The sequence below is a fragment of the Altibacter lentus genome (assembly GCF_000746845.1).
GTDB classification, from domain to species: domain Bacteria; phylum Bacteroidota; class Bacteroidia; order Flavobacteriales; family Flavobacteriaceae; genus Altibacter; species Altibacter lentus.
In genome coordinates this window covers 1,227,153-1,318,952 of sequence record NZ_KN050846.1, presented here as the reverse complement: position 1 = coordinate 1,318,952, position 91,800 = coordinate 1,227,153, and the positions used below count along the sequence as shown (strand labels likewise).

Sequence of the window (91,800 nt, the reverse complement as noted above, 5' to 3'; positions counted from 1 at the left end):
ACGGCGACTTACCGTTTAACCATTTTTTGTTCCGTTGGTCTAATAAAGTGGCAAAAGCCTAATAATTAGCATATTTTTAAGATACTAACTCTAAATATGTTAATATTATGAAAAGAATTACTATGTTTTTAATGGCACTGTTTGTCACGTGTTTTACGTGGCAGATGGGTGCGCAACAATTTTCGTCGCTTTCGGATGCGTATGAGTCAGGGTTGACTCCTACTCCGAAAAACACAACTGAAACCTCAAGCTACTCAATAGTTACTGAGACACCTGTGAAAGCTATCACAAGTACGTTTAGTGATAGAGCAAGCTTTCAAGGGGCATGTAACGTTAATCTCACCTTGGAAGATTTTGCAGGTGGACCCGGCGGTATTTCGGGATGCGGTGATGTTCTTAGCGATGCCGGAGGACCTTGCTATGCTCCCGGAGAGATACAGTCCGGATTCAATATCACAAGTGACGGAGCAGCCGCTTCGAGCCCTAGGGTGTATTATGCCGAAGCAGGCTCCGGATTTGGCAATGATGTTGATGTGGTAGGGGCAAACTTTTTCGGGGATACCTTTGTCATGAATTTTACAAGCAACGTCAATGCCTTTGGTTTTGACGTCGTTTCTCTTGCAGGTGGCACGTCTGTCGATATTAGCGTTTATGGAGCTAGTGGATTATTGGCTACGTATACCATAAGTCCTTTAGATAACGCGACTTCCTTTTTTGGATTAATTGCAGATGAAGTAATAACCAGTGTTGAGATATTTGATGCTGCGGGTGGAGCTGAAGGCATTGGGATGCTTGAGTTTGGGTTCAATAATGCCCCTACCATCGCATGCCCACCTAATGCTATGGCCAATACCGATCCCGGTGTGTGTGGTGCCGTTGTGAATTTCACAGATGCCGTGGCAATTGATGCCGAAGACGGTCCTGTTCCGGTAATGCAAACCATGGGTCCTGCCAGTGGGAGTGTGTTCCCCGTAGGAGATACCATTGTGGAATTTACGGCTACAGACGGATGTGGTAATTCTTCTACCTGTCAGTTTATAGTAACAGTGGTAGACAATGAGGTGCCGACCATCGCTTGTGCGCCGGACGTTACACAAACCAACGATGCCGGCATGTGTGGGGCCAACGTTACCGTTACGCCACCAACGCCTATGGATAACTGTCCAACTGCATTAGCTCCTGTAATAGCCGGTCCTGTTACGCAATTTTTGGGAACTTCCGGTTTATTAGATACGCCTTCAACCGTTACCGGTCTAAGTAATTCAGTTGGTGGAGATGTTAGTATAACTGCCGACTATGACGGGGACTGGAATTCTACCGTTGAGGATTTTGAACTTCTTGGTCCAGATGGATCTACCATTTTCTTCAACGATGCCCAAGGCGGCCTAGATTGTGTTTTACAATCAGATACTTTTACAGTAGCAGAAGCCACCTGGAACGGATGGATTACAACCTATGGTAATGATCTTACTTTTACTCTGTTGGCAGATTCTTCTGTGAATCCTACCACTCTATGTGCTAATAATTTTTACCAGTTAACAATTACTCTAGGACAAGGAGCTACCTTAACCAATGACTATAATGGAACAGCCGATGCTTCAGACTTCTATCCTGTTGGGACTACACCAGTAGTTTGGACCTTCACCGATCCAAGTGGAAATTCTGTATCGTGTACTCAGAATATTACAGTAACCGATGACGAAGCTCCTATGATCGTCTGTGAGGGCGAACCGGGCGTATTCAATGTCACTGAGAACTTTGACGGCGCGACTATCCCGGCAGGATGGACAACCGTTATCGTTAACGGTTTACAGGACTGGACCTTTGGTTCAGGAGCCGTACCGGGAACAGCAGACTTCACAACCAATGCAGCTATCTTTGATGATGACGCAGCCGGTGGCACAGGTGATAACCATGTGGCCCATTTACTGTCTCCGGTATACGATCTTTCAGCTTCTGTAACTGCCGACCTGTCTTTCGATTATGCATTAGGTGACTTTGCAGGTTCCGGATTACTAAGAGCCGAAGTTTGGGACGGTGCTGCATGGCAGCAAGTGTTCTTGGCTGATGGAATGGATATTCCACCGAGTCCGTCGGGCGTGATCGATGTTTCTGCTTTCGCAAATGCCGATTTCCAGGTTCGTTTTACATACGATGATGAAAATTCAGGATGGAACTGGGGTGCCGGTGTGGATAACTTCCAGTTGGATTATGAATCCTCCACTGCACCACCTTTTGATGTAACCTTAGATGCCAACGGAATGGCAACCATCGATGCTTCTATGCTCTTGGTAAGTGTTACTGAAAACTGTGGCACCTGGATAGCGACCGTAGGTGGTCCTGCTTCAGCAATGACCGTTACAGAGTGTGGAAACGCTCCCGAACCAATACCTACAACAGGAACTTCCGGACCTATGAACCCTTCTATTGCTTCTGTAACAGATGCCGGAGTTATAGGAACCGATTATACATTAGATAATATCGCAGTAGATATTCAACATACGTGGGCAAGTGACCTAGATGTGACCTTAGTATCACCGGGAGGTACTTCCATCGATGTAATGTTGGATCGAGGTGGCAGCACCGGATTGGATACCGCAGCCACACTTATATTTACCGATGCTTCCGGAAACGATGTTACCATGTGGACAGGTGGTGCCCCGGCAGCAGATTATCAAGCTGAAGGCGGGTTGTTCAATACGGTTTTTGCCGGTGAGTCTATCACAGGCGACTGGACATTGAACATCACCGATGATACAGGTGGCGATTCAGGAACATTGAACAGCTACTGTATTACATTCGCTCCAATTGTTGACACAACAGTTAGTTTTGACTGTTCACAATTAGGAGAGAACCAAGTGGAGGTATTTGTTACTGATAACAGCGGGAATTCAACTAGCTGTATCGCTACAGTGAATGTTATCGATGATACCGATCCTGTTCTTATCTGTATGGATGCTACTATTGAATTAGGTGCCGATGGAACTGCTGTGGTAGATCCTATGGATCTTCTTGGAGTGGCTCCTAGCACCTTCAATGCTATGGTGATTGGTAGTGACACAGGAACTATTGGACCTTCTGAAACTACAGATTTCACCATGACAGTAGCAACAGCCGAAACAGTAAGTTTTGATTGGGATTACACGATCACCGACCTTCCAGGCTTCGATAGTTTTGGATATTTGGTAAATGGTACGTATACACAGTTGACCGATGACGGCATCGGAAACCAGTCCGGTAGTGCATCAGTAACGCTTGCGCCGGGAGATGTGTTTGGATTTAGAAGTGTAACCGATGATAACTTTGGCGGTGGTAACGAAACAGTCGTTAGCAACTTTATGCCAGGGTTTACCGGACAATTCGATCCGGCCAACTGGACGCTCAACTTATCGCCAGGGTCTAATGGTGACGCCTTCTTCGTGGAAATACCAGGAGGACCGTTATCCTTTGATGCGTGTGGTATCACTGTATTGGCAGTGGATGTGACCATGGTAACTTGTGCTGATATCGGAACGCCTATTACGGCTACCGTATTTGCCAGTGATGCCAGTGGAAACATTGCTTCTTGTACCTCTGTGATTACCGTGGTTGACCAATTGGCACCGGAGATCACTTGTCCTGCAGACCAGACCGTAGATCCGTGAGCGGACAACTTGTTCTATACTGTACCGGATTACTTCGCTACAGGTGAAGCCACTGCAACAGACAACTGTACCGATCCTGTAACGATCACCACACAAGACCCGGCAGCCGGCACTCAGTTGGCCGATGGTGTCTATACCGTGACTCTTACAGCAGAGGATGAATATGGTAACGTAGCTACGTGTACCTTCGAGTTGACTGTTGAGACCGTTCTAGGTGTGAACGATACATCGTTAGACAATGCAATTGTGATGTATCCAAACCCGGCACGTGATATCTTGACCATCTCCAATACGTCGAATATCGTTCTTGAGAAAGCAACGATCTACGACATCAATGGTAAGCGCATCAACACCATCGACCTTCGCGGTATGCAAGGGGAGAAAGTGATCGATGTATCTGCCTTGGCATCCGGAGTATATGTGGTAGAGATCGCAAGTGAGCAAGCAAGTGTTGTAAAACGACTCATTAAAGAGTAAGCACTTATTGTATTAAATACAAAAGCCCCTTCTCGAAAGAGAAGGGGCTTTTACTTTATTAAGGTTGCTTATCGGATTATGCTCCTTTTTCTTGATTTCCTTTTACGGTTTTTGATCGTAAATTGAATTTTTTACGTTTTGGACGTAGTTTTCCAAAAGTTCCCAGAATAATCTTTCCGCGTTTGGTTTTTTTATCTCCCTTTCCCATTACTTTTTATTTTGCTGCTTTTTAATGGTTTTCTCGTCAATATCAAACTTATTAGTCTTTTGATTTATATTCCCCGTTGGGTTGGTGGGGGTTTTCTGTTCGGTTTTTCTTTCAAATTTCTTAGCCATAATAGTATTCTTTTAAATTCACTTATTAAAATAGCCAATTGGTATCACAAATAATATTAAGGACTTGCTAAAGTGAGGTTAAATTTTTCTAATGGACGATACAAATTTCGGAATTGCCTCGACCCCTTTGTCTTTAAGAAGTGAAATAAATGCACTGCCTATAATGGCACCCGAGGTATGTTCTATCGCTGCTGAAAATGTTTGGGCATTATTGATCCCGAATCCTACTATTTGCGGATTTTCAAGTTTCATTTGTGCGACACGTCTAAAATAATGTGTATGCATGTCGCCAAAGCCTTGTGTGCTTCCCGTTGTGGCGGCACTGCTTACCATATAGATGAAGCCGCGGGATGCCGCATCGATTTCACGTATTCGGGTATCGCTTGTTTGTGGAGTGATCAAAAAGATATTGAGAAGACCATACCGGTCGAATATCGATTTATAATGATTGGTGTATTCTGCCAATGGTAGATCGGGAAAGATGACACCGTCGATCCCAATATCTGCACATTTTTTACAGAATGCTTCTACCCCATACTGAAGTACAGGATTGAAATAGCCCATTAGAATCAACGGAACGGAGATTGTTTCGCGTATTCCTTGAAGCTGTTCGAACAAGACGGCAGTGGTCATTCCATTTTGCAATGCCTGTGTAGAACTGGCCTGGATTGTGGGACCGTCTGCCAAGGGATCGCTGAACGGCAATCCTATTTCTACCATATCGACTCCGTTGTCTTCCAATGCTTTTAAAATGGGTACTGTATCATGTACCGAAGGGAACCCTGCCGTAAAATAAATGGACAGTATCTTTTTGTCCTGCCGTAATCGTTGTTCTATTCTATTCATTTGTTTTCAAAATGCGTTAGGGACCTGCCTATTGGCAGGCTTGTTGAGGCGGCATCCCCCCAAGTTGCTTGGGGGATATAGCCGAAAGCCCGCCCCGCTGGTCGCTTTTAACAAAGTGACAGCGGGGAACGCCCTACTTTAAATTAAAATAATCAATATAGGTGGCGAGGTCTTTATCACCCCGCCCGCTTAGGTTCACCACAACAACATCTTCTTTTTTAAAGGATCGTTGTTTAAAGATCGCCAAGGCGTGACTTGTTTCTATGGCGGGAATGATCCCTTCCAGTTCGCTGAGTTCTCTGCCTGCAAGCATCGCCTCATCATCTGTGATGGATATAAATTCTCCGCGACCACTAGCGAACAAATGTGCGTGCATAGGGCCAACACCCGGATAATCCAATCCCGCCGAAATAGAATACGGTTCTGTGATCTGGCCGTCGCTGGTTTGCATTAAAAGGGTTTTACTCCCATGGATGATCCCAATCTTTCCCAACACCGAAGTGGCTGCGCTTTCCCCGGTATCGATTCCTTTGCCGGCGGCTTCAACGGCAATAAGACCTACCTGTGTGTTGTCGAGATACTCGTAATAGGCTCCGGCTGCATTACTGCCGCCACCCACACATGCCACTACATAATTGGGGGTTTCGCGCCCTTCTTTTTCTAGAAGCTGTTGCTTGATCTCCTGAGAGATCACACTTTGAAACCGAGCGACCATGTCCGGATAGGGGTGTGGTCCTACCACACTTCCAATGATATAATGTGTATCGACGGGGTTATTGATCCAATCTCGAATTGCTTCATTGGTCGCATCCTTTAGGGTCTTACTGCCACTGGTCGCCGGAATTACACGGGCTCCTAGCATCTTCATGCGGGCTACATTGGGTGCCTGGCGCCGGATATCTATTGCGCCCATATATACAATACACTCCATACCCATTAAAGCACATACCGTAGCGGTGGCTACACCGTGTTGTCCTGCGCCTGTTTCGGCAATGATACGTGTTTTCTTGAGGCGTTTTGCCATTAAGATCTGGCCGATGGTATTATTGATCTTGTGGGCACCCGTATGACATAGGTCTTCACGTTTTAAATAGATCTTTGTGTTATATTTTTCTGAAAAACGTTTGGCAAAATAGAGTGGGGTAGGCCGACCCACATACTCTTTCAATAGTTGCCCAAATTCTTGCTGAAACGAAGGTTCCTCAAGTATTGCTATGTACCTGGAACGAAGTTCTTCTACGTTGGGATAGAGCATTTCGGGAATGTACGCTCCCCCAAACTCTCCATAGTAGCCCATATCATTTATATTATAGGTCATCGATAAATTTTTTTAAAATAGCTGTGTTTTTTCTTCCGGGCTCATCCTCGAACCTACTGTTCACATCAACGGCATGCAAGGGAAGTTTGGACCTGTTTATTTTATGTATCCTCCCCAAGTGTTCCGGACCAATTCCTCCACTTATTATAAATGGTTTTTGTGAGGGATACGCTTTTAAAACGCTCCAGTTAAATGCTACCCCATTCCCTCCTCTATGGTCACCTTTGGTGTCGAATAGATATTTGTCTACCACCTCCTCATACGGTAAGACTTCGCTGCAATTGAAGGTGCTCGTAATCCCAAAGACCTTCCATATTTCTATCTTTTCTGTATGCTTCTGAAGGATCTCTTGACGCAACTCGCGGCAGAATTGAGGGGTTTCATCACCGTGTAATTGAATTGCAGTGAGTCCATACTGCGTTAGGGTTTCTAAAATAGTAGTAATATCAGCATTCACAAAAACACCTACGCGGCCCATGTGTTTTGGTATGTCCGGGAGTTTTCCCTCCCAATATCTCGGGCTTTGCCGGTAAAAGATAAAGCCTATATAATCCGGCGCGAGCGAAACCACTTGAGCGCAATTGTACTTCATGCCACATACTTTTATACTTACTTTTCTCATACCAAAGATTTCATGAATTGTTGTACTTCGTTTGCGGGGTCTTCCGATTTCATGAATTGTTCACCAATAAGAAAGCCCTGGAATCCATGTGACCGTAACTTTTTGATATCTTCCGCCGTCCGAATACCACTTTCAGAAACTTTTACAAAAGTGGTAGGGATGTAAGACGATAGTGCAACACTTGTAGCAAGGTCTACCTCGAATGTCTTTAGATTCCGATTGTTGACTCCTATCATGTCAATCGTAGGGTGGAGCGATCTTTTAAGCTCTTCCTCGTCGTGAACCTCTAGTAATACGTCCAGCGAGAGTGTTTTCGCCAAGGTAGAAAGTGCGATGATCTCTTTTTCTGAAAGACAGGCGGCAATAAGTAAGATGGCATCTGCTCCATAGGCCTTGGCTTCGTAGATTTGATAACCATCAATAATGAATTCCTTCCGAAGCAATGGCAACCCTACCGCAGATCGGGTCAAAAGCAAATCATCTAACGACCCCCCAAAAAATGGCGTGTCCGTAAGGACAGAAATTCCGCTTGCTCCGGCTTGCTCATACGCCAAAGCGATCGATTGTACCTTTGCGGTTTCATTAATGACGGATCTGCTGGGGGAACGTCTCTTAAATTCAGATATGATCCCTGTATTGGACGTGCGAAGTAATTGAGCCAAGGATCGGGGCGTTCGCGTAAATAAGTGAGAACGTTCCAATAGCGCGACAGGAAACGCATGTTTTTTAGCAGCTACTTCACGTTGTTTTTGTGCGATGATGGTATCCAGTATATTCATAAACCTTTGTCCATTTGTTGTAATTGTTGCAAGCAGAGAAGTGCTTTACCGCTTTCCAGTGAATATTTTGCCTTTTCGAAACCTTCGTTGAGTGTGCATTGTTTCATTTCGGCAATCGCCAGTGCCGCATTGGCACACACTACATTTTGCTGAGCATCTGTTCCTTTTCCTTTTAAAATGTTCATGAATAAATTAGCTGATTCTTTTACCGAGCTACCCCCGTATATATCAGGTGCAGCCAAAGATGTGACGTTAAAATCTGAAGCGTGAAGAATGGTCTCTGTGCTTCTGGTGATCACTTTTGCAGGACCGGTGAGTGAGATTTCATCGTAGCCGTCCATAGCGTGCACAATGGTATAATTTGTAGTGCTCTTTTGATAGATGTACCCGTACAGGCGAGCAAGTTCAAGATCGTACACACCCACCAATTGATTGTTTGGCTGTGCGGGATTCACCATTGGGCCAAGCATATTAAAAAAGGTCTTTACTGCCAATTCCTTTCGTATGGGGGCCACATGTTTCATGGCGGGATGAAAGAGTGGCGCGTGCAGGATGCAAATACCGGCCTTTTCCAAGCATTTCTTTAAATGCTCTTCATCATTACTAAAGGTAATGCCAAATGCTTCCATGACATTACTGCTTCCGCTTATGGAAGAGACGCCGTAGTTGCCGTGCTTGGTCACCAAAACTCCAGCGCCTGCTGTTACAAAGGACGCAAGTGTTGAAATATTAAAGGTGTTCTTTCCGTCACCGCCGGTGCCACAAAGGTCTATAGTATTGTAATCATCCATCGCAACCTTAATGCAAAGGTCCAGTAAGGCTTCTCTAAATCCTGATAATTCGTCCAGAGTGACACTACGCATCATATACACAGTGAGGAATGCCGCGATCTGACTTTGGTTGAATTTTCCTTCGGAAATGGCCACCAGAACATCACGAGCTTCGTCTTTGGAGAGCTGTTCATGACTTATAAGTCGGTTTAAGAGTGCCTTCATATTAATTATCTATCCAGTTTTTAATGATCTGTTTACCCTTTGGCGTAAGTACGCTTTCGGGGTGGAATTGTACCCCGCGAACGTCGTAAACTCTGTGCCTTAACGACATGATCTGACCGTTGGGGTCTTCAGAAGTAATTTCAAGAACACTTGGAAAAGCCTTTCTGGAAACAACCCAAGAATGATACCTGCCTATCTCCAATTCACTGTCCAATCCTTTAAATAGCTGCTCGTCCGTTACCAAAACTTTGGCCTTGGTGGCAACTCCATGGAAGACCGTTGCCAGATTCTCTAAGGAGCCCCCAAAGACTTCTCCAATTGCCTGTTGGCCCAAGCACACCCCGAGGATGCTTTTAGTGGACGCATATTGCGAAATGAGTGGTTTTAAAAGTCCGGCTTCGCCGGGTATTCCCGGTCCGGGGGAAAGGAGAATCTTATCGTAGGACGCCACTTCTTCTAATTGAAATTGGTCGTTTCGTTTTACGGTGACCTCACAATTCAGTTCTTCCAGATAATGCACCAGATTATAAACAAAACTGTCGTAGTTATCAATGACTAATACTTTCATTCTATAATGTTTCTGCGAGCTCCATCGCTTTTGTGAGCGCTCCCAATTTGTTGTATACTTCTTGTAATTCTTTTTCTTCATCGCTTTGGGCTACAACGCCGGCTCCTGCCTGATAATGTAAATGGTGGTCTTTGCTTAAAAAAGAGCGGATTATGATGGCGTGGTTGTAGTTCCCATTAAAGTCCATAAACCCTATGGCCCCTCCGTAGAATTCACGACTGGTCTTTTCGTACTTCTCTAAGAGCCGCATGGCGTTGTGTTTTGGCGCACCGCTAAGTGTACCGGCGGGAAACGTATCTGCTACGATCTGCATGGTAGGCGTGGCAGCATTTTTTTTAGCACTTACTTTGCTTACCAGATGTATCACATGGGAAAAGAATTGTACCTCCCGGTAGGTCTCTACGGTTACGTTCGTTCCGTGACGGCTAAGGTCATTACGTGCTAAATCCACCAGCATCACATGCTCACTGTTTTCTTTGGTATCTAATGACAGTTGCTTTGCAAGTTCAGCATCTTGCTCATCATTGCCGGTGCGTTTAAAGGTGCCGGCAATGGGGTGGATTTCGGCGCTTCCGTTCTTAACGACCAGCTGTGCTTCGGGAGAACTTCCAAAGATCTTGAATTTTCCGTAGTCGAAATAGAAAAGATACGGACTGGGATTCACGCTTCGCAGAGCTCTGTACACATTGAATTCGTCACCGCTAAATTTTTGAGAAAATCGTTTGCTGGGAACTATTTGAAACACATCTCCGCGATGGCAATGCTGTTTGCAGGTACGCACTAATTCTTTGAACTCATCATCTTTCAGATTTGTAGATAAGCTCCCTTCACGGTGAAAAGGATATTCAGAAAAATTCTTGGATTGCAGAAGCTGCTCTATCTCGGGGATATTGTTTTCAGTTTCATAACAGTGTGCGAATATATAGGCCTCATTGTTAAAATGATTTATCGCGATCACGTTCTTGTAAATGGCGTAATACAGATCCGGAATGCCTAGTGCGTTCTCTTTTTTTGAAACTGAAACTGACTCAAAATAACGAACCGCATCATAAGCGGTGTAGCCAAATAGCCCGTTATTGATGAATTTATGTGAGGTGTCTGCTGAAGCGAACGAGCCTGCAAATAGCTCTAGAACCGTAGGGATATGTATGTTGGATGTAATAGTTGTTTCGATGATTTTTCCATCGGGAAATTCTTGTCGTATCATTTCATCTGCGACCCTAATCGATGCAATTGGATTGCAGCAAATGTAGCTAAAGCTGTTATCGTTGGCATGATAGTCACTACTCTCCAGCAGGAGGCTGTTTGGAAATTTATCCCGTAGGCGCAGGTATACGGACACCGGGGTTAAGGTGTCGGCAAGACGTTTTTTGGAAAAAGTTGTAAAGGTGTATTTCATAACATAAAAAAAAGGCTTGTCGCGATTGACAAGCCTTAGTATCTTAATTACATACGATAGTGCTTAACTCACGACGATTGACGTAAGGTATTCCACCACCAAATATGTACTGTGTTTGTGATCATAATTTCGATTCAAATATAGAAATGAATTTTTGAAACACAAGCCTTTCTTACTTAAAATTTTAGCAAGACATCCAATTCGAAATTATCGGATATGGTATTATCTCCTAAACTATCAAATATACTTCCGCTACCATAACGAACACCATATTGGGTACGGTCTATTTTTAAACTTGTTCGTGCTGCGGTTTCACCCATGATCAATTCGAAGGTAATGGGATTGGTTGCTCCTTTAATAGTGAGGTCTGCGTTGACTGTATGGACATTGCCTTTCTTGGTTGCACTTTTTATCACTAGCGTGGCTGTAGGGTAGGTTGCAACTCCAAAGAAGTCGTCACTTTTTAAATGTCCTTCAAGTTTGGCTCTGTTCTCTCCGCTCAGGTCGGTGTTTTTTAGGGAGGTCATATCCACGACGAACATGCCGCCTATAAGATCATCACCTTCTACTTCCAGATACCCTTCTTTTAAATTAATGGTTCCTGTATGGGAGCCCAGAATTTTTTTTCCTTTCCATTCAATGGTACTTTCCTTAATATCGATTCTTTTTTTCATAGGTGTAGTAAAAGCAACTGTGGTAGCTGCAACGGTTAAAATTAAAACTGATTTCATGATTGTTTTCATAGCTGTAATGATTAAAGAGTTATTTATTATTAGGGTTTAGTGTTCGTCCTTTCGTAGTTTGTCCAATAATCTGTTGAGGGTATCAAGTTCGGTTTCAGATAAGTTATCGAGGAGCGCCTTGTTATTTCCTTCGGTAAGGGGATCTAATTCCTGAAGCGTTTCCATTCCTTTTTCAGTGATGAATATTTCAACCTTTCTGCGGTTGTTCTTACATATTTGACGTCTTACCCAGCCCTTTTTTATTAGTTTATCCACGAGGCGCGTAGTGTTGCTGTTCCTGTCTACCATGCGCTCCTGAATGGTCGATAAGTTGGCGGGATTTCCTTTCTGACCCCTTAGGATCCGCAAGACATTATATTGTTGTATGGAGAGATCATACGGTTTTAGTATAGCCAGAATAGTTTCTTCTACCATGCTGCTGGTATAGGCCATATTGATCACCGTCTTTGTGGGGAGTGACATGGCTTTGGATTGTATGACGTCTTCTATCTTCATATTTGTTATTACAATATTTGTATATACAAATGTAAGGTTTGATTTTGAATTACAATGAATTTTAACAAAATTTTGCATGCACTTCGAATAAGCGTTCGATTTAACACAAAACGAAGTGTTAAAAGCAGTGGGAATTGACAGTATTTTAAATATTTTTAGGTCGTGAAAAAAATCCTATTCAGTTTAATGGTTATGGTGTGTATTGCCTGCGGAAACAATACAAAAGAAGATACTACCGTAACAGCTTCAGAAGTAATTGAAGACAAAACGGCGGTGGTTTCTCCCGGAGAAGGGCCCATACCCACAGTGGATTACGATGGACTGGAACCGTACCTTACTAAGGATAACGATTCTACCTATGTGGTTAACTTTTGGGCAACCTGGTGCAAACCATGCATTAAGGAAATGCCTTACTTTGAAAGAATACAAGCCGAATATGCCAAGGAAAAAGTTCAAGTTGTTTTTGTAAGTTTGGACTTTCCCGATAAACTAAATACCCAGGTGATTCCGTTTATTGAAAAGAATAATATCCAATCCAAAGTAATACTGTTGGATGACAGCGATGCGAACTCCTGGATACCCAAGGTCTCACAAGAGTGGAGTGGAGCGATCCCTGCAACGGTAATATATAAAGGTAAGGAGCGTAAATTCTATGAACGTTCCTTCTCCTATGAAGAACTGAAAAAAGAAGTAACATCAATTTTATAAAAATAACAATGAAAAAAAGATATTTAAGTATTGTCCTCTTCCTTGCATTAGTGAGTGTAGCGGTATTAAGTAGTTTTAAGAGCATACAGCCTGCGGCCGTCAGCAACGGATATACTATTGGGGATGTGGCTACAGATTTTAAATTGAAGAATGTCGACGGAAAGATGGTCTCGTTATCCGAATATAAAGATGCGAAAGGATTTATCGTGATCTTTACCTGTAATACCTGCCCTTATGCTGTGGCAAGTGAAGACAGGATCAACGCTTTGGATAAGGAGTACAAATCAAAAGGGTTCCCGGTGATTGCTATCAACCCCAACAACCCCGAAGTACAACCCGACGATACCTTCGCAAAGATGCAAGAAAAGGCAAAAGAAAAGCAATTTACTTTTCCTTATCTGTATGACGAGAGCCAGTCCATTTTCGCTAAATACGGTGCCACAAAAACACCCCACGTATATTTGCTTCAGAAGGAAAAAGGGAAACATATTGTAAAATATATTGGAGCGATAGACGATAATGTGCGTGATGCCAGCGCTGTTAAAGTACCCTTCTTGGCCAATGCCGTTGACGAATTGCTCGCCGGAAAAGAAGTTTCGGTGAAGGAGACCAAAGCTATTGGTTGTTCTGTAAAGCAATAAGTATTTGCTTGCAAAACCTATCACAACTGACTTTTTTTCTGAAAGGTCAGTTTTTTTATGAGCAGTAAACTCGAATTAGTATTTTTACAAAAAATAAACAATTATGGATTTATCACAGTCCCAATGGAAAGCACAACTAGAATCCGATGACAATGCTGTCATTATGGATGTAAGAACGCCACAGGAAGTGGAAGAGGGTTATATTCCAACAGCGATTCATCTGGATATAATGAACGCGGGAAACTTCATGGAAAAGACCAAGAGTTTGGATCCAACCAAGAATTATTATGTGTACTGCAGGTCCGGTGGTCGCAGCGGTCAAGCCTGCGCCATATTGAACTCTCTTGGGTTTAAGAATACCTATAACCTTTTGGGTGGTTTTTCTGAATGGGAAGGTGATACAACGGTATAAATCACACCTATGAAAATATTTGCCTTATTATTTTGTATCCTTCTAAGCTTTCAGAGTTGTAAGGAAAAAAACGAAACAACCATAGGGTTGGAGACCGGAACCTCTAAGACAGAGCAGACAACCATTCAAGTGGTGTCCCCAAATACGTTTCAAAAGCAAATTTCGCAATCGGAAACCCCGCAAATAGTGGATGTTCGTACGCTTGAAGAATTTGAGGATGCTCATTTGGCCGGAGCTGTGAATATATCTGTCACGACCGGGAACTTCCAAGAGAAGGCAGCGGCACTAAACAAGAACGCTCCTGTATATCTTTACTGCCGCAGTGGGGGCCGAAGCGCCCGTGCCGCACAAGAGTTAGAGGAAATGGGATTTTTAGAGATCTACGATCTTGAAGGAGGCATTACCGCATGGCAGGCTGCGGGACTGCCCACACAGTAAAACAAGCATCTTAATATTTTAACACATTGATTTACTTATAGTTAAATTAATGTGAAACAATATTTTCTTAACATCCATACGGGGTGATACTACGTAAATTAGTGTAATCTTAAATGGATTGTTATGAAAACAAAAGATCAAATACTACACGATGAAATGCGCAAACTTATTAAACGAAGTTGTGCAACTCCCGCCAATTTGAGTAATGATTTCTACACATTTCAGAAAACACTACTGAAATTTTTCTTTAATGCAGCAGATGTCACCATCGACTACGATACCGAAACTATTTCACTTTGGACTTCTAGCAGTACGCAGCCCATTACTGAAAAATTGTACGATATGAACGATGCTATTGCCATCAAGATCTCATATACTAATTTGGAAGAAACACTCAAAGGGTGTCTGGAGAACGGACACCGTCAAAGTCGCTTTTACCAAACACTGTTGTTTCATTATAATCATGTAAGCGACGCTATTACAAACCCTGCCATTAGTGCTTAATTATTAACGATATGCCTCAATTAATTTTATACAGTTTCCGAATCGTAATGCTCGCTGTCGCACTGTCGGCATTAGGGATTCATTATCTGCTTCACCCTTTATCACAACCCGTGGTATTGTTACTCTACGGAATTGTTTTCGTTCTGGTAGCACTGTCATTGGTTCAACCTCACTTAAAGAAACTGACAGACCAATAACCGATTGTGGAAAGGAATGAACAGCTCGTGCTGTTTCAATTTTATTAAAAAGTAATTCATCCAAAATGGACTCTTAAGAGTCCATTTTTTTATTTACGCCTTTTTCTTAACAATCAAGACGGGAAATATGGTAGTTCAGCGGAGGTTTTGATCTGTAAATCGAACTTCTTCTTCAATTTCTTTAACAGACTACAAATTTTACTACATTTAGTTGTTTGATTGAAAGCGAATTGCGTTCATTCAGTTTAAAGATCCACTTGAAATTTAAAACCCCTGCATAATGAAAAGAACCGTACTCCTTTTTTTTATAAGCCTGCTGGTTGCTGAAGCCTATTCGCAGATTAGCTATGTTGGCAAGCAGTACGACAATGGGAACATCCATTATACCGGTGCTTTCATGGGAACGGAAGAGACCGGACTCTGGAAATTCTATTATGAAAATGGTGAGTTGGAGTCGGTAGGATATTATGCCAATGGAAAAAAGACGGGTGAGTGGAAAAATTATCATAAGAACGGACGTCTGGAATCTATTGGAAATTACAGTAACGGAAGGAAAGCTGGTGAATGGAAATACTTCGATGTGTATGGAGAACCCCTTGAAGAAGCCGTTGCCACTGCCCAAAACGATAAAAAAATAATTGTTCCGTATGCGCCTCAAAGTGAAGAGAACGTGATCCAAAATACAGGGTCGAACAGCGTGCAGATCATTCAAGCAAGTGTGAGTGGTCCGGCTGGAGATACTGCCGTACAGGAGAACTTTGACAAAGAAGAATTCATGTTAACACAAGGTTTTGAGCCTGTTGTTAGCACATCTAAAACCCCCGATGCACAAAACACGAACGATCTCCTAACCCAATTAGAAGAAAAGCAAAAAGCCTTAGAAAGTGAAGCAGCCTATGCACAATACCTTCGGAAGGAATTAGAGGACCGTTTATACCGTGTTAAGAAACTAGAAGCCATTATCTCTATGAATAACGAAGCAGCCAATAAGGTTGCTGCTTTGCGCGATGATGCGCTCAAAGAGAATGAGGTAAAAGAAGAAGCCTTAAAGGCTGCCGCAAAGAAAGAGGCCGAGCTCAAAGAGGTGGCCAGACTCGAAGCAGAAAAGAAAGAAGCTGCCATGCGGGAGGCGAAACTTATTGAAAATACCTTAAAAGAAGCAGAAAAGCGGGAAGCAGCTCTAAAAGAAGCGGCACGAAAAGAAGCCGAACTGAAAGAAGCAGCCTTACGCGAAGCCGCATTGAAAGAAGCGGCCTTGGCTGAAGCTGCTGCCAAGGAAGTTGCCTTAAAAGAGGCAGCAAAGAAAGAGGCGATGTTAAAAGAACAGGCGATCAAAGAAGCGGCCTTAAAGGAAGCAGCGCTTCAGGAGGCTGCCAAAAAGGAGAGCGAATTGAAGGAAGCAGCTCGAAGAGAAGCCGAATTACGCCAAAAAGCCTTGGAAGAAGCAGCCCTTAAAGAAGCTGCTTTAAAAGAGATCGCCCGTATCGAAGCCGAACAAAAAGAAATGGCGCTAAAAGAAGCAGCCAAGAAAGAAGCGGCTTTGGAAGAAGCAGCCAAGAAGGAAGCGGCCCTTAAAGAAGCGGCGCGTATCGAAGCCAAGCAAAAGGAACTGGCCCTCAAGGAAGCAGCACAGAAAGCTGCGGCTTTGGAAGAAGCAGCCAAGAAGGAAGCGGCCCTTAAAGAAGCGGCGCGTATAGAAGCCGAGCAAAAGGAACTGGCCCTCAAGGAAGCAGCCCAAAAAGCTGCCGCATTAGAAGAAGCAGCTAAGAAAGAAGCGGCTCTTAAAGAGATTGCCCGTATCGAAGCCGAACAAAAGGAGCTGGCCCTTAAGGAAGCAACACAGAAAGCTGCCGCACTGGAAGAAGCAGCCAAGAAGGAAGCAGCCCAAAAAGCTGCCGCACTGGAAGAAGCAGCTAAGAAAAAAGCTTCCGAAACAGAGATACCTCAAAAAGAAGAACGAAAGACGATCACTTCCGTAGAGAAGACTGTGATTTCTTCCGAAGAAAAACCCGTGTCTGGTGAAGTAACAACAGCAACAGAAAATCAGATTTTTTATAAGGTTGAAAGGGGAGACTATCTGGGTCGGATAGCGAATCAATTCAATGTTTCCATTAAAGAACTTAGAGAATGGAACAATCTTAGCGGCGATAATATCAGGATCGGACAACGATTACGGATACTGGCTGCGGATGTTGACACGAATAAAGAAGAGACTTCCGACACACCGAGTGCCGAAATAACGACGGATGCGCCAACAACTGTGCTTCCAAAGGCAACCGATGGAATTGTTAAGGAATTTGATCGTGATGGTAAAATCCTTGAGAGCGGACGGTATAAGGACGAGAAGAAGACAGGAGAATGGAAGTACTATCATAAAAACGGAAAAGTTCTGTATATGGGCCATTTTGAGGAAGGCGTGGCGACAGGAAATTGGAAGTACTATTATGAAGATGGCACTTTGGAATCGGAAGGATCCTATATCGATGGAGAGAAATCAGGGAACTGGCGTTACTATTTTCAAGATAGCACGCTCAAATCTGAAGGAGACTTTACGAAAGGAAAGATGACGGGGACTTGGATCAATTATCACGAGAACGGTATAATGGAGTCTTCGGGAACGTTTACAAACGATAAGAAAACTGGAAGATGGGAGCACTACGACGAAAGCGGAGCCCTCATTAAAACACGGTTCCACTAATAGGAAACCTTACATATATAATACATCCCTGCCTTATGTGCAGGGTTTTTTAATACTTGAAAATATTATGACAGCTACCTAAATTGCAAGCTTTACTTTGTAGTTGATTGTATTTACTCAGGAAATCTTTAAGAAGATAGTTTTGTGGATATTCGAACTGACTGAATATAGATAAAGTCATATATGTCGATAAAATTAAAATATTTCGACATATATTTGTAGTGTGTCGATGCCGTCGACATAGTTGCTCTTAAATGTCGATGCTATGTACAGTCCTGAAAAACCTTATAATGCACTTCCGCTTCTGCCACCAAATGTTGAGGTAGAAACAAAGAAGATCTTAAAGCAGGCTATAGCTTCCAATAAAATACTGGCAGAGCTAAAAGGGCGGGCAGATGAAATTCCCAATCAGTCGATGCTGGTAAATGCCATTACATTACAAGAGGCAAAGGACAGTTCCGAAATTGAAAATATTGTAACGACTCAAGATTCATTATACAAAGCATTCACTTCTAATATTTCTTCAACAGACGCACAAACCAAGGAAGTTTTAAGGTACCGTCAGGCACTTTGGGAGGGATATAAGGATTTGAATAAAAGACCATTATCGACCAATTCATTTATTAAGATCGTGCAGACAATAAAGGAGAACGGTTCTAGTATAAGAAATGCTCCCGGAACTTCTATAACAAATAACAATAAAACCATTTACACCCCGCCGGAAGGAGAAGCATTAATTCGAAATTTATTAAAGAACCTTGAAGATTTTTTACATAGAGAAAATGATATAGACGCTCTAATTAAATTGGCTATAATGCATTATCAATTTGAAGCCATACATCCTTTCTTTGATGGGAACGGCAGAACGGGTAGGGTTATAAATATGCTATATATCGTGGAGAAAGGGCTTTTAGATACACCAATTCTATATTTGAGTAAATACATCATTGAAAACAAAAATGATTATTATTCTAATCTTAGAAATGTCACAGAAAGGTCTGCTTGGGAATCGTGGATCCTTTTCATGCTAAAGGGGATAGAAGAAACAGCTCAATATACTTTAAATAAAATAAACTCCATTAATCAGTTGATGCATGAAACAATAGCCTTTTCTAAAGAAAATCTTCCCGCACGTGTTTATTCCAAAGAATTGATTGAGTTGTTATTTGAACAACCCTATTGTAAAGTAAAATATCTTGTGGATAGAGATATTGCAAAACGTCAAACAGCAGCTGAATACCTTAATGAACTTGAAAAGATTGGAATTCTAAAATCTCAAAAAGTAGGAGTAGAGAATATTTACTTAAATGTGAAATTGGTTGAGGTGTTAAAAAAATAAACCCATTCGAGCCATTCCTAACCATTGCATTTCGAAAAAAGCACAGTTGTAGCTGCTTTTTTTCTCTTAAAGAAACCTCTTGGTTGCTTTGCAAACAAACCGTCTTCAAATAAAAAGTGCTCAAAGCTATGCTTTTATAAGGCATTTTTAATTAAATCCGTTGCAGAGATTTCTCCGTGGTCGTAGAGTGGGAGGGATTATTGTTCCCACCTTGCCACTGTTGCAAATACAACTTGCTGTTTTTTCAAAACGGGTGTCTTAAAACAACAAAACCCGCTCAAGTAAACTTGGCGAGTTTTTAATGTTTCAATTCACAAGCAAGTTGTGATTTTCGTGGAGCCGGAGGGAGTCGAACCCTCGTCCAAACGTGCAATACTACTACTTTCTACATGCTTAGTTTTCATTTGGATTTTCGTGGGCTTGCCGGTCGAAAACTACCAACGCACCCCTTAGCTTCATTTCGAGATTCGCAAGCGCATCAAAGCCCTGCGCGAGCTAGGTCTACTTTTACGAAGCCACTGGATCGAACGCCGTAAACCAAGGCCTTCGAGTGACTTCCTGCTTGTCCGCCTTGCGGACCGAGGCATTATCCTACTGTAATTCGGATTATGCAGCTAGGGCGTAGTTATTCTCGCCGTTTAAAAAGTGTGAAAAATGAGATTTACGAGCTGTTTCCCAGCGCTCGACATGCTTATAGTACCATTAGACCCGCTGTCAAAACCAGTCGGCCCCTATTTTTATCAAAGATCATTTGGCGGGCTCCCGTTGCTGGCGCAACGCGACCGGGCTTTCGGTGTTACACGCCTGCCCGGCCAAAGCCTGGCGAAGGCGGGGTAACCTACCTCAATCCCTACCCGAAATGGAACGCAAAGATACACTAAAATGACTATCTTTGCGACCCTATTTAACATACAAAAAGTATTCCAAATGCCTATAACCTTTGCTATCATCAAAGAACGTAAGAATCCACCCGACAGACGTGTCGTTTTTTCACCTCAAAAGTGTCAAGAAGTCATACAAGGTTTTCCAAAGGCTAAACTTATTGTTGAAGCTTCAGAGGTACGGATCTTTCCCGATGAGGCCTATCGCGAAGCCGGATTTGAGGTTAAAAAAGATATTTCCGAAGCAGATGTCATGCTGGGCGTAAAAGAAGTGCCTGTCGATGCACTTATTCCCAATAAAAAGTACTTTTTCTTCAGCCATACTATAAAAAAACAACCCTATAACCGTAAACTGCTCAAAGCCATTTTAGACAAAAAGATCGAGCTGTACGATCACGAGACCATAATTAGAAAGACCGGTGCCCGGCTCATTGGATTTGGTCGCTATGCAGGATTGGTAGGAGCCTATAATGGTTTTAGAGCCTTGGGAATGCGAGACGGATTGTTCACCTTGCCGAAGGTAGAAACATTACCCGACCTGGAAGCAGTAAAAGCAGCCTTGGATACCATCACCCTTCCCAATATAAAAATCATTCTTTCCGGAACCGGAAAAGTGGCCAAGGGAGCCAAAGAGATTCTGGACCATTTGAAAATACGCGAAGTCACCGATGCGAAATATTTATCTAAAACTTTTAACGAGCCTGTGTACTGCCTTATCGATGTGATGGAATACAACAAACGCAAGGATGGCAGTAAAGGTTCAAAAACCGAGTTTTATAAGGATCCTTCGGGGTATGAGAGTGATTTTATGCGTTATGCCAAAGTAAGCGACCTCTTTATTGCCGGACATTTTTACGGTAATGGAGCGCCTTATCTTTTTACCCGCGAAGATGCGAAACATCCTGACTTTAAAATACGGTTAATAGCTGATATATCCTGTGATATCGATGGCCCCGTAGCCAGTACCATTCGTGCTTCTACCATTGCAGAACCTTTCTACGGCTACGATCCACAGACTGAAACAGAAACAGCGTTCGATGCCCCCGGTGCTATTACAGTGATGGCGGTAGACAACTTACCGTGTGAACTCCCTAAAGATGCAAGTGAAGGTTTTGGCGAGATGTTCTTAGAGCATGTAATTCCTGCCTTTTTTAATGGTGATGCCCGTGGGATATTGGAGCGTGCCCGTATCACCACCCCTCAAGGTACACTAACCGAACGGTTCGCCTATTTACAGGAGTATGTGAATGCTGCGAGCTAGCGTTTGCGAAGTACAATAAAACTATTGGTTTGAAGGTTGACCACATCGCCAAAGAATTCTTTTAAAGTTGGATATGCTTCGGTGACGAAGCTTTGATGATTAAGGGCAAATGTAAAACGAAGGTACAAGGTGTTATCGTTTTGAGAAAAAAGCATGGTACCGTTACCCAAATTCTCCGGTAATTGGACACTTTTATTCTCCGGCAATCGCTCTATTTCAAAACTCTTATCTATCGTGATCGCCAGAGTATAGTGAATGCTTCGGGGGTAACCAAAATCAATAGGAAAACTTCGATCCTCTGCCAAAAAAGGATTTTCTTTAAATTCGGATTGTAAAAAGAACGGATCGATAAAAACTTGATCACCAACTACTTCGGGTTCGTATACGGCGTCATAGTCCAATGTAAGTTCTTTAGTAGGATCATTTTCGTTGGCAACAGAGAGATTACGTATTTCTACGCCTCCCAGTCTCGATTCTTTGCCGGTTACATAAAGGGCGTGAGAAGTTTCGTTAAGTTTTTGTTTTTCGAATATTTCAGAATAACCGCTGTGAGTTTCGGTGACGCTAGCTACTACATCATTTTCGGCCGATACCAAAATCTGAGCTTTTATATACAGTAGGTTTTTAGGCTCAGGATCTATCGATTTCCAAAAACTCCCGGTTTTAAAGTCCATAACTCTCCCTTTGTCATTCAAGGCTTTAAAGGGAACCATGCCAAATTTCAAGTCTTTATAGGTTGCATCTAAAATATATTCTTCATTGTCAATCTTCACATATGCCATTACATAATTGAAATCTGTGAGTACCGGGTATAACGGGTTAGGAACTTTAGTGTTACGGGTGGCACTTAGAAAGATCTTTGCATCCAGTTGAGCAGCATTCAGCGCATTGATTAACGCCAGGTTGATCTCACTGTTGTTCCCTTTTTGCTCTCCATAGGCTTCTTTCACACGAATATCGGAGTATATTCTGTATTTATTATTCCATGTAAAGTGATCTTGTATATAATAATAAACGGCTTTTGCTCTTTCTAGAGCATCGCTAATGCCCAATAAATGTTGTGGCAGTGCCTGCTGAAAATAATTTTCATACCGTAACTGTCGACCCATATCTTTCTCAGTCTTAAATTCGTTATCGACATCGTCCCAGGTCTTTGTATAATAGGAGGTATCTCCGTAGAAATCGGTTATTTGCTGTAATTCGTACTCTATGCGAGACCTGTAATTGTCCGGGGACAACATATAAGCCTCTTCTTTAAGCGACGGGATATCTTTCATGACATACACAGATACTTCACAAGCAGCAGCTTGCTCTGTCCCGCGAAAGTCCAGGCAATTATTTTTAACTTTTACATCGTTCACGTCAAGTTTCTGCGAACCGTACAGCGAACGTTTATAGACCAAATTCCCGGGTATGGAAGACTCAAATTCACTATAAATCTTTGGCAGTTCCTCTTGAAAATCCCAACCTTCAAAACCCCAAAAATAAGGAGATTCAATTCTGTACGAATACTCCAAAATACTACCATCTTTAACATCCGGAAAAGTAAATTTTGTCACATTCCAATATTCATTAAGGTCCGATTCGTATATTTTATCTTCACTAACAAAGCGTTGGAGGTCGCCATTGTGGGTCATCGCTTGTAACTTTCGCACTCGTTCCTTGGAGGACTTGTTCGTATACCAGGGAATTTCAACAGTTGCCCCTTCAAACTTTTGTGCGTTGAGCACTTTTATTTTACGGTGTACTTCCTTGATAAGCGTGAGTCTGTAATCCACCATTTCAAAGAAATTTTTACCTCTTTCATACAACACAACAGCTGCTGCTTCAGGTTCTTTATCGTACGTTTCCAATGAAAATTCATTTAGGGTGGGACTGCCAAAACTATGAACGTTCCTTTGTTGGGAATATACTTGTGTGCACAAGAGGTGAAGTAAAGTGAAACTCAACAATATGGTTTTGTAGTGGAGATGTTTCAAATATGGGTTGTTTTTGGATTTATTTCTCATTGCTTACCCTTTTAACACAATTGGATTGTTATACTGTATATCGATCAATTCTGAATAAAAACTTTTAAGTGCTTCATAGGAATCTATAACAAAATGATAGGAGTTGGGCAGAAAATCTATTGGTGCTCCTTTCCTTTGCTAGGCCTAACGAAAACAGAAAAACAGATAGGATGAATACACTTTTTGTAAACTACATTAGGTGCTTTTACTGGGCATTAAAATAATGTTTATTTTGGAAAATCAATACGTTAAAACCAATGAATTCTGCCAGTATCCCATTTGAAATTTTCAGAAATCACAACTACAAGAAAACCAATTAAATACGCAAAAAGGTCCCATGGGTCGAAGACCGAACCCACGATCGTTCTTAGCACTAAAGACTTTATTTCAAATAATTCAACGAGATCAAACCACTGTAACAGCTCGATACCAATTGCGAAAAGAAGCGTTGCTATGGCAATCTTGACGGAAGAGCCTTTCAGAAAAATCCTTACAAAACAATATATAAGCAAAATCACCAAAACATCACCTACAAAGCCTCGTATAAACCAATGGAAAGTATACACGGCTATACAGATCTCAATGGTCAAAAGGATCAAAAAAAGGAGTAGGTATTTTTTACTGAAGCCCATAAATGATTTAAAAGGTATAAAATTGAAAAATAAAAAGTAGAAGCACGAAATTTAACTGAAAAACTTCGTGCCTCCATCTTCTGCCTTAGTCATTTCCCCAGTCTATCTTTCGGGAAGCGAACATAATAATTGCTAAGATTACAAACAGTCCTATACTTCCCACCAAGAGCGCATAGCTTTCCAACTGTATGATAACATATATAAATCCGTAAAGGGAAGCCAGGGAGGCACATACCAGCAACGGAAACTTAAAACCGCTTAGAATAGCACGGGAATAGAGGGTAATGAGTGCCAGTACCGCAACACCGGCTATGGCATACGCCTTTAAAAAACTACTGTGTTCCGAAATGGAAATAAGCAAGGTGTAGAACATCACCAGCGCCAGACCGATCATTACATATTGAAAAGGATGAATATAGATCTTGCTTACTATTTGGATCAACAAAAAGACAAGCAGGGTGAGCCCAATAACCATGAAACCATACTTAGCTGTGCGTTCACTCTTTTGGTATTCGTCCACCGGAATGATAAAGTTGGTGCCAAACCCAAATTCTGAAAGATCCGGCATACCGTTATAGAATTCCTGCTCAAATTGGCGATTGATCTGAAACACTTGCCAGTCGGCGTGAAATCCTGTTTTCGAAATTTCCTTAGTTCCATCATCCGGTAAGTACCTGCCGTCAAAACTAGGCGAATGCCAGTCGGAATCCATCACCGCAGTGGTCTTTTTTCCTACGGGTATAAACTTAAGACTTTCACTTCCATTAATTTTTAGGTCGAAAGAAAAGGATATGGGCTCTTCATTTTCGGGTGTAAGAGTATTTAAAGGATCACTTTGTATGGTGTTGAGGTATTGCTGATCGTATCGAGGGCTCATTGCTACAGTTTCGGCTCCCAATTGTACCTCCAGACCACTTCTAATGCCATTGAGATTTGAACTGCGTAGGATTACCGTGATCTTCTCCCATAGAATATCTTCCTTGGTAATATCCTGCGCCGTGAGATCAATGGACGGAAAAGTACCTTGGGCCGAAATATCGGCTGTGTACACCACCGACTCATAGATGCCTCTTTTAAGTGGGTTGGAATCTACCGTAGACGCTATATGCAGCAGGTCGGGAAGGAGATACGCATTTTTTACTATTACCTCGGTCTTGGTTTCGTACGTCTTTGTTTTTTCGACAAAAACCTTTTCTTCCTTGTAGGTCTTATACGGGACCTTAAGAACAGGACCGGAAAGCAGGATCTCATTGCCCCACTTACTATTAATCTCGCGTACTACCTCGGCTTGTCGGAAGGATCGTTCGGCGATGAGCGACTTCACAAATTCCAAAGGAATAAGAAGTATGAGCAATAAGAATCCTACAATAAGCATTCGTGCCGTGATAGAGTTACGCAGCCAGTTTCCAAATTTATTTCTTTTTTGTTCCATAATAATGTGTGTTAGATAAATGATGGTATGAGTACCGTTGTTGTAATTGTTCCAGGTTGATACGTTGTTCTTCTGAAAAGATCGAACCCTTGAATTCGTCAAAGGATTGCTTCAGTAATAATTTATAGTCATAATGATGAAAAGGTCCAAGCTGTTTCCCTATTCTGAAGGAATCAAGATAGTAACCGGCGTATTCGGGAAGTAGGAGCGTACCCAAAAGAAGAACGCCAAGTAAATAGGGTGTTCGTTTCCCGTTTCCGAAGCAAAGATATTGCAAGGCAATCTCGTCTTCTACCCGTGTACTGAAACCGGTGAGCACATGGTAGGCGTCATGACGTTCTACTTTTGGGAGCAGTTCAAAACCATTCTTCAGTAAAAAGCTGCCTAAACGATACCCAAAAGTGGTGGAGGGGAGTTGTAACAATTGTAGGGTAGTGATTTCCCAGGGCACCTTCTTTTTAAAGCGACAGTAGATGATCCGGGTCTTTTCAAATAACCAATGGATCAATTTTTTTCTTTGTTCTATCATAAAGTACTTTGTATTTCAAAGTAAATAATTAAATTTTTTTAATCATTTCTTGATCAATTTTTCAAGAGCTTCGATATGTTTTTTGAACTCGGTTTTTCCCAGTGGGGTTGCGCTATAGCGGGTATTTGGTTTTCTTCCAATAAATTGTTTTTCGACTAAGATGTACTCGGCTTGTTCCAGCGCTTTGATATGGCTTGCCAGATTTCCGTCGGTTAGGTCCAGTAATTCCTTCAACCTATTGAAATCGGCATCGTCATTTACCATGAGAATAGACATGATCCCAAGGCGAATCCTATGGTCAAACAGTTTATTGATGTTGTCTATAATACCCACCTTATCTCTTTTTTTCCTGTACATACATGATGCCTCCGTAGATGATGTGAAATACACCAAATCCCAGTACCCAGAACCAGAAGCCATACCCCGGAAGTGCCGCACAAATTAACCCTAGAACAATCTCGGCATAGCCTAAATATTTTACGTTGCCAATGGTGTATTTTGACGCATTTACTAAAGCAAGTCCGTAAAAGATAAGCATAAGGGCGGCGGTAAGACCATAATGCTGACTGTTCAGTTTTATCAATATATACAAACCTCCTGTGACCAATGGTATTAAGAAGTTGAGTAAGAGTCTGCGTGTGGTGGTATCCCACACCTTTACCTTTTCTCTCTTGGCTTTCCTTGAAGTTAGAAGATAGGCCGTAACGATACTCAAAATAGCTACAGAGGCCAGCAGTGCCAGTAATAGTTTAAAATCGAAACTATGCAGATAGAGGTTTTCTCCCGGTTCGGGAAAAATGAATACATAGGCAATAACGGCACCCGTAATGGCATACACGCCTGCGAAGATACCCGATAGGCCACTAAGCGAAATAAATCGTGAAGAACGGTTCATGAGATTCTTGATCTCAGAGATGTCTTTTAAATAATCCTGCTCACTCATAATAAAGTACTTTGAAAAACAAAGTAAAGTATATTCTCTGAGCTGGCAAAATAAAGTTATGTTAATTTTTCGAGGAAGGCCGGTCGTAAGAATTAGTGAAAAACCTGTTGAAAAGTGAGGGGTTTTCCTCTTGTATTGCACAAGTTCAAGTTGCATCTTTGTGAAGCTTAATTAATTGAGGAGTTAATAATAGCGAGTATGAAAAAAGGGCTGTACTACGAAGTCAGCCTTTTTTTATTTTGTCCTTTTAATTCAAAAAAGGGAAAAACCCTGAACATAAAACAGAAAAAACCCTGTTGCCTTATATCTTACGTTCGTTGCATCTTTGATTTTAATAATAGTTCATTATAAACTAGCCATACCATACCCGTAAAAAATCGTTAGTGCATTAATTGGGGAGTTAATAAAATACGATTGTAGAAAAGTTGCTCTTCTGAGCAACTTTTTTTTTGTCCAAAAACAGGAAAAACCCTGTGCAAAAAGGGTTTTAATCCCCTTGTTTGCCTTCCATCTTCTTCCCATCTTTGTATAGCTTAATTAATTGGGGAGTTAAAAAAAGCGATTGTAAAAGGGCTACTCTATCTTGAGTAGCCCTTTTTTACGATGTTATTTGAATATTGCCAAATTCAAGAAGACTGAGAAGTCGGTTCCTTTTTAGGAATGGGCTTCTCATTTTATTTGTATTTTCGAATGATGAACCCGGCAGAGACGTACATACTTTCCAAAGAAGAACCGTTCCGGTCAATACTGCTTCATTTACAACTAATTGTTGAAACTACGATCCCTGAAGTTATATTGAAATACAAATGGCATCTGCCGTTCTATTATCTTGCGGGGAACAATATGTTTTGCTATCTCAATCAGTCCAAAAACTATGTCGATCTTGTATTCACTCGAGGTGCCCACTTGACGCAGCATACAGATAAGCTGGTTTCTGAGAACAGGAAATGTATGAAATCCCTACGATATTTCAATATGGAGGATATCAATGATAGGGTATTGATCGATCTGCTAAAAGAGGCCTATGCCTTACGAGATCGTCCCATTTATAAATGATTGATCGTCTTTCTGATGGCTACCAGATCAGTAAGTAATTTTTCCAGTTTGTCAAGGTCGAGCATATTGGCCCCGTCGCTTTTGGCATTGGCAGGGTCGAAGTGAGTTTCAATAAAAAGGCCGTCAACTCCGGTGGCGATCCCTGCCCGTGCAATCGTACTGATCATTTCGGGGCGACCTCCTGTAACTCCCAAACTTTGGTTAGGCTGTTGCAGGCTGTGAGTGACATCCAGAACTACGGGTGCATAGGCTTTCATGGTAGGGATTCCCCTAAAATCAACGATCATATCCTGATACCCGAACATAGTACCCCGATCGGTGATCATGACTTGTTGATTGTTACAGTCTGTGACCTTGGTCACGGCATGTTTCATGCTTTCCGGACTCATGAATTGTCCTTTCTTTAAGTTGACGACTTTCCCTGTTTCGGCAGCTGCGACCACAAGATCGGTTTGACGAACCAGGAAAGCAGGGATCTGCAACACGTCTACATAGGCCGCGGCCATTTCCGCATCGGAAACCTCATGGATATCGGTAACGGTGGGGACGTCAAATTCATTGGAAACTTTCTGAAGAATCTTCAGTGCTTTCTCATCACCTATCCCGGTAAAACTATCGATCCGGCTACGGTTGGCTTTTTTGAAACTACCTTTAAAAACATACGGGATCTCCAGTTTATTGGTAATCGCCACGATCTTTTCGGCGATCTGTAACGCCATTTCTTCGCCTTCAATAGCGCAAGGCCCCGCTAATAGGAAAAAATTGTTGGACGTTGTGTGTTTTATCTTTGGGATGTGATCAATATTCATTTAGTGCGTATTAAGGGAGCAAAGATAGTAAAATAACCATTTCGTGGGTTGCGTAAGGGACTCGCCAAAGGCGAGCTAGTTGAGGCGGCATCCTCTCCAACCACCTCTGACAATCAAAAAAGGCAAAACGAGTGGGAGAGATACAGCCGAAAGCCCGACCCGAGTTTTCCTGAGTGTAGTGCTGCACTATTTCAGTAAGGTTGTTTTAAAAAGGGAAACGAGGGATACGCCCAAAAAAGAATTAACGCTTTCTTATGTTGTAATCAGTTAAGAAACACTACTTTTGCACCGCCTTACCGAGAGGGGGTAAAAAAGCGGTTGCTTTTTTTGATAAAACACTGTATCTAAAACCATTACCCGCCAAAGCGGGCATCTGCTATGAATATTAAAAATATTGCCATTATTGCACACGTTGACCACGGAAAAACCACCTTGGTTGATAAGATCATGCACCATTGTAGCCTTTTTCGTGAGAACGAAAACACCGGTGAACTTATTCTGGACAATAACGATCTTGAGCGTGAGCGAGGGATTACGATCACTTCCAAGAACGTTTCCGTGGTGTATAAGGACACGAAGATCAATATAATCGATACCCCCGGTCACGCCGATTTTGGAGGTGAGGTAGAGCGAGTTTTGAACATGGCAGACGGCGTGCTATTGCTAGTGGATGCGTTCGAAGGACCCATGCCACAAACGCGTTTCGTACTTCAAAAAGCGATCGATCTTGGTTTAAAGCCTTGTGTGGTGATCAATAAAGTGGACAAAGAGAATTGTACGCCCGAAGAGGTGCACGAGTCGGTTTTTGACCTTATGTTCGAACTGGGTGCCGAAGAATGGCAGCTGGATTTTCCAACCGTGTATGGTTCAGCCAAGCAGAATTGGATGAGCGAGGATTGGAAGGACCAGACCAATTCTATAGAGCCTTTATTAGATATGGTTTTAGAACACATTCCTTCACCAAAGGTTGAAGAAGGTAGTGTGCAGATGCTTATCACATCATTAGATTATTCTTCATTTACGGGTCGTATTGCAATTGGTCGTTTACAGCGTGGGGTTTTAAAAGAAAATATGCAGGTAACCCTGGTAAAACGTGACGGATCCACGACCAAGTCGAAAATTAAAGAACTTCATACGTTCGAAGGTTTGGGACGAAAGAAAGTTTCGGAAGTGCACGCCGGTGACATTTGTGCATTGGTGGGATTGGAAGGATTCGAGATAGGGGATACAGTGGCCGATATTGAGAACCCAGAAGCGTTGAAGACCATTGCCATCGATGAGCCTACTATGAGCATGTTGTTCACCATTAACGATTCGCCTTTCTTTGGGAAGGATGGAAAGTTTGTGACCTCACGCCACATCAAAGAGCGTTTGGAGCGTGAACTTGAAAAGAATCTGGCCTTACGGATGCAGCCTACGGACAGTGCCGATAAATTCATGGTATTTGGCCGTGGTGTATTGCACTTGTCGGTATTGATCGAGACCATGCGTCGCGAGGGATATGAATTGCAAATTGGTCAGCCGCAGGTGATCATCAAAGAGATCGACGGTGTGAAATGTGAGCCGGTGGAAGAGATGACCATCGACCTTCCTGAAACGGTAAGTGGCCGTGCCATCGACATGGTAACCTTGCGTAAAGGGGAAATGTTGAGCATGGAAGCGAAAGGAGACCGTATGATCTGTAAGTTCACCATTCCGTCACGTGGGATTATCGGACTTCGGAATCAACTGTTGACAGCCACTGCCGGTGAAGCTATTATGACCCATCGTTTTCTTGAATATCAGCCGTTAAAAGGAGGAATTCCGGAGCGCCAGAACGGAAGTTTGGTTTCCATGGAGAATGGTTCTGCCATTCCTTATTCCATCGATAAATTACAGGATAGGGGTCGTTTCTTTGTACACCCTAACGAAGATATTTACGAAGGACAGGTAATCGGGGAGAATACACGTCAGGATGATATGACCGTGAACATCACCAAGACCAAGAAACTATCGAACGTTCGTTCTTCCGGAGCCGATGATAAAGCGCGTATCGTTCCGGCGATCAAGTTCTCTTTGGAAGAGGCATTAGAGTACATCCAGAAAGACGAATATGTAGAGGTGACGCCAAATCACCTGCGTTTGCGAAAGATCTATTTAAAGGAGACCGACAGAAAGCGAAATAAGCTGTAAATAATGTAGTGCTTTGTTCCAATAAACTGCCCGTTTTTTAGTTTATTTGTAACCTCAAGGTGAGGAACCGAGCAATTTTAAGTACGTATTGATATGAATTTTCTGTATTTCGATCCGGGATTAGGTGCAATGATCGTTCAAGCTATTGTTGCAGTAGCGGCCGGAGTGATTTTATTTTCGAAGAATGTGATGTATAAGGTGAAGGCTTTTTTTGGATTGCTGAAAGAGGAAGACGATACGTACGACTCCATCGATGTTGATGAAAAGGACACCGATCTACATGACAAAACACACTGAAAATTTACATCAAGCTTCCTTTAGAGATCCTTCTGGCTACATGTTCCATGACGGGGAACAGCTAAGAAGACGTATTCATCCTATTTATTTTCCACAGTACCGGGCGCTTACCGATAGTGGTTTCTACAGCACGCTTATAAAAAAAGGGCTGTTGATCCCACACCGCGAGACGCAGGCAGTCGAAGACGGTATTGTGATTACTCCTGAAACCATCCCTTTTATTACGAATCCGTATGAATGGAGTTTCAGTATGTACAAACATGCTGCCTTGCACACACTGAAGCTTCAGAAGTATGCACTCTCCAAAGGATTTATTCTGAAGGATGCTTCGGCATATAATGTCACCTTTCACAAAGGAAAACCTATATTTATAGACACCCTCTCATTTGATTTCTACGAAGAAAATACACCCTGGCGTGCCTATAAACAATTCATAACTCATTTTTTCGGTCCTCTGGTGTTGGCCAAATACTACGGCACCGAAGTCTTTAAAATGATGCAGACCCATATCGATGGTATTCCGGTATCCCTCATAGCGTCCCTGCTTCCGGGGAAGAGTAAACTAAGTTCCACCGTTTTTACCAATATCCATTTGCTGGCAAAGATGGAACGCAAGCATAGTGAAGATTATAAGGCGGAGACCAAACTTGCTTCCCTGTCTAAAAAATCGCAGGAGAATATATTGGAGAGCCTTTTTGACTACATCAAGAAACTGGATGTAAAAGAAGCTTCCGAATGGGGCGATTATTATACAAAAACAAATTACGATGCCATTGCTTTCGAGGCAAAGAAAAAATTGATCCGGGAATGGGTACTGCCCTTACGGCCGAAACGACTCATTGATGTTGGCGGTAATGACGGAACCTTTGCAAGAACCATCACCGATACAGTATCGCAGGTGATCGTTACCGATATCGACAGCAATGCGGTAGACCATAATTATAAGCAAGTACAGCAAAATAAAGAGGAGAACATGCTGCCCTTTGTTTGTGATGTGTTGCAGCCTGCTCCGGGAATTGGGTTCAACAATACCGAACGCAGTTCTCTTTTAGAAAGATTAACGGATTTTCAACCCGATGTGACAATGGCCTTGGCACTCATCCACCATATCACGCTTTCCGGAAATGTCCCTTTTGAGAAATCTGCGGAATTCTTCGCAAAGTTCTCCAAGAATCTTATTATAGAATTCCCAACGCGGGAGGATTCCTGGGTAGAATCGTTGTTGGTGCGAAAGCGGGAATTTATAAACCATTTCGATTTTTATAACGAAAGTAATTTTGAGGCCGGGTATGCACAGTACTTTCAGCTTGAAAAGAAAGAAGCCGTAGCCGGAACAAAGCGTATCTTGTATTTGTTTAAAGCGAAGTAAATGGCAACTCGAAAGAAGCAGAACTTTTTACAAAAATTTTTAAGTGATACCAGAGAGTACCCGGCTTTAGCTGCTGTGGCCGCCGGTTTGTATCCTGTCTTCTTCTACTTTACCAATAATTATACACTTATCAATACCTGGGGGCATGTGGGGTATTTTACGCTCTTCTTTTTAGTAGTGCCTGTTATCGGGTTTTGGTTAATCCATAAGCTATCCAAGCGGTTTGTTCCAATTCGATGGCAAAAATACATTCTCCCTTTTTTGAATGTTTTCGTTTTTTTGTTTTTACTGAAAGTATGTCTCTATGCAGGTTTGCAAAAGAAAATGACATTGGGGATCTTGGTCATAGCGGCCTTGTTCTCGTATTTTCTGTATAAGCATCTTAAAAAGGTTATTGTCTTACAGTTGTTATTGGCCCTCATTGCCACATTTACACTAATCCCCACGATTATTTCACAATTAAACTATTCGAAAGAATGGATGGAACAACCGGATGCCATCGAACAGGCGATCTTTACCAAGCGTCCTAACGTGTATTTGATCCAACCGGACGGTTATGCAAATTTTTCGGAGATCGATCGCGGATATTATAACTTAGACAACAGCAAATTTGAAACCTATCTACTTTCAAATGGGTTTAAGAACTATCCAAACTTCCGAAGTAATTATCCTTCTACCTTATCTTCGAATAGCGCCACTTTTGTGATGAAGCATCATTATTTTAATCGAGGGGTCAGCTTCAGCGAAGCAGTCAATGCCAGAAACGTGATTATTTCGAACAATGCCGTTCTCAATATTTTCAAACAGAACGGATACAAGACACATTTTTTAGCAGAAATGCCTTATCTGCTATTGAACAGACCGGAGATTGGATACGATTACGCCAACTTTAGTTACAAGGACATCTCTTATATAGGTACCGGACTGGGCGTTCGCCAAGATATTCTTGAGCCTTTAACAGAAACGTTACAAATGGATCCGGAAAAACCGAAGTTCTTTTTTATTGAGATCTTTAATCCCGGTCATATCCATGGGCGCAAAGCCGATTCGAAAGGGGTGGAAGGCGAACGAATGTTATGGGAGGAAAGCTTGAAGAATGCCAACGGGATGCTCACGAAAACAATCGATATTATTTTAGATAAAGATCCGGAAGCATTGGTCGTGATCATGGCAGATCACGGAGGATTTGTAGGTATGGAATATACCAACCAGATCTATACAAAGACCCAGGACAGAGATCTTATTTACTCTATTTTTACAAGTCAGTTGTCCATTCACTGGCCAAACAATGACGCCCCTGAGTTCGATACTGAAATAAGAACACCCGTGAATCTTTTTAGATATTTGTTTTCCTATTTGGCAGACAACAATACCTACTTAAACCACCTGCAAGAGGATGAAAGCTTTGTGATTATTAACGAAGGTGCCCCAAAAGGGGTATATTCGTATATAGATTCAGAAGGAAACATAGTTTTTAAAAAAATATAACCTATTTACTCGGTACATAAATATTCGGAACTAGAGAAAGAAAGTTGGGACGAATTTATCAGGTCGGCTAAAAATGCAACGTTCTTGTTTGAACGTGATTTTATGGACTATCACAAAGATCGTTTCACAGATTTTTCGTTGATGGTCTATAAGGACGACGTCTTGTTTGCGGTATTGCCGGCCAATATTGCAGGGGAGGTTGTCTATTCGCATCAAGGCCTCACTTACGGTAGTTTTGTGCTTCAGAAGAATGCAAAACTACTGGATGCCTTCGAGGCATTCAAGGCGCTATTAAATTATCTTTATTCCAAAGGAGTGCACCATTTAGATATGCGTGTTATCCCATCCTTCTATAATCTAATGCCTTCGGACGAACTGGTCTACTTCATGTTTCGTGCCAATGCAAAACTGGTAAAAAGGGATGCACTTATGGTCATTGATTACCGCCACAAGTTGCGATTTCAGAAGAACAGAAGGGAAGGCATCAATAAAGCTGTTAGAAATGGGCTCACCGTGTCTGTAGATACTAATTTTGAAGGATTCTGGAACGAGATCCTTATTCCAAATTTAAAGAATAAGTACAATGTGGCACCGGTCCACAGCCTAGAAGAGATCCGGTTATTGGCCCAACGTTTTCCTCAACAGATTCAGCAGGTAAATGTATATAAAGGGACCAAGATCGTTGCAGGTACTACAGTGTTTTTAACGAAGACCACGATCCATCCGCAATATGTTTCAGCAAATACCGATAAAAATTCCTACGGAAGTTTGGATCTGGTATATGACTTTGTAGTGAATAATTTTAGTGAAGGTAAGTGGTATTTTGACTTTAATACCTCGAGTGAAGAAAATGGAAAGCTCTTGAACAGCGGGTTGTTGTTTTGGAAAGAAAGCTGTGGCGCACGTACTTTTACAGCCGATAATTACGTTTTGGATATAGCAAGTTCTAAAGACCTAACACTTCCCTTATTATGATTCCTTTTTTAGACCTTCAGAAGATCAATAGCCGGTTTGAAACTGCATTTACTGAGCAGTTTCAACTGTTTTTAGAATCCGGTTACTACATTCTTGGAGATCAGGTACGCGCTTTTGAAGAAGAGTTTGCAACATATTGTGGGGTCAAGTATTGTATTGGTGTAGGCAACGGTTTGGAAGCCCTGCGCTTAATTCTGGAAGGCTACAAACAGTTAGGCATACTAAAGGAGAAGGACGAGATCCTGGTGGCTTCCAATACCTATATTGCCACTATTCTGGCCATTCAACAAGCAAACCTCAGCCCGGTCTTGGTAGAAGCCGAAGCCAAAACCTTTAATTTTGATATCACCAGTCTGGAACGACATATTTCTGAAAATACTAAGGGAATAATGCCGGTACATTTGTATGGACAATTGGCACCCATGACCCCTCTGCTTGATTTCGCAAAAAAGCATGATCTTGTTGTTATCGAAGATGCCGCACAGGCGCATGGTGCTAAGAACGAAGCCAACCTATTGGCAGGTAACCTTGGAGATGCAGCAGGCTTCAGTTTTTATCCTACAAAGAATTTAGGTGCCTTGGGGGACGGAGGTGCGGTAACAACCAACGACCAAGAACTTGCAGCGGTAATTCGAAAGTTACGCAATTACGGAGCTTCATCTAAGTATATCAATGAATTGAAAGGATTCAACAGTAGGTTAGATGAGGTGCAAGCTGCCTTGTTACGATGCAAACTTCCTTTTCTTGATAAGGACAATGACGTAAGACGCCGTATTGCAAAACGGTATTTACAGGAAGTTAGCAATCCAAAGATCAAATTACCCTATTACAGTGGCGCAGAAGATCATATCTTTCACCTCTTTGTTGTGAGCGTAGGAGATAGGGAGTCGTTTATGGAGTATATGAAAAAAAGGCAAATAGGAACACTTATACACTATCCGTTGGCACCGCATCAACAAGAAGCACTCCAAGAGTTTTCCGGCTGTTCCTTCCCTGTTACCGAAAAGATCCATCGTGAAGTAGTAAGTATTCCCATGAGCCCTATACTTACACATGAAGAAGTAACCAAAGTAATTTCAGCATTAAATTCCTACTAATTGAGAATTCCGGCCTTTATACGTGAGAATTTATTATTAAAGATCACCTCTTTGAATACCGTTGTGATTGGAATTCGATTGGTTGTTTCCTTTTTTATCCAACGCCTCTTGGCGGTATTGGTAGGAGAGGAAGGTATCTCGAAGATAGGACAACTGCGCAATATTACTCAATTGCTTACTTCCCTTGCCTCTTTTGGTATTTTTAGCGGCGTGGTAAAATATGTGGCCGAATATAAAGAGGACAAGGAACAACTGCAAAAATTATTTTCTACTTCATTGTTGTTTGTACTAATTGGAACAGTTGTGACGGCACTCCTTCTTTTTTTTGGTGCCAATGCCATAAGTGAACGACTTTTTACGTCGCAAGACTATGCTTACCTTATAAAGATTTTAGCGGTTTTAGTGCCGGTAATAAGCGTACACAGGATCTTTACAGGGGTGGTGAACGGCTTGTCCATGTATAAGAAGTATGCCAAGATCGATCTTTTTGGGTATTTGGCAAGTGCGGTCCTAATGGTTTACTTTTTGTATGAATATAATATTGACGGAGCTCTAATGGCGATCGCACTAACACCGCTCATTCAGCTTACGGTATTACTGGTAATATTTACAAAAACATTAAGGGAGTATATTCAATTCTCTAAACTTCGCATCAAGACTTCTTTTGCGAAAGGCCTTTTGGCATTTTCGTTAATGTCTTTCTTTTCCTCTGTTTTACTGAATTATGTGGAATTGGACATTCGCACCATGATCATGACCAGGATCACCGAGGCCGATGCCGGTATTTGGACGGCTATGACCTTTATTTCGAAGAACTATATGGTATTTTCCGGAAGTCTGTTTACCTTATATGTTCTTCCGAAGTTTGCCAGCATTACTACCGAAAGAGCTTTTAAACGTGAATTGTTCACCATTTATAAGACACTCCTGCCGCTTTTCGGTATTGGAATGATCGTGATCTACGTACTCAGGGACTACATTATTCTATTGATCTACCCCGATTTCACCGAAATGGCTCCTTTGTTCAAATGGCAACTTTTAGGGGATTTCTTGCGATTGGCGTCCTTGGTACTGCTACATCAGTTTTTAGCAAAGAAGTTGGTGCGAAGTTTTATTTTTTCTGAATTGATCTCACTTGGACTTTTCTACGGATTGTCCTATTACTTCGTTGATATTTACGGTGTGGAAGGCGTAGTCATTGCGCACTTTCTTCGTTATATTGTCTATCTTTTGGTCGTGTTGTTTTTAGTGTTACGTTACTTTAAGAAACAGAAACGAAAAACGGAAACTCCTTCAGATGCTTGACCCTAAAACATCATACCGCCAAGTGTTGAAAGCCACTTCATTGTTTGGAGGGGTACAGGTCTTTTCTATTGTGATAGCCATTATCCGTTCTAAAGCGATTGCTTTGCTTATTGGCCCCACCGGGATGGGTATTGCCAGTTTACTGAATTCTACACTTCATCTGGTAAATGGTCTTACAAACGCCGGTTTGGGGCAAAGTGCCGTAAAGGATATTTCGTTTGTGGATGGCGGGAATGACCTTCAGAAAACATTTAGAACTATTCGAATACTCCGAAGACTGGTTTGGTTTACCGGTCTCATAGGAGCTTTGTTAATGATACTCACGGCACCGTTCTTAAGCGAGTTTGCTTTTGGAGACGGGGCCTACACCTATGCTTTTGTATGGTTGTCGCTAGCCCTTTTATTTAACCAACTTACTACAGCCGAACTGGCAGTTTTACAAGGACTTCGGAAATTACAACGCTTAGCCAAAGCCAATCTCATTGGGAATTTTTTGGGATTGGTTATCACCCTTCCGCTGTATTACTATTTTAGACTTGACGCCATTGTACCGGCGATCATTATAGCAGCTTTAATAAGTTTACTGTTTACTGTTTACTTTTCCCGAAAGGAAGGAAATACAACAGGCAAACTTACTTCTAAAGAAGCACTCTTAGAGGGTAAGGAGATGATTCGGTTAGGGGTTATGTTAAGTCTAAGCAATATGATCACTCTTGGCGTTGCCTACCTGGTACAGGTATTTATCAACAGTGAAGGAGGTATCGATGAAGTAGGACTTTACAATGCTGGGTATGTGATCCTCAATTCTTATGTTGGATTGATTTTTACAGCTATGGCAACCGATTATTATCCGCGTCTGGCCGCCATAACTGATAAGATCGATGCGGTTCGTAAGACCGTATTTGAACAGGCATTTATTGCAATTTTGATCATAACGCCCATAATCGTTGTCTTTCTTATGTTGGCACCCTATATAATTGTATTGTTGTATTCCACAGAGTTCACACCTATTGTAGCCTTTGTGAGTTGGGGCATCTTAGGCATGATCTTTAAAGCGGTATCATTCTCGATGGGATATGTAATTATTGCCAAAGGTGACTCTAAACTGTTTATCAAGACAAGTGTGGCTTTTAATACCTTATTACTTTTAGGGAATATATTAGGATATTATTACGGAGGTTTAGAAGGGTTGGGAATAAGCTTCTTTTTATACTATATATTTCATTTTGTTCTGGTAAGGGTCATTATAAAGTACAGGTACGATTTTTATTTTGATAAAGGCTTTTACCCTATATTTATCGTATGCATTGCTTTATGTGTAGCTGCTTTCTGTTTAACATTTATAGAATATCCTTTGTTAAAATATGCTCTGATGTCGTTAGTGGTTATACTATCAACGGTGTTTTCTTATGTCCAACTGGATAAAAAACTGGATATTAAGGAGTTGTTTTCTAAAATTCTGAAAAGAAAAAAATGATTGGATCCATAAAGTCAATATATAAAAGAGCCAAAAGGAGAACTAAACTATACTGGTCTATAAACTGGTATAAAACCCTGTATTTTAATTTTAAGATGTTCCCATGGGAAATCGCCAGAAAACTGCCGGTAATTTTCTACGGACGTATAAAATTCACCCACTTATCCGGTGTCGTAAAAATTGAAGCTCCCATAGAACGAGGAATGATAGGATTTGGACAATCCTTTGAGTTTCCAACGACACGAAAAGGCACTGCAGAACTATCGCTGCAAGGCATATGGGTGTTTAAAGGGCATGCGCATTTTGGCAAAGACTGTACTGTATTGATACGTGATGGAGCCTATTGTGAGTTTGGTCATATGGGATGTCTGGCGACGAATGTAAAAATGATGTGTACAGAAAAAATTGTACTTGGAAATTGGGCAGGAATAGGATACGAATCACAGATCATGGATACTACGGCACACCCGATGATGAATACCAAAACAGGAGAATACTATCCTTTGAGCGGCCCTATTACTATTGGGAACTATAACTCCTTTTCTAACAGAATCACGGTTATGCCAAATACCAAAACGCCGGATCATTGTGTCGTGGCATCAAACTCTTTGTGCAATAGAGACTACACTTCATTGGGTAATTATATTCTATTGGGAGGTATTCCCGCAAAACTTATTAAAACCGATTACGCGCGTGATTGGGAGGGTGAAAAGGAAACGCTCTTAGATATAAAAATGCTTTGGAGAAAAAAAAGCAGATAAAACGATTGCCTTAACGAAGTTTTCTAATGGGAGTGCCTGCATAGACCCCTTTTTCATCTACATTCTTGTTGACAAAGCTCAAAGCTCCAACGGTAAGATCGCTTCCAATGATAATTCCACCTGCTATTTTGGTACCGGCACCTATATATGTATTGTTGCCAATGATGGTTCCGTGCACGGTGACGCGTTTATGTGTAGAACCTAAGGTGATCACGTTGGGTCCCAGAAAACAATTTTCCTTTAAGAGTACATTGGAGGTAAGGATGGTTCCGTACTTTATGGTAACATTGTCCTCGACCAAGCAATGGCTTCCCATGCGAATTCGACCTTGCACCGTTACATTCTTTCTGATCTCACAACCAGCATCAATTTCGCAGTAGCTGCCAATAACGCTATTGTCTCCAATCTTTACACCTTTGTGTAAAATAGTATAATTCGCTATCGAAACATTGTTCCCAATTTCTACACCTTCTTCTATGACGCAAAAGTGACCTATCTTAAAATTTTCACCTGTTTTAAAATCTGATGAAATAATATTTGTACTCATACAATAAACCGTATTTATTTAAAGCGCTAAACTGCCTTCGATTTCTTCTTGGAGTTCTTACCGTACAACAAATCTACATAGAGTTAAAGGATTTGTTATTTAATTTTTGTCTTTTTATAGCATCTTTAAAGGATAAATAATTATAAGAATAAGGTAAGGAATACGCTAATCTAACGTACGATCTCCTTTTTTCCAGATGTCCACATACTGCCTGGAAATAGCTTTATAATCATGTTCTCTCTCAATAAACAGGCGCGCGTTTTTACTTATTTCCTTGATCTTTTTTCTGTTATTAAGCAAATTCTCTACCTTTTTAACAATAGCTTCGGCATCAGGGAGGACATTAACGCATACTTCATCTTCTTGAAGATTATATTTGGTTAAGAATTCTTCTTCGGCACCGGTAAACACTACCTTTCCTTTTGCCATGGCTTCCAGCGCATTGTACCCTTGGTCAAAACTCAAAACTTGATCAAAGACAATGTGGGCTTTATTATAGGTGTTGATGTAGACATCGTATGGTAAATTCTCGGCAATTGAAATTTGAATCTCTTCTGAATGGCGCTCTTGAAGGATCGCGATCGCTTCTTCAAAATACGCAATCCCTTTGGTATGATAGTTCTTTCGGTTGATCCCCAAAAAGATTATGATCTTATCTCTAATTTCCAGATCAATAGGCCTTATAGTGTCTGTGTTGATGGGGTTGGGGATAAAGCCCAAATATTTGGGGTGGTCCTTCAGCGGGATATGGTAATCCAGATCTGAAGCGATCACTCCTTCAATTTGCTCAAATACAAATTCGTGAAGTTTTTGAAATGGCGGAGTGACATATTTCAGAACGTAGTCGTACACCGAAGCAGGGACTTCTTTGGCCAGGTACCCTTTTAGGATGGAGTAACGGTTGGTGTTCTTTAAGAGATGTTGAACATGCAGATAATCATTTCCGCAGGAGAGTAAATAAAGTGAACTGTTGTTTTCTTTTAGAAATCGAATCATCTCAATTTCATGACGCGGCATCGCGTCGAACGGACTCTCATTGATTAGTTGTACAACGTCAAAATTTTTGAGTTTTTCTTTATTTTTAAAAAACTGCTTTTTTACACTCCACGAGGTAATATCGAACCCAAAAATGCTATAGATCCCAATCTTTACTTTTCGAAGTAAACCCGTATTGAACGAGCGCTTTAATAGAATATCTGAAGGGTATCCCTTAAAATGATCTCCTGTAGAAATAAGCGTCACATCATGCCCTGAAGCTAGCAAACCTTCCTTTAATGAATTATGAAGTCTGCTGTATTCACCTACTAAGAGTATCTTCATTTTTATGGTATATTTGATCTTATTAACCGCATCAAAAATACCATTTCTTAATGACGCAGCACGCGCCCAAACGCAAATTTAAAGTGTGTTTAGTTTCTATTTCCTTGGCAGGAGGGGGTGCAGAACGCTCTTGTGCGATGCTTTCTGAAATGCTTTCTGAACACGGGCATGAGGTTCACATTGCCATTTTGAATGATGCTATAGACTATCCGTATGCTGGAAGGATCTTTAATCTGGGGCGTTTGAAGGGTAAGAAAGAAACCACACTTAGAAGGTTTTTACGAATTCGAAAACTAAGACGTTACATTCGCAAGGAACGATTCGATATTATTATCGATCACAGGGGGAAGAACGACTACAGAAGAGAGGTCTTCTACGCTAAATATGTGTACAAAGGGGAACGATTATGCTATGTGGTTCACAGCGCAAACCCTAATTTGTATCTTACCGAATATCCCGGAAAGGCTGCGGAGATGTACAATAATAATTTGTTGACGGTAGGCGTTTCTTCAGCCATTTGTAAACATATAACCAAAAATTTCGGCATTCGTAATTGTAAAGTCATTCACAATGCATTCGATCCAAACTGGAATGCTTCAGATGACAACATTCCTGCGATCCTTCAGAATAAAAAATACGTCCTTAGCTATGGGCGTATCGAAGATTCGGTAAAGGATTTCTCTTTTTTAATTGATGCTTTTTCCCTTTCCGAAGCCTACAAAAGGAATTGTTATCTGGTGATCATGGGAGAAGGCCGGGACAAGGCGATGTTGCAGCAAAAGGCTGCCGGCGTGAACGGTGGATCGCATATATTGTTCCTGCCGTTTACCAACCTTCCTTTTTCTTTTATAAAACATGCCCATGCCGTCACCCTTACCAGTAAGTATGAGGGGTTTCCAATGGTCCTGGTAGAATCGCTTAGTGTTGGTGTGCCGGTTATTGCTTTGGATATTGTTTCAGGTCCTTCCGAAATTGTACTTCACGAAGAGAACGGTCTGCTTGTTCCAAAAAGGGAGGAATCGTTATTTGCACAGGCAATTTCCCGTATGTGCTTTGATGAATCATTATATTTGCACTGTAAATCCCGGGCAAAGGAAACGGTTGAAGCTTTTTCAAAAGAACAGATCGCAGCTAAATGGGACCAATTATTACAAGATGAGTTATAAAAGCGTTCATGATATTACTTTATTGAGCATTCCTAAGATCATCGATCCGGAAGGGCGTGGAAATTTATCGGTCATCGAAAAGGACGTACTTCCCTATGCTATAAAGCGCGTCTACTATCTATACGATGTTCCCAGCGGTTCCACTCGCGGAGGACACGCACACAAGGAACAATTGGAGTTTTTGATCCCTATTAGCGGTAGTTTTGATGTGATCCTGGACGACGGAACCAGCAAAAAAACCTTTTCGCTCAATCAGCCCTTTAAAGGCTTGCTTATTCCCAAGGGCATCTGGCGTGAATTGCAAAATTTTTCTTCGGGAGCTATTTGTTTGGTGATCTCTTCGGGCGAATTTCTTGAATCGGATTACATTCGGTCGTATGACGCTTTTCAATTATTTAAAGGAAGTCAATCGAAATCCTAAACTTTCAGCAAAGGCTTTACTCTTTAGCAATAAGCGCAATATTGTCTTGGGCTGTTTGAGTAAATAGCGTTGACGGGCCGTGAGGTTCTTATTGTCCAGTGCAGTTACATATTTTTGAAAGGATACTTCGTCACCGGCCAACCTGTGTTGTATGGCAAAGCTGTATCTGTTAAGATCAAGATAGCGTTTAAAGTAGGGATCTTCTGCTGCCCGATCTTCATAAAGCGATGGATCCATATAGTTTCGCGTGCGTGTGGGCAGATTTGAAATGCGATTGCTCCCGTCCAAATTGTGCCGCGCCGTAATTTTGGATGAAAAGACCAAAGGCGATCGCAAAGCTGCCCGAATCCACAAATCGGTATCTTCACCTGCGCCGTGTGTAATCGTTGCGTCGAATCCATTTAATTCCTGAAAGAACGTTTTTTTAAAACAAACGGCAGAGGTCCACGCCAAGGCATCCATGAGACTGTATTTAAAATAATTGTCAACCGGGCCTTTCCAGGAAACAGCAGACTCTAAAATAGGAGAGATCATTGGGGTGATCAAGGTACGATTGTGTTTTTTTTCGTAGGCGGTAGCATACCAACGTGCCTCAGGGAAATCTTCAATAAGGCTGTTTAAATTCTCTAAATGATTGGAGTGCCAATAATCGTCTGCATCCAGGAAGGCAATATGTTCTGCATTCGCTTTGGCAACGCCAAAATTTCGGGTGCGCGCCACCCCTTCGTTGTCTTTACTGAAATACCGAATCCGTGGATCATCGTAACTCGTGACAATAGCTTCACTGCCATCTGTAGAGCCGTCGTTTACAATTACCAACTCAAAATCCGATTCACTTTGTAAAAAAACACTACTAAGCGTTTTTTCTATATCACGTTCCTTATTATATAACGGTATGATAACTGAGAATTTAGGCACGGGTTTTCGATTTTAGATCAATATAATGGTGTAGGCGATAGAGGTCGAACCATAACAGATTGGGGTGAGCAGAATTAAAATTAGCTTCCATTTTTTTTGAGAAAAAAGAAATACTCTTCTGAAATACGGCGAGAAGCCTCCATCTTTTAAGGGTAAGATAGCTCTTTTGCAGGGGCCGGTTGTTGTTTTTTAGAGATCCCTTTTCTTCAAGCATTACCGTTGTTCGAACGGCTTGTAATGCTTTTTTCAAAAAAACCGAATTCTCTTCCAGGCCAAGATGATACACCGGATTGTCAATATGAGTTACAGGGATGTCCCGCTCTTTCAAAAGTTGTTTGAAAAGGAGGTCCATACCATAAGCTTGTTCCTGCAATAGTGTATTTATCGAAAGGAACACCGCTTTCGGGATCATAAAACACCCCGAATTCACAGTTTCGTATGGATTTTCGTTACGTTTCTTTACTGAAAGACTTTCCCGTTCACGTCCGTATTTCCACCGAAGCATCTTTTCGGGCTCGGGAGCTTCGGCTGTATAAGTGATTCCGCCAAATACGATCCCGTCGGCGGGAAGTTGTTCAAGGAACTCTTTGATAAATGAAGCTCGCTGCGGCATCACATCGGCATCCAAAAATAAAAGTGTAGAATACAGGGCACTTTCTGCCAATAACTGGCGTACGGCTGTACGGCCTAGATTGGATTCTAATACCACGTACTTCGAAAATGGTAAGGAAGCGATCTCCTTATTTTCGTCACTCGGACTGGGAGAAGCATCCTCCATTACAACCACCTCAAAAGCAACCTCCGTTTCTGCCAATTGCATGCAAAGCGAAGAAACCAAAGGATAACAGTTATAATTGTATGTAGGGATTAATATTGAAATCATAAGTGATCGCGCTAATTTACAATTTAAAGACCAACAGCATAAAGTTTTTGAAAATTAAGTACCTTGGAGTCTCTTAAATTTTTAGTCTTAAAGGAAATGTCGTGTAACCGCTTTTTACTCATGCTGCTCGCCCTGTTCGCTTCTATGTATACCGTGAACGCACAAGAAGCATCGTGGTTCTATATTGTAGCCAAAGATTCGCTTACCTCGCTTGAGTTTACCAAACAAAAGAACGAATTACGTTATACCGGAACGGATGTTCGATTATCCGGAATTTTTGACGAATTCACTATTTCGACCTTTAAGAAAACCGCTAGGAACACAAATTCATTAAATAGAGATCGCACTTTTTTTGTGATCGCCGAACCGCAAGGATTGTTGGATAGTTTGCTGATGCGTGCTTCATACCTCTTTGAAAATGGAAAGGTTATCCCAATCGAAGATCGTAAGATCTTCGAGCCTAATGACTACGGACTTACGAGTACAATAGCCCAAAACAAGGGATTGCCCGTACTTTTGGACTATTTGGATTTTTTGGGATTACCGCAAGCGTGGTATTATACAACAGGTTCCCGAAAAACAGTGATTGGGATTTCAGACGCCACAATAGACACGACCAATGCAGAATTCAAAGGAAAGATAAAAGTGTTTCGAAGTTCAATGCCTGTGAACGGTCATGGAACCGGAGTGTCTTCTATTGCAGCAGGTCAAGGGGATAATGCTTATGGGGTTCCCGGGGTTTGCTATGACTGTAGTATCTATGCGACCAATTATGGAGATTTTAGAAATTTTGCAGAATTAGAAGAGCTCTCAAAAGCTGGTGCACGCGTAATTAATTGCAGTTGGGCAGGTTCTTATTATTCTGAAAATGGAGAACAAACTATAAAGCGCATGTTCGAAAACGGAACAATTGTAGTTGCAGGGGCAGGCAACAGAGATTATTCCAAGACCAAAGGGGTGAAGCTGTATTATCCCGCCTCTTATGAGCATGTGATATCGGTTTCATCTGTTATGTACAAACACGAAACACCTATAGATAATATCAAGTACGAGAAGAACGGAAATCCCTATGCCGAAAATATCCGGGGGTATATTGGTCGTACTTTAGGTTTTCAGAATAAAAAAGAGTTCCAAGACCCTATAATCTATGATCTTGGTGTGGCTACCTTAAATGCTGAAGTAGATCTCTTGGCCCCTACAATGGGGGTATTCCGACTTCCAAAATATGCCTACGAAGATACAATAGAATATGTGGGGTCTGAAGCTACTTCAACTGCAACCCCCTTCGTATCTGGAACCATTGGATTGATGCTATCCTTGAATCCGTGTTTGCCCGTAGAAGAAATTGAACCTATTCTGAAGCTAACATCCACCAATATCGACCATATTGAAGCCAATAAACGTTTTAAAGGCTTGTATGGTGCCGGAATCCTCAATACAGGTAAAGCCATAAAATTGCTTCACGATCTCTATACTGATGATGCTATTGCCGTAATTAGTGATCAGCATTTGTCACGGTGGAAATTTCAGGTAAGGGCTTTCTCTGAAGCTGTGCACATCAAAGAACAGTCTTTTACCCAAAGTGCAAATTTTATGCTTACGGCCAAAAATAAAATAGTGGTAGGGGCAAATACCGTCTTGCGACCCGATCGTGACGGGAATATTCACTTAAAGATCGATGCTTCGCTTGAGAAGGAGTGTGATCTCGAACTTCGAGAGGACTAATTTAAACTGTTTTTTGAACCACCTCAAAGATCTGACTTTCGTCGCATTTCAAAGTTTTTGAAGGGTATTTCAACAGCAATGCGTAGTCGTGAGTGGCCATTAGAATGGTATTTCCATTCTTGTTTATCTCCTGAAGCACTTCCATGACCTCCACACTGGTCTGCGGGTCTAAATTCCCGGTGGGTTCGTCTGCTAGAATAAGCTCCGGGTCGTTCAATAAGGCCCTGGCAATCGCTACCCTTTGTTGTTCACCACCCGAAAGCTGATACGGAAACTTAAAGGCTTTTGTTTTCATTCCTACCTTGTCCAATACGTCATTGATCCTGGTTTCCATGGCTACCTTGTCTTTCCAGCCTGTTGCAGTTAGCACAAACCATAGATTATCTCGAACCGTACGGTCGTTAAGTAGCTTAAAATCTTGAAAAACGACACCCAGTTTTCTTCTTAAAAAAGGAATATCCTTCTCTTTTAATGTGGGGAGATCATAACCCACGATGGCTCCTTCCCCTTTTTGTAAAGGAAGGTCCCCATATAGGGTTTTCATAAAACTACTTTTTCCAGTACCTGTTTTACCAATGAGGTAAACGAATTCTCCTTTTTCAACTGTTACGTTTACATCAGAAAGTATAAGATTCTCTCTCTGGAAAATCGAGGCGTCCTTTAAGAACAATACAGGTTGCGACATAGTGGAATTTTTAGCAAAAATATCTAAATAAATTTAGTTACTACTGCTGGAAAGTTTTTCTTTTAATGCATCGATCTCTTTTTGTTGCTCCAACGTATAGAGTGTTAGTTCTTCTAGTTTCTGAAGCAGTAGAAGATTCATTTCCTTCAAAGACATTCCTTCTCTTTCCATCACCTCAGCACTGGGTACACCGGGAAGATGATGATGCATCTCAATGTATTGAGCGACTTCACTTAGAGAAGGAAAGGTGTAGCCGGGATGTAACAGTGAGACTCCGTTAAAATAAGTTTCAAATACATAATCCGGGGTTACGGCACCGTCGAGATCCACGAGTACTTCCTGGGTATGGATCTTTCCTTTTACCGTGAGGAGTTCGTCCGGTGTTTCGGTTCCAATACCAATATTGCCATTTTTTTCGGTGAGGTTTTTAAACGGATTTCGTTGTGCGAGCGTCGCTGTGCTTAGCAATACAACGACTATAAGAAGTATATTTTTCATGAAGTGAATGTTTGAACGAGCGATAGTGGTTTAAAAGTACAGCTTTTTTAGGAATGTTAAATCTCCTTCTTATAAAACATACTTATCACAAGATTGTTGCGTTATTAACACAATTGGAAGCTGCCGAAGAAGACGCATTTAAAAAAATAAATGATCCAACAACACACATTTTTTTCTTTGGCGCTATTGTTGATTTAAATGTTAAAAACTTGAACAGACCTTCTTTGCTGCAATGTGCGAAGCTGTATCTTTACGGAAGCAAAAAAAAACATAACAAAATGCTGAAAAACCTCACAATCTCAACCCTTTTCCTACTTTCGACCTTAACTTTTCACGCACAGCAAACTGCTGTATTCACCAACGAGTTGGTCGATTTCAACAAAGCGGTAGAACTGTACAATAACAATCAGTTTTTAGCGGCACAAAGTCTCTTTTCCAAAGTAAAGGCTGCAGCACAGGACGAAACCATTGAAGGCGACTGCGCTTACTATATTGCTAATTGTGCTGTGCGACTCAATCAACAGGATGCCGATGCGCTCATGGAGGAGTTTGTGGAGGAATATCCTACCAGCATTAAGCGAAATGATGCCTATATCAATGTGGCGAACTATTATTTCGAAAATGGGAAGTATTCGTATGCACGAAAATGGTATGACAAAGTAGACGAAGCCGGTGTCCCAAGAAGTGAACGGGATAAATTCTATTTCAATAATGGCTATGCTTACTTTCAGAATAAAAGATACAGTGAAGCAAAGAAATACTTCAACAGGGTAAGTACTTCCGAAAAATATGGCGTACAGGCCAAATACTATCTGGGCTTTATCGCTTATGAAGGCGATGATTATGAAGAGGCCAACGAACTTTTTGAAGAGGTCAAGGACGAAGAACGCTATGCCGAAGGCTTATCGTATTATCAAGCCGATATGAACTTCAAACTCGGGAAGTTCCAGAAGGCCATTGACATGGGTAAAGAACAATACGATAACTCAAACCCGCAGGAAAAAAGCGAACTTTCTAAGATCATAGGAGAAAGTTATTTCAATCTCGAACAGTATGCCGAAGCGATCCCGTACTTAAAAGAGTATAAAGGGAAACGGGGCAAATGGAACAACACAGATTATTATCAGTTAGGCTACGCCTACTACAAACAGGGCGACTATCAAAACGCCATTAACGAGTTCAATAAGATCATTGACGGTAAGAATGCCGTGGCACAAAACGCATATTACCATCTGGCAGAAAGTTATTTGAAGCTCGACCAGAAACAGCAAGCACTTAATGCGTTCAAGAATGCTTCAGAGATGGACTATTCTGAAGAGATCCGGGAAGATGCATGGCTCAATTATGCTAAGTTGAGCTATGAAATTGGTAACAGTTACAAAAGTGCTCCTCAAGTGCTTCTTTCATTTATAGAAACCTACCCAAATAACAAGAACAACGAAGCGCTCAAAGATCTACTTATCGATTCTTATATTACGTCCAAGAATTACAAAGCTGCCATGGAACTGTTGGAGAACAATAAGTCGTTCGAAAACAAACTCGCCTATCAAAAGGTAGCCTTCTTTCGCGGCACCGAATTGTACAACGAAGGAAACTATGCCGAGGCTAAGAATTTTTTCAACCTCTCCTTAAAAGAACCTCGGGATCCTGTATATACAGCAAAAGCCACATTCTGGAATGCCGAAAGCGACTACCAGCTCAATAATTTTGAAGAAGCTCTCATAGGGTATAAGCAGTTTTTGCAATTACCCGGTGCATCCAAAACTTCAGAAATGCAAAACAGCAAATACAATCTCGCGTATGCCAATTTTAAATTGAAGCAGTATCCGGAAGCGATCACCAACTTTAAGGGCTATGTAGAATCTTCCACGGCCGAGGGAGCCCGCAAGAAGGATGCATACCTGCGTTTAGGCGATAGTTATTTTGTTACCAGCCAATATTGGCCGGCTATGGAAAATTATAACGAAGCGATTCGTTTGGGAACTGCAGACGAGGACTATGCTGCCTTTCAAAAAGCGATTAGTTTTGGTTTTGTGGACCGCACACAAAGCAAGATCGACGGACTGCAGGAATTTGTTGTCAAGTACCCACGATCGGTCTATCGCGACGATGCATTGTATGAGTTGGGTAACACCTATGTGGCACAGGAAAATAATAACGCCGCCATTGCGGCTTACGACAAGCTTATAAAGGAATTGCCAAAGAGCAGTTTTGTGGCACGCGCACTTCTTAAAAAAGCATTGATATTGGACAACACCGGCAAGAGCAATGATGCCTTGGCATTGTTCAAACGAGTGGCCAAGGACTTTCCTTCGACGCCCGAAGCCTTGCAAGCTGTGGCTTCGGCAAAGATCATTTATATAGATCAAGGAAAGGTGGACGAATATGCTGCATGGGTAAGCACCTTGGATTTTGTGGAGATCGAAGATGCTGAGGTCGATGATGCTACCTATCTAGCGGCAGAGCAACCTTATCTGGAGAACAAACCCAAAGTGGCAATAACTCGCTTTGAAGGGTATCTGGAAGAGTTCCCGAATGGCCGACATGCATTACAGGCGCATTTTTATTTGGGTCAGTTGTATTTTGCTGAAAATGCTTCGGAACGAGCCATTCCGCATTATGCATTTGTAGTAGGAAAGGAGCGAAGCGAATTCACAGAGCAGGCATTGGCGCGTATTTCTGAAGCATATCTCGCAAAGAAGGACTATGAGAATGCGATTACATATCTGAAGCGTTTAGAGGTGGAAGCAGACTTTCCGCAGAATATCATCTTTGCGCAGACCAATAGCATGAAAGCCAGTTACGAGCTGAAACAATATACCGAAGCGGTGGCCTATGCAGAGAAGGTACTTCAGAATGCAAAGATCGATAATGCTATAAAGAGTGATGCTCAGGTCATTATAGCCCGTGCTGCCATGAAGACCAATAACGAATCAAAGGCACGTGCCGCCTATGCCGAAGTTGCCAAGATCGCTACCGGACAGCTTGCCGCCGAAGCACTGTACTACGATGCGTATTTTAAATATAAGGAAGGAATGTTTGAAGCTTCCAATACGGCAATTCAAAAACTCGCCAAAGAATATAGCGGTTACAAATATTTTGGTGCAAAGGGACTTGTGCTCATGGCCAAGAACTTCTATGCTCTGGATGATGCCTATCAAGCGACCTATATTCTGGAGAGCGTGATCAAGAATTTTGTAGAATTTACCGATGTAGTCGATGAGGCCAAAACCGAATTAGCGGTGATCAAAGCCGCAGAAGCAAAAACGAATGCCTCGGTAGAAACCGAAGGAAACTAAGCCCATTTCATTAACAACATACCTATTTCACATGTCAAAGAAACGCATAGCCTCACATCTTGTATTGTTCCTCATGATCTTCCCTGTTCTATTGTTCGCACAGGAAGACGATCTGGGCACCGAAGTGGTGAATATCGTAAAACCCTACACACCCACAATTTCCGATGCTTTTAAAGTGAAGGAAACACCTGTTTTAAACGACTCGGTTACCACACAGAAGAAAGAGGTCATCTATACAATTTTTTCCGTTCCGGTAGCATCTACCTTTACACCGGCTAAAGGGAAAGCTACAACGGTAGAAAAAGCGAAACCTATTAAATTGTTTGATAACTATGCAACACTTGGTTTTGGTAACTACACCAGTATCCTGGGGGAGTTATACAGTAATTTTGAAATAAGCAGGACCGACAATGCCGGCTTCTTTTTTAGGCATAATTCTTCACAGGGAGATATCGACGGAGTGCGCTTAGAGAACAAATACTACGATACGAGTCTGGACGGTAATTATACCAGCAGACAGCGGGATGCTTCCTACAATCTGGAGGCCGGCATCCAACACCAACTCTTTAATTGGTACGGCCTGCCGGAAAGTTTTGATACCGCCCCAAACGAGTTCATAGCAGCGTTCGATCCGCAGCAGACCTATTTCAGCGGGTACGTAGGCGGAAACATAAGCCTGGACGAATCTATGTTCGAAGGGCTTTCGGCGAAGGTTCGCTATTTGGGAGATGCTTATAGTTCTTCAGAATTCAATATTAGAGCACAACCGGAATTCGAATTTCCTCTTACCGATTTCACCCTTACTATTGATGGCGATGTGGATTACTTGTCGGGAAGTTTTGAACGTAATTATTTTGCGGAAATTCCCATTAATTACAGCTTCCTCAACGCCGGGATAGCTCCATCTTTGGTGTATGTCGATACAGACCTCACCCTTTCACTGGGCGTTGCTGCTTACGCGAGCTTGGATACCGAGAACAGTGACACAAATTTTTCTATCGCTCCGCTGATCAATGTGTCTTACAGGTTGGTCGATGAACTACTTATTGCCTATGGTGGTGCCGAGGGCGGTTTGGAACAAAACAGCTATTTCTCGTTCAAAGAACAAAATCCGTTTGTCTCCCCTACCTTACAAGTGATGCCCACGCAACAACTGTACAACGCCTTTGGTGGCTTGAAAGGTAAATTGTCTAACTCAGTGGGCTACAACTTACGCGCTTCCTATGGGAAGGAAAACGACAAAGCTTTGTTTGTTATGAACCCGTTAAACGATATCGCACCCACAGAAGCCTACCAGTACGGCAACTCGTTCCAGGTGGTCTATGACGATGTAAACACGCTATCGATCTTTGGAGAGCTAAAAGTAGAAATGTCCGATGTATTTACCTTGGGTATTAGCGGCGAATATCTAAGTTACACAACGACCAACGAAACTCAGCCGTGGAATTTACCGGACCTTAAAGCGACCGTTTTTTCCAATTTCAACATCACCGAAGAAATTTACGGCGGGGCTTCGCTGTTTTACGTAGGGGAACGAATGGATCGGATCATTGCCTTCAGTCCGTTGGTGGATCCTTTTCCAACAGAGGTCACACTGGACGGCTATCTGGATGCCAATGTTCATTTGGGGTATCGCGTGAACGAACGTTTGTCCATTTTTGTTAAAGGCAGTAATCTGCTAAGTGACAATTACGAGAAATGGTACAATTATCCGGTGCAGGGTATCCAAGGCTTGTTGGGAGCCACATACAAATTCGATTGGTAGGACAATCGGTACAAATAATTTATTTCTTAAAAGCATCCGTTAATATCTGGATGCTTTTTTTATTTTTACTGAAAACCCAACCGAATGAAACATTTTCTCTATGGCAGCCTGCTGCTAGTATGTATTTCTTGTGCTCCCGAAAGAATAACCGCCGATCTGCTGGTGAAGAATGCCAATATATATACCGTGAACCACGGTTTTGATACGGCCACCGCTATCGTGGTTCAGGATGGAAAAATTCTGGAAATTGGATTAAAACCCGAACTGGAACTGAAATATAATTTTAAAGAGACCTTCGACGCTAAAGGAAAGACCATTGTTCCGGGATTGATCGATGCCCATGCGCATCTCTTCGGTCTTGGACTCAACTTACAGGATGTGGATCTGGTAGATACGAAAAGTTTCGATGAGGTTGTGGCTCGTGTGGTGGCCTTTCAGAAAGAACACAACAAAACCTATATAATTGGCCGAGGCTGGGATCAAAACGACTGGGAGGTAAAGGAGTTTCCCACCAGAGAGGTGTTGGATTCCTTATTTCCGGATACGCCTGTATCGCTAAGACGGATCGATGGTCACGCCATGCTGGTGAACAACAAAGCGTTAGAACTTGCGGGGGTCACTGCTAATACCAAGGTTCCGGGCGGTGAAGTGATTGTAAAGGATGGCGCGCCCACAGGTGTATTGATCGATGGTGCGATGCAGCTGGTTAGTGCTACGTTTCCGAAGGTCACAAAAAAAGATATTGCCGAAGCCTTATTGGATGCAGAAAACTTGTGTTTGGAAATGGGTCTTACCACTGTTAACGATGCCGGTCTGTCACGAGAGGTCATTGAAACGATCGATAGTCTGCAAAAGGCCGGAACAATGCAATTACGCGTATACGCCATGGTTAGTGGCGGTACGCCATCTATGGATCACTATTTGACTGCGGGTAAGCTCAAAACCGACCGATTGAACGTGAGGTCAATTAAGATCTATGGTGACGGCGCTTTGGGTTCACGTGGTGCCGCCATGCGTGAACCGTACAGCGATCAGCCCGGACATTACGGATTGGTGATCACCAACGAAGCTCAGTTACGCACGTTAGCCGATCGAATTTCGGCGGCAGGTTTTCAAATGAATACCCATGCTATTGGAGATTCGGCAAATGTTTCGGTGTTACGTGTCTATTCTGAAGTGCTCAAAGATCAAAAGGATCCTCGCTGGAAAGTGGAACATGCACAGATCGTCACCCCTTCCGACTTCGATTATTTTTCAGAAAAGATCATTCCTTCGGTACAACCTACACACGCGACCAGCGATATGTACTGGGCCGAAGATCGCGTGGGGCCGGACCGTATCGAAGGTGCTTATGCCTATAAATCGCTCTTAGAGCGATCAGGGACCATAGCGTTAGGCACAGATTTTCCTGTTGAAAGGGTAAACCCCATGTATACCTTTTATGCTGCAGTCGCACGAAAGGATTTAACTAATTACCCCGCAGATGGCTACCGTATGGAAGAATCGCTTACCCGTGAAGAGACCTTAAAAGGAATGACACTTTGGGCGGCCTATTCAAATTTTGAAGAATCTGAGAAAGGAAGTATTGAAAAAGGAAAATTCGCAGACTTTACAGTGCTGGAGCAGGATATCATGACCATTCCGGCAGATAGTATCCCAAAAGTAAAGGTGAATGCGACTTTTATCAACGGACAAAAAGTATTTGAACGAAGCAATTAAGATCTAAAATTTCAATCGTTACTTTCCACCTTTGGCTTGAAGATCGGCGATACACAAGGGGTCTAATGCAGGTACACTGTTGCGTTGGTTAAACCGAGCTACGATCGCGCGACCATTATTACTTTCAAAATACATGAGACATTCCTCAACGACACAATGCTTAGAATTGGACGGATCCTCATGATCGGTATGGATATCGTCATTTTGAAGGTTCACCAGCCCTAAGATATGTCCTAACTCGTGTTGTATGGTTGTGGACTCTAAGGTAGCCAGATCGATGGTAGGATTGTTAAGTACCAAATCCCGTAGCGTCTTTTCGTAGATGACAATGGAAGTGTTTTGATATGCAGTACCTAAAGTTACAGTAGTTTGGGTATCGTTGGATGACGATCCGTTCGCAAAGAAAATATACACAGCCATGGTATCACCTTCTGTATAGACCGTTCGGTTTTCGTCCTCTATATCTCTAATTTCTTGAATTGTGAAAGGTGCTCCTTGAGATATATCGACATTGGTTTGCACGATGGAAATTCCACCGGGTTTGTTTAAACGAGTTTCCAAAAAGTCTTGAAGTTCGGCAATCGCCACATTGCTGGGGCGGTAAGTTTCATTGAAAGCCAATTCTACTGTAAGGGTGCTGTATATATCGTCACTTAGCAGATCCTCTGCCGAAACCCCCAAAGGTTTTCTGTTTTCAGCTTTAAAATCTTCAACAGGAGGTGTCTCATCATCGCTCTTGCAGCTCATTAAACCGAGGAACAACAACACACACAGTAGGGGGGTATAGGGTGTAAAACGCATATCTATTTTTTTGTACTTTTAGCAAACATAATCTTTAAAAGAATCCTATGAAAATCCACTCTTTGTTTTTAACGCTTTTTTGTGTGATTTGTTTTTCGGCAAATGCACAGGTGGATGATTTTCAACAGGACATTATGGATCTTTTAAACAACAATGGTACCAATCTTCAGTTTGAAGAATCGTATGATACTACGTTCAATACCCTGCAAAAGCAATTTATTTCAGCCAATGTTCCAACCGCTTTTTGGGAGCAATTGCGGCAGGATAAACAGGAAGCGATACAGGAACTTATTGCTTTTACTACCTTCGCCTATCGGAAATATTTTACCCGGCCGGAAATTCAGGAAATGACTGCTTTTTACAGCACCGAAGCTGCCCAAAAGCGATTCATTGAAAATGCTCCCCTTTCTGAAACAGAAACGGAAACAATCAACCAATTCTTTCAATCCGACGTTTGGGCAAAGCACGAGACGCAACAGCAGTCACTTTCAAAAGATCTCTCCGAAATTCGCAAACACTGGAGCCGCGATCTTTTTGCTAAAAAGATGAGTGCGCTTGTTAAGGCGGGTTTTATTCCGCAGCAGTAAGCCGGGCCAGGTAATCGTAATGGTCTCCTCTTGTTACGATCTCAAAATGTAATCCGTTCGATATGCACGCCTCTTCAAAAAGTCCTTCATCCAGATAGAGCCAGTCAAACCATTCGCTTGTCTCACCCTTATAGCTCATGGTAAACTCCAATTCGCCGTAATAATGTGTTCCCGGAACCCAAATACCACCTTCCTCTCCGGTGTCGTACATATATTGCAGATCGCTGGAATCGATAAGGATCTGCCCTCCGGGGGCCATTAGCGATTTTAAATGCTGAAGGTATTGCGATACCTGAGACAGAGTGCCGAAAATCCCAGTACCGTTCATGAGCAGTAACAGGGTGTCAAAAGTAGCTCCTTGAAACTGAAGCAGCGGTGTACACTCCGCATTTTGAACACCTCGCAGGCGGCTTACTTTCACGGCTCCTTCAGAAACATCTATGGCGGAAACCCTGTGATCTTGCTGCTGTAAATACAGCGCATGGCTCCCGGCACCGCATCCAATATCAAGGATCGTCCCTTTGGCAGCCTTTAGAGCCGCTTGTTCTATTAGCGGCATTTCGGTGTAAGACCGAAAGAGATAAGGAAGCGGTAAGGCGTCTGCCTCACTAATATTTGTTTCCGTGATAATATCTTCACTATAATTTCCGTGGTAATAATCCAATAAGGCAGCGCCTAGAACATCCTTCATACCAGAATTGTTGTATTTTTGAGCCGCTATGGAAGATATCCTGAAACAACTCCCGCAACGCGCCAAAGATACGCATAACGAGAACAAAAAGTTCTTCGTGAAACTGAAGAAAAAACCGCCCAGACAATTGGATGAGCTCATGGTAGAATTGCACGAGGAGGAGTTTCGGCGTACCGATTGCCTCACTTGTGCCAATTGCTGTAAGACCACGGGACCTTTGTTCACCAATAAGGACATTGAGCGTATTGCTAAGCATTTTAGAATGAAACCGCAGCAATTTATCGAGACCTATCTGCGACTGGACGAGGAGAATGATTATGTGTTGCAAACCGTTCCCTGTGTTTTTCTGGGAGCCGATAATTATTGCAGCATCTACGATGTACGCCCCAAGGCGTGTAGAGAATTTCCACACACCGACCGGAAGAAATTTCAGCAGATCTCCAATCTTACCTTAAAGAACGTAGCGATCTGTCCGGCGGCTTTCAATATTGTTGAAGAAATGAAGAAGCGTTTGCCTTAAACTTAAGGATAGAGCATATACTTTTTCCGCATCGCATCATAGGCTTCCAGGTCACGTAACCAGGTGGCTCTAATTTCAGGATAAGTGTAGCCTTGCTCTATCTGTCGCTGAAGTGTTTCAGTTCCTGCGAGCTTAGTGAAAAAATCGGTAAAGAATTCTTTCTTTTTCCCGTAACCAACATACGCTTCTATAAGCCATTCCAAATTGAGCATGTCCAGACGTGGCTGTTCTCTTAGGTCTAGCCCGTTGCAAAGCTGCCCTTCGAATTTTGGATGCTTTGCACCCTCATTGGGTTGTGGCGTGAACTGGAAAGGGAAATAAGCACTTGGCAGCGCAGGAGCTCCAAAGACCTGAAACTGCATGCTTGTACCCCTGCCGGCACTTAGCGGTGTCCCTTCAAAGAAACAAAGACTCGGGTATAGGTTTATGGCTGTATCATTGGGCAGATTAGGGGAAGGTTTTACGGGAAGTGAGTAGGGTGTTCCATGTGTATAATTGGAAACAGGAATTACCGTCAATCTGCAGGTTAGATCATTGGACAACCAACCTTCACCATTGATCATTTGCGCATATTCGCCAATAGTCATTCCGTGAACTACAGGTACGGGATGCATCCCTACAAAACTCGAATGCTCTTTTTCCAGAACAGGCCCGTCGATATAATGACCGTTGGGATTAGGTCTGTCGAGAACAACCAGTGGAATATTGGCTTCTGCACACGCTTCCATTACATAATGGAGCGTCGAAATATAGGTGTAAAAACGAGCACCTACGTCTTGAATGTCAAAGACCATGAGCTCTATGCCTTGCATCTGTTGCTTGGACGGCTTCTTGTTCGCACCATATAAGGAGATAATTGGAATTCCGGTGCGCCGGTCGATCCCGTCTTTCACCAATTCACCCGCATCGGCCGTACCGCGAAAACCGTGCTCAGGAGCAAAGACCTTTTTTACCTGAATATTCTCGGCGATCAAAAAATCGACCAAGTGGAGAGATTTGCTGGGTTTGGTAAGCATGGAGGTCTGATTCGCCACAATTCCCACAGATTTGTCCTTTAATATAGGAAGATAGGCATTCGGACGGTGAGCCCCGGGCATAAAATCCTTAGACATCATTTCAGCAATGGTAACAGTATCGTGTATCACGATTTCCTGCTGTGTTTTCTCAAGGGTATCCCCCGAAGCGTTTGCCTTCTCCTGGTTATTCTGACTTCCGCAGGAAAAAGAAACCAGAAGCCATAAGAAAAATGTATTTTTGAAAAAAGTTAATCGCATATCGTTACCCGTGAATTTCGAATTCTTTATCGCTCGGCGCATCATTGCGGCCAAAGACTATAAAAGTAGTATTTCGGCACCAATAATAAAAATTGCAATTACGGCGATCGCCTTGGGAATTGTAATGATGCTGGTGTCCATCGCCACGGGTGTCGGACTCCAAAAAAAGATACGTGAAAAGGTCTCTGCCTTCAATGGCGATATCATTATTAGCAACTTCGACACCAATATGTCCAATGATTCTCAAATTCCCATCTCGAAGAATCAAGATTTCCATCCTAATTTCACAAGCGTAGCGGGCGTGGACCACATTCAGATCACAGCTTCAAAAGGCGGTGTGATCCGTACCGAAACCGATTTCGAAGGAGTGGTGGTCAAAGGCGTTGGAACCGATTACAACTGGCAGTATTTTGAGGATTTTTTGCGGGAAGGAAGACTGCCCGATTATTCAAATGGATTAAACGCCGAAGTACTGATTTCCCAATACCTGGCAAACCGCCTGGAGTTACAGTTGGGAGACAAGATCGTTACTTTTTTCCTTAATGATGACACCTCCAAAGCGCCCCGTAGCAGAGGGTTCGATATCGTTGGAATCTATAACAGCGGATTTCAACAATTTGACGAGCAATTTGTCATAGCCGATATACGCCACATACAACGCCTTAACAAATGGGAAGACGACCAGATAGGCGCTTTTGAAGTATTTGTGGAAGATTTCGACAACATTGTTCCCATAGGGAATGCCGTCTACAATCAAACATCCAGCACCCTGGATACCCAAACCATACGCGATAAGTACGGCTCTATTTTTGAATGGCTGGATCTGTTCGATTTCAATATCGCGCTCATTATTGGTATCATGATACTGGTAGCAGGTATTAATATGATCACCGCTTTGTTGGTCCTTATTCTGGAACGTACACAAATGATAGGCATCCTAAAGGCACTGGGGAGCAGTGATTGGAGCATTCGTAAGGTGTTTATCTACAATGCCATGTACCTAATTGGCGTGGGGTTGTTCTGGGGAAACCTCATAGGACTAGGTCTGCTTTTCGCCCAGCAGCAGTTTAAATTATTTCCTTTGGATCCCGACACTTATTACGTTACCGAAGCTCCTGTCTATCTGGATATGGGGTACGTCTTGGCCCTAAATGCCGGAACGTTTGTATTGTGTTTGTTCATGCTCTTGATCCCTTCGTATATCATTGCAAAGATCTCTCCTGTAAAGGCCATTCGTTTCGAATAGTAGGGCGTTTCCTTGGGTGCTTGTCGTAGAGTCCGGCGCACCCAAGGACCGGGCTTTCCGCTATATCTTTCCCTAGCAAGCCAGGCTTGCTATAGAAAGGATGCCGCTTCAATCCCTAACGCAAATGCTTGCAGTGTAACTGCCGAAATCATACCTTTGCAGCCGCAAACTTCTAAAGGAATAAGAAGTTGCTTTCATCAAGAAAATAAAATGGAATACGCAAAGAATATATTAGAGACGATCGGGAATACACCCTTGGTAAAGATCAATAAACTCGCCGAGGAGATCCCGGCCCTTGTTCTTGCCAAATACGAGACCTTTAATCCCGGGAATTCGGTCAAGGACCGTATGGCTGTAAAAATGATCGAGGATGCCGAAGCAGACGGCCGCTTAAAGCCCGGAGGGACTATTATTGAAGGAACCAGCGGGAATACAGGTATGGGACTGGCCCTAGCAGCCATCGTAAAAGGGTATAAAATGGTTTGTGTAATAAGTGATAAGCAAAGCAAGGAAAAAATGGACATCCTGCGCGCCGTAGGCAGTGAGGTAGTTGTATGCCCCACCGATGTGGACCCGTCAGATCCGCGTTCTTATTATTCTACATCAAAGCGCATGGCCGAAGAAACTCCCAATAGTTGGTATGTGAATCAGTATGATAACCCCAGCAACACCAAAGCACATTACGAAAGTACAGGTCCGGAGATCTGGCGACAAACCGATGGAAAGATCACTCATTTTGTTGTAGGAGTGGGTACGGGAGGTACGATTAGCGGGGTTGGAAAATATTTAAAGGAACAGAACCCTAATATTAAAGTATGGGGTATCGATACTTATGGCAGTGTCTTTAAGAAATATCACGAAACAGGCATATTCGATGAAAAGGAGATCTACCCTTACGTCACCGAAGGAATTGGAGAAGATATACTCCCAAAGAATGTAAATTTCGATATCATCGACGGATTTACCAAAGTAACCGATAAGGATGCGGCGGTCTATACCCAAAAACTAGCACGGGAAGAAGGAATGTTCTTAGGGAATTCGGCCGGTGCAGCCATGAAGGGCGTTTTGCAACTTAAGGAACACTTTACCAAAGACGATGTGGTTGTTGTTCTTTTTCACGACCACGGCAGCAGGTATGTTGGAAAGATGTTCAACAACGATTGGATGCAAAAGATGGGCTATCTTGACTAAGGCATACAAATTTTATAAAATAGAATCCTGCTTTTTTAAGCGGGATTTTTTATTTTTAGGGGAATGAAAACACAGGCACAGCGATTGTTTCGGTTTTTGCGTACTAAGCCGGTACCGGTAAATACCCGTGAGATCCTTGCGCTGGAGCGAACAAAACTCGCTAATGAGCGTACGTTACTGGCCTATATAAGAGCATCTCTTTACCTGCTGTTAGGGGGTCTGGCACTCTTACAGTTAAAGGATTTTGAGAGCATTCACTGGTTGGGTTATGTCGCTTTGGTAGTGTGTGTGGTCTTTTTGACCATTGGGATCGTACGTTTTATCATCTTGAAACGCAGGTTGTATAAATGGAACCGTATCCTCTTTTCCGATACGATCTCGGAAGAGTCAACAACAGCATCGACCCCGACCGAAGAAAAATAAGTTACTCTTACTTCAACTCCCCACGCTAATTCCGGATTCATGAAAGAAGAATTCCTGCATTATGTGTGGCAGTTTCAGAAATTTGACAACCACAACTTGAAGACCACCCAGGGTCATTCGCTGCAAATTGTTTCACCCGGCAGTCATAACCACAATTCGGGTCCCGATTTTTTCAATGCACAGCTCGTGATCGATGGACAATTATGGGCAGGAAATGTAGAGCTTCATATAGAATCTTCCCTTTGGTTCCTGCACCAACACCATAAAGACCCTGCGTACGATTCGGTGATCCTGCATGTCGTTTGGGAGCACACTTCCGAAGTATCAAGAAAAGATACCACACTAATTCCCACATTGGAATTAAAGCACCGTATCCCGAAACCAATGCTGGGGACGTACAAAAAACTATTTTCGAACGATACGAAATGGATCCCGTGTGAGCAATCGCTGACTGAAATCGATAGCTTTATGTATGTGCATTGGCTGGAACGCCTTTATGTTGAGCGATTAGAGAGAAAGTCACAATTTTTAATGGAACGGGCCTCTCAATTGAACAATCATTGGGAGGCATTGTTATTTGAGATGTTGTGCAAGAATTTCGGACTTAAAGTTAACGGGACCGCTTTTTTGAGCATTGCACAGTCGATTCCGTTTTCCCTGATCCAAAAATGCAGCGATCAGTTATTGTCGCTGGAAGCTATATTGCTGGGTCAGGCCGGGTTACTTGATGCAACTGCGGAGGCTCCGTATGTAAAAGAGCTAATAAGTTCTTACAAATACAGTAAGCGTAAATTCAAACTTTCTAATGATGGGGTCATCGCCCCTAAATTCTTCAGGTTACGACCTTCAAATTTTCCAACCGTTCGGCTGGCACAATTGGCGGCCTTGTATGTAAATAACGGTCAATTGTTCTCGAAAGTGATCGCCATACGCGAAGTCCAGCATCTGTACGAGCTGTTCACGATTGAAACAAGCGAATTTTGGAGAACACATTATACCTTTACCTCTAGTTCCCAATTGCGAAGCACCCAACTTACTAAAAAATTCATTAATCTATTGTTTATAAACACAGTGCTTCCCATGCGGTTCGCCTACCTTCGTTTTTTAGGAAGTCACCCTTCCGAAGAAATCCTGCAACTGGCCGGGGAGCTCCCTCCCGAAGCAAATACCATCATCCTCAGGTTTCAAAAGCTTGGCCTTGTTGCAACCAATGCATTAGAGACTCAGGCATTGCTTCAGCTTAAGGAATTATATTGTGATGCGCGTCGATGTTTGAACTGTGAAATTGGCAACGCTATTTTAAAAGTTTCGAATAGTATTCAGTAAAAATTGTAATTTGCACACATGTTACAGCTCGTGTACAGAATTAGGCATTATTTTGAGAAACGTGGGTTCTATGTAAGTTCCCGTTTGGCAGATCGTCTGGGGATGCGGGCTAAGAGCGTACGACTCTTCTTTATTTATGTATCCTTTGCAACCATGGGTGTGGGCTTTGCCATCTATCTCACCATTGCATTCTTATTGAAGCTAAAAGATCTTGTATTTACCAAACGAACATCTGTGTTTGATCTATGACAAAGTTATTTCAATCTAAGATAGCAGGTGCGTTGGTGCTACTCATCACCGTGGTGTTTTCGGGTATCTTCGGATTTCGATTTTTCTTCGATTACGAATGGATCGATGCCATGTATATGACTATCATTACCATAACCACGGTTGGTTTTGGTGAGTTACACCCCTTAAGTCCGGCTGAAAAGATATTTACGTCGGCCCTCATAATTTCAAGTATCTTTATTGTGGGGTATGCGATTACTGTTATTTCTGAATACATTCTCAGCAAGAACAACATTGGTAATTTAAGACAAAAAAAAGTGGAAAAACAAATCAAAGCATTACGCGATCACGTGATCGTTTGTGGTTTTGGAAGAAACGGAAAACAAGCCACACAAAAATTACTGGCCTATAATCAAAAGTTTGTAATTGTAGAACGTGACGAAGACCTTATTGAGCGATTTAGCGATGACGAGCACTTGTTTGTAAGCGGAAACGCTATTGAAGATGATGTCTTGATCCATGCAGGTGTCGAACGTGCCAAAACACTTATTTGTGCGCTACCCAGTGATGCCGATAATCTTTTTATAGTCCTGTCTGCGCGCCAAATGAATCAAGGATTAAAGATCATTAGCCGGGCGACAGAGGAAACCAGCTACAAGAAATTAAAACTGGCAGGAGCCGATAATATCATTATGCCCGATCGCATAGGAGGAGACCACATGGCGTCTTTAGTGGTTGTTCCCGATTTGATAGAGTTTCTCGATAACTTATCTGTTTCGGGGGAGCAGGACAGTATGAATGTCGAACAAATACCTTTTGAGAAGATGTGTCCCGACGGTGTAGAACATTCCATTAGCGAACTGGATGTACGCAAGAAGACGGGCTGTTCCATTATAGGATACAAATCGCCGCAAGGAGAATACATCGTGAACCCGGAGCCTTCTCTAGTCATTAAAAAGAATTCCAAACTTATTCTTATTGGCAGACCCAATCAAATAGATAATTTAAAGCGATTATATAACGTTTAAGGTTTCGTTAACAATTATCAGCTCAAAAATTTGAATTCGTGTTTTTTTTTAGCATCTTGCTTAGCTTAAAAATAGTCTCACTAAAAAACCCATTATGAAGAAACTTCTTCTTTCCCTATTTACAATATTCACCCCACTTTTATCCTTTGCTCAAGAACAAAGTACTTCCGAAAAGATCGACGCTACTTTTCGCGATTATACCGGATGGTTTGTAGAGGGAATATTCTATGAGATACCTTTTTCTGAAGAGTTCAAGATCCCATGGGTGCTTATTGTGCTAATTGGAGGTGCGGTCTATTTTACGATTTATTTTAAACTCATCAACTTTACCGGTTTTGGCACCGCTATCAAAGTTGTGAGAGGAAAATATGAAGATATTGAAAAACACGGTGTAGATACGTTGTACGGCGATATGACCGATAATGAAGGTGAGAATATCATTGAAACCATTCGGGACGATAGTGCCGATGGTGAGGTTTCCCACTTTCAGGCCTTGACCGCAGCACTATCTGCTACGGTAGGTCTTGGAAATATTGCGGGAGTTGCTGTGGCACTGTCCATAGGAGGGCCCGGGGCAACTTTTTGGATGATCCTTGCAGGGTTACTGGGGATGGCTTCAAAATTTGCCGAATGTACCCTCGGGGTAAAATACCGCGATGTTGGACCGGACGGAACAGTATACGGAGGTCCTATGTACTACCTTACAAAAGGACTTCGTGAAAAAGGTGCCGGAGTGCTTGGTAAAATTCTCGCGATCCTCTTCGCTATCTTTGTGATTGGTGGTTCGTTTGGAGGTGGAAATATGTTTCAAGCCAATCAAGCAGCGGCACAGTTCATAAAATTATTTGAAATAGAGAATGCCAATGGCGGAATGTATTTTGGATTCGTTATGGCGATCCTTGTAGCAGTCGTGATCATTGGAGGTATTAAAAGAATTGCAAAAGTAACCGAAAAGGTGGTGCCGTTCATGGCGGGGATCTATGTGTTGGCGGCCCTGATTATATTAGGTGCTAATTTCACCCTAATCGACGATGCGTTCAGCCTCATCTTTACGGGAGCCTTCAGCGGACTAGGAATTGCCGGGGGGCTTATTGGAGTTATGATACAGGGAATCCGTCGAGGGGCCTTCTCCAACGAAGCCGGGGTAGGATCTGCTGCCATTGCGCACTCTGCTGTAAGAACAAAATATCCTGCCAGTGAAGGAATCGTTGCCTTGTTGGAGCCGTTTGTAGATACCGTGGTGATCTGTACCATGACGGCACTGGTAATCATTATCACAAATTTCGACGGTGGGTTCATGGAATATGGAACACCTATCAACGAAGGGGTGGAGTTGACCGCTGTTGCGTTTGACAGTGTGATACCCCATTTCTCCATCATTCTTACGATTGCAGTGATCTTATTCGCGTTCTCGACCATGATCTCTTGGTCGTATTACGGGATGCAAGGGTGGAAATATCTCTTCGGAAGAGGTCGTGTTACCGACCTTGTTTATAAATTCTTATTCCTGTTCTTTGTGGTGGTTGGTGCCTCTATTAGTTTGGGAGCCGTGATCGATTTTTCAGATGCGATGATCTTTGCCATGGTAGTACCAAACATTATTGGGGTTATCTTGTTAACCCCTGTGGTTCGAAAAGAATTAAATCGCTATATGAGTGCTATTCGTAAAAAGGCAGAAGCGATCGATGATGGTGCGGAAGACTTGAGAAAGCACATGTAACAAAAGTAAAATAATATGAAGCTAAGATCCCACTTTACGTTTTCAAAACAGGAGCGAAGTGGGATTTTGCTTTTAGTTAGCTTGATCGTTGGAGTGATGGCCGCTTATTATTTTATTGATACTTCGGAAACATCACATCTGGATGTTTCTTCAGCCAAAATAATACAGTTGCAGGAGGAACTGGATTCCCTGCGAGCTGTAGAACTGGAACGTCGAAAACCGAAACAATACCCCTTCAATCCTAATTTCATTACCGATCATAAGGCGTACGTGTTAGGAATGACACCTACAGAATTCGATAGACTGAAACTGTTTCGGGAGCAGGATCAATGGATTAATTCTGCCGCAGATTTTCAGCGGGTGACAAAGGTATCAGATTCGTTATTAGCCGTCCTGCAGCCCTATTTTAAATTTCCGGACTGGGTGACCAACCCAAAACCGTCCTATGCAAAAAAGAAGACCTATAACACCCCAATATCCTATGCCGAAAAGATCGATTTGAACGTCGCTACAGCCGCCGAACTACGTGAAGTACATGGTATAGGAGAAGCCCTGTCGAAACGCATTGTGAGCTACCGAGAGAAACTGGGGGGATTTGCAGGGGATATAGAGCTTTACAGTGTATATGGCCTCGATAACATGGTAATTAGGAGGGTGCTCGATCAATTTACGGTGAAAACCCCCAGGTCACTCGCGAAGATGAATCTCAACACTGCTTCGGCTTCAGATATAGCAACAATTCCGGGTATTTCTTTCGAATTGGCAAAACGCATCTGGGAATATCGAGAATTGCGCGAACAGATTTCAGATTTTTCAGAATTGGAGAAAATAGAAGGACTATCAAACCAGAAGTTACAGCTAATTCAATTATATTTGTCCGTTGACTAAAGCGGACATACACGTCCTTATCCCTAAACCCAAAACAGCTTATATGAGTAAGATGTACTTCACAGAAGAGCACGATTTTTTCAGAAAAAGTTTTCAGGATTTTTTACAAAAAGAGGTGGTACCCCATATTGAAAAGTGGGAAGAGACCGGGCATATCGAACGCTTCATTTGGGAAAAGTTTGGAGAGATGGGCTACTTTGGTATCAACTATCCTGAAGCGTACGGCGGTATGGATCTGGACCTGTTCTATACAGTGATCTTTTTGGAAGAATTGCAAAAGATCAATAGCGGCGGATTTGCTGCCGCAATGTGGGCGCACGCCTATCTGGCGATGACACATTTGAACAAGGAAGGCAATCATGAGCAGAAGCAAAAGTATCTGACCCCAAGCATTACCGGTGAAAAGATAGGCTGTCTTTGTGTTACAGAGCCCTTTGGTGGTAGTGACGTTTCCGGGATGCGAAGTACTGCGGTAAAGAAGGGGGGGCATTACATCTTGAACGGTTCAAAGACATTTATTACCAATGGGGTATACAGCGATTATTTGATAGTAGCCGCCAAAACCGCACCCGACCTGGGAAATAAGGGTATTAGTATTTTTGTCGTAGACAGAGATATGGAAGGAATTTCTGCCACTAAACTAGATAAATTAGGGTGGCGAGCCAGCGATACAGGAGAAATTGCTTTCGATAATGTGAAGATCCCTGCTGAAAATCTCATGGGAGAGGAGAATCAAGGTTTTCCTTATATCATGCAGCATTTTGCATTAGAGCGCCTAATCATGGGGATCAATGCGCATGCCAGAAGCGAGTTCGCATTGGAATACACCATTCAATATATGAAGGACCGTATGGCTTTTGGGAAAAGCATTTCCAAATTTCAGGCCTTGCGTCATCGGGTAGCACAGCTCACCACCGAAGTGGAAGTATGTAAGACCTTTAATTACGTTACAACAAAGCGCTTGAACGATGGAGAATACGTGGTAAAAGAGGCCACAATGTCAAAATTGATATCCACCAAAGTATCTGATGAGGTCATGTACGAATGCCTTCAATTCTTGGGAGGATATGGTTATATGGAGGAGTATCCATTGGCCAGGCTGTTTCGTGATAGTAGGCTGGGGCCTATTGGAGGAGGAACTTCGGAGATCCTGAGAGAGATCATAGCCAAGATGGTGATCGACGGAAAAGCATACAAGAAAGCCACTTGATCCAGAACAATAAGGGTTCTTAACCCATTGTGGCAGATCGTGGTATTTTTAATCTAAGGAAAAATATTGAATGAAAAATTCCTTTTTTAGGCATATTACCGGTATACTGATCTTTTGTGTATCCACAAGTGTCCTGGCGCAAATAGATCTAGAGAGCAAAGTTGTTGATTTTGCTACCTATCTTCCAATCGAGAATGCCAGTATCTATATTAAGAATACAACCATAGGGACGGTAAGCAATGTTGATGGTAAATTTCTTCTCGTTGTCCCGCAAGAACATGTGCAGGATACCCTGGTGGTCTCGTCCATTGGTTATAAGAGCTTTGAAACGGTGATCAGCGAATTCGACACAAGTATGGATATATTCCTAACAGAAGATGTCGCTTCTCTGGATGAAGTGATTCTCGTGGCAGATCCGCGCCCCACTACCGGGAATGGCGTAGTGCAAAAGGCCATCGAACGATTGTCCCGAAACCTGCCGGGGACACCCTATTTGCAAAAGGGGTTTTTGCGGCATAAAGAGCGTAATAAAAAGGAATACAAATGGCTTATAGAAAGTGCTATTACCGTCTATGATTCCGGATACGCTTCGGGAGCCGAGGAACATTTTAAGATCAACGTAGATGAAATTAGAAAGAGCTATGATCTCAGGGAGGTCGATAGCCTGTATACATATACTTCTTACTTAAAGAACCATCCGCCCTACATCGACCTTAAATCAAAACAGCTTCGGCGTGACACCATAGAGACTTCATCGCTAGTTGAAGCTATTAAATGGAATGACCGACGTGTGAACGGATTGGACAATCTTTTTAAGGGACGACTTAATTTTCTGCGCAATGCTACCGTGAGAAACGCACTTTTTGGTGAGAATCTTTTGGAAATGCATCAATTTGAGGTGGATACTGTCTTGGTGGATGATGGTAGAAAATTATACAAGATCAAGATCTCTAAAGGAGAGGATTATGTAGGTCTAAATACCCGAAATATCTACAATGAGGGGTATGAGCCTAGAGGTTGGTTGTATATCTACTGGGACAATTATGCCTTTAAAAAGATCGAGTACGAGCTCGTGGCCGCATCTCCTGCTCAAAAGGCACGAAGCAAAAGCCTTTTTGATACTCAGATAAATCATAAACTGGTAATGACCTATCTGGAATACAACGATAAGATGTACCCAAGCTATGTGTATTACGAAACACCCAAACTGGTGAATGTTGGGGACCGATCTTCCGATCAGCAAAAAAATCTGGAAGAATCCGGCAGGAGCAAGGACGAGCAATACTATTATACGATACAGGAAATTGTCTTCACAAAGATCATTCAAGACCCCGAACTTATTTTTGAAGCACTACAAACAGAATGGTCTCAGGATATCTTTACTTCCCGACCTTATAACAAGGAGTTCTGGAAAAACTATAATGTGCTCTTGGAAAGCGAAGAAGAACAGAAGCTCATTCAGGACCTAAGTAAAAGAGCTACCTTATTCAAGCAATAATTTCAATAAAAAATTAGTGCATTATAGTTTATTTCTAAAATAATATGATTAATTTTGCCCCTCCAAAAGAGAGGAGGTGATGTCACTATGTTAATAATACCAGTAAAAGACGGAGAAAATATCGATAGAGCGCTAAAGAGATTTAAGCGTAAATTTGACCGTACAGGAACGATGCGCCAATTGCGTAAGCGTCAAGCTTTCACAAAACCCTCAGTAGAGCGTAGAGCGCAAATTCAAAAAGCACAATACATTCAAGGACTAAGAGACGCGGAAGAGATCTAGGTCCATTCCGTTCCTTTCATACAATAAGATCCGCCGGTTCCTTCCGGCGGATTTTTTTATATCCCTAAATTACAATTTGTATCTTTAGCAGAGAATCCAACAATCCTCTATGCCCTTTTCAGATTTTATTGATTACTTAACCTTAGAAAAGAAGTATGCTGCTAATACAGTAGTGGCATATACGCACGATCTTGAGTGTTTTTTAACTTTCGCCCGGGCAGAATTCGGTTATAGTACTATTAAGGATGTGAATTATCCAGTGATACGCAGCTGGATTGTTTCGTTGGTAGATACAGGTATTTCAAACCGAAGTGTGAACCGAAAGGTTTCCTCTTTGAGAACCTACTATAAATTTTTACTGAAGACCAAGCAGATCGAGATCAACCCCCTGCTGAAGCATAGAGCTTTAAAGACAAGTAAAAAACTACAAGTGCCCTTTTCAGAAAAAGAAGTAACACAGGTTTTAGATGCTTTGGAAACTGCAAACGATTTTGAAGGTGTTCGAAACAAGCTCATGGTCGAATTGTTCTATTCTACAGGAATGCGTCGAACCGAACTCGTGCACATTAAACTAAAAAATATATCCGCGACAGAAAAAAACCTTAAAGTGCTGGGTAAAAGAAATAAAGAGCGCATTATCCCGTTATTGCCTTCCGTTTGTTTAACGCTCTCAAACTACCTTCGGTACAGGGAGCAGTTGGAGCATATTTCAGATCCCGAATATCTTTTCCTTTCCGTTAAGGGCGTTAAAATATATGAAACGCTTGTCTACAGAATAATAAATAGCTATTTTAGTAAAGCATCGGAAAAAGTAAAAAGGAGTCCCCATATTTTACGGCATTCTTTTGCAACACATCTTTTAAATGAAGGAGCAGATTTAAACGCAGTCAAAGAACTGCTTGGGCATTCGAGTTTGGCCTCTACGCAAGTTTATACTCACAACAGTATTGCAACACTCAAAGAAGTGTACAAGAACTCGCATCCCCGAAATTCAAAATAAGTACGAACTTTAATTCTATCGCGTATGAAGGTAAATGTGCAAACCCCAAATTTTGCGGCCGATGTAAAATTGATTCACTTTATAGAGCGTAAGCTAAATAAACTGGAGCAATTCTATGACAAGATTGTATTCGCAGACGTGTTTCTGAAAGTTCAGAAGACCAGTGAAAAGCAAAACAAAATCGTTGAGATTTTACTCAGTGTTCCCGGTGACGATCTTATCGTAAAAAAAGAAGCCAGGACCTTCGAGTTAGGTACCGATGAGTGCATTCATTCGCTGGAGAGACAGCTCAAAAAACGCAAGCATAAACAAAGAGCGTATTTATAAGATTATTTTTTAAAAAAAGTTTTGTAGAAAAAATAAATTCTATACATTTGCAGTCCGTTAGAAATAGCGGACTTTTTTATGGCTAAAAAGTCGTTCAAAAGCCGATGTAGCTCAGCTGGCTAGAGCAGCTGATTTGTAATCAGCAGGTCGTGGGTTCGAGTCCCTCCATCGGCTCTCTGAAAAAGAGAAAGTTCTTTAAAATAAAGGGTTTGGGGAGATACTCAAGCGGCCAACGAGGGCAGACTGTAAATCTGCTGACCTAGTCTTCGCAGGTTCGAATCCTGCTCTCCCCACATAAATTTTAAATAAGCAGAAGTCAAAAGCTCGCTTTTGTAAAAGTGCGATTTAAAGTTGTGTTCGGAGTCACCCGAACAGGATCACAAACCTTGGTTAGTAATCCACTTTGAAATTTTGATAATACCATTCTGAAATAATTTCAGATAAACGCGGGAGTAGCTCAGTTGGTAGAGCGTCAGCCTTCCAAGCTGAATGTCGCCGGTTCGAACCCGGTCTCCCGCTCCAAAGAGTGGAATGTCGTCACGCCGCAAGCGTGATCTCCCGCTCCAAAGAGTGGAATGTCGTCACGCCGCAAGCGTGATCTCCCGCTCCAAAGAGTGGAATGTCGTCACGCCGCAAGCGTGATCTCCCGCTCTAAAGAGTGGAATGTCGTCACGCCGCAAGCGTGATCTACCACTCTGAAATTTACGAGTTACGGTGTGCGGTTTACGAATCGTAAATCTAAATCGGCAATCGTAAATCATTTTGCCGGTGTAGCTCAGGGGTAGAGCGTTTCCTTGGTAAGGAAGAGGTCATGAGTTCAAATCTCATCATTGGCTCAACGTAGTACGAAATTGAACACTATTATATAACTAAGATTAAATTAATACAAAATGGCAAAAGCAACATACGATCGGTCCAAACCCCACTTAAACGTAGGGACTATTGGACACGTAGATCACGGTAAAACAACCTTAACTGCTGCTATTACAAAGGTAATGGCAGATGCTGGTTATTCAGAAGCTCGATCTTTTGATCAAATTGACAACGCTCCTGAAGAAAAAGAAAGAGGTATTACAATTAACTCTTCACACGTAGAGTATCAAACAGCAAATCGTCACTACGCACACGTTGACTGTCCTGGTCACGCGGATTACGTAAAGAACATGGTTACTGGTGCTGCTCAAATGGACGGAGCTATCTTGGTAGTTGCTGCTACCGATGGTCCTATGCCACAAACTCGTGAGCACATCCTATTAGGCCGTCAGGTTGGTATTCCTCGTATCGTTGTATTCATGAACAAAGTGGATATGGTAGACGATGAGGAGCTTTTGGAATTGGTTGAAATGGAGATCAGAGATCTACTTTCTTTCTATGAGTACGATGGAGACAACGGTCCTGTGATCGCTGGTTCTGCATTGGGTGCTTTGAACGGAGAGCAAAAGTGGGTTGATACTGTACTACAGTTGATGGAAGCTGTTGATACATGGATTGAAGAACCAACACGTGAGATCGACAAGCCATTCTTGATGCCTATTGAAGATGTATTCTCTATTACAGGTCGTGGTACTGTTGCTACTGGACGTATCGAGACCGGAGTAGCAAACACTGGAGATCCTGTTGAGATCATTGGTATGGGTGCTGAAAAATTGACTTCTACTATTACCGGGATCGAGATGTTCCGTCAAATTCTAGATAGAGGTGAAGCTGGAGATAACGCTGGTATCCTTTTAAGAGGTATCGAAAAAAGCCAGATCTCTAGAGGTATGGTAATCTGTAAGCCGGGATCGGTAACACCACACGCTAAGTTTAAAGCTGAGGTTTACGTTCTTAAGAAAGAAGAAGGTGGACGTCACACTCCATTCCACAACAACTACCGTCCACAGTTCTACGTACGTACAACAGACGTAACTGGGAACATTAGTCTTCCAGATGGTGTTGAAATGGTTATGCCTGGTGATAACTTGACAATTCATGTTGAGCTTATCCAGCCAATCGCAATGAATGTGGGTCTGCGTTTTGCTATCCGTGAAGGTGGTAGAACTGTAGGGGCTGGTCAGGTAACTGAGATTTTAGACTAATTAAGTCATACTATAAAAAGTACAGGTGTCCCGCCCAAAGCGGGACGCCTTGACTTTTATTACGGGTTTACTCGCTTGCTTGTTTGGCTCATAGATGTTAGAGCTTTATGCTTGATAAGTGAATCAAAAAAAAGAGTGATTGTTTTTGAGCTGGCTCTTTTTATAATACGGGTTTAGCTCAGTTGGTAGAGCACTGGTCTCCAAAACCAGGTGTCGGGAGTTCGAGTCTCTCAACCCGTGCAAGTAATAGTATTAATACCTTATACAAATGGTAGATTACATAAAAGAGTCTTATAACGAGCTAAAGAACCACGTAAGTTGGCCTACTTGGGCAGAAGCACAGCGCCTAACGGTGATTGTGGCGGTCTTCTCTGTAGTGCTTGCACTTGCTGTGTGGGGTGTTGACACTGTGTTTAGCAGAATTATAAGTCTATATTTTGAATGGATCAAGTCGTAACTATAATGACTGAAACAAAAAGTACAAAAAAGTGGTATGTCGTCCGTTCGGTAAGTGGACAGGAGAACAAGATCAAATCGTATATCGAATCTGAGGTAAAGCGATTGAATCTTGAAGATTATATTGATCAGGTTCTCGTTCCTACCGAAAAGGTGATTCAAATTCGCAATGGTAAGAAAGTGAACAAAGAACGTGTTTACTTTCCGGGATATATTATGATCCAAGCGAGTTTGGCAGGCGAGATTCCACACATCATAAAATCAATTAACGGTGTCATCGGGTTTTTGGGTGAGACCAAAGGCGGTGACCCCGTGCCACTCCGTCAATCGGAAGTGAATAGAATGTTAGGGAAGGTCGATGAGCTTACGGTCAAGGACGATAATGTAAATATCCCATACATCATAGGAGAAACCGTGAAGGTTATTGACGGACCGTTCAATGGTTTTAATGGTACCGTTGAGAAAATAAATGAAGAAAAACGCAAGCTTGAAGTTATGGTAAAGATCTTCGGAAGAAAGACTCCATTAGAACTAAGCTATATGCAAGTTGAGAAAGTTTAAATTGTTACACGCTATATAATAGGTTGTTTCTTTGGCTTCCACTATAGAAAAAACCGCATTAAAAATTAGAAAATGGCAAAAGAAGTAGGTAAAGTAGTAAAGTTGCAAGTTCGAGGAGGTGCCGCTAACCCGTCGCCCCCAGTTGGACCCGCTTTAGGTGCTGCCGGTGTGAACATTATGGAGTTCTGTAAGCAATTCAATGCGAGAACTCAAGATAAGCAAGGAAAAGTATTGCCAGTACAGATCACGGTGTATAAGGATAAGTCTTTTGACTTCGTCATTAAAACACCACCCGCTGCTGTACAGATCCTTGAAGCCGCTAAGACCAAAAAAGGTTCTGGCGAGCCACACATTAATAAGGTAGCAACGATCTCTTGGGATCAAGTTAGAGCGATTGCAGAAGACAAAATGCCCGATTTGAATGCATTTACCGTAGAGTCTGCTATGAAAATGGTAGCCGGAACTGCAAGATCTATGGGAGTGAAAATAAAAGGTGCTGCACCTTTTTAATCAAGAAAAAGAATCTATAAAATGGCAAGATTAACAAAAAAGCAAAAAGAAGCAAATGCTAAGGTAGAAGCGAAAGCGTATACCGTTGCTGAAGCTTCCGCTTTAATAAAAGAAATCTCCAACACCAACTTCGATCCTTCTGTGGACCTTGCGGTGCGTCTTAATGTAGACCCTCGTAAAGCGAATCAAATGGTGAGAGGCGTGGTGACCTTACCTCACGGTACAGGTAAAGATGTGAAGGTTCTAGCCTTGGTGACTCCAGATAAGGAGGCCGAAGCAAAAGAAGCCGGAGCAGACTATGTTGGATTGGATGAGTACCTCGATAAAATCAAAGGAGGTTGGACAGACGTCGACGTTATTGTCACGATGCCTAGTGTAATGGGTAAATTAGGTCCGTTAGGACGGGTATTAGGACCACGTGGTCTTATGCCAAACCCAAAGACTGGTACAGTAACAATGGATGTTGCTAAAGCTGTTTCTGATGTAAAAGCCGGTAAGATCGACTTTAAAGTTGATAAGACAGGAATCGTACATGCAGCAATTGGAAAAGCATCTTTTGATGCCGACAAGATTGCAGGAAACGCAAGAGAATTATTAACAACCCTCGTGAAACTTAAGCCTCAGGCGGCTAAAGGTGTCTACATTAAAAGTATTTATATGTCTAGTACTATGAGTCCTAGCGTGGAGATCGACACCAAAAGGTTTTCTGATCAGTAAAATTTGACAAAATGACAAGAGAAGAAAAATCACAAGTAATTGAAAATTTAACTGCACAGTTGTCTGAGAACCCTATTATCTATTTAGCAGATATTTCAGGGCTTGACGCGGGGAACACTTCAAATTTACGCCGTGCTTGCTTTAAAGCCGGAGTGAAGTTGGCGGTAGTTAAGAACACGTTACTTTCAAAAGCAATGGAAAGTTCAGATAAGGATTTCGGAGAATTGACCAGAGTACTTAAAGGGAACACTTCCTTATTGTTTTCTGAAACCGGAAACGCACCTGCAAAAGTAATCAAGGAATTCAGAAAAAAATCTGACAAGCCTTTACTAAAGGGAGCGTATATTGAAGAAGCGATCTATATTGGCGACGATCAATTGGATAGATTGGTGGACATCAAGTCTAAAGAAGAGCTTCTTGGCGATATCATCGCATTGCTACAATCACCTGCTAAGAATGTTATTTCAGCATTGAAATCGGGTGGCGGTACAATCGCAGGTATTGTGAAAACCCTTTCCGAAAGAGAAGGATAATACATTAGCACTAATTAAATTATATAAATTCAAAAATTATTTTAAAACGATAGAAAATGGCAGATTTAAAAGATTTCGCAGAACAATTAGTTAACTTAACAGTAAAAGAAGTTAATGAGTTAGCTACTATATTAAAAGATGAGTACGGTATCGAGCCTGCTGCTGCAGCTGTAGCTGTTGCTGCTGGTGGTGGTGCTGCCGGTGGTGATGACGCTGCTGAAGAAAAGTCGGAATTCGACGTAATTCTTAAAGCAGCCGGAGCTTCTAAATTAGCAGTTGTAAAACTGGTAAAAGAACTTACCGGAGCTGGTCTTAAAGACGCTAAAGAATTAGTTGATAATGCTCCTTCTCCAATTAAGGAAGGTGTGTCTAAAGACGAAGCTGAAGCGTTAAAAGCTCAGTTAGAAGAAGCTGGAGCTGAGGTTGAGCTTAAGTAAGCTCCCTACGTTCCAAACCTTAAGGTTTAGGTCTTCGGTCCCGATCAAAATCGGGATGGAAAGACCTAAACCATTTTGCGTATATAGAGGTTGATTATTTCCAGTATACGCACTCACAGTTTTTTTAATTAAAATTCCGTCCATAGATGTCAGCAACGCAAACTGAAAGATTGAATTTTTCCTCTGTTAAAAATAAGCCGGATTATCCCGACTTTTTGGACATTCAGATCAAATCCTTCCAGGATTTCTTCCAATTGGAAACCAAATCAGAAGAAAGAGGTAATGAAGGGCTTTATAAGACCTTCTTGGAGAATTTCCCAATTACCGACACCCGTAACCAATTTGTTTTAGAGTTTTTAGATTACTTTGTAGACCCGCCACGGTACTCCATTCAAGAGTGTATCGAGCGTGGACTTACCTATAGTGTGCCCCTAAAAGCACGTCTAAAACTATATTGTACAGATGAAGAGCACGAAGATTTCGAAACCATCGTGCAAGATGTGTACTTGGGTACTATTCCCTACATGACTCCAAGTGGTACGTTCTGCATCAATGGTGCCGAACGCGTTGTTGTTTCACAGTTGCACCGATCTCCCGGTGTTTTCTTTGGTCAATCGTTCCACGCCAACGGAACCAAGTTGTACTCTGCCCGAGTCATCCCTTTTAAAGGATCTTGGATAGAATTTGCTACCGATATCAATAGCGTAATGTACGCCTATATCGATAGAAAGAAAAAATTACCCGTAACCACACTTTTTAGAGCCATTGGTTTTGAACGGGATAAGGATATCTTGGAGATCTTCGATCTTGCTGAAGAAGTAAAGGCTTCCAAAACAGGTCTTAAAAAATACCTGGGACGTAAATTGGCGGCCCGTGTGTTGAAGACTTGGCACGAGGACTTCGTGGACGAAGATACAGGCGAAGTGGTTTCCATTGAACGTAACGAGATCGTTCTAGATCGTGATACGGTATTGGAAAAAGAACATATCGATGAGATCATCGATTCTGGTTCAAAAACCATCTTGCTGCATAAAGAGGATAATCACTTAGCAGACTACGCGATTATTCACAACACCTTGCAAAAGGATCCTACCAATTCTGAAAAGGAAGCGGTAGAACATATCTACAGACAATTACGTAACGCCGAACCACCCGATGAGGAAACCGCTCGCGGTATCATCAACAAGTTGTTCTTCTCAGACCAGCGCTATAACCTGGGCGAAGTTGGACGTTACAGAATGAATAAAAAGTTAGGTCTTGATATTGCCATGGATAAGCAAGTGCTTACCAAGGAAGATATTATTACCATTGTGAAATACTTGATCGAATTGATCAACTCCAAAGCAGAGATCGATGATATTGATCACTTGTCTAACCGACGTGTTAGAACTGTAGGTGAGCAATTATCACAGCAATTTGGTGTAGGTTTGGCACGTATGGCTCGTACTATTCGTGAGCGAATGAATGTACGTGATAACGAGGTGTTCACGCCTATTGATTTGATCAATGCGAAGACCTTGTCTTCTGTGATCAATTCTTTCTTTGGAACGAACCAGTTGTCGCAATTCATGGACCAGACTAATCCGTTGGCCGAGATCACACATAAGCGTAGACTTTCAGCCTTAGGGCCCGGAGGTCTGTCGCGAGAACGTGCCGGATTCGAGGTACGTGACGTTCATTACACGCACTACGGAAGACTGTGTCCTATTGAAACACCGGAAGGACCAAACATTGGTCTGATCTCTTCACTTTCAGTGTATGCGAAAGTGAATAACCTAGGATTTATCGAAACACCGTACCGCAAGGTAACCGATGGGAAGATCGATCTTAAGAACCAGGCGACGTATCTTTCCGCAGAAGAGGAAGAAGAGAAATTGATCGCACAAGCAAACATCCCGATCACCGATGACGGAACGATCGATACCGATAAGGTAATTGCGCGTATGGAAGGTGACTTCCCGTTAGTAGACCCAAAAACGGTTCACTATACAGATGTTGCTCCAAACCAGATCTCTTCCATCTCTGCATCCTTGATCCCATTCTTGGAGCATGATGATGCAAACCGTGCCTTGATGGGATCGAACATGATGCGTCAGGCGGTACCATTATTGATCGCAGACTCTCCTATTGTAGGAACAGGGTTGGAGCGTCAGGTAGCTTCAGATTCTCGTGTATTGATCAATGCAGAAGGTGACGGAGAAGTAGAATATGTAGATGCCAATATGATCACCATCAAATACGACCGTACCGATGAAGAGCGTATGGTAAGTTTTGACGGCGACAGCAAAACATATAATCTTGTAAAATTCAGAAAGACGAACCAAAGTACTTCCATCAATCTAAAACCTATCGTTCGTAAAGGAGATCGGGTGAAGAAAGGACAAGTACTGTGTCAGGGATACGCGACCGAAAAAGGCGAATTGGCACTGGGTAGAAATATGAAAGTAGCCTTTATGCCGTGGAAAGGGTATAATTTTGAGGATGCGATCGTTATTTCTGAAAAAGTAGTTCGGGAAGATATCTTTACTTCAATTCATATCGACGAATATTCTTTGGAAGTTCGTGATACTAAATTGGGGAATGAAGAATTGACCAATGACATTCCAAACGTTTCTGAAGAGGCCACAAAAGACCTTGATGAACACGGGATGATTCGTGTGGGTGCCGAAGTGAAGCCTGGTGATATTCTTATCGGAAAGATCACACCTAAAGGGGAGAGCGACCCAACTCCTGAAGAGAAATTACTACGCGCCATTTTTGGCGACAAGGCAGGGGATGTGAAAGATGCTTCGTTGAAGGCATCACCATCGCTACGCGGTGTGGTGATCGACAAGAAATTGTTTGCACGTGCTATTAAAGACAAAAGAAAAAGAGCAAAGGACAAAGAGGATATTGCTGCACTGGAAGCAGAATACTACGCTAAGTTTGATGCTTTAAAAGATGTGCTGGTTGAAAAGCTTTTTGCCATTGTAGGTGGAAAAACGGCTCAAGGAGTTATGAACGACCTTGGTGAAGTGGTATTCCCGAAAGGTAAGAAGTATACCTTGAAAATGCTAAATGCAGTCGATGACTATACGCATTTGGTAGGAGGTACCTGGACCACAGATGATGAGACCAACGCGTTGGTAGCAGATCTAATGCACAATTATAGAATTAAGGAGAACGATCTTCAAGGAAACTTACGTCGTGAGAAATTCACGATCTCTGTTGGAGATGAACTTCCTTCCGGAATCTTAAAGCTTGCTAAGGTATATATCGCTAAGAAGCGAAAACTAAAAGTAGGGGACAAGATGGCGGGACGTCACGGGAACAAAGGTATTGTTGCACGAATCGTTCGTGAAGAAGACATGCCGTTCTTAGAAGACGGAACTCCTGTAGACATCGTACTGAACCCGCTTGGGGTACCATCACGTATGAACATTGGTCAGATCTATGAAACGGTTCTTGGATGGGCCGGTCAAAAATTAGGGCGTAAGTTTGCAACCCCAATCTTCGACGGAGCTACCTTGGATCAGATCAACGAACTCACAGACGAGGCGGGGATCCCTAGATTTGGACATACGTATCTATTTGATGGTGGAACTGGGCAACGTTTCGATCAACCGGCAACCGTTGGGGTGATCTATATGTTGAAACTAGGCCACATGGTAGACGATAAGATGCACGCACGTTCTATTGGACCTTACTCGTTGATCACACAGCAACCATTGGGTGGTAAAGCTCAGTTTGGAGGTCAGCGTTTTGGAGAGATGGAAGTTTGGGCATTGGAAGCCTATGGTGCATCCAGTACACTACGTGAAATATTGACGGTAAAATCTGATGATGTTATTGGAAGAGCGAAAACCTACGAGTCTATCGTAAAAGGTGAAGCAATGCCGGAACCGGGTCTGCCAGAATCTTTCAACGTGTTAATGCACGAACTGAAAGGTCTTGGATTGGATATCAGATTAGAAGAGTAAGGAATATTCCTTTCCGTTGTCTTCCGAAGAAAAAGGAACGAGAACGGAAAGGACATCCAACCCTTCAACCGGAGTGAAAAAACACTCCAAAAACAAATAAAAACAAAGCATAGTATACAGCATTATGGCAAGAAATAAAGAAAACACAGTGCAGAAATTTAATAAGATTTCTATTGGTTTAGCTTCTCCCGAATCCATTTTAGCGGAATCACGTGGAGAGGTCTTAAAACCTGAAACGATCAACTACCGTACGCACAAACCAGAGCGTGACGGACTTTTCTGTGAGCGTATTTTTGGTCCTGTAAAGGATTACGAATGTGCCTGTGGTAAATATAAGAGAATTCGCTACAAGGGGATCGTATGTGACCGTTGTGGTGTAGAGGTGACCGAAAAGAAAGTACGTCGTGACCGCGTGGGGCATATCAACTTGGTAGTTCCCGTTGCGCACATTTGGTACTTCCGTAGTTTGCCTAACAAGATTGGATACCTTCTTGGATTGCCTTCTAAGAAGTTGGACATGATCATCTATTATGAAAGATATGTTGTTATCCAGCCCGGTATTGCAAAATATGAAGACGGAGAACCTGTGAAGAAGATGGATTTCTTAACGGAAGAAGAATATCTGGCGATCCTGGATACACTTCCACAGGAAAATCTGTACCTAGAAGAAAGCGACCCAAACAAGTTCATTGCAAAGATGGGTGCAGAGTGTTTGATCGATCTTTTAAACCGTATCGATCTGGACCAGTTGTCGTACAACTTACGACACAAGGCGAATAACGAAACCTCAAAACAACGTAAAACCGAAGCTTTAAAGCGACTTCAAGTAGTAGAAGCTCTTCGGGATGCAAATAAGAACCGTGAGAATAAACCGGCCTGGATGATCATGAAGGTCATTCCTGTGATCCCGCCGGAATTGCGCCCGTTGGTGCCATTGGACGGTGGTCGTTTTGCGACTTCCGATCTTAATGATCTGTACAGACGTGTGATTATTCGTAACAATCGTTTGAAGCGACTGATGGAGATCAAAGCACCGGAGGTGATCCTTCGAAATGAGAAGCGAATGCTTCAGGAGTCTGTAGATTCTTTATTCGACAATACACGTAAGTCTTCTGCGGTGAAAACCGACAGCAACCGACCGTTGAAATCACTTTCAGATTCATTAAAAGGGAAACAAGGACGTTTTCGTCAAAACCTTTTAGGAAAGCGTGTGGATTATTCGGCACGTTCGGTGATTGTGGTAGGACCCGAATTGAAATTGTTTGAATGTGGTCTTCCTAAAGATATGGCAGCCGAGCTGTACAAGCCATTTGTGATCCGTAAATTGATCGAACGAGGGATTGTAAAAACTGTGAAGTCTGCAAAGAAGATCATCGACAAAAAAGAACCTGTTGTTTGGGACATTCTGGAGAATGTGTTAAAAGGACATCCGGTGTTACTTAACCGGGCTCCTACACTTCACCGTTTGGGGATCCAGGCATTTCAGCCAAAATTAATTGAAGGAAAAGCAATACAATTACACCCGTTGGTGTGTACTGCGTTCAACGCCGATTTCGATGGTGACCAGATGGCAGTGCATTTGCCGTTAGGACCGGAAGCGATCCTCGAAGCACAATTGTTAATGCTCGCATCTCACAATATCTTGAACCCTGCCAACGGATCTCCCGTAGCAGTACCTTCTCAGGATATGGTATTGGGATTATATTATATGACCAAATTGCGTAAGTCGACACCAGACATTAAAGTGAAAGGTGAAGGCCTAACATTCTACTCTGCCGAAGAAGCGATCATTGCTTACAACGAGAAGAAAGTAGAATTGAACGCAGAGATCAAGATACGAACCAAGGATTTCAACGAGCAAGGAGAACTTGTGAACCAGATCATCACAACCACATTAGGTCGTGTGATCTTCAATGAGCAAGTGCCGGAGGAAGCCGGTTATATTAATGAAGTATTGACCAAGAAATCCCTTCGGGATATCATTGGTCGTATTTTGGAAGTAACCAGTGTTCCTGCTACTGCGACTTTCTTGGATGAGATCAAAGGCTTAGGATATAAGTTCGCGTTCGAAGGGGGATTATCTTTCAGTTTGGGAGATATCATTATTCCTGAAGAAAAGCAAACCATGATCGATGATGCCAATTCTCAAGTAGAGGGCATCATTGCTAACTATAACATGGGATTGATCACCAATAACGAACGCTACAATCAGGTAATTGATATCTGGACCGCGACCAACGCCGAGTTGACCGAACTGTCTATGAAGCGTATTCGTGAGGACCAACAAGGATTCAACTCTGTGTACATGATGCTTGACTCCGGAGCGCGTGGTTCGAAAGAACAGATCCGTCAGTTGACCGGAATGCGAGGATTGATGGCCAAGCCAAAGAAATCGAACTCAGGTGGCGGAGAGATCATTGAAAACCCGATCCTTTCGAACTTTAAAGAAGGGTTATCCATTCTGGAATACTTTATTTCCACACACGGTGCTCGTAAGGGTCTTGCAGATACCGCATTAAAAACGGCCGATGCAGGTTACTTGACCCGTCGTTTGGTCGATGTGTCGCAGGATGTGATCATTAATATCGAAGATTGTGGTACGCTACGAGGAATTGAAGTTTCTGCTTTAAAGAAGAACGAAGAAGTAGTAGAATCACTTCGGGATAGAATTGTGGGTCGTACTGCATTGAACGATGTGTTCAATCCGTTGACAAAAGAATTGTTAGTGGCTTCCGGAGATCATATTTCTGAAGCGGTCGCTACCAAGATCGAAAGTTCACCGGTAGAAAGTATCGAGGTGCGTTCGGCATTGACATGTGAGGCGAAAAAAGGAATATGTGCTCAGTGCTACGGAAGAAACCTGGCGACCAATAAAATGGTACAGCGAGGAGAAGCCGTAGGTGTTGTGGCAGCGCAGTCTATTGGAGAACCTGGAACCCAGTTAACGCTTCGTACGTTCCACGTGGGAGGTATTGCAGGGAACATTTCCGAAGAAAACAAACTGGTCGTTAAATTTGACGGGATTGCAGAGATCGAAGAATTGAAAACTGTAAAAGGGGAAGATTCTGATGGAAAGACGGTAGACATTGTGATCTCTCGTACTTCAGAAATAAAACTCGTTGACAAAAAGACCGGTATTGTATTAAGTACCAATAACATTCCTTACGGATCGACCATTCATGTAAAAGATGGTCAAACCGTAAAAGCAGGCGATGTTGTGTGTCAATGGGATCCTTATAACGGTGTGATTATTTCAGAATTTGCAGGTAAGATCAAATACGAGAATATCGAGCAAGGGATCACGTACCAAGTGGAGATCGATGAACAGACCGGATTCCAAGAGAAGGTAATTTCAGAATCAAGAGATAAGAAAAAGATACCAACCCTACAGATCCTTGGGAAGAAGGACGAAGTGATTCGTTCGTACAACCTTCCTGTGGGAGCTCACTTGATGGTAGATGACGGCGATAAGATCAAGATCGGTAAGATCTTGGTGAAGATCCCTCGTAAATCGGCCAAGGCAGGTGATATTACAGGAGGTCTTCCACGTGTGACCGAGTTGTTCGAAGCTCGAAATCCGTCGAATCCTGCTGTAGTAAGTGAGATCGATGGTGTGGTTTCCTTCGGAAAAATTAAACGAGGAAATCGCGAGATCATCGTAGAATCTAAGCTGGGTGAGTTAAAGAAATATTTGGTGAAATTAAGTAACCAGATACTGGTGCAAGAGAACGATTACGTTCGTGCCGGAATGCCTTTATCTGATGGTTCTATCACTCCTGAAGATATCTTGCGAATCAAGGGGCCTTCGGCGGTACAACAGTATTTAGTGAACGAAGTTCAAGAAGTATACCGTTTACAGGGTGTAAAGATCAACGACAAACACTTTGAAGTTGTGGTGCGTCAAATGATGCGTAAAGTACAAATTGTAGATTCCGGGGATACTACGTTCCTAGAGAATCAATTAGTACACCAGGATGATTTCATTGAGGAGAACGATAAGATCTTCGGGATGAAAATTGTTTCCAACGCAGGAGAATCGGAAAATTTGAAAGAAGGTCAAATGATAACTTCCAGAGAATTGCGTGATGAGAACTCTATCCTTAGAAGAGCCGATAAAGCTCTGGTGGAGGCACGTGATGCCGAAACTGCAACGGCAACTCCAATTTTACAAGGAATCACCCGAGCTTCCTTACAGACAAAATCATTTATTTCGGCGGCTTCCTTCCAGGAAACCACTAAAGTATTGAACGAAGCGGCTGTAAGCGGTAAGGTAGATGATCTTGAAGGATTGAAGGAGAATGTAATTGTAGGTCACAGAATTCCGGCCGGAACAGGTATGCGTCGTTACGACCATATTATTGTAGGCTCTAAAGAAGAGTTGGAAGAAATGACCCGCGAGAAGCAGGAAGTTAATTATAACTAATAAGAACAATACGAGCGCTCTACGGAGCGCTCGTCTTTTATAACATAGTATACGAGTATGGCAGATCAAAAAAAACCAAAACAGCAACAAGGGCAGATCAATATCGAATTGGATGAGACCGTTGCCCAAGGGATCTATAGCAACCTGGCGATCATTAATCACTCTGTTTCAGAATTTGTAGTGGATTTTGTCACGATCATGCCCGGTGTGCCAAAGAGCAAAGTAAAGTCTCGAATTATATTGACACCACAGCATGCAAAACGGCTGGTAAAGGCATTGAACGACAATGTGCAGCGTTTTGAAAAAGCCCATGGGGAGATCAAGGACTATCAACAGCCTTCGATTCCTATAAATTTTGGCCCCACAGGCGAAGCATAATTTTAAAACCTCACTTTTTGTGAGGTTTTTTTATACCTCTTCCTTTCACCTTTAGTATTATTCACCGGACTATTTCCCGAAAATAAAGTTTAAACATTACCTAAACTCGAGAAAAAAGCATGTTAAAAACTTCTTTTCTCATGTTATAAAATGCATTTAAACGAGTTTATCGCATCTTACAACGAATATAACATTCTGTCTAGTAGGAAAATACTTCATTTGTTATACATTTGTCTCAAATCATAAGAGCCCCAATTGGTTATAACACCAATTCTTGTGACGAGTACCCAAATACCCTACTTATGAAAATAACTGTACCTACCATTCAGTCTGGCACATCATATTTGGTGATCCTAAGTTTCAGTTTCTTGTTACTTACCGCCATCGGTCTTGGACAAACCCAAGCGCCTTCTGTAACGAATGGTGTTACTTTTCAATGGGACGACACTCAATCGCTCTCAACCGATCCCGCTACATTAAGTTCTATTACCATCAATGGAGAGGTATTCCAATCTATTGCAGCACCTTCTTCCTATGCTTTGACCCGATTGGGACCCAATGGGCATAGTCCTAATAAGGTAATTAGAAATGGGACAATCATCAATAATTCCAGTGCTACCATAAATTGGTCGGTAGATGCATTGGCTGCTTTTCAAGATAAAAATCTTAATCATTATTTTCAGGCCAATCCAAACGGCAGGGATATTTGTAATGACTTTTCCGCAGTAAGCACAACCGATGCGCAACTCCAATCGCTCTATTACAACCCTGGGATTCCTTCCAACCAAGGAGGAATCATTGCGATTACCGAACGGAACGCCAACAATTGTTATTACATTGCTGTGTATGGAACACCGGTAGGAGGAGGTGCGCAACAGTTCTTGGGAGATACTTTTGTGCGATCGTATCCTACAAACCAAAGTGGTCCTTTGTTCAATGCACCTCCCGCCGGTGTAGATTACTGGAATTCGGGAAGAGTAGTGGAGAATAACGGAACCATAGGTATCGCTATTTTCTTATTGGAGGATCTGGCCCCGGTTGGATCTGTAATTACCCGAGTCGACCTCCTTGCTTCAACCGCAGACCATGGTGATGGAAAATTTTTCATCCTACAACGCTACGCGGTTCCTAAGACGGAAAGAAGTTGTATGAATGAAGAATTCAACGGAACTGTGGATGGGATTAATATACCCAATGGTTCTACATTTTCACTTGCCTCGGGACCCACGCCGGCAGGACAATCTTTCACATTTAATCCGGATGGCAGCTACTCCTATGTTCCATCTGTTGGCTTTACAGGGGATGTAACTTTTGATTATTCGGTATGTTTGCCGGCTCCAAATGCAGGAACCTGCGATACATCCACAGTCACCATAACATATGAGTCCGGACCGGGAACAGGATGCGAATGTTCCTCTGGTAATGCAGATGCCCCGCTCTTACAAAATTAAATACGCTTGTGTTAAAACATATTATGAACTAAATCATTGATTATGAAAAATACTATTGCTCTTTGTTTGATTTTCCTTTCGGCCACCTTCATGGGCAATGCTCAGGTAGGTATTGGGACAACGAACCCTCAGGAAACACTACACCTTGCAGGAAGTGGCAGTACGATTCGCGTGGAAGGGTTAAGCCACGTTAATAACAGCAGTAATTTTGGAGGTTCCTCCATGTACAATGTTTTGGTGGACCAAAATGGAACCATGGTATTAGGGAATTTATCCGGAGAAATTTCTTCCGACTCAAATATCGAGAGTCCGGTAGTTGTGCAAACGACGGCAAATTCAGGTTTGAATGCCTCACAACTCTACAAGAAGAATTTCACCTTAACCCAACGAGCATTGGTAGTGATCACATATTACGTGGCGCTCGATTTTCAAGGATATGATGGGATCACCAAGATAGATGATGGTAGAGCAAAAGTGGCACATAATTATTTTTATCTTGGGAATGGTACCACACCCGACACCTCAAAATCCTACGGAATGACAAGTGTTGTATATTCAAATGTAAACTGTGATACGGCAACAGGATTTATATACAATTCGCGTTCCATGACCATTGCGCTAGAACCGGGTACCTACAGTGTACATTTACACGGCGCTGTTTTTGGGGGTGGTTTGGTTTCCGATGCTGCCTTTCAAGTAGCCTTTGGAAACGGAGACAGGCTAGACATACAGGCAATTTACCTGTAAGTAACTATTTTACAGTACTATGTTTTTCGAATTCGCTCACAAAATGTAAATGAACATTTGGGTATTTAGACTGTGTCATTTGTAATGTAAATGCCGAATCGGCAAAGAAAACAAGTTGTCCGCGTTTATCCTTAGCCAGAAATTTAGACTTAACACGTTTGAAATCTGCGAACTCTTCACTCTTAGGATTCTTTGGGTCAACCCAGCAGGCTTTGTGAACATTTAGATTCTCATATGTACATAGGGCACCGTATTCATGTTCAAGGCGGTATTGGATAACTTCAAATTGAAGCGCTCCCACAGTTCCTATCACTTTACGACCGTTGAGTTCCAGGGTAAACAATTGAGCAACACCTTCATCCATTAATTGATCGATCCCCTTCTCCAATTGCTTGCTCTTCATGGGATCTGCGTTGTTGATATACTTGAAATGCTCCGGAGAAAAACTGGGAATCCCTTTGTAGCGCATCTCTTCCCCTTCGGTAAGGGTATCACCTATTTTGAAGTTCCCGGTATCATGTAGACCAACAATATCACCGGGATAAGATACATCAACGATTTGTTTCTTTTCAGCAAAAAAAGCATTCGGACTTGAAAATTTAAGTTTTTTATTGTTCCGAACATGCAAGTACGCTGTATTTCTCTCAAAGGTTCCTGAAACCACTTTTACAAACGCCAAACGATCTCTATGTTTGGGGTCCATATTTGCATGAATTTTGAATACAAATCCTGAAAATTCTTTTTCTTCAGGTCGTACCAATCGCGTATCGCTCTCTTTAGGTCGGGGCTTTGGAGCAATTTCAACAAAACAGTCGAGTAGCTCACGTACTCCGAAATTATTCAAAGCAGAGCCAAAGAAAACCGGCTGAAGGGTACCTTCCAGATATTCATCACGATTAAAATCAGGATACACTTCATAAACAAGTTCTAGTTCTTCACGGAGTATATTCGCAGCTTTTTCTGAAATGATCGTTTCGAGATCCGGGTGATTGACATCGGCAATTTCAATGGTCTCTTCAATATTTTTACGACTGTCACCGCTAAATAGATTTACATTTTTCTCCCAAATGTTGTAAATACCTTTAAAATCGTACCCCATTCCTATAGGAAAACTAAGCGGTGTAACCCGAAGATTCAGCTTTTGCTCGATCTCGTCCAGCAATTCGAAAGCATCTTTCCCTTCCCGGTCGAGCTTATTGATAAATACGATCATGGGAATATTGCGCATCCGGCACACTTCTACAAGTTTCTCTGTTTGTTCCTCCACACCTTTGGCTACGTCGATCACAACGATCACACTATCGACAGCGGTAAGGGTTCTAAAAGTGTCTTCTGCAAAGTCCTTATGTCCCGGAGTATCTAGAATATTGATCTTTATTCCTTCATATTCAAATGCTAAAACCGAAGTCGCCACCGAAATTCCTCTTTGCCGTTCTATCTCCATAAAATCACTGGTAGCTCCTTTTTTTATCTTATTGCTTTTAACGGCACCCGCTTCTTGAATCGCACCTCCAAAGAGAAGTAATTTCTCTGTTAAAGTGGTCTTTCCGGCATCGGGGTGAGAGATAATTCCAAAAGTTCTTCTTCGTTCAATTTCGCGTTTTAGTGACATCGATTCTATAAATAAATATGGGCAAAGATACACCTAGTTTTATGGTTTATAAAACTAGAAATACGTTTAAATATTTGTGACTTATAACGTCACATTTTTGATCTCAAATTTAAGATAGTTTTAAGGGTTTTAATTCTTCAAACACAACATTGATTTTGAAGGAAAAAGATGAAACATTTCTCAAAATTCCTACGACACTCTAGAGCTGGATTCCTACAAAAATAAAAACTGTGAACTATCTTAAAAAGAGGTATATACGTATAAACACGTATATACTTTTCCTACAAAAATGACCATTAAATCTGAAAGATTTGTGTAGTTCACCGAATATTTTTTACCGTTGAACTAATAGTTTAAATTTTGTAAGAATTTAACATTTTTTCCTACGTATATTTGATTTAAGAAATTCAAAATCAATGCTGTTGGGGCATTTTTTTTTGCATTACTAATAACCAAATTTTACAGTCATGAAAGTTTTAAAAAGAGCATCCTCATCGGATATTTCAAAACTATTTTTTTCACCTATTGTAATGTTGTTGTTTATTGGCCTTTTTTCTTTCTCCGGCCTAGCACAAAATTGCAATGCCGAACTTAGGGTTTTGAAGAACCGTACCGCACGTTCTGCCTCCGAAAATGATGGCACTCAATTTACCTTACAATTGGTTAATAATGCAACTTCTGCTCAAACCTTTACAATCTTGGCCGAAAGGTCAAATAAATCTTTTAAAGTAAAGGGTAAGGTCCCAAAACGACTGGGACCCAATTATACGCTAAATACTACAATCCTTCAGAATAAAAGGGCAACTCAGCAAATTACTGTTGCAGCAGGCGCTACCGCTACCTTCCAAGTATTGGTAACAGTGCCTCAAAATACCCCTGTTGACCATTGGGGTGGAATAGATGTGACAGCGACAGCTGCTTCTTGCTCCAGTAACGGAGTTTCAACCTTACTAAGATTATATGTTAGAGATGCTTCCGTAGAATAATCTTCGGAAAAAAACTAACCACAATATAGGCTACCACCTAAAATCTAATTTTATGGAAAAGCATTTACTCACGAAAAGAATATCCATCAGAAAATCGGCGCTGTTATTCACAGGGCTATTTCTGTGTAGCGTGTTTTCTCTTTTTTCTCAAGAGATCATTCTAAATAAGGTAGCGACAGAAGCCACCTTATGTAATCAATTTGATGTTACGTTAACGGTCATAGGAGATCCGCCGGCAATTGCTCAGGAGGTTATCCTTGTGATCGACCGTTCGGGAAGTATGGGATACGATATTCCCAACGATCCAAATGAATCGATCGATTACGCCAAGAACGCAGCATCTGCTTTTGTAAACAATTTGTTCCTGCCTGCTAACAATCCTACAGGGAATAACCGTGTAGCAGTAGTTTCTTACTCAACTTCTGCCACCTTGGATATCGGTCTAACAGGCGTAGGTGGTCAGCAAGCAATTTTAGATGCTATCGACGACCTGGTCGCCAGTGGAGGAACTAATATTGCAGGAGGACTGGATGTTGCAGATACCCATCTTACCAGTGCGGGAAACTTCAATTGTGAAACAGCACGAAGTATTCTATTGCTTACCGATGGTGTTACCAACCGAAGATTGAACGGGGTAACTACTTGTAGTAGCAATCCTTCAGGGCCATTCCCTGCCAATAATACGGCCTGTATGAATGATGCCATCAATGAAGGTGTCGGCGCCCAGACGACCACAGTAATGGGTGAAGTATACAATCAAACGATCTTTTCCGTAGGACTTTTTGGAGGAATTGATAATTCCGACGGACAAATTCCTGCGACATTTACATTGGATCAAATTCAGAACGGCGGTTTATTCACTACTGAAAATGCAGCCGATCTAACCGCAATCTACAATCAAATATTAGGGCAATTGGCGTTCGCAGCTAAAGATGCGATTGTTACCGATGTACTGGGTGCCGGATTTCAGTTGGTGCCCGGCTCTATAAGCCTACCGGCCGAAGCTACCTATAATGGTGGAACCAATACCATAACATGGGACATAGGAAATGTTTCTAATGAAACACTTACGCTGGAATATACTATTGAGGCTTTTGGAATGTCAAGTTGTGGTATTCAAAATTCAGGAATGAGCCAGATGACATACGAAAACTCCGAGTGTGATCCGGAAGTCATGCCTTTTCCCAATCCGCAAGTTTGTGTCCCTTGTCCGGTCATTTCAGACCCAACACTGGAGCAAGTGGACTGTACCAACGAAGTAAATTATTCGGCAACTTTTGATCCAGGAACCTGTACGCCTTTTTCAGTGGCATTCGAATGGGAATTCTTTCTAGATAACGTTTCCGTAGGAACAGTAGCAGGAACGACTATGGGAGATCTTTCCGGCACTTTTGTGTATACCGGCGCAGGTTCTTTCATTGGCGATTTCAGAGCTGAGCTGACCTATAACGGAACCTATAATAATAACTGTAATCTGCCTCCTGTTATGGTAGATTCAAATATTCAGGTCTATTTACCACCGGCTGCTCCCGTGAGTGGAGGTGATCAAGCTGAATGTGCCGCAGAGCCTACCATTCAAACTTTAACAGCAACAGCCAATGTGCTGCCAAACCAAAGTGTGGTTTGGTACGACATGGCTCAAAATGGAAATGTCGTAAATCCTATTTTGAATTCTATTGGTTCGGTTACCTATTATGCTGAAACAGTTGATTCAATAAGTGGTTGTTCCAGTACTACCAGAACCCCGGTGACATTAACATTGTATAATTGTGCCATTACTATTGAAAAATCCGCTACGCCGGATGACCCGAACAATTGTAATCCCATAGCACCAAATGAAAGCATTGCATATACCTTTACTGTAACCAATCAAGGAGATGTTGCCATCACCGGCGTTGAAGTAAATGATCCATTGATCGACCCAATTAATCCAATTCCGGGTCCGGATAGTGGTGATACCACCAATCCCGGAGTGTTAGACGTAGGAGAGGTTTGGATATATTCTGCTTCCTACACGGTGACACAAGCAGATATTGTAAATGGGCAGGTAGACAATACCGCTACTGTGGATGGAACCGTAACCGGATCCTCTTCTTCTTTCAATGTAGACGATC

At 42.2% G+C, this 91,800-nt stretch carries 84 protein-coding genes, 5 tRNA genes and 1 other RNA gene (1 of these 90 cut by a window edge); 61 read left to right on the top strand and 29 right to left on the bottom strand.

What is annotated here, in order from left to right:
• Positions 1 to 107 precede the first annotated feature (107 nt).
• Together JS40_RS14785 and JS40_RS06200 are read left to right on the top strand one after the other, a co-directional pair.
• A complete protein-coding gene (locus tag JS40_RS14785) occupies positions 108 to 3,644 on the top strand; it encodes an HYR domain-containing protein (RefSeq protein WP_084677449.1) in 3,537 nt (1,178 codons plus the stop codon).
• Between the two features lie 9 nt (positions 3,645 to 3,653).
• A complete protein-coding gene (locus JS40_RS06200) occupies positions 3,654 to 4,121 on the top strand; it encodes a T9SS type A sorting domain-containing protein (protein WP_034259176.1) in 468 nt (155 codons plus the stop codon).
• A 76-nt stretch (positions 4,122 to 4,197) separates the two neighbouring features.
• Here the strand turns inward: JS40_RS06200 and JS40_RS15225 are convergent, their stop codons facing one another.
• The 11 genes from JS40_RS15225 to JS40_RS06155 form a co-directional block, all read right to left on the bottom strand.
• Positions 4,198 to 4,329 (bottom strand): 30S ribosomal protein THX, encoded by a 132-nt coding sequence (locus tag JS40_RS15225; RefSeq protein ID WP_084677448.1) that lies wholly within the window; start codon positions 4,327 to 4,329, stop codon positions 4,198 to 4,200.
• The gene (locus tag JS40_RS15635) at positions 4,329 to 4,457 is read right to left on the bottom strand and encodes a hypothetical protein (RefSeq protein ID WP_262482544.1); all 129 of its coding nucleotides are present in this window, start codon (positions 4,455 to 4,457) and stop codon (positions 4,329 to 4,331) included. Before JS40_RS15635 ends, JS40_RS15225 begins: the two co-directional genes overlap by 1 nt.
• 78 nt (positions 4,458 to 4,535) lie before the next feature.
• Positions 4,536 to 5,303 carry a tryptophan synthase subunit alpha gene (gene trpA / locus JS40_RS06195; protein ID WP_034259174.1) on the bottom strand — a complete coding sequence of 256 codons (768 nt, stop codon included), beginning with the start codon at positions 5,301 to 5,303 and terminating at the stop codon, positions 4,536 to 4,538.
• 133 nt (positions 5,304 to 5,436) lie between these two features.
• Positions 5,437 to 6,621 carry a tryptophan synthase subunit beta gene (gene trpB, locus JS40_RS06190; protein WP_034259173.1) on the bottom strand — a complete coding sequence of 395 codons (1,185 nt, stop codon included), beginning with the start codon at positions 6,619 to 6,621 and terminating at the stop codon, positions 5,437 to 5,439.
• A complete protein-coding gene (locus tag JS40_RS06185; protein ID WP_233273944.1) occupies positions 6,611 to 7,213 on the bottom strand; it encodes a phosphoribosylanthranilate isomerase in 603 nt (200 codons plus the stop codon). The genes trpB and JS40_RS06185 overlap by 11 nt, the downstream gene beginning before the upstream one ends.
• 26 nt (positions 7,214 to 7,239) lie before the next feature.
• Positions 7,240 to 8,022: an indole-3-glycerol phosphate synthase TrpC gene (trpC, locus tag JS40_RS06180; RefSeq protein WP_034259169.1), complete on the bottom strand. Its 783-nt coding sequence runs from the start codon at positions 8,020 to 8,022 to the stop codon at positions 7,240 to 7,242.
• Positions 8,019 to 9,017 carry an anthranilate phosphoribosyltransferase gene (trpD, locus tag JS40_RS06175; protein ID WP_034259168.1) on the bottom strand — a complete coding sequence of 333 codons (999 nt, stop codon included), beginning with the start codon at positions 9,015 to 9,017 and terminating at the stop codon, positions 8,019 to 8,021. The genes trpC and trpD overlap by 4 nt, the downstream gene beginning before the upstream one ends.
• Before the next feature lies 1 nt (position 9,018).
• Positions 9,019 to 9,585 (bottom strand): anthranilate synthase component II, encoded by a 567-nt coding sequence (locus JS40_RS06170; protein WP_034259166.1) that lies wholly within the window; start codon positions 9,583 to 9,585, stop codon positions 9,019 to 9,021.
• A gap of 1 nt (position 9,586) precedes the next feature.
• Entirely contained in the window at positions 9,587 to 10,984 is a 1,398-nt protein-coding gene (locus JS40_RS06165) for an anthranilate synthase component I family protein (RefSeq protein ID WP_034259165.1), read from the bottom strand.
• Between the two features lie 176 nt (positions 10,985 to 11,160).
• Positions 11,161 to 11,715 carry a YceI family protein gene (locus JS40_RS06160; RefSeq protein ID WP_233273943.1) on the bottom strand — a complete coding sequence of 185 codons (555 nt, stop codon included), beginning with the start codon at positions 11,713 to 11,715 and terminating at the stop codon, positions 11,161 to 11,163.
• Positions 11,716 to 11,763: 48 nt separating this feature from the next.
• Complete coding sequence (locus tag JS40_RS06155; RefSeq protein WP_034262163.1) at positions 11,764 to 12,222, bottom strand: MarR family winged helix-turn-helix transcriptional regulator; 459 nt, start codon at positions 12,220 to 12,222, stop codon at positions 11,764 to 11,766.
• Between the two features lie 162 nt (positions 12,223 to 12,384).
• On the opposite strand from JS40_RS06155, the gene JS40_RS06150 reads away from it, so the two are divergent.
• From JS40_RS06150 to JS40_RS06120, 8 genes are all read left to right on the top strand, one after another.
• Positions 12,385 to 12,930 (top strand): TlpA family protein disulfide reductase, encoded by a 546-nt coding sequence (locus tag JS40_RS06150; protein WP_233273942.1) that lies wholly within the window; start codon positions 12,385 to 12,387, stop codon positions 12,928 to 12,930.
• Between the two features lie 8 nt (positions 12,931 to 12,938).
• Positions 12,939 to 13,571, top strand: a complete 633-nt coding sequence (locus JS40_RS06145; RefSeq protein WP_034259161.1) for a thioredoxin family protein — start codon at positions 12,939 to 12,941, stop codon at positions 13,569 to 13,571.
• A 100-nt stretch (positions 13,572 to 13,671) separates the two neighbouring features.
• Positions 13,672 to 13,983 carry a rhodanese-like domain-containing protein gene (locus JS40_RS06140; RefSeq protein ID WP_034259159.1) on the top strand — a complete coding sequence of 104 codons (312 nt, stop codon included), beginning with the start codon at positions 13,672 to 13,674 and terminating at the stop codon, positions 13,981 to 13,983.
• Between the two features lie 9 nt (positions 13,984 to 13,992).
• Complete coding sequence (locus tag JS40_RS06135; protein WP_034259158.1) at positions 13,993 to 14,421, top strand: rhodanese-like domain-containing protein; 429 nt, start codon at positions 13,993 to 13,995, stop codon at positions 14,419 to 14,421.
• 123 nt (positions 14,422 to 14,544) lie between these two features.
• Positions 14,545 to 14,925: a hypothetical protein gene (locus JS40_RS06130; RefSeq protein ID WP_034259157.1), complete on the top strand. Its 381-nt coding sequence runs from the start codon at positions 14,545 to 14,547 to the stop codon at positions 14,923 to 14,925.
• Between the two features lie 11 nt (positions 14,926 to 14,936).
• Complete coding sequence (locus JS40_RS15360; RefSeq protein ID WP_152558144.1) at positions 14,937 to 15,122, top strand: hypothetical protein; 186 nt, start codon at positions 14,937 to 14,939, stop codon at positions 15,120 to 15,122.
• Positions 15,123 to 15,402: 280 nt separating this feature from the next.
• On the top strand, positions 15,403 to 17,820 hold the full coding sequence (locus JS40_RS06125; protein WP_034259155.1) for a LysM peptidoglycan-binding domain-containing protein: 2,418 nt from the start codon (positions 15,403 to 15,405) through the stop codon (positions 17,818 to 17,820).
• Between the two features lie 265 nt (positions 17,821 to 18,085).
• Complete coding sequence (locus JS40_RS06120) at positions 18,086 to 19,159, top strand: Fic family protein (protein WP_034262160.1); 1,074 nt, start codon at positions 18,086 to 18,088, stop codon at positions 19,157 to 19,159.
• 331 nt (positions 19,160 to 19,490) lie between these two features.
• On the opposite strand, the gene ssrA is transcribed toward JS40_RS06120, so the two are convergent.
• Positions 19,491 to 19,891: a transfer-messenger RNA gene (ssrA, locus tag JS40_RS15220) on the bottom strand.
• 201 nt (positions 19,892 to 20,092) lie between these two features.
• On the opposite strand from ssrA, the gene JS40_RS06115 reads away from it, so the two are divergent.
• Positions 20,093 to 21,301, top strand: coding sequence for an NAD(P)-dependent oxidoreductase (locus JS40_RS06115; RefSeq protein ID WP_034262158.1), 1,209 nt, complete (start codon positions 20,093 to 20,095; stop codon positions 21,299 to 21,301).
• On the opposite strand, the gene JS40_RS06110 is transcribed toward JS40_RS06115, so the two are convergent.
• From JS40_RS06110 to JS40_RS06085, 6 genes are all read right to left on the bottom strand, one after another.
• A complete protein-coding gene (locus tag JS40_RS06110) occupies positions 21,298 to 23,280 on the bottom strand; it encodes a transglutaminase family protein (protein ID WP_160172955.1) in 1,983 nt (660 codons plus the stop codon). The genes JS40_RS06115 and JS40_RS06110 overlap by 4 nt on opposite strands.
• Positions 23,281 to 23,558: 278 nt before the next feature.
• Complete coding sequence (locus JS40_RS06105) at positions 23,559 to 23,942, bottom strand: ribosomal maturation YjgA family protein (protein ID WP_034259151.1); 384 nt, start codon at positions 23,940 to 23,942, stop codon at positions 23,559 to 23,561.
• A gap of 85 nt (positions 23,943 to 24,027) precedes the next feature.
• Positions 24,028 to 25,374: a cell envelope integrity protein CreD gene (creD, locus tag JS40_RS06100; protein ID WP_034259150.1), complete on the bottom strand. Its 1,347-nt coding sequence runs from the start codon at positions 25,372 to 25,374 to the stop codon at positions 24,028 to 24,030.
• On the bottom strand, positions 25,355 to 25,903 hold the full coding sequence (locus JS40_RS06095; RefSeq protein WP_201770359.1) for a hypothetical protein: 549 nt from the start codon (positions 25,901 to 25,903) through the stop codon (positions 25,355 to 25,357). Before JS40_RS06095 ends, creD begins: the two co-directional genes overlap by 20 nt.
• 42 nt (positions 25,904 to 25,945) lie before the next feature.
• Entirely contained in the window at positions 25,946 to 26,236 is a 291-nt protein-coding gene (locus JS40_RS06090; RefSeq protein ID WP_034262153.1) for a winged helix-turn-helix domain-containing protein, read from the bottom strand.
• A gap of 1 nt (position 26,237) precedes the next feature.
• Positions 26,238 to 26,846 carry a hypothetical protein gene (locus JS40_RS06085; RefSeq protein ID WP_034259148.1) on the bottom strand — a complete coding sequence of 203 codons (609 nt, stop codon included), beginning with the start codon at positions 26,844 to 26,846 and terminating at the stop codon, positions 26,238 to 26,240.
• Between the two features lie 690 nt (positions 26,847 to 27,536).
• On the opposite strand from JS40_RS06085, the gene JS40_RS06080 reads away from it, so the two are divergent.
• Entirely contained in the window at positions 27,537 to 27,902 is a 366-nt protein-coding gene (locus tag JS40_RS06080) for a DUF1801 domain-containing protein (protein WP_316932507.1), read from the top strand.
• Here JS40_RS06080 and kdsA read toward each other — a convergent pair.
• A complete protein-coding gene (gene kdsA / locus JS40_RS06075; RefSeq protein ID WP_034259146.1) occupies positions 27,893 to 28,711 on the bottom strand; it encodes a 3-deoxy-8-phosphooctulonate synthase in 819 nt (272 codons plus the stop codon). The genes JS40_RS06080 and kdsA overlap by 10 nt on opposite strands.
• 378 nt (positions 28,712 to 29,089) lie before the next feature.
• On the opposite strand from kdsA, the gene typA reads away from it, so the two are divergent.
• From typA to JS40_RS06030, 9 genes are all read left to right on the top strand, one after another.
• A complete protein-coding gene (gene typA, locus JS40_RS06070; RefSeq protein ID WP_034259145.1) occupies positions 29,090 to 30,883 on the top strand; it encodes a translational GTPase TypA in 1,794 nt (597 codons plus the stop codon).
• 93 nt (positions 30,884 to 30,976) lie between these two features.
• Positions 30,977 to 31,180 (top strand): hypothetical protein, encoded by a 204-nt coding sequence (locus JS40_RS06065; protein ID WP_034259143.1) that lies wholly within the window; start codon positions 30,977 to 30,979, stop codon positions 31,178 to 31,180.
• Positions 31,164 to 32,549, top strand: coding sequence for a class I SAM-dependent methyltransferase (locus tag JS40_RS06060; protein ID WP_034259140.1), 1,386 nt, complete (start codon positions 31,164 to 31,166; stop codon positions 32,547 to 32,549). Before JS40_RS06065 ends, JS40_RS06060 begins: the two co-directional genes overlap by 17 nt.
• On the top strand, positions 32,550 to 34,037 hold the full coding sequence (locus tag JS40_RS06055) for a hypothetical protein (protein ID WP_034259138.1): 1,488 nt from the start codon (positions 32,550 to 32,552) through the stop codon (positions 34,035 to 34,037). It begins immediately after the preceding gene.
• Between the two features lie 102 nt (positions 34,038 to 34,139).
• Positions 34,140 to 35,012, top strand: coding sequence for a GNAT family N-acetyltransferase (locus tag JS40_RS06050; RefSeq protein ID WP_152558143.1), 873 nt, complete (start codon positions 34,140 to 34,142; stop codon positions 35,010 to 35,012).
• The gene (locus JS40_RS06045) at positions 35,009 to 36,109 is read left to right on the top strand and encodes a DegT/DnrJ/EryC1/StrS family aminotransferase (protein ID WP_034259135.1); all 1,101 of its coding nucleotides are present in this window, start codon (positions 35,009 to 35,011) and stop codon (positions 36,107 to 36,109) included. Before JS40_RS06050 ends, JS40_RS06045 begins: the two co-directional genes overlap by 4 nt.
• Positions 36,110 to 37,414, top strand: coding sequence for an O-antigen translocase (locus JS40_RS06040; protein WP_034259133.1), 1,305 nt, complete (start codon positions 36,110 to 36,112; stop codon positions 37,412 to 37,414).
• On the top strand, positions 37,407 to 38,891 hold the full coding sequence (locus JS40_RS06035) for an O-antigen translocase (protein WP_034259131.1): 1,485 nt from the start codon (positions 37,407 to 37,409) through the stop codon (positions 38,889 to 38,891). Before JS40_RS06040 ends, JS40_RS06035 begins: the two co-directional genes overlap by 8 nt.
• Positions 38,892 to 38,986: 95 nt before the next feature.
• On the top strand, positions 38,987 to 39,652 hold the full coding sequence (locus tag JS40_RS06030) for an acyltransferase (protein WP_034262149.1): 666 nt from the start codon (positions 38,987 to 38,989) through the stop codon (positions 39,650 to 39,652).
• A gap of 10 nt (positions 39,653 to 39,662) precedes the next feature.
• On the opposite strand, the gene JS40_RS06025 is transcribed toward JS40_RS06030, so the two are convergent.
• On the bottom strand, positions 39,663 to 40,199 hold the full coding sequence (locus JS40_RS06025; protein ID WP_034259129.1) for a DapH/DapD/GlmU-related protein: 537 nt from the start codon (positions 40,197 to 40,199) through the stop codon (positions 39,663 to 39,665).
• A gap of 165 nt (positions 40,200 to 40,364) precedes the next feature.
• A complete protein-coding gene (locus JS40_RS06020) occupies positions 40,365 to 41,519 on the bottom strand; it encodes a glycosyltransferase family protein (RefSeq protein WP_034259128.1) in 1,155 nt (384 codons plus the stop codon).
• A 50-nt stretch (positions 41,520 to 41,569) separates the two neighbouring features.
• Here JS40_RS06020 and JS40_RS06015 point away from each other — a divergent pair, with 50 nt between their 5' ends.
• Positions 41,570 to 42,685: a glycosyltransferase gene (locus JS40_RS06015; protein WP_034259126.1), complete on the top strand. Its 1,116-nt coding sequence runs from the start codon at positions 41,570 to 41,572 to the stop codon at positions 42,683 to 42,685.
• Positions 42,675 to 43,106, top strand: coding sequence for a sugar 3,4-ketoisomerase (locus tag JS40_RS06010; protein WP_034259125.1), 432 nt, complete (start codon positions 42,675 to 42,677; stop codon positions 43,104 to 43,106). The genes JS40_RS06015 and JS40_RS06010 overlap by 11 nt, the downstream gene beginning before the upstream one ends.
• Here JS40_RS06010 and JS40_RS06005 read toward each other — a convergent pair.
• Positions 43,077 to 44,024 (bottom strand): glycosyltransferase family 2 protein, encoded by a 948-nt coding sequence (locus tag JS40_RS06005; RefSeq protein WP_034259123.1) that lies wholly within the window; start codon positions 44,022 to 44,024, stop codon positions 43,077 to 43,079. The genes JS40_RS06010 and JS40_RS06005 overlap by 30 nt on opposite strands.
• A complete protein-coding gene (locus JS40_RS06000) occupies positions 44,017 to 44,907 on the bottom strand; it encodes a glycosyltransferase family 2 protein (RefSeq protein WP_084677446.1) in 891 nt (296 codons plus the stop codon). Before JS40_RS06000 ends, JS40_RS06005 begins: the two co-directional genes overlap by 8 nt.
• Before the next feature lie 63 nt (positions 44,908 to 44,970).
• On the opposite strand from JS40_RS06000, the gene JS40_RS05995 reads away from it, so the two are divergent.
• Positions 44,971 to 46,632, top strand: a complete 1,662-nt coding sequence (locus tag JS40_RS05995) for a S8 family peptidase (protein ID WP_152558142.1) — start codon at positions 44,971 to 44,973, stop codon at positions 46,630 to 46,632.
• 1 nt (position 46,633) lies between these two features.
• On the opposite strand, the gene JS40_RS05990 is transcribed toward JS40_RS05995, so the two are convergent.
• On the bottom strand, positions 46,634 to 47,317 hold the full coding sequence (locus JS40_RS05990; RefSeq protein ID WP_034259118.1) for a cell division ATP-binding protein FtsE: 684 nt from the start codon (positions 47,315 to 47,317) through the stop codon (positions 46,634 to 46,636).
• A 33-nt stretch (positions 47,318 to 47,350) separates the two neighbouring features.
• Positions 47,351 to 47,815: a tail fiber protein gene (locus JS40_RS05985; protein WP_051957509.1), complete on the bottom strand. Its 465-nt coding sequence runs from the start codon at positions 47,813 to 47,815 to the stop codon at positions 47,351 to 47,353.
• A 278-nt stretch (positions 47,816 to 48,093) separates the two neighbouring features.
• Between JS40_RS05985 and JS40_RS05980 the strand changes: the two genes are divergently transcribed.
• The 3 genes from JS40_RS05980 (at position 48,094) to JS40_RS05970 (ending at position 54,598) form a co-directional block, all read left to right on the top strand.
• Positions 48,094 to 51,114: a tetratricopeptide repeat protein gene (locus tag JS40_RS05980; protein WP_034262145.1), complete on the top strand. Its 3,021-nt coding sequence runs from the start codon at positions 48,094 to 48,096 to the stop codon at positions 51,112 to 51,114.
• Between the two features lie 31 nt (positions 51,115 to 51,145).
• The gene (locus JS40_RS05975; protein WP_034259117.1) at positions 51,146 to 52,879 is read left to right on the top strand and encodes a TonB-dependent receptor; all 1,734 of its coding nucleotides are present in this window, start codon (positions 51,146 to 51,148) and stop codon (positions 52,877 to 52,879) included.
• Positions 52,880 to 52,963: 84 nt separating this feature from the next.
• Complete coding sequence (locus tag JS40_RS05970; RefSeq protein ID WP_034259116.1) at positions 52,964 to 54,598, top strand: amidohydrolase; 1,635 nt, start codon at positions 52,964 to 52,966, stop codon at positions 54,596 to 54,598.
• A gap of 18 nt (positions 54,599 to 54,616) precedes the next feature.
• Here JS40_RS05970 and JS40_RS05965 read toward each other — a convergent pair whose 3' ends face one another.
• Complete coding sequence (locus JS40_RS05965; RefSeq protein ID WP_034259115.1) at positions 54,617 to 55,399, bottom strand: zinc-binding metallopeptidase; 783 nt, start codon at positions 55,397 to 55,399, stop codon at positions 54,617 to 54,619.
• A gap of 47 nt (positions 55,400 to 55,446) precedes the next feature.
• Here JS40_RS05965 and JS40_RS05960 point away from each other — a divergent pair, with 47 nt between their 5' ends.
• Complete coding sequence (locus tag JS40_RS05960) at positions 55,447 to 55,986, top strand: DUF2059 domain-containing protein (protein ID WP_034259114.1); 540 nt, start codon at positions 55,447 to 55,449, stop codon at positions 55,984 to 55,986.
• Here JS40_RS05960 and JS40_RS05955 read toward each other — a convergent pair.
• On the bottom strand, positions 55,970 to 56,677 hold the full coding sequence (locus tag JS40_RS05955; RefSeq protein ID WP_034259113.1) for a class I SAM-dependent methyltransferase: 708 nt from the start codon (positions 56,675 to 56,677) through the stop codon (positions 55,970 to 55,972). The genes JS40_RS05960 and JS40_RS05955 overlap by 17 nt on opposite strands.
• A 28-nt stretch (positions 56,678 to 56,705) precedes the next feature.
• Between JS40_RS05955 and JS40_RS05950 the strand changes: the two genes are divergently transcribed.
• Positions 56,706 to 57,197, top strand: coding sequence for a YkgJ family cysteine cluster protein (locus tag JS40_RS05950; protein ID WP_034259112.1), 492 nt, complete (start codon positions 56,706 to 56,708; stop codon positions 57,195 to 57,197).
• Positions 57,198 to 57,199: 2 nt separating this feature from the next.
• On the opposite strand, the gene JS40_RS05945 is transcribed toward JS40_RS05950, so the two are convergent.
• Positions 57,200 to 58,471, bottom strand: coding sequence for an exo-beta-N-acetylmuramidase NamZ family protein (locus JS40_RS05945; protein ID WP_034259111.1), 1,272 nt, complete (start codon positions 58,469 to 58,471; stop codon positions 57,200 to 57,202).
• A 10-nt stretch (positions 58,472 to 58,481) separates the two neighbouring features.
• Between JS40_RS05945 and JS40_RS05940 the strand changes: the two genes are divergently transcribed.
• The 30 genes from JS40_RS05940 (at position 58,482) to JS40_RS05795 (ending at position 87,088) form a co-directional block, all read left to right on the top strand.
• Positions 58,482 to 59,717 (top strand): ABC transporter permease, encoded by a 1,236-nt coding sequence (locus tag JS40_RS05940; RefSeq protein ID WP_034259110.1) that lies wholly within the window; start codon positions 58,482 to 58,484, stop codon positions 59,715 to 59,717.
• Positions 59,718 to 59,927: 210 nt separating this feature from the next.
• Positions 59,928 to 60,908, top strand: a complete 981-nt coding sequence (locus JS40_RS05935; RefSeq protein ID WP_034259109.1) for a PLP-dependent cysteine synthase family protein — start codon at positions 59,928 to 59,930, stop codon at positions 60,906 to 60,908.
• A 63-nt stretch (positions 60,909 to 60,971) separates the two neighbouring features.
• Positions 60,972 to 61,331: a DUF202 domain-containing protein gene (locus JS40_RS05930; RefSeq protein ID WP_051957507.1), complete on the top strand. Its 360-nt coding sequence runs from the start codon at positions 60,972 to 60,974 to the stop codon at positions 61,329 to 61,331.
• Between the two features lie 39 nt (positions 61,332 to 61,370).
• Positions 61,371 to 62,657, top strand: coding sequence for a DUF2851 family protein (locus JS40_RS05925; RefSeq protein ID WP_034259108.1), 1,287 nt, complete (start codon positions 61,371 to 61,373; stop codon positions 62,655 to 62,657).
• A gap of 18 nt (positions 62,658 to 62,675) precedes the next feature.
• The gene (locus JS40_RS05920; RefSeq protein WP_034259107.1) at positions 62,676 to 62,906 is read left to right on the top strand and encodes a PspC family transcriptional regulator; all 231 of its coding nucleotides are present in this window, start codon (positions 62,676 to 62,678) and stop codon (positions 62,904 to 62,906) included.
• Positions 62,903 to 63,913 (top strand): potassium channel family protein, encoded by a 1,011-nt coding sequence (locus JS40_RS05915; protein WP_034259105.1) that lies wholly within the window; start codon positions 62,903 to 62,905, stop codon positions 63,911 to 63,913. Before JS40_RS05920 ends, JS40_RS05915 begins: the two co-directional genes overlap by 4 nt.
• Before the next feature lie 94 nt (positions 63,914 to 64,007).
• The gene (locus tag JS40_RS05910) at positions 64,008 to 65,633 is read left to right on the top strand and encodes an alanine/glycine:cation symporter family protein (protein ID WP_034259103.1); all 1,626 of its coding nucleotides are present in this window, start codon (positions 64,008 to 64,010) and stop codon (positions 65,631 to 65,633) included.
• 15 nt (positions 65,634 to 65,648) lie between these two features.
• Positions 65,649 to 66,521: a ComEA family DNA-binding protein gene (locus JS40_RS05905; protein ID WP_034259101.1), complete on the top strand. Its 873-nt coding sequence runs from the start codon at positions 65,649 to 65,651 to the stop codon at positions 66,519 to 66,521.
• Between the two features lie 43 nt (positions 66,522 to 66,564).
• Positions 66,565 to 67,731, top strand: a complete 1,167-nt coding sequence (locus JS40_RS05900; protein WP_034262140.1) for an acyl-CoA dehydrogenase family protein — start codon at positions 66,565 to 66,567, stop codon at positions 67,729 to 67,731.
• Between the two features lie 70 nt (positions 67,732 to 67,801).
• Positions 67,802 to 69,229 (top strand): carboxypeptidase-like regulatory domain-containing protein, encoded by a 1,428-nt coding sequence (locus JS40_RS05895; protein ID WP_034259100.1) that lies wholly within the window; start codon positions 67,802 to 67,804, stop codon positions 69,227 to 69,229.
• A gap of 87 nt (positions 69,230 to 69,316) precedes the next feature.
• Complete coding sequence (rpsU, locus tag JS40_RS05890; protein ID WP_034259098.1) at positions 69,317 to 69,511, top strand: 30S ribosomal protein S21; 195 nt, start codon at positions 69,317 to 69,319, stop codon at positions 69,509 to 69,511.
• 109 nt (positions 69,512 to 69,620) lie between these two features.
• Positions 69,621 to 70,511, top strand: a complete 891-nt coding sequence (locus tag JS40_RS05885; protein WP_034259096.1) for a tyrosine-type recombinase/integrase — start codon at positions 69,621 to 69,623, stop codon at positions 70,509 to 70,511.
• 24 nt (positions 70,512 to 70,535) lie between these two features.
• Positions 70,536 to 70,838, top strand: coding sequence for a ribosome hibernation-promoting factor, HPF/YfiA family (gene hpf, locus JS40_RS05880; RefSeq protein ID WP_034259094.1), 303 nt, complete (start codon positions 70,536 to 70,538; stop codon positions 70,836 to 70,838).
• Between the two features lie 100 nt (positions 70,839 to 70,938).
• Positions 70,939 to 71,012, top strand: a tRNA-Thr gene (locus tag JS40_RS05875).
• Between the two features lie 37 nt (positions 71,013 to 71,049).
• Positions 71,050 to 71,131, top strand: a tRNA-Tyr gene (locus JS40_RS05870).
• Between the two features lie 153 nt (positions 71,132 to 71,284).
• Positions 71,285 to 71,360 (top strand) — tRNA-Gly (locus JS40_RS05865).
• Between the two features lie 242 nt (positions 71,361 to 71,602).
• Positions 71,603 to 71,674, top strand: a tRNA-Thr gene (locus tag JS40_RS05860).
• Between the two features lie 54 nt (positions 71,675 to 71,728).
• On the top strand, positions 71,729 to 72,916 hold the full coding sequence (gene tuf, locus JS40_RS05855; RefSeq protein ID WP_034259092.1) for an elongation factor Tu: 1,188 nt from the start codon (positions 71,729 to 71,731) through the stop codon (positions 72,914 to 72,916).
• Positions 72,917 to 73,083: 167 nt separating this feature from the next.
• Positions 73,084 to 73,156 (top strand) — tRNA-Trp (locus tag JS40_RS05850).
• Positions 73,157 to 73,184: 28 nt separating this feature from the next.
• Positions 73,185 to 73,373 (top strand): preprotein translocase subunit SecE, encoded by a 189-nt coding sequence (gene secE, locus JS40_RS05845; protein WP_034259090.1) that lies wholly within the window; start codon positions 73,185 to 73,187, stop codon positions 73,371 to 73,373.
• A 5-nt stretch (positions 73,374 to 73,378) separates the two neighbouring features.
• The gene (gene nusG, locus JS40_RS05840; protein ID WP_034259088.1) at positions 73,379 to 73,933 is read left to right on the top strand and encodes a transcription termination/antitermination protein NusG; all 555 of its coding nucleotides are present in this window, start codon (positions 73,379 to 73,381) and stop codon (positions 73,931 to 73,933) included.
• 72 nt (positions 73,934 to 74,005) lie between these two features.
• Complete coding sequence (rplK, locus tag JS40_RS05835; RefSeq protein WP_034259086.1) at positions 74,006 to 74,443, top strand: 50S ribosomal protein L11; 438 nt, start codon at positions 74,006 to 74,008, stop codon at positions 74,441 to 74,443.
• 21 nt (positions 74,444 to 74,464) lie between these two features.
• The gene (gene rplA / locus JS40_RS05830; protein ID WP_034259084.1) at positions 74,465 to 75,160 is read left to right on the top strand and encodes a 50S ribosomal protein L1; all 696 of its coding nucleotides are present in this window, start codon (positions 74,465 to 74,467) and stop codon (positions 75,158 to 75,160) included.
• Between the two features lie 11 nt (positions 75,161 to 75,171).
• On the top strand, positions 75,172 to 75,693 hold the full coding sequence (gene rplJ, locus JS40_RS05825) for a 50S ribosomal protein L10 (RefSeq protein WP_034259082.1): 522 nt from the start codon (positions 75,172 to 75,174) through the stop codon (positions 75,691 to 75,693).
• Between the two features lie 56 nt (positions 75,694 to 75,749).
• A complete protein-coding gene (gene rplL, locus JS40_RS05820; protein WP_034259080.1) occupies positions 75,750 to 76,130 on the top strand; it encodes a 50S ribosomal protein L7/L12 in 381 nt (126 codons plus the stop codon).
• A 146-nt stretch (positions 76,131 to 76,276) separates the two neighbouring features.
• On the top strand, positions 76,277 to 80,089 hold the full coding sequence (gene rpoB, locus JS40_RS05815; protein WP_034259078.1) for a DNA-directed RNA polymerase subunit beta: 3,813 nt from the start codon (positions 76,277 to 76,279) through the stop codon (positions 80,087 to 80,089).
• 124 nt (positions 80,090 to 80,213) lie between these two features.
• On the top strand, positions 80,214 to 84,512 hold the full coding sequence (gene rpoC / locus JS40_RS05810) for a DNA-directed RNA polymerase subunit beta' (protein ID WP_034259076.1): 4,299 nt from the start codon (positions 80,214 to 80,216) through the stop codon (positions 84,510 to 84,512).
• 57 nt (positions 84,513 to 84,569) lie between these two features.
• Positions 84,570 to 84,890, top strand: coding sequence for a DUF3467 domain-containing protein (locus JS40_RS05805; RefSeq protein WP_034259074.1), 321 nt, complete (start codon positions 84,570 to 84,572; stop codon positions 84,888 to 84,890).
• 302 nt (positions 84,891 to 85,192) lie between these two features.
• A complete protein-coding gene (locus JS40_RS05800) occupies positions 85,193 to 86,341 on the top strand; it encodes an Ig-like domain-containing protein (protein ID WP_034259072.1) in 1,149 nt (382 codons plus the stop codon).
• A gap of 42 nt (positions 86,342 to 86,383) precedes the next feature.
• The gene (locus JS40_RS05795; RefSeq protein WP_152558141.1) at positions 86,384 to 87,088 is read left to right on the top strand and encodes a hypothetical protein; all 705 of its coding nucleotides are present in this window, start codon (positions 86,384 to 86,386) and stop codon (positions 87,086 to 87,088) included.
• A gap of 4 nt (positions 87,089 to 87,092) precedes the next feature.
• Here JS40_RS05795 and JS40_RS05790 read toward each other — a convergent pair whose 3' ends face one another.
• Complete coding sequence (locus JS40_RS05790; protein WP_034259070.1) at positions 87,093 to 88,700, bottom strand: peptide chain release factor 3; 1,608 nt, start codon at positions 88,698 to 88,700, stop codon at positions 87,093 to 87,095.
• A gap of 467 nt (positions 88,701 to 89,167) precedes the next feature.
• On the opposite strand from JS40_RS05790, the gene JS40_RS05785 reads away from it, so the two are divergent.
• A complete protein-coding gene (locus JS40_RS05785; protein WP_034259069.1) occupies positions 89,168 to 89,686 on the top strand; it encodes a FixG Ig-like domain-containing protein in 519 nt (172 codons plus the stop codon).
• A gap of 52 nt (positions 89,687 to 89,738) precedes the next feature.
• Positions 89,739 to 91,800 carry the 5' portion of a DUF7507 domain-containing protein gene (locus JS40_RS15355; RefSeq protein ID WP_152558140.1) on the top strand. It continues 6,149 nt past the right edge of the window, so the window shows 2,062 of its 8,211 coding nt (coding positions 1–2,062); it begins with the start codon at positions 89,739 to 89,741; its stop codon lies off the right edge, out of view.

Excerpts from the sequence above, each read along its gene's own strand:
- JS40_RS05945 (WP_034259111.1), bottom strand. The coding sequence starts at position 58,471 with ATGCGATTAACTTTTTTCAAAAATACATTTTTCTTATGGCTTCTGGTT.
- rplA (WP_034259084.1), top strand. The coding sequence starts at position 74,465 with ATGGCAAGATTAACAAAAAAGCAAAAAGAAGCAAATGCTAAGGTAGAA.
- rplL (WP_034259080.1), top strand. The coding sequence starts at position 75,750 with ATGGCAGATTTAAAAGATTTCGCAGAACAATTAGTTAACTTAACAGTA.
- JS40_RS06160 (WP_233273943.1), bottom strand. The coding sequence starts at position 11,715 with ATGAAATCAGTTTTAATTTTAACCGTTGCAGCTACCACAGTTGCTTTT.
- trpC (WP_034259169.1), bottom strand. The coding sequence starts at position 8,022 with ATGAATATACTGGATACCATCATCGCACAAAAACAACGTGAAGTAGCT.
- JS40_RS06125 (WP_034259155.1), top strand. The coding sequence starts at position 15,403 with ATGAAAAGAACCGTACTCCTTTTTTTTATAAGCCTGCTGGTTGCTGAA.
- JS40_RS06015 (WP_034259126.1), top strand. The coding sequence starts at position 41,570 with ATGACGCAGCACGCGCCCAAACGCAAATTTAAAGTGTGTTTAGTTTCT.
- rpoC (WP_034259076.1), top strand. The coding sequence starts at position 80,214 with ATGGCAAGAAATAAAGAAAACACAGTGCAGAAATTTAATAAGATTTCT.
- JS40_RS05925 (WP_034259108.1), top strand. The coding sequence starts at position 61,371 with ATGAAAGAAGAATTCCTGCATTATGTGTGGCAGTTTCAGAAATTTGAC.
- JS40_RS05905 (WP_034259101.1), top strand. The coding sequence starts at position 65,649 with ATGAAGCTAAGATCCCACTTTACGTTTTCAAAACAGGAGCGAAGTGGG.
- JS40_RS05985 (WP_051957509.1), bottom strand. The coding sequence starts at position 47,815 with ATGAAAAATATACTTCTTATAGTCGTTGTATTGCTAAGCACAGCGACG.
- JS40_RS05885 (WP_034259096.1), top strand. The coding sequence starts at position 69,621 with ATGCCCTTTTCAGATTTTATTGATTACTTAACCTTAGAAAAGAAGTAT.
- rpsU (WP_034259098.1), top strand. The coding sequence starts at position 69,317 with ATGTTAATAATACCAGTAAAAGACGGAGAAAATATCGATAGAGCGCTA.
- JS40_RS15225 (WP_084677448.1), bottom strand. The coding sequence starts at position 4,329 with ATGGGAAAGGGAGATAAAAAAACCAAACGCGGAAAGATTATTCTGGGA.
- JS40_RS06170 (WP_034259166.1), bottom strand. The coding sequence starts at position 9,585 with ATGAAAGTATTAGTCATTGATAACTACGACAGTTTTGTTTATAATCTG.
- JS40_RS05895 (WP_034259100.1), top strand. The coding sequence starts at position 67,802 with ATGAAAAATTCCTTTTTTAGGCATATTACCGGTATACTGATCTTTTGT.
- JS40_RS06095 (WP_201770359.1), bottom strand. The coding sequence starts at position 25,903 with ATGATAGAACAAAGAAAAAAATTGATCCATTGGTTATTTGAAAAGACC.
- JS40_RS06165 (WP_034259165.1), bottom strand. The coding sequence starts at position 10,984 with ATGAAATACACCTTTACAACTTTTTCCAAAAAACGTCTTGCCGACACC.
- JS40_RS14785 (WP_084677449.1), top strand. The coding sequence starts at position 108 with ATGAAAAGAATTACTATGTTTTTAATGGCACTGTTTGTCACGTGTTTT.
- JS40_RS05795 (WP_152558141.1), top strand. The coding sequence starts at position 86,384 with ATGAAAAATACTATTGCTCTTTGTTTGATTTTCCTTTCGGCCACCTTC.
- rpoB (WP_034259078.1), top strand. The coding sequence starts at position 76,277 with ATGTCAGCAACGCAAACTGAAAGATTGAATTTTTCCTCTGTTAAAAAT.
- JS40_RS15635 (WP_262482544.1), bottom strand. The coding sequence starts at position 4,457 with ATGGCTAAGAAATTTGAAAGAAAAACCGAACAGAAAACCCCCACCAAC.
- tuf (WP_034259092.1), top strand. The coding sequence starts at position 71,729 with ATGGCAAAAGCAACATACGATCGGTCCAAACCCCACTTAAACGTAGGG.
- JS40_RS06065 (WP_034259143.1), top strand. The coding sequence starts at position 30,977 with ATGAATTTTCTGTATTTCGATCCGGGATTAGGTGCAATGATCGTTCAA.
- trpB (WP_034259173.1), bottom strand. The coding sequence starts at position 6,621 with ATGACCTATAATATAAATGATATGGGCTACTATGGAGAGTTTGGGGGA.
- JS40_RS06080 (WP_316932507.1), top strand. The coding sequence starts at position 27,537 with ATGATGAACCCGGCAGAGACGTACATACTTTCCAAAGAAGAACCGTTC.
- JS40_RS05960 (WP_034259114.1), top strand. The coding sequence starts at position 55,447 with ATGAAAATCCACTCTTTGTTTTTAACGCTTTTTTGTGTGATTTGTTTT.
- JS40_RS05950 (WP_034259112.1), top strand. The coding sequence starts at position 56,706 with ATGGAAGATATCCTGAAACAACTCCCGCAACGCGCCAAAGATACGCAT.
- JS40_RS05910 (WP_034259103.1), top strand. The coding sequence starts at position 64,008 with ATGAAGAAACTTCTTCTTTCCCTATTTACAATATTCACCCCACTTTTA.
- JS40_RS06135 (WP_034259158.1), top strand. The coding sequence starts at position 13,993 with ATGAAAATATTTGCCTTATTATTTTGTATCCTTCTAAGCTTTCAGAGT.
- rplK (WP_034259086.1), top strand. The coding sequence starts at position 74,006 with ATGGCAAAAGAAGTAGGTAAAGTAGTAAAGTTGCAAGTTCGAGGAGGT.
- JS40_RS06185 (WP_233273944.1), bottom strand. The coding sequence starts at position 7,213 with ATGAAGTACAATTGCGCTCAAGTGGTTTCGCTCGCGCCGGATTATATA.
- JS40_RS05955 (WP_034259113.1), bottom strand. The coding sequence starts at position 56,677 with ATGAAGGATGTTCTAGGCGCTGCCTTATTGGATTATTACCACGGAAAT.
- JS40_RS06155 (WP_034262163.1), bottom strand. The coding sequence starts at position 12,222 with ATGAAGATAGAAGACGTCATACAATCCAAAGCCATGTCACTCCCCACA.
- JS40_RS06050 (WP_152558143.1), top strand. The coding sequence starts at position 34,140 with ATGGACTATCACAAAGATCGTTTCACAGATTTTTCGTTGATGGTCTAT.
- JS40_RS06020 (WP_034259128.1), bottom strand. The coding sequence starts at position 41,519 with ATGAAGATACTCTTAGTAGGTGAATACAGCAGACTTCATAATTCATTA.
- typA (WP_034259145.1), top strand. The coding sequence starts at position 29,090 with ATGAATATTAAAAATATTGCCATTATTGCACACGTTGACCACGGAAAA.
- JS40_RS06030 (WP_034262149.1), top strand. The coding sequence starts at position 38,987 with ATGTTCCCATGGGAAATCGCCAGAAAACTGCCGGTAATTTTCTACGGA.
- JS40_RS06055 (WP_034259138.1), top strand. The coding sequence starts at position 32,550 with ATGGCAACTCGAAAGAAGCAGAACTTTTTACAAAAATTTTTAAGTGAT.
- kdsA (WP_034259146.1), bottom strand. The coding sequence starts at position 28,711 with ATGAATATTGATCACATCCCAAAGATAAAACACACAACGTCCAACAAT.
- JS40_RS05900 (WP_034262140.1), top strand. The coding sequence starts at position 66,565 with ATGAGTAAGATGTACTTCACAGAAGAGCACGATTTTTTCAGAAAAAGT.
- JS40_RS06035 (WP_034259131.1), top strand. The coding sequence starts at position 37,407 with ATGCTTGACCCTAAAACATCATACCGCCAAGTGTTGAAAGCCACTTCA.
- nusG (WP_034259088.1), top strand. The coding sequence starts at position 73,379 with ATGACTGAAACAAAAAGTACAAAAAAGTGGTATGTCGTCCGTTCGGTA.
- trpA (WP_034259174.1), bottom strand. The coding sequence starts at position 5,303 with ATGAATAGAATAGAACAACGATTACGGCAGGACAAAAAGATACTGTCC.
- JS40_RS06120 (WP_034262160.1), top strand. The coding sequence starts at position 18,086 with ATGTACAGTCCTGAAAAACCTTATAATGCACTTCCGCTTCTGCCACCA.
- JS40_RS06060 (WP_034259140.1), top strand. The coding sequence starts at position 31,164 with ATGACAAAACACACTGAAAATTTACATCAAGCTTCCTTTAGAGATCCT.
- JS40_RS06105 (WP_034259151.1), bottom strand. The coding sequence starts at position 23,942 with ATGGGCTTCAGTAAAAAATACCTACTCCTTTTTTTGATCCTTTTGACC.
- JS40_RS05805 (WP_034259074.1), top strand. The coding sequence starts at position 84,570 with ATGGCAGATCAAAAAAAACCAAAACAGCAACAAGGGCAGATCAATATC.
- JS40_RS06085 (WP_034259148.1), bottom strand. The coding sequence starts at position 26,846 with ATGAGTGAGCAGGATTATTTAAAAGACATCTCTGAGATCAAGAATCTC.
- creD (WP_034259150.1), bottom strand. The coding sequence starts at position 25,374 with ATGGAACAAAAAAGAAATAAATTTGGAAACTGGCTGCGTAACTCTATC.
- JS40_RS15360 (WP_152558144.1), top strand. The coding sequence starts at position 14,937 with ATGCCTCAATTAATTTTATACAGTTTCCGAATCGTAATGCTCGCTGTC.
- JS40_RS05975 (WP_034259117.1), top strand. The coding sequence starts at position 51,146 with ATGTCAAAGAAACGCATAGCCTCACATCTTGTATTGTTCCTCATGATC.
- JS40_RS05990 (WP_034259118.1), bottom strand. The coding sequence starts at position 47,317 with ATGTCGCAACCTGTATTGTTCTTAAAGGACGCCTCGATTTTCCAGAGA.
- JS40_RS06045 (WP_034259135.1), top strand. The coding sequence starts at position 35,009 with ATGATTCCTTTTTTAGACCTTCAGAAGATCAATAGCCGGTTTGAAACT.
- JS40_RS05800 (WP_034259072.1), top strand. The coding sequence starts at position 85,193 with ATGAAAATAACTGTACCTACCATTCAGTCTGGCACATCATATTTGGTG.
- hpf (WP_034259094.1), top strand. The coding sequence starts at position 70,536 with ATGAAGGTAAATGTGCAAACCCCAAATTTTGCGGCCGATGTAAAATTG.
- secE (WP_034259090.1), top strand. The coding sequence starts at position 73,185 with ATGGTAGATTACATAAAAGAGTCTTATAACGAGCTAAAGAACCACGTA.
- JS40_RS05915 (WP_034259105.1), top strand. The coding sequence starts at position 62,903 with ATGACAAAGTTATTTCAATCTAAGATAGCAGGTGCGTTGGTGCTACTC.
- JS40_RS05790 (WP_034259070.1), bottom strand. The coding sequence starts at position 88,700 with ATGTCACTAAAACGCGAAATTGAACGAAGAAGAACTTTTGGAATTATC.
- JS40_RS06025 (WP_034259129.1), bottom strand. The coding sequence starts at position 40,199 with ATGAGTACAAATATTATTTCATCAGATTTTAAAACAGGTGAAAATTTT.
- JS40_RS05965 (WP_034259115.1), bottom strand. The coding sequence starts at position 55,399 with ATGCGTTTTACACCCTATACCCCCCTACTGTGTGTGTTGTTGTTCCTC.
- JS40_RS06130 (WP_034259157.1), top strand. The coding sequence starts at position 14,545 with ATGAAAACAAAAGATCAAATACTACACGATGAAATGCGCAAACTTATT.
- JS40_RS05970 (WP_034259116.1), top strand. The coding sequence starts at position 52,964 with ATGAAACATTTTCTCTATGGCAGCCTGCTGCTAGTATGTATTTCTTGT.
- JS40_RS05785 (WP_034259069.1), top strand. The coding sequence starts at position 89,168 with ATGAAAGTTTTAAAAAGAGCATCCTCATCGGATATTTCAAAACTATTT.
- JS40_RS06145 (WP_034259161.1), top strand. The coding sequence starts at position 12,939 with ATGAAAAAAAGATATTTAAGTATTGTCCTCTTCCTTGCATTAGTGAGT.
- JS40_RS05935 (WP_034259109.1), top strand. The coding sequence starts at position 59,928 with ATGGAATACGCAAAGAATATATTAGAGACGATCGGGAATACACCCTTG.
- JS40_RS05920 (WP_034259107.1), top strand. The coding sequence starts at position 62,676 with ATGTTACAGCTCGTGTACAGAATTAGGCATTATTTTGAGAAACGTGGG.
- JS40_RS05980 (WP_034262145.1), top strand. The coding sequence starts at position 48,094 with ATGCTGAAAAACCTCACAATCTCAACCCTTTTCCTACTTTCGACCTTA.
- JS40_RS06000 (WP_084677446.1), bottom strand. The coding sequence starts at position 44,907 with ATGATTTCAATATTAATCCCTACATACAATTATAACTGTTATCCTTTG.
- rplJ (WP_034259082.1), top strand. The coding sequence starts at position 75,172 with ATGACAAGAGAAGAAAAATCACAAGTAATTGAAAATTTAACTGCACAG.
- JS40_RS05930 (WP_051957507.1), top strand. The coding sequence starts at position 60,972 with ATGAAAACACAGGCACAGCGATTGTTTCGGTTTTTGCGTACTAAGCCG.
- trpD (WP_034259168.1), bottom strand. The coding sequence starts at position 9,017 with ATGAAGGCACTCTTAAACCGACTTATAAGTCATGAACAGCTCTCCAAA.
- JS40_RS06010 (WP_034259125.1), top strand. The coding sequence starts at position 42,675 with ATGAGTTATAAAAGCGTTCATGATATTACTTTATTGAGCATTCCTAAG.